The following is a 115,343-nucleotide window of genomic DNA, read 5'->3' as shown; positions in this document are numbered from 1 at the left end:
CGCAGTCGGTTCTTGAGTTGATCGACCGGATCCTGGACGTGACGGGCCCGGTAATACCAGCGTTCGATGGAAGACGCGCCGAACTGAACGTCGGCGCCGGTGATGGGGTGCCGCCAGACCTTGGCGGCCAGTGCCTGGAACGCTTGCTGCAATTCTCCTTTGGCAGGCGGCGAAGCCAGCAAAGGGCCAATGACCGAGAAGCGCAAGCGCGCCCATCGGTTGCGATGATCAATCGATAGTGACATGACTCTCCGTTGGGGGGATAACGGGAGCAGGCTACGGGCAGTGCGGGTGACCCGCCATCGACATGTTCTGCGGGAGATTCCCCTATCTGGCGCATCCCTCAGCCAGCGTGGTCAGGCCGGGCCCAGCAGCAGAAGCAACACCGCGGCCAGACGCTCGTCTTCGCTGTCGTGCTCGACCGATTGCAGCAGGCAGTCGGGATAGATGAACGGCTCGGGCGTTGGCGGGATGAGGCCACGCAGCCACCGACCGACGGGGGTCTTGGGGAAGGTCTCGGTCCACCACTGACGCCAGCGCTTGAGCGTGGCCCAACTGATCGCCGGCAGGCCGTCCAGGCAGGCGCCAGTGGCACGGCTCGATCGCAGTACCAGGACAATGGCCAGCCAGACACGCCGGCCGAGAAAGCGCACCGAATCGGGCGTCATGCGTTTGCGGCATCCGGCACAGCACAGGCTCAGGCGCGTATTGCAGTCCGGGTGTGCTGCCGGTGGGCATCCGCGCGGCTTACGCGGATAGTTGGCACTGTGCAGCACAGAGCCGCAATGGCAGCAGCCCCTGTCTCGCGCCACCTTCATCAAGTCTTCGTCGATCCGGCGCAACAGGGCAAAAAACGCTGGCGTTTGTAGCAAGGCATGGCACACTGCTGAGGTCTCCTTCATTGCTCGACACAATAAAGGCGACATCTTCCCTCAGGCGCGTGCATGCACGCTCCCTGAGGGAACCCCTCCAGCGTCCATCACCGTTCTTGCTCAAATCCCCACGCTTTCGGCATCACGAAAGCTGCTTATGCACACTCTGACGTCAAGTCTTCCACTTCAAAGTTCCACGTCGGCCAGTCTGGATTGGTGAAAGTGTCCGTCGCGCTCCAGCTTTGCCGGTCGATCGTACGCTGCTCGATTTCCACGTGCCGTCCAGACTTGATGTTGACGACGGACCCAGCGGCAAACGCCAGCGTCAAGTGGGCGTCTAGCGCCAGGAGTAACGGTTGCGGTTCGCGCGCCGCGTCAATGAGAAAGCGCTTGAGCGCGGGGTACAGGTTGCCGGTCCAATCTTGCTGGTCGCGAATGGCCCGATCGTTGAAATACGGTATCAAGTCCAGGACGGTGCTGCATCGTTCCTCTAGTCGGTCGAACGCGTGCTCGAACGACTTGACACCCACTAGTGTCCTTGGAGAGTTCCTTTTCGCAAACAGATTCTCGCGCTGGCAGGCGTCCCGAAAGGTGTCCCGCGTGAACTCGAGGCGACCCTGGGCGAGCCATTGGAAGACGATGTCGTCATACCGGAAGCTACTCTCGTTCAGCGGTATGCGAAGCAGTCCCCGGTTCTCGAAGTGCATGTCCAACAGTTCGCGGAGGTCATCCAGCGATGTGGAGTCGGTGTCGAGCGAAAGCGTGCGGGCCAGTAGACGCAATTCGGCATCGTCGATGCCCAGATGTTCCCGCCACAGTTTCCGGATCCGGCCTGTCGCCGACGCATCGGTCTTCGTGCCAAACAACTGCTCCAGGCGAATGGCTTTGTGACGCTGATGGATAAGGGGTCGGAGCGGGTCGGTCTGCGCGATCCGCCAGTTGGTTAGCAATTTGAATCGGACCCCGATCCCGTCTTTCGCGTGGGCGTGCTGAGCATTTCGGGCCCGCTGAAGAAAGGAAAAACGATTGGCGTTGATCCACTCGGGATCTATGAGGTCGCTATGTCCGAAGTCGCTTACCGAAACGTGCCACTTGCATTGCGTGTACTCCCGCAGGATTGGTTTTCCTTCTGGGTCATTTGGTGCACGGCTGGGGTCATATTCCACCCATACGTCGTCGAAGCCTTTGGGACCGGATTCGAAACCCACGCGAATGACGGGGCTGTTAGGGTCAAGCAGGCAAACGGCCTTGCGCCAGAAAATCCGGGCCTGGAAGTTGTCGCCGTCCCGACGCACAGGCGCTTTAGTTATCGGCAGTCGATAGCTGACGCGCGGCGGGACATGCATCCGCATCGATGCCGTAGCCCAGCAAATGCAGGGCCGCGGCATGGATCGACGCGTGTTCGTTCGATATAGCTCCCGCGAAGCTTCCATAATTGCGAACTTACGATAATTTCGATTATGGAAGGGCTTCCATAATCGAAAGGCATGGCTCTTCGCAGACACCGTGGCCGGCGCCAAGGCAAGCGCCATGATCTATAGCCTGATGCTGACGTGCCGGGCCTGTGACGTCGAGCCATATGCCTATCTGCTCCACGTGCTCACAGAGTTGCCACAGCGAACGCCAGACGCCGACATCAGCGACCTGTTGCCGTTCAGCTTCGCCCCGCCGAAAGCCGCCCCGCCGCATCCTGCCTGAATACGCTCGTCGCACTCAAGGTGTGCCGAAACTGGCGCTTACGATGGGCAAGCCCTTTCGATGCCGGGCGCCATAGTTGACCAACGTAGACGCGTTGCTCCGCAGGTACCCGCAGACCTTATCTAGATTCCACCACAGCGTACTGAATTCATACCCCGCTCTGGTCAGGAGCTGCGCGTCCAATGCCTTGATGCGCTCCAACGCTTTGCGGCCCTTGCCATGCCACGCGAGCCACTTGGCGTGCGTGATTTCGGTCTCTATCGACTCTCGTTCCAGTGAATCGATAACCTTACTGCCGAACACGGAACGCTGCGCCGCTTTGAACTGTAAGCGCTCAATTGACGACGTCTGGTATTGAAGGCTGAACGTTGGCAGGCTAGCGTCCGCAAAGACTTTGCGGACGCAAACATGATCCAAGACGAGATTGACCTATTTCCGCTGCAGGCGGTGCGAGTCCGCTCCAATGGGAAGCGCGACTACGAGCCAGCGGCCAAGCGGCGTCTGATTGAGTTCTGTCTTCAATCGGGAGCATCGGTCTCGGGCACGGCGCTCAAGGCCGGTATCAACGCTAACCAGTTGCGCAAATGGATTCGGGACTACCGAGATTCAGTGCAGGCGCGAGGTGCGTTGCCGGCATTCGTGCCGGTTGTCCAGGAGGTTCAGGATTCGCGGCCAATCGAGACACTTGCAAAGGTTGCGGTGCCGCGTCACGAAGCGGCATCAGCGACTGGCGATCCGCCACCGCGGCAAGCGCAACCGCTGGCGCTCTTGAGCGCAAAGCTGCCCAACGGTGTATCACTTGAGCTCGAATGCAGCGAGCGAGACGTTGGGCTCGTAAAGGCAATGATCGAAGCACTGAGTGGAGACCGTTGATGTTTCGGCTCGACGCTGAGCTGCGGGTGTATCTGCATCGCGACGCAGTGGACTTCCGTAAGAACATCAACGGCCTGGCACTGCTGGTCGAGCAGACGCTCGGGCTGGATCCGTTTGCATCGGCTGTATTTGTGTTCCGTAACCAGCGGGCCGATCGCATCAAGATTCTCGGGTGGGATCGCAACGGCTTCTGGCTATTGTTGAAGCGATTGGAGGCGGACCGGTTTGCCTGGCCACGCGAGGCGGCTGTGGCTACGCTGACGGTCGAACAGTTGCACTGGCTGCTCGAGGGAATCGACATCGAGGCGATGCGCCGGCACCCGCACCGAGAATACCATCGCGCTGCGTGAACGCTGTTTGGCGGCAGCGGTCTAACCCGCCATGCCATCCACGCCCGTCACCGTTACCGCCGCCGAGCTGCAACTGTTGCGAGACGCCGAGCGCGAGCTCAAGGCAATACTCGCGGAACGCGAGGCAATCAAGGGCGAACTGCGTGTGATGACGGTCCAGCGAGACCTGCTCTTGGAACAGCTCAAGGCGTTTCAGCGTAAGCTGTTCGCCGCAAAGAGCGAGGCGCGAGGCTCGGAGCAGAAGGACTTGTTCCTCAATGAGGCCGAGGCCTTGGCGACGGCGGCCGCGCAGCCGGCGCAGGAAGAAGAAGGTACGCCCGAGACCGAAGTGGCCGGACACAAACGCAAGAAGCGCGGCCGCAAGCCGCTCGACCCGGCGCTGCCCCGTGTCGAGGTTCGTCACGAACTACCCGAATCGGAACGCGTCTGCCCCCTCGATGGCCAGGCTCTGGTCGAGATTGGCGTCGAGGTCAGCGAACAGCTCGACATCGTGCCGCAGCAGGTCCGCGTGATCCAGCACCAGCGGGTCAAGTACGCCTGCCCATGCTGCGACGGCGGCATCAAGACGACGCCGGCACCGGCGCGCATTATTCCCAAGGGACTCCTTACCGAATCGGCGCTGGCCTGGTGCATCACCTCGAAGTATCAGGATGGCCTGCCGCTGTACCGCCAGGCAGCGCTGCTGCATCGCTTCGGCGGGGACCTCTCTCGCGGCACCCTGGCCGCAAGCATAGTGCGAGTAGGCCAGGCGGTGCAGCCAATCATCAACCTGCTGCGTGACCATCTGCTGGAAGCAGACGTCGTGTACGGTGACGAGACAACGGTACAGGTGCTCAAGGAGCCCGGCAGGCCTGCCCAGAGAAAGAGCTTCCTATGGGCGCAGATGAATGGCACAGGGCCGCCGGTACGGTTGTTTGCCTATAGCCCGACACGCGAGACAAAGCAGGCTACGGCTCTCTATGCCGGCATCAAGCCTGGGGCGGTGTTGATGACCGACGGCTATGCACCATACGACGACGTCGCAAACACCTATCAGTTGGTGCATCTCGGATGCTGGGCACACGCGCGCCGCTACCTGGTCGAGGCGGAGCAAGCCTTGCCCAAGGACAAACGCCCCGACCACCCGGTCACCGGATTCCTGCAGCGCATCGGCAAGCTGTTTGCCATCGAAAGCCACACGCTCAAGATGAAGCCGGAACAACGGCAGCAGGTTCGCGCCGAACAAAGCCAGCCGCTGCTGGCCGAGATCGAAACGATGCTGCTGCAACATCTGCATACCGTGCTGCCGCAAAGCCTGTTCGGCAAGGCGCTGCACTACCTGCATGGGCAGTGGCCAAAGCTCGTGCGCTACATCGAGAACGGAACCTGGCCGATCTCGAACAATCCCTGCGAGAACGCGATTAGGCCATTCGTGATCGGACGGAGAAACTTCCTCTTCTGCGACACCGTGGCCGGTGCCAACGCTAGCGCAAGTCTTTACTCGCTGGTGGAAACCTGCAAGGCCAACGACGTCGATCCGTATCAGTATCTCGTTGCCTTGTTCAAGGCGTTGCCACACGCACAGACCGCCGACGACTACGAGGCTCTGCTGCCCTGGAGGCTCAAGCCCTCAACCGTCTAGCGGATACCGCCGGCGGCCGCAAGGGGCGCCCTTAAAAGACCGCTTACTTTGAACTTCATAGCGATGTGGAACCAATCGAGAATCCTGCCGCGTGCGAGCTGACTGCCCCGGATGGTCTTCTCAAATTCACCGGCGTCGTCGCTGATCACGGTAACGCGCTCGTCGGTCGCCACACCGTTTCGAGTGAGAAATTGATCCAGCCGCGCTACTGCCGAGGTAACTTCCCGGTGCACATAGGCATAGAACTTTGGCGGCCTGTCGGTGAACGTCGCTCGTCCAGCGATGAGGTTGACATGTCGGCCAAGGCCCCTCACCGAGTCGCAATGCCGCAACCACGCCGAGTCAACGCTCACGGTCGCGACATGGCTGGATTCGCGAACCTGGACGCCTCCGTCGAAAGGGGGCAGCTTCGCAATATCACGCTCGATGTCAGCGTCGAGTTGCTTTCCGATAGCACGAATCCGATTTCGAGTGCCGCTGAACGAAATGCCCTTGTCCAGAGGCAGTATTTCCTTCAGCATCGCCGTGGCCTGCCGATATGGCAGATGGCTTGCCCACTTCGCCTGGAGGTATTCCAGCTCTGGCGTGGCGCGATTAGTCAGCGCTTTAGACAAGGGATGGATCACGGATCGTGGCGTCGGCACAGTCCGTTGGCAAGCACACGACCACAGCCTCGGACTGTTCACCATCACCTTGCCATACACCGTGCGCACCACCGTCGAGCGCTGGTCCTTGTGGCTCAAAGCCGCCCCGCAACTCCTGCAATGAGTCTGGCCCGAAAGCCATCCCGCGACTTGTTTCGAAACCAGCTCGGTCTGAACCTTGGCCAACAGCGAGCGGCCCTCCGCGAGGGTCAGGCCCAGATCCGCAAGACTACCGTCACGGCGCTCGATCACTGCCAAAACGCCCTCACCGGCATGGCCAATATCGCTGCCCTCGTCCGCCAACCTGGCTTCGATGATCAACCGCATGGCTTGCTCCCACCGTTGCGATACCGATCAGCCTAGTTCACATACAACCGGCGCGGTGCCTAAGCGGCACTTTCTTGGTGTCCTCCCCAACCTTTGCACGCTCTCCAACGGATAGCGAGAAGATGTTGTTCGAGCGTGAGAAACGCAAATACAATGCGATGCATAGGCCAGTCTGTTCTGGTTGTCGTGTGGCGCCTGGAAAACATCGCACGATATCAGAGCAGTACTGGCCTTCCTTATGTCCGTTGCGTCTCGCGCTGATTGCGGAGATGTTCAGAAAATCGCCCCAGCCGTTCGCGGGATAAACGGCCCTCCCCAAACCTCAGATTGCGCGGGACGTAACAACCCGCAGCCGCAGAAGCTCGATATTGGCGCGGCCATACATTTGGCGCTTGAGGAGCTTGAGCCTGTTGACATGACCCTCCGTCTGGCCATTGCTCCATTGCAGCCTGACACGCGCGGTGGAGCCTGCATGCCCCCATGCCCTTCATGTCGCCTGTTTGGAAGCACAATCCGTTTCTGCCGCGGGAAGAACACTCTCGGAGACGCTGCGCAGCTTGTGAAGCAAGGCAACAGAGTCGCGCTCAATTCGCTTACGCAAAACCAGCCGATCAGCCATGCGGGCCACCACACTGGAAAACCGATACTCCAGCGTCCGCACGAAGCGCGTGCCAGTGGCTGTGCCGATGCACTCATACGTGACGAACATCTCAAGACCCCGGTTGCCACGGGCCCGGGTTCGCCAGAGCCGATCCGGAAGACTTTCCACGACTTCCCACTGCAACTTGCCTGCACGGCCGCCGACGTACGCAAAGTGGCTCCCAACCGGCAGCGACCCTCCCTGCCCGGTGATCGCTACGTGGTAAGGATGCCACTCGTGCCAACGAAGCGGAGTACTCACGTAGGCCAGTACCTGGCTTGGCGTCCGGGCGATATCAATGGAATGCTGCATCTTGACGGTGGGGACCAGGCTCTCGCTTGCTTCTTCGGGCTCCCAATGAAGGGTTCCATAGATCCAGTCCCACAGTGGAAACACTACGGCGAAGTTCTTGGTCTGCATCAGGTCACGGCGGTGATGCAACTCATGCAACCGCCGCATGTGGCGAATCCACGGCAGGCGACAGATCGGATTCTGCGGCGGGAGGTGCTCGCAGGCATGAAAGATCTCGTAGCTGAGATAGCCGCCCAGTAGCGTGGCGGCAAACAGCGCAGCGACGTTCGCATTGACCAGGCCGATGATCGACCAAGCGAGCAGCGCGCCAATGCTGTAGACAACGATCAGCCATGCCGGGAACAGAATCACCCGCCAGTCCTTGGCGAACTCGTAGCGCATCTGGTCATCTGCGAAAAAACTATGATGGTCGCCCGTGTGGCGCTGGTAGAACGCCTTCGCGAATCGCTTCTTGTTGTGCCCGAGACCCTTATGGGTGCGGTACTCGCCACTGCTGTAGAAAATTAAGGTGGCCGGCACAGTTAGCCACTCCACCGCGCTGACGTGGTCCAACTTGTTCAGCAAGAAGAGGATCAAGGTCACGCCGAAAACAAGAACGAAGCCAGCATGCAGCCAGGGGTTGTAGTAAGGCGAAATGTTCGCCCGGTATTTCTTCCGGAAGGTTTGGGTATCAAAAGACATGATCGGCTCTCAAAGACTGTTGCGCTGTCGGGCTCGCGATACGTGGCCAGTTCCGCCAAGCCCCCGCGGACCTTTCTGACGTCTGGCGCCAGTAGGTCGCTTGGTGTTGTAGTCTATTGGTGCGATCATTTTCATTCCAATGGATATTGATGATGAGAATTATTGATGAATCAGAATTTGCAGCAGATTGATCTCAATCTCCTCTTCGTGTTCGACATGCTGATGCAGGAGCGCAACCTGTCACGCGCGGCCGAGCGACTGCACAAGAGCCAGCCGGCGGTGAGCAATGCGCTCAGTCGTCTGCGCGAGCAACTGGGGCAACCTCTTTTCCGCCGTACCGCTAAGGGACTCGAGCCCACTGCCGGGGCGATGACGCTGCACGTGCCGGTACGGCAAGCCCTGCGCTTGCTGCAGGCAGGGCTTGCCGTTCAAGAGAGTTTTCAGCCGGACACGGAGCGAACCTTCCGACTGTCGATGAATGACTATGGGCAGCTACGGCTGTTACCGAGCCTGATGACCCGGCTGATGGCGCTGGCGCCGCAGGTGAAGCTGCAGGTACTGTCGGACGAAGGTGCCCTGATCCCGCAGCGACTGGCCAGCGGAGATCTGGACTTGGCGATTGATTACCTGTACTTCGACGACGCCGATTTGCTCTACCAACCGATTCACGAAGAGCGCCTCGCAGTTATCGGCCGACCGGGCCACCCTGCATTCAGGGAAGGCCTCGACAAGACGGCGTATCTGGCCGCACAGCACGTCTCGCTCTTGCCGCGAGCCGGCCGCGGCAGTCCGCTCGAGATCGTCCTGGGCTCGGCCAAAGTGCAGCGCCATGTGCAGTTGCAAGTTCCGCACTACCTGACCATTCCAGCCATCGTCGCCAGCACCGATTTGCTGGGTACCGTGCCCTGGCACTTGGCCAGGCATTTCGTGCACAACTATGGCTTGCAGCTCGCGGAGCTTCCTTTCGAAACGCCTGCGGTGCAGGTCAGCTTGATATGGCACCGTCAACAACAACACATGTCTGGTCTGCAATGGCTGAAGGAGCAAATTGCGCAAGTTGCACAGACCGAATCGAGCTGATGTGGCGGGCCTCATTGGGCTGCCTGCGCGATGGATCTTTGAATCCATAGTGGCGCTGCCTGCGCTGTGTCGGGAAATCGGGCGGCGCGTTCGAGCCCTGCAGCCGCACCAATAAAATCAAGGGTTTACAGGGGTTTTCCTGTAAACCCTTGTGCATTTTGCGGTCTATGTAACCGCCATGTAACCCGATTGGATCGCCGCGATCCATCTGGAACCATGTCCTGCCTGCGCCTACAGTTGCTTCGTGCCCCATTTGCTCGTGTGGCACATAGGTCTCGCGCGATAAAATCCTACCCACTGCATCAAAGGGGACCGGGGTCGTGTCACAAGCAACAACGCCACAAGAATGCGTCGCTGCCGCAAGGCAGCTTTATGCCGTTTTGAAAGGGCATCTCGATCGTCCAACTTGCACCAGCAGGATGTGCGGAATTCCCTCGTGAGGCGATGGGCCTCGATGGAAGACCGTTCAACGTCATCGACCGTCAGACCAAGGCTCGCGAAATCATGCGGCTATGGGAAGCCTTGGGACGATCAGGACAGTAATGCATGATGGCAAGGTGTTGCACTTTTGATTTGAGGCCGCCATTTATTGTCGAGGTGGCGCAGTACTTTCGCGAATTACTAGGTCAGGCTCGAACTCGGTCTGGATGTTTTTGGCTCCTCCTTCGATCTGCTCAATCAAGTTGCGCGAAGTAAGCTCGCCAATCAGAACGGGATTCGAGTGCACTGTCGTTAGCGCGGGTGTTACCAGTTCCGCCATCTGCCAGTCGCCGAAGCCTGTGACAGAGATGTCGCTCGGAACCGAAAGTCCCAATGTGCGGCACTCCGCGATCGCCGCCACAGCAATGAAGTCATTGATGCATATCAGGGCGGTCGGCTGTTCCCGATGCAACAGCAAGTCCTTGCGCTGCAGGCAGACGCGCACCGCTTGTCGCACAGCAGATGCATCGTAAGGGGTCGGAAAAATGCGGTTATCGGGTAAGGAAATGTCGTTCTCGCTGAGGACGTCTCGGATCCCCAGAAGCCGTTGAGACGATAGAAACTGAGTTTCGAGAGGACCTGGGAGCACTGCAAACTGCCGGTGTCCTTGTTTGACTAAGTAGGTGGTTAGCCTGCGCATAGCCAAGCGGTTGTCATACCCCACCGTCGGATGCATCCCTTCGCGGTCCACGGCCCACATTAGTACATACGGGATAGCGTGCTTGTGTATCAGCGAGAAGACTTCGGGATGATGTTGTGAACCGATTATTGCGATCCCGTCCACTCTACGCTCCAATAGGGCGCGGGCGCAGCGCAATTCGGTCTCACTGTCGTCCCGATGGCAAGTCAACAGAACGGTATATCCAAGCCGGTCGAGCTGGGCCTCCAAGGTATCTACTGCTTTGGCGTAAAGTTCATTCATCAGTGTCGGCGCAATTATGCCCACCGATCGCGTGCGCCCCTGACGTAGTTCGCGAGCCGCCGAGAAGGGAACGTAGTTGAGGCTTGCAATAGCGTTCTGCACTCGCTCCAGCGTGTCAGGTCGCAGCCTATCCGGCGATGTCAGTGCACGGGAGACTGTTGCCGAGGAAACGCCGGCGAGGAGGGCGACTTGCTTGACATTCACCATATCGGGTCAGATGTTATCTTCAGCCGGAATGACGGCCGTCTGCCATCCATTGTAACGATTGGTAGTCGAAAGCAGTTTGAGCTTGCCCCCGCAAAACGAATCCCTTGCTGAGGTTAAACTGAAGCAAGGAGAGATGTGATGACAAGCAAGACAAAGCGGGCGCAGTACACGCTGGAATTCAAGCTGGAAGCGGTACGGCTGGTGAAGAGCGGGCAGAGCATGGCAGTGGTTAGCGCGACCCTGGGCATCAGAGCGCAGACGCTGCATAACTGGGTCAAGGCGGAGCGGGAAGGCAAGCTGACTGGTGCGGGTATGAAGCCGGTCAGCCCGGAGCAGATGGAGCTGGCCCGGCTTCGGGCGGAGGTGGCGCGCTTGAAGATGGAGCGCGATATTTTAAAAAAAGCCGCAGCATACTTTGCGAAGGAGTCGGTGTGAGGTATGCGTTCATCGAGCGAAACCGACGTTACTGGCCGGTCTCGGTCCTGTGTGAGCTGTTAGGGGTCAGCCCCAGCGGCTATCACCAGCGCAAGCAACGCACAGTAAGCACCGACAGGCCAGATAGAGGCCGACTCAGTGACGATGCCTTGTTGGCCCACATCAAGGCGATTCACGCCGGGGTCAAGGGGGAGTACGGCTGGCCGCGCATGTGGAAGGAACTGCTGGCGCGTGGGGTGCGGGTGGGCAAGGAGCGTGTTCGCAAGCTGATGGCGCTGCACGGCATCCGTGCCCGCCACAAGCGCAAGTACATCGCGACAACCAACTCGAACCACGATTTGCCGGTGGCCCCCAATCTGCTGCAACGCGACTTTAGCCCAGCAGCACCCAATCAAGTCTGGACGAGCGACATAACCTATGTGGCGACCGCCGAAGGCTGGCTCTACCTGGTGGTCATCATCGACCTGTTCAGCCGGCAGGTGGTTGGCTGGTCGATGCAACCACACATGAAGGCCGAATTGGTCACGGACGCGCTGCGCATGGCCTGGTTCCGGCGCCGCCCGGAAGCCGGTGTGATTGTGCACACCGACCGGGGAAGCCAGTATTGCAGCCATCTGTTTCAAGACGCCCTGAAGGCGTATGGCATGCGCTCGTCAATGAGCCGCAGGGGCGATTGCTGGGACAACGCGCCGACTGAGAGTCTGTGGGGGTCGTTGAAGGTCGCTCGCCTGCACGGTCGCCAGTTCGCTACCCGCCGCGCCGCAATGGACGAGGTAATTGACTGGCTTGGCTTTTATAATGCCAGCCGACTCCACTCGACGCTGGGCTACGTCAGCCCCATGACGTTCGAGAAAAACTGGTCCGCAGCTCAGCAACACCGGGCTGCCTAATTCCCTCGGTTATGGGATTCGTGGAACAGGGGCAAGGTCAGTTCCCGTCGTTGGAGGGTTCCCGAAGACGGATCGACATCCCTGGTGAGGCTAGTCGAGCCGGACCTTTGCTGAATCTGCCACTCGCTTCCACTTCGAAACTTCGGCGCGAAGCAACGCATTGAACGCCTCAGGCGTGCCGCCTGCGATCTGCGCTCCTTGAGCCATCAGCTTGTCGCGGACCTCCGGATCCTGAAGGGCTTTGTTGAACTCGCTGTTCATCTTAGCAATGATGGCCTGTGATGTCCCGCTCGGGACCATGAACCCGCCCCAGGAAACGGCTTCGTATCCGCTTATCCCGAGCGCTTCATCTACCGTGGGCACATCGGGCAGTGACGGTAATCGAGTCTTGCTCGTGACCGCGAGCGCCCTGAGCTTTCCACTCTTGACTTGCGGCATTCCCGCGAGCGAGGTGGGAAGGGCAACATTGATCTGCTGACCGAGCACGTCTGTGAGCGAAGGCGCGTCTCCCTTATAGGGAACGTGGTTCATCTTGACGCCAGCCATGGTACTAAGGAGTTCCCCGGCCAGATGGCTGCCCGAACCATTGCCGGCGCATCCAAAGGTGATCTGCCCTGGCCTAGCCTTTGCCATCGAGACTAGTTGGCGCAGGTCCTTTATTGGCGAATTTGCTGCTGTGACGATAATGAGCGGCACCGTTGTCACTAAGGAATTGCTGATCAATGAGGTTTGCGCTTGATGTTGCACAAGCCAAGGACTTCAGCTTTCGCAATCCGGGAGAGATGGGCCGATTCAAGCCGTCTTTCTCGCGTTTCGCACCTTTCCTGGTCGCGCTTTTGCGCGCTCAGGACGGATTGCTCCCCTCTAAGGACAACAACAGCCTCCTGGCGAACACCAGATTCGCCAAACCAAACAGGCTGAACAACTGCGCCGTGTTCTTGAACAGGCCCTTGTAGCGAACCTTGCGATGACCAAACAGATTCTTGATAACGTGGAACGGATGCTCAACCCGCGACCGAATCTGTGCCTTGACCCGCTCGACGGCGATCAGCAAGTCCTTGACGGCTCCGTCACACATCGCCTTGATCTTGCCGCGCTTGACGGCCACCTGCCACTTCACGGTCTTGCCTTGCATCTCCTCGCGCTTGTCCACGCCCGTGTAGCCCGCGTCGCCAAACGCATGCTCCTCGTGGCCATGCAGCAAGGCATGGGCCTGCGACACGTCCGACTCTTGGCCGCTGTGCCCACCACGCTATGCACCAGCCCAGAGGCCGCATCCACGCCGACGTCGGGTAGCAGCGGCGCATTTCTGCGCCACTGCCCCCTAAGGTAGGGTCGAGAACTGGCGCGCGCACCTTCAGGTGCCGGTGGTGATTCCACCGCTTTCGCGATGGCCCGCAATCCGGCGACCATAGTCACGTTTCCAACTCCCGCCACGTCAAACGCAGCATGCGGTTTTCCCGCACTACGCTTTCCTGTTTGCTTCATGTCAAGGTATATGGGACCTATCATGCCGGGGCCGCTTTCGTCGATGGTCGACGACGAACCCGATAGCCGTTGAACAGCTTCAGTTCGTCATAGAGCCACCGCCTACTCCACGTCTTCCAGCCGAAGCCCCGACGATTCCGGGAGCGCTCCAGATGGCGCCTGACCTTCTTTTCCACCCAGTCCTGGATGAAGCTGAAGCACTCACTGGAGTGTCCGACCGCGAAGTAGTTCACCCAGCCACGTAGCACCGGATTTATCAGTTGCACCACCCGATCCACCGGCTGCGACTGGTATCGCCTGAACACCTCCTTGAGTTTGCGCAGCAACGCCGTGCGTTTCTTCAACTTGGGCGTATAGTGCGCTCGCCACACCTGTCTCTTTATGCTGCGCAATCGACGGAAGTCGAATCCCAGAAAGCCAAAGCTCTCACCGCAGTCCAAATCCACCGTGCGACTCTTCTCTTCATTGACCTCGACCTGCAACTTGGCAAACTCTTCCCGAAGCCGTCGGCTTTCGCGTCAGTTCATGCTCGACGAGCAGGCGGCGAAACTTCAGCAGCGTGGTCGCGTCTGGCACCGCCTCGACTGCCAGGTCGATCCCGGCAAACGCCCGCATCGCCATGCTGTCGTACAGCGCGTCTTGCAGTGCCTCGTCCGACAGCCCGTACCACTGCTGGAGGAAGTAAATGCGCAGCATCCGCTCAAGGCCGATCGGCGGCCGGCCACGTTTGCCCTTGGGGTAGTACGGCTCGACCGCCGCAATCAGGCGCGCCCACGGCACCACGCTCTCCATCTCCGACAGGAAGCGCTGGCGGCGCGTCACACGCTTCTTGCCGTGACTTTCCGCTTCCGCAAAACTGATCTGTCGCTTCATCACAGGACCTGAATCATGGACACGCTCATGACAACGCGCTCACCCAATGCCTCGATGACTCGCGCACTGATTTAATCAGATGGTATGGACGCCTCCCCCCGGCAACGGGGCGCCGCTTACCTGCAAGAGTAACTGTAAGGGTCCTCGCTGCCATGGCATCCCTATGCCAAAGTGGAGGTGTCGATTGCAAACGACCCTGATCGGGACGATCCAAAATGAAGCTTACCGTCATCGGCATGGATATTGCCAAGCATGTCTTCCAACTTCATGCGGTGAATGCCAACACCGGTGAAATCGAGCGCATCAAGTTGAAGCGGAGCCAGGTCACCGACTTCCTTGCTCAGCGGGAGCGTTCACTCATTGCCATCGAAGCTTGCGGCAGCGCCCACCGTTGGGCACGAGAACTGCAGAAGCTCGGCCACGAAGTGAAGCTCATCTCTGTGCGATCGGTTCGTCCCTTTGTGTTGCGTAATAAAACCGACGCTGCCGATGCCAGAGCTATCTGGACAGCAGTCCAGCAGCCCGAGGCGCGGTTTGTTGCGATCAAGAGCGAGCAGCAACAGACCATTCTGGCGCTGCACCGCATCCGGGCTCAACTGATGAAGTTCCGGATCATGCAGACGAACGCATTGCGCGGCTTACTCTATGAGTTTGGTGAAGTCCTTCCGGAAGGATCTCGGGAATTTGCCGAAAAAATTTCTGGTGCGCTTGCCAAGATCGCGAATCGCTTGCCAGCCATACTGATCGACAGCCTACGAGAGCAATGGGCACGCGTGCAGGCAACCGACAAGGAAATCGCTGTGCTGGAACGTCGGCTCAAGGTTGCGCTTTGCGACAATCAGGAATGCCAGAAGATCGCTGAAATTCCTGGCGTGGGGCTGCTAACCGCCACGGCTGCGGTGGCTGCGATCGGCGATGCCAAAACGTTTCGCTCCGGGCGTGAGTTCGCTGCCTGGTTAGGCTTGGTACCGAAACAAACGGGCACCGGTGGTCACGTGCGCCAGCTTGGCATTAGCAAGCGAGGTGACACCTACCTGCGCACCCTACTCATACACGGCGCCAGATCGGTGATCATCAAAGGCGCATGAACCGCCTGGCTCGACGGATTGCTTCAGCGACGTCCTTTCAATGTAGTGGTGGCTGCCGTAGCCAACAAACTCGCCCGGACCATCTGGGCGGTGCTAGCAAGGGATACGAGATACACGGCACCCGCCATGGCTGCATAGCCAGGTGCGTGGCCCGCCTGAACTGACTTCTTCTCAAGGAGCGCAAGCATTGATCGCATGATGGCTAACAGGTTGGACCGGGGCGAGGAAAACCCGATAGGGAATGTGAGCAGCAACGCTCGATGATCAGATGAGGACCTCGCCAGCGAATTCCATATGGGCCAGCAGGCTGAGCGGCCTGCACAAAAGGGCCGGACATAGGCGTGCTGCCTTCACCTGTCGACCACCATGTCAATCGGCTTGCAATCCGGGAGGCGTCCACATAAGGCGATTCCCTAGTGACGGATCGCGCCGCAGCAACTATGACAGTTGTGCATCGCCAGAACACCGGGTTGTCGCGCCATCATCAGTACGAGCACGCTGACAACCAAGGTGGCCGCATTGATCTGGAGTATCGGATGCGGGCTCAAAGTACTGGCTACTGAGCGGCCCCAGATCTCAATGCCTTTACGTTGACCGCCAGCCAAAGCGGCAGTGTCGCAGACACCACGCATCAGAACAGCTTCGAAGATTGATCCTGCCCGGCAACTTTCATGTCGCAGAATCGTCTGCGTAGCTAGGTACGCCTCCGCTACTCCCAAATTAGGGCGTCATCTCCTGGATGCAGCTTGATGCGGGTTTCAACGTGCCTTCCTTCGGCGCGAGTATGCCTGCGGACGGTCCATTCTCGATCGTCTGTTGCGAAGATATTGGCGCCAACATGGGCGTTGCCGTACGGGGCGTTAGTATGCGCAAGTGATCTGCTAATGCGATTTCCAGCGTCCCATTGCCAGTTGCAGCTAGTAGAACGACCACGCCTGGGTTACGGTGAAATGGGAAGCGCTGATCATCCAAGAAATCAGAATCGTGCGTCAGTATGATGCGTCGCGTTTCACAAGCCGTCGCGAAACTGGCCTCGTCGGCGTGTCCAATGAGCGCCATGCTAGGGTAAGCCGCCTACTTTTCCGATGAGAGTAAGGCGTCCGGGCCAGCCCTTGCGCCCGCAGCGCTCGTGCCGCCGTGATGCCGTGATGCCGTGATGCCGGCGGCGGGTGCCCCGACGACTACGATGTGCTCACGGGAAATCATCAGAGATCCTCGTGAACCTCGATTGCAAGCGCCGGACAGATCCCAGCGGCCAAGCGGGCAGATTCGTGTTGATCAGTCGACGGTTCCGCACCCGGGGCGATGAGCGAACTCCCTACGCTGGCCCCATCCCAACAAGCCTTGAGACCATCGCTGCGGCATTCTGAAGTGTTGGAATGATTTCATTCTCGATCCTTTCGGGTGTCGCCTCGGCTGGCGATGTGGAAATCCCGATAGCCAGCTGGCGGTTGCCAACCCGAGCAAGCGGGACTGCAACTGAGATCTGATTGCTCTCTGGATACTCGACCATCGCCCATTCACCGACCCCGAGGGTCAACGCCTGTGTGAGCGCGCTACTTGGAGGCAGGATGCTTCCAACCCGGAGATTCATCACCACGAGGCGACGGCGTTCCGCGAGTGCCATCGCCCTTCCAATAATGATCACCCCGTCGGGGTTCGCTTCACCCAGGTTGGATGTTCCTGCGTACGTGTCAGCCAGTTGCTGGAGCATCTGCTGAACCGAGTCTGTCACTCCCAAACTTTCCAAAGCAGCAAAGCCGATTTCGAAGACTCGGGTAGTCAAGCGCCATTGGTTGCCCTCGCGCGCGACATATCCCTCCTCCTCCAAAGTCAATAGAAAGCGCAGAACGGTCGGGTGCGGCAGGTCTACGGCACGCGACAACTCCGCCAACGTAGGTCGCCCGTTCTCTCGGAAAGCGCGCAGCACCGCTAGACAGCGTTGGATCGATCTATTATTCTTCATTCGTACACCCTGTGTACCGCTAGTTCACCTAGTGAACATCATAAACCAGGTGCCCTTGAGATGCAACCTGCTTCTTGAGGTCAGGAGACAACGAATGAAACGATGGATATTGGGCTTTAGCGCCGCTGTGGTGGGGTGCTGGGCAGCGACCGGTCAATCTGTTGCGAACGCCAGCGAGTCCTGGCCGAGTCGCCCGATCAAGTGGGTCGTGCCGTATCCGCCGGGCGGCACCACTGACATGCTGGCACGTATCGTCGGTGCCAAGCTCTCTGAACGACTCGGGCAGCCCGTGGTGATCGAGAACAAGCCAGGCGCTGGGGGCGATGTTGGCACGGCCTATGTTGCGAAACAGCCCGCTGATGGATACACCATCGTTATGGGCAATATTGGTCCTATTGCCATCAACCCCACGCTTACTCCCGACGCTCGCTTTTCTCCCACGCGAGATCTCGCGCCGGTGACGCTCCTGGCGGAGGTTCCCAACCTGCTGGTGGTCAACCCGCAACTGCCGGTCAAATCGGTGAAGGAACTCGTTCAGTACGCGAAGCAACAGCCCAATCCCTTGTCGTACGCAACGCCTGGCAACGGAACATCTTTGCACTTGGCGGGTGAACTGTTCGCTTCGACAGCGGGCCTGCGCATGGTTCATGTGCCATACCGCGGTAGCGGCCCCGGCCTGAACGACACGATGGCAGGCCATGTACCGATCATGTTTGACAACATGCCTTCGGCATTGAATCTCGTAAAAGGCGGAAAGGTTCGCGCACTCGCCATCACGAGTGCTGTCCGTTCCCCGTTGCTGCCGGACGTCCCAACGATGACTGAAGCTGGTCTGAGCAACTATCAGATCACTGGTTGGTTCGGCGTCTTGGTACCTGCCGCAACGCCGAAGCCGATCGTCACCCGTTTGGATGCCGAAATTCAAGCTGTACTCAAGATGCCTGACGTCCGCAGCAAGATTGGCGACATCGGCGGAATCATCTCTGGCGCAGGACGAGATGAGTTCGGCCGATTCATCCAGCAGGAGTCGGCGAAATGGCAAAAGCTCATTCGTACCGCGCACATCACCGTGCAGTAGGTCAGTTACTTTAAGGAAGAAGCAATGTTGAACTCGGTTGACAGAATCCTCGTTGCGGTGCGCGACCTCGATCAAGCAGAGCAGAACTACAGGGAAGTACTTGGGGCGCAGTATCTTGATGAGCTTGCAAGCGACCATCTGAATGCCCGTGGCCGTAGCCTGGTAATCGGCGAAAGCACGGTCGAACTTTGGACCCCGCGGGGAGCAGGGGTCGTAAGTGATCATCTTGATAGCTTCGGGGAAGGCCTCTTCTTTGGAGGGGTCTCGACAGCTAGCCTGGCTGAATGCCAGAGGTTCCTTGCCGAGCAAGGTATCCGATTTGCTGAAGCCGACGGCCGTCTCTATTTGAACGCGGGCGGCCTCTATGGCATGCCACTCGTTGTCAGCGAAGCGGCAGCGCGGGTTCGAGCGAATGGTCCTGTGTCGTTTCTGTACGAGCTCACCATGGTTCTCAGCACCGACTGGCGAGAAGTCGCGGATTGCTACGCGCGAAAACTGGGCCTGCAGCGCGACAAGGCAGTAGACATCACGTTCGCGCGATTTGGCTATGAAGGCACGCTGCTGATGTTCGCGCCGGATCGTCTCGATCGCATCGAATTGGCTGAAGCGCATGATCCCGCCTTTGCCATGGGCAGGTTTTCGGGCAAGCGAGGTGACGCACTTTACATGTGCTACATCGAAACGCATGATTTGGCGGACGTAATCAGGCGACTCGAATCGCGCAACGCAAAGTGGACCCGAAGGACCGACACGGGCAAGCCCGAGCAGGACGGCCTCTGGATCCATCCGAGCGCGCTGAATGGCGTCCTACTTGGTGTATCCCGAACCTCGTTGGCGTGGGGATGGTCCGGTAGCCCCGAGAAAGTCGAAGAGATTTCAGAGGTGCAGTCGTGATGCCGGAGATCTTCGATCAGCAATACATCGGGGGATCGTGGCGCCGTGCTTCTGGCACACAGCTCATCGACGTAGAGGACCCGAATACTGGCCTGGTATCGGCCCAAATTCTTCCAGGTACCGAGGAGGACGTCGGTCTCGCCTTGGGTGCCGCGCAGAACGCATTGGCCAGCTGGTCCGCAACATCCGTGTCGGACAAATGCGCAATTCTTAATCGCCTAAAAGACCAACTCACAAATCGGCAGGAGTCGTTGGCCGATGCTATCGCGGCTGAGGTTGGCACGCCCTTGAAGATCTCACGCATCGTTCAAGTCGACTCGCCCATTCGGAACATTGGGAACTTCGTAAAGCTGGCGGAAGGATTTCCATGGCAATCGCGAACGGGCCCATCTGTCATCGTCCGGGAGCCATTCGGCGTCGTGGCATGTATCACGCCATGGAATTTCCCGCTTCATCAGATCATTCTGAAGGTGGTGCCCGCGCTTCTGGCCGGGAACACAGTCGTGCTCAAACCAAGTGAATTGACGCCCCGAACAACGCGCCTTATCTGCGATGCCATCAATGACGCAGGCTTTCCTTCGGGCGTGGTGAACGTTGTGAACGGCTTGGGTGCGGTAGTGGGCGCAGCGTTGGCGCGAGCTGACGGCGTGGACATGGTTAGCTTCACAGGATCCACGGAAGCGGGTCGTGCAGTGTCTTGCTTGGCCGCGTCGACCATTAAGAAGGTGACGCTGGAATTGGGCGGCAAGTCGCCTTCCTTGGTATTGCCGGGTGCGGACCTGACTGTGGCCGTCAAGGGAACGCTCGCTTCCTGCTTCCTCAACAACGGTCAGACTTGCAGCGCGCTGACCAGGTTGATTGTTCACTCGCGTGATGTGTCGGCCGTCGAAGCCCTGGTGAAGCAAGAACTCGCCAAGTTCTCTGTCGGATCCAGCCTCGTCGAAGGCCATCGGATCGGCCCGCTCATTTCTGGCAAGCAGCGTGACCGCGTGCAGGAACTAGCGGAAAAAGGGGTAGCGGAGGGCGCCACGCTCATCGCGTCAGGCCAGGATGTTCCGCCTGCAGGATTCTTCGTCAGCCCGAAGGTGTTTCTCACAGATCAACATAACTATCTGGCCAAGGAAGAGGTGTTTGGCCCCGTGCTCTGCGTGATTCCCTACGACGAAATCGACGACGGCATCCGCATCGCCAACGCAACGGTGTATGGCCTGGCGGCGGCCGTTTGGGGCGATCCTGACCTCGCACTCGACGCCGCTAAGAAGATTCGTGCAGGACAGGTCGATATTAACGGCGCCCGATTCAACCCCGTAGCGCCCTTCGGCGGCTTCAAACAAAGCGGTGTTGGCCGGGAGGCGGGTCACGTCGGTTTGGATGAGTTCCTCGAGTACAAATCTATCCAAATGAACGAGGGATGACGGGATGTCTCTTATGCAGAAACAAGCTCTAGGGAACATTCGCGTATTGGATATGACGCGAGTGCTCGCAGGGCCATGGTGTACCCAGATGCTGGGCGACATGGGAGCCGATGTCATCAAGATTGAGCACCCATCGCGAGGGGATGATACGCGGCAGTGGGGGCCGCCGTATGCGATGACGAGTGAAGCGGAAGTGCTTGAGGATTCCACCTACTTCGCTTCCGCAAATCGGAACAAACGATCGGTTGGCGTGGACATCGCCAACCCAGACGGTGCGGATCTGATCCGTAAGCTCGTTCTTGAGTGCGACATCTTTGTAGAGAACTTTAAGGTTGGTGATCTGGCTCGTCGAGGGCTTGACTACGACAGTCTGAAAAAGATCAATCCGCGCCTGATCTATTGCTCTATCACCGGGTACGGCCAATCCGGGCCGTACGCTGACCGCCCCGGCTACGACTTCGTTTTCCAGGGGGAAAGCGGGCTGATGAGCATAACGGGCGAGCGTGATGACGAGCCTGGTGGTGGGCCACAGAAGGTCGGGATCGCCATTGCTGATCTGACGACGGGACTGTATGCGACGGTCGCGATCCTCGCCGCGTTGAACCACAGGAATGTCACGGGAGAAGGTCAGCACATCGATTTGGCACTGCTCGATTGTCTGGTTGGCTTGTCGTCGAATCAGGGATTGTCGTGCCTGATCAATGGCGCCGAACCGCACCGGTGGGGGAACGCGCATCCGTCTCTCGTACCGTATCAAGTCTTTGATACGGCAGACGGTAAGGTGGTAGTTGCTGTGGGGAACGATTCCCAGTGGCAACGCTTTTGCCAAGCGATCGACGCCAAAGAACTGGCCCGGGATTCGACGTTCTATTCCGCATCCGGACGCATTCGGAATCGAGAGGCGCTAATTGCGCAGGTGTCGTCGGTTCTTGCGGCGCGCCAAACCGAGCATTGGCTTGCCGCGTTCTCCGCAGCGGATATCCCGCACGGTCGTATCAATACCTACAAGGAAGCCTTTGCTCACCCACAGGTCATCCACCGTCAGATGGCGATCGACGTGCCGGTTGACAAAGGTATCGGCTCGGTACGGGGCATCGCCAATCCCATCAAATTCAGTAAAACGCCGGTGCACTACGTTCGGGCGCCCGCGAAACTCGGTCAGCACACAGAAGACGTGCTTTCCGACTTGCTAGAACTTTCCGCGGACCACATCGCCGGTCTCGAAGAACGTGGGGTGATTAGTTGCCAAACGTCAAAAAAGACACTTCAGGAGCAATCATGAGCATCCAAGCTAATAATGTCGGAAACGTCCTGGAGATTTGCATTGCGCGTCCAGAAAAGCGCAATGCGATCAGCGCCGCGATGTACCAGGAACTGACCCGTCTTCTGGATGAGGCCAACGCGGACAAGGAATGTGCCGCAGTCATCGTGCATGGTGCGGGCGGACACTTCACTGTCGGTGCCGATATCAATGATTTCCAGACCCGGCGGGGTAATGAAGATTCCCCTGCTGTCACGCTTCTCCGGAAGATGGCCGCGATCGATGTGCCGCTAATCGCAGCAGTCGAGGGACTGGCGATTGGAATCGGCGCCACGATGCTGCAACACGTCGATTTTGCCTACGCATCCCAAGATGCGCGCTTCCGCATGCCGTTCGTATCGCTGGGTCTGTGCCCCGAGGGCGCATCCAGCTACCTGCTCGAATCGCTGGTAGGTGTCCGGAAGGCACGTGAGTGGTTGATGCTTGGAAAGTTCTTTGATGCAGAAGAAGCTTTCGATGCCGGGCTTCTGACGTCGCTGACGCAGGACGGGGAAGCCCTTGCACGGGCGCGCGAAACGGCTGCCGAACTGGCAAAGCTTCCCAAGGCTTCGGTACGCGCGACAAAGCGGATGTTGAACCACGAGAATCGTGCCGCTGTGGGTTCTGCGCTCGACCTGGAAGTGAAGATGTTCGCCGAACTCTTGAATACCGAAGCCACTCAGGAAATCTTCAAATCCTTCCTGAACAAGAAGCGTTAAGAACGCCATGGCCGAGTTGATAAAAATCGAATCAGAAAATTTCGTCCGGGTCATTACGATGAATCGGCCGGATAAGAGAAACGCGCTGAACTCGGAAATGTGCGACGCGTTGCACGACGCGTGGCAAGACTTCGCGGGCTCAGAGGATCGCGTTGCCCTGCTACGTGCAGAGGGGTCGGTGTTTACGGCAGGCCTCGACACGAACGATCCACCGGATTCCTTTTGGCATGCCATTCCCAATGTCGCATTTGACATTGGAAAGCCGGTTATTGCAGCGGTTAATGGCCCCGTGATAGCGGCGGGCGTATCGATGCTTGCATTCTGCGATCTTTGTGTAGCGACTTCGGCAACGACCTTCGTTTATCCCGAAGGTCGCCTAGGCATGGCAGCCGGCTTGATTAGCTCGCTGGTCGGTCGGATTCCCCACAAGATCGCGATGGAGCTCATGTTGACCGGGCGCCCGGTATCCGCCCAACGGGCCTATGAAGTCGGATTCGTAAACGAACTCTGTGAACCAGGAAGCGAAACAGAGGCAGCTCTAGTGACAGCGCGTCAGATTGCGAGCGCAGCGCCGCTGGTACTGCGTTTCCTCAAACAGGCGGCGAGACACTCGATTCCGGTAGGACTGGTTGAGGCAGGCTATAGCGCCCAGTACCAAGCTCAGATGCTGGCCAGGAGTGAAGACGCCCGGGAAGGGGCGTTGGCGGCCAAGGAGCGTCGCGCTCCCGTTTTCGTGGGCCGCTAGGACTAACTAACACAGTAGGGGACTGAGAAATGGATCTGAATTTCACAGAAGAAGAGCAGGAATTTAGAAAAGAGGTACATGCGTGGATCGACGCCCATTTGCCGAAGGAGATCTCGCACAAGGTGCACAACGGACTGCAGCTATCCCGCACCGATATGCAGCGTTGGCACCAAATTCTGGGGAAAAAGGGTTGGCTGACGTATAAGTGGCCAGTCGAGTTCGGCGGCACGGGCTGGACACCAGTGCAGCGGCACATATTCGAGGAAGAGTGCGCGTTGGCAGGAGCACCGCGACTCGTGCCCTATGGGCCTGTCATGGTGGCACCAGTCATCATGGCATTTGGTAACGCTGAGCAACAGGCGCGCTTCTTGCCCGGCATTGTGACGGGCGATGTTTGGTGGAGCCAGGGTTACAGCGAGCCGGGATCGGGTTCCGACCTGGCTTCGCTCAAGACACGAGCGGAGCGAAAGGGAGACAAGTACATAGTCAATGGTCAAAAGATCTGGACCACGTTGGCTCAGTACGGGGAGTGGATTTTCTGTCTCGTCCGGACCAATACAGAAGGGAAGCCGCAGGCAGGGATCAGTTTCCTGCTCATTGACATGCGTTCGCCTGGCGTCACGGTTCGGCCCATTAAGCTGCTGGACGGCGAGTGCGAGGTCAATGAGGTCTGGTTCGACAATGTTGAGGTCCCCGTTGAGAACCTGATTGGCGAAGAAAATAAGGGCTGGACCTATGCCAAACACCTTCTCAGTCACGAACGCTCGAACATTGCAGAAGTCGGGCGTGCCAAGCGTGAGCTCCGACGCCTGAAGCGAATCGCGGCTGCAGAAGGCATGATGGACGACCCTCGTTTCAAAGACGAGGTTTCGAAGCTCGAGGTAGATATTATCGCGCTCGAAATGCTGGTTCTTCGCGTTATCTCGGCAGAAAAATCCGGGAAGAATCCATTGGATATCGCAGGCCTACTGAAAATCCGAGGCAGTGAGATTCAACAGCGCTACAGTGAATTGATGATGCTGGCTGCAGGTCCCTATAGCCTCCCATTTATTCAAGACGCTATGTTGACGGAGTGGGATGGCGAGTTCCCAGGTGGAGAGCGACGGAACGCTCCGCTTGCCGCGACATATTTTAATCTGCGGAAAACCACTATCTACGGTGGCTCCAATGAAGTGCAGCGTAACATTGTTTCGCAAGTGGTCCTCGGATAAAGGAGTAGAGCATGGATTTCGAATTCACTGACGACCAGGACCAACTGCGAGATGCAGTAAGAAAGTGGGTAAAGCGTAGCTATACGTTTGAGCACCGTCGCAGTTCCGAGAGCAGCGGCGGATTTTCCCCGGACGCGTATTCGGAGCTTGCGGAGCTTGGGCTGACTGGACTTTACGTCCCAGAAGAGTATGGCGGCGTCGGTATGGGGCCGGTCGACGTTATGGTGGTTATGGAGGAACTGGGGCGGGGCATCGTACTCGAACCGCTGGCGCAAGTTCTACTTGCGGGTGCAGTGCTGTCGAACTACGCCGAAGCAAGCGTACGTGCGGCGTGGCTGCCTACGATCGCTTCTGGAGAAAGTCTGGTCGTACTGGCCCAGCAGGAGCGCGCGAATCGTTATCGCATCGATACGTGCGAGACGCGAGCAGTCGAGACGGCGGAAGGTTGGGAGCTTACTGGGAGTAAGAGCCTCGTGCCGGTTGGCGATCATGCTGCTGCGTACATTGTACCCGCCATGATTGCTGACACTCTCGGAGCGTTCCTTGTGGAGCGCTCCGCCCCAGGTGTATTGGTACACCCTTATCAAACTGTCGACGGCTCGCGCGCCGCGGAGCTGACGTTGTCGAAGGCGCCGGGCACGCTAGTCACCCGCGAAGGCCAGGATTGCCTGTCGTATGCCGTGGATCTTGGCATTGCAATGACGTGTGCAGAGGCCGTGGGCGTGATGGACGTAACCCTGGAGGCTCTGGTGGATTACATGAAGACGCGCAAGCAGTTCGGCGTCGCTATCGCGAGCTTCCAAGCGTTGCGTCACCGCGTCGCAGATATGAAGATGAGTCTAGAGCTCGCGAGGTCTATGAGCTACTACGCCTCGCTCAACGTCAACGCGCCGGCGAACCAGAGACGTCGCGCCATGGCACAAGCGAAATATCAGTTGGGCGGGTCGATGCGATTCGTCGGCCAGCAGGCCGTGCAATTGCACGGTGGGATTGGAATGACGGATGAGTATATCGTCAGCCACTATTTTAGACGCCTTACCCAAATGGAATCGGTGTTCGGAGATACGCTGCATCATCTGGCGCAGATGTCGGACTCCATGCATCCCGAGCTTGACAAGGCTGCCTAAGGCGCCGCGAAGAGTAAGTGCTCGATGAATTGCGATGGCGGGTGACCCTCATCGTTTCCGGCAGCGCGGTGGTACATCCTCGCGCTGCTCATAGTATCGGACCGGGATAGTAGCGTAATTGATGCAGACGCAACTTCAGTCACGAAGCCAAGTCGGGATCCATGATATTTTTCTTCCAATTCCAATGAAAGTGACTTCGTTGAGTGGCGAGCAGATAATCAGCCGACAAGGCTATTCACGCGTAATTAAAGAGGGGAAGTTCGTGAAGCTCCCCGCTTTTTCTCCTGCGAGTCTGTTCTTGGGCGGCTCTATTTTTAAGAGCTCGCATTGCAGCTTCGATCTGGATGTAACTAGTTATTCTGTGGTGCGTGATCAACCAATGCACGATCTGTGGGATTCCAGGCCGCTTTGGGAGGCAATTTCATTGTCGGTGTTTATGAATCCAAAGGAAGCTTGGAATATTGCAGATATAGCGGATAGTTTGCAGACAACATCCTCGAGAGTCAGGCGGACCCTCTTCAGCCAGGGCAATTGCTTCACGGAAATATGTAACACGCAGCGGCTTATGCGTTCGCTGTTCGAATTGGCAGGACTGGAAAGATCTATACCGGATATTTCGAACAGAATTGGGTGGAGCCAATCCTATGACTTTGAGTCATCTTTCTATAATAGATTTAAAGTTTCGGCAGATGTTATTTGCGGAATGAAATTTTATGCCCGCTAGGCGATCTATTTAGAGGAGCTCTACTGAACGTTTGCCAGCCATCAACCGCTTCGAAAGAGATGGGCGGCCGTTGGGCAGGCCGCCCTCTTTTGCGATGGAAGTACCATCCGCCCCAGCCTCGCGCGCGCAGGCTGCTCGTGCCGCCGTGATGCCGGCGGCCGTTGCCCCGATGACTACGATTTGCTTAGGGGAATCATCAGAGAGCCTCGTGAATCTCGATTGCCAACGCCGGACAGATCCCAGCAGCCAAGCGTGCAGATTTTGTATTGATCGGCCGACGGATCGGCATTCAAAAGAATGACGATTCCGTCATCCTTTTGGTCGAACAGATCCGGCGCATTGACGACGCATTGGCCGGAACCGCAGCATTTTTCGGGATAGATTGTGATTTTCATCGTGATTCGCCGTAGTGGATTTACCAGCTAACGGGCAGTGCCCTAACACCATACATGAGCGAATCGCTCTTGAACGCGAGGCTCTCGATGGGCACGGCCAGCCGAAGATTCGGCAGGCGCTTCAGTAGGGCGGTGAACATGATCTGCATTTCGACTCTGGCGAGAACTTGTCCCATGCACTGATGCGGGCCGTATCCGAATGCGATCTGTGTCCGGGCATCACGGCGGAGGTCAAAGACGTGGGGATCTTTGAACTGCTCCTGGTCGCGATTTGCGGAAATACTAAGCACGACAACGGGATCACCGGCTCGGATCAATTGCCCATTCACGACAACGTCCTCCAGTGCGACACGTCGCGTCCCGGACTGTATGACATCCAGGAAGCGTAGCATCTCCTCCACCGCGTTTGGAACGAGGCTTGGATTCTGGCGAAGCTCTTCCCAGATGTCCGGCCTCTGAAGTAGGAAGAGCACCCCCATCGACGTCGTATTTGCCGTCGTCTCGTGCCCGGCAATCAGCAGAAGCCTTCCAAGCGAGACCACGTCTGTTTCAGTGATATCGCCCTTCCGTACATGATTAACGATAAGGCGACTGAGGATGTCCTCCCCGGGGCTTTCGGATCTCTTCGCCACCAGTTCACGCAGGTATTCGCACAACGCTTGATTCGCGGCGCTAGCCTCTTCCCTCGTCGCGGTGCTCGACGTCATGATCATCGCCTGTTCTTGGAAGAAGTCGTGATCGTCGTATGGAACACCAAGCAACTCTGAGATAGCCAATGCTGGTGTCGCCAATGTAAAGGCGCTAACCAGGTCAGAAGGCTGCGGCCCCATCGCAAAATCTTCCAAGAGCTTGTCCACGATGGCCTGAAGTCGCGGCCGCAGATTCTCGATCTTTCGGATCGTGAATTCGCTGGTCAGCATCCGCCGTTGCTCTGAATGCTTGGGTTCATCCATGGTAATGAAGGTCCGGTTACTACTCCGAACAACCTTTACTGCGGCGCTGGAAGAGGGAAATCCCGGATGTGAGACGTCGGAGCTAAAGCGAGAGTCCGACAAGACAGCGCGAACATCGTCATAACGCGTGACAAGCCAAGCGATCTTTCCGTCCCAAAGCTTACCTCGTGCCAATTCGCCCTTCTGTTGCATCTGGAAGAACACCGGCGGCGGCGCCAAGGGATCTACGCGCTTAGGGGGGAAATCTGGGATTCCGCCGCTGTCGCCCTCAGCGTGAAAAGGACACGCTGATTTCGGCTCGTTCGCAGCCGCATCAAAAGGACAGCGCCCTTCTACCGCGGAAGATGGGTTGGAGGAAGGGGTGGGAGCAGGCGACTCCGTCATGGAAATATCTCCGAGGGCGATTGGTGGCTAATGTTAGGTAGCCTACCTATGTGGCGCAAAGGGGGGTTTACCCTCAACAACAGAATCGAAGGTCGACCCGTAGACATCAGAAGAAAGCGGAGAACCCATATGTGGCGATATGCCCGCCGACGTTGGAGTGCTTGCCCGCCCGCAACACCATCGCCATGGCATTCCAGCGCGCCATGGCGGCCAGTCGGCGCTCGATCGAGGTGTCGCCTGGGTACGGCTGCTCGCCCGATTCGGCAATCGTATTGACGTAGGGCGTCGTGATTGCGCCATGGAAATCCCCGTGTCGGGCCGCGTCCGATTCATGCAGGCGGCCGATCAGGTAGTGGGCGCGTTCGCGGCCTTCCACTTCGGTCACGGCGGCCAGGGCCTCAATCCATTCCTGGGTTTCCTGCGGGTCCACATCCAGCGGCAATACGTGTAGCGGCAACACCGGGGCATTCATCTCTGTCTCCATGGGATTGACGGGGCTTCGGTTCGCATCAGGCCCGGTCGGATAGGCGTGGCCATTGCGCTTCAAATGAATTGCAGTTGCAATCGTCTGGGCATTGTGAGCGCTCTGCGGCATAATTGCAACTGCAACTATTGGAGATACCATGTCGACTGAGAAGCCGGATTTGTGGTTTTCGTTTGTACGGTCGCACCGGGCCTTGATACGTGAGGTGGATCGGCGTCTTGCCGAGGCTGGACTGCCTGTCTACGCGTGGTACGACGTGCTGTGGGGGATTGAAAGCGGGCCGGAGGAAAGCCGCCGGATGCATGAGCTGGCCGATGTGCTTGCCATCGAGCGGTACAACCTGACTCGCCTGATTGACCGGCTGGAGCGTGAAGAGCTGGTGACCCGTATCCGGTCAGAGGAAGACGGCCGCGCCGCGTTCGTGTCCGTCACACGGCAAGGTAAGGCCTTGCGCAAGAAGATGTGGGGCATCTACGAGGCGGCGGTCAAAGAACTGTTTCTGGCCGAGTTCCGGCCGGAAGACATCGGGCGATTTTCTCGTGCGCTGGATGCGGCGGCAGCCAAAGCGGGGTGGCCGAAATAGGTTCGAACTCCCTTTTCGTGCGGTGACGCTTCTGGCTCGCGCCGGAGGGGACGAATGTGTCCGCTTTTTGGGACACGTTCGACTTAGTTGGCAACGGCGGTACCCTGACGCCTCAATCAAAGGTCAGTGGCATGACCGGCGCTTACCGGCCCACCCTAAGCGGACATCAGGATGGAGCAGAGACTGATATCCATTAGGCGCCCCGCATGACTGAAGAATTCCCTCAGAACGTTGTCTGCAACGCTTCATTTAATAGCTGGACAACGTATGCTTCGACCGCTTTGTGCCCGGTGAGGGCCTAGCTAGAGCGACGGCTGAGTTCCGTCCGTAGCGACAAAACGTAGTTTGGCTCACCAACTATTGGGGCGGCGCCGTACTTTCGCGAACTACAAGGTCAGGCTCGAACTCGGTCTGAATGCGTTTGGACCCGCCTTCAATCTGATCAACCAGGTTACGAGAAGTAAGTTCGCCAATCAGAACGGGATTCGAGTGTACGGTCGTGAGTGCGGGCGTCATCAGTTCCGCCATCTGCCAGTCGCCGAAGCCTGTAACTGAGATGTCGCTCGGAACCGATAGTCCCAATGTGCGGCACTCCGCGATCGCTGCCACAGCAACGAAGTCATTGATGCATATCAGGGCAGTCGGCTGTTCCTGATGCGGCAGCGAGTCATTACGCTCGAGACAGGTCCGAACCGCTTGCCGGACGGCAGATGCTTCGTACGGTGTCGGGAGAATGCGGTCGTCGGGTATCGAAATGCCGTTCTCACTGAGGACGTCTTGGATGCCCAGAAGTCGTTGAGAGGAGAGAAATTGAGTCTCTAGTGGCCCTGGGAGGACGGCAAACTTTCGATGTCCCTGTTTGACCAAATAGCTCGTCAACCTGCGCATCGCCAAGCGATTGTCATATCCCACCGTGGGATGCATACCCTCACGATCGACGGCCCACATTAGGACATACGGAATGGCATGCTTGTGGATTAGCGAGAAGACGTCAGGGTGATGCTGTGACCCGATAATGGCGATTCCGTCGACTCTGCGCTCCAAAAGCGCGCGCGCGCAGCGTAGTTCTGTCTCACTGTCGTCCCGGTGGCACGTCAATAAAACGGTGTATCCGAGCCGATCGAGCTGCGCCTCTAAGGTATCGACCGCTTTCGCGTAAAGCTCGTTCATCAGTGTCGGCGCAATGATGCCGACCGATCGCGTGCGCCCTTGACGCAGGTCCCGAGCCGAGGAAGACGGGACGTAGTTGAGGCTTGCGATGGCGTTCTGCACGCGCTCCAGCGTGTCAGGTCGCAGCCGATCCGGCGATGTCAGTGCACGGGAGACTGTTGCCGAGGAAACGCCGGCGAGGAGGGCGACTTGCTTGACATTCACCATATCGGATCAGCGGTTATCTTCAGCCTGGGATATCGGCCGACTGCCGTCATTGTAACGACCTTGGTAGTCCACAGGCAGTTTCCGTCGTCGGGGGGTATCCCGACGACGGACCGGCATTCCCGGTGAGGGCTAGTCGAGCCGGACCTTTGCTGAATCAGCCACGCGCTTCCATTTCGTAACTTCGGTGCGCAGAAACGCATCGAATGCTTCCGGGGTGCCGCCTGCGATCTGCGCGCCTTGAGCCATCAGCTTGTCGCGGACCTCCGGATCCTGAAGGGCTTTGTTGAACTGGCTGTTCATCTTAGCAACGATGGCTGGTGAGGTCCCGGTCGGCACCATAAATCCACCCCAAGAAACGGCTTCGTATCCGCTTATCCCGAGCGCTTCATCTACCGTCGGCACATCGGGCAGTGCCGGCAATCGAGTCTTGCTCGTGACCGCAAGAGCCCTGAGTTTTCCACTCTTGACATGTGGCATTCCAGCAAGCGCGGTGGGAAGGGCAACATTGATCTGCTGACCGAGCACGTCTGTGAGCGAAGGCGCGTCTCCCTTATAGGGAACGTGGTTCATCTTGACGCCAGCCATGGTACTAAGGAGTTCCCCGGCCAGATGGCTGCCCGAACCGTTGCCTGCAGATCCAAAGGTAATCTGTCCTGGCTTGGCCTTTGCTAATGAGACCAGTTGGCGCAGGTCCTTCACCGGCGAATTTGCTGCCGTGACGATAATGAGCGGCACCTTTGTCACCAAGACAACTGGCGTAAAGTCTTTCAGCGTGTCATAAGGAAGTCTCCCGTATACGGCCGGGTTGATGGCATTCGGCCCAAGGTTGGCCATCAGCACGGTGTAGCCGTCAGGCTGCGCCTTCGCAACGGCTTCATTAGCGATGATGCCGTTTGCGCCAGGCCGGTTCTCCACAACAACAGACTCTCCCCATGCCTGGCTAAGCTTAGCGCTTAGGAGCCTGGCGGTCACGTCTGAGGCGCCGCCAGGGGGATATGGAAGAACGACCCGAATCGGCTGGACCGGCCATTCCTTAGCGTGGGCGGCGGCCAGACCGATGGTCAGTGTCACTCCGCAAACGGCTAATGCCCCCGCAATTCGTAGCAATCGATGCATGTCTGTCTCCTTTGAACGTGATCTTTATGGTGATCACTGTGGTCGGGCGGATTACACGTCAGATCGTCCCATCGCGGCGCATTGCCTCAATTTGCTCCACAGACTTCCCGAGCTCATTTTTCAGGATGGTTTCAGTGTGTTCGCCCAGCGCTGGGGGCGCGCGAAGGTAGTCGATACTGCTGCGAGAGAACTTGATAGGGTTCGCAACCTGGGGCGCGCTTGCACCGCTGCTGTGGGGCAAAGAGAAAACCATTTCACGCGCCCGGATATGGGGATCCTCCAGTGCTTCTGGAATGCTCTGGATCGGGCCACAAGGTACGCCGACCGATTCCAGCAGTTTGAGCCACGTGTCTCTCTCTTCTTCTTCAAAGCGAGCCGAGAGCACCTCCACAAGACTTTCACGGTTCTTTAGACGATCCGCATTGCGTCGATAGCGGTCATCATCCGGAAGATTGATTAAACCCAGCGCTTCGCACATGGCTCGGAACTGCCGGTCATTACCGACTGCTACGATCAGAGAGCCATCGCTTGCAGGGAATGACTGATAAGGTGCGAGATTGGGGTGCGCGTTGCCCCAACGACGCGGGTGGCTCCCGCCCACCAAATAGTTCGAGGCCTGGTTTGCCAGCCACGCCACCTGCGTATCCAGCAGGCTCATATCGATGTACTGCCCGCGGCCACTGCCGACTCGCTCAAATAGCGCGCTGACAATTGCAACGCTTGCATACATGCCAGTCATCAAGTCCGATATGGGCACCCCGCATTTTTGCGGGCCGCCACCGGGGACGCCGTCGCGCTCGCCTGTGATGCTCATCAGCCCGCCCATGGCTTGCACCACGAAATCGTATCCAGCCCGCTTGCGGTATGGGCCCGTCTGCCCGAAGCCGGTGATGGAGCAGTAGACGAGCCGAGGATTGATCTCACTCAGGGTCTTGAAGTCCAACCCGTAACGTTGCATATCGCCGAACTTGTAGTTCTCAACGAAGACGTCGCAATCTTTGACTAGCTCGTGCAGCAAATCCTGACCGACCTTGCTGCTGACATCCAGAGTGATCGAACGCTTCCCGCGATTGGCGCAAAGGAAGTACGCCGACTCTTCCGTCGTCGTGCCATCCTCACGAGTAAGGAACGGCGGGCCCCAAGCTCGCGTGTCATCGCCGGTGCCGGGACGCTCAACCTTCATCACGTCAGCGCCCAGGTCGGACAATAGTTGCGTGCTCCAGGGTCCAGCAAGGATCCGGCTCAAGTCTAGGACCTTGATACCTGCAAGGGGGCCTGCCATATCTCCTACTCCTCTTTTTTGAGTTTCTAACTAATTAGCTCGGGTCGAACAGCACGCCAGGGTTCAAGACCTGGTGCGGATCAAAGGCCTGCTTGGCGGCCTTTAGCGCGGTGCAGAACAGCTCCGGCCGTTCCTTGTCGTACCAAGGGCGATGGTCCCGACCAAGCGCATGGTGGTGGGTCACCGTACCGCCTGCGTCCACCATGGCTTGCTCTCCAATGCGTTTGATCGCTTGGAACTGCTCGGGCAATCGAGCCTTATCGCCATAGGCAAACCACGTGAAATATGGCGCAGGGCCATCAGGGTAGAGGTGGGTAAAGCGGCAAGTCACCGAACCCGGGCGGCCGGTAACTTCGCGAATGGCCCGATGCGTTTCTGCCTTGACGTGCGCGTGAAGAGCGGCGAACTTGTCCCACGTGCACGCGGTTTCCATGGTCTCGCGCATGACGCCGCGAGCAATGGCGTACTCGCGCAGGTATGGGCCGCGCAGGAACTTGTTTCGCCAGCTCGATGTCGCAGCGTCCGCACCACCTTGGTTTCCGCTGACCGGATCATCGTCCCATTCGCCGCCGCACTCCGCGCAAATTTCCAGTGCTCGCTTCAGGCGTGCCTCGACCGGGTGGTCGGCGGACTCGAATCCCAGCACGAGAATGTCATAGCTGCCGTCGCTCGAACCCGTGTACAAGGCTTCTTCGCGTTCCACAAGGCGGGCATTGGCAGGGTTCAGTCCAGATTGAGACAGTACCCGTGTGGCCTCGACAGCGCGCGCATAGTCACGGAAACGTACGGTCACCTGCTTGCGGAAGACCGGCCGGCGGTGAAGCTTGACCCACGCCTCGGTAATGATGCCCAGTGCGCCTTCGGAGCCGAGGAAAAGTCGATCCGGATTGGGTCCCGAACCCGATACCGGGAAACGTCGGGATTCAATGGCACCCTGGGGCGTTACCACTCGCATGCTCTCGACGTGGTCGTCGATCTGAGTGAACGCGGTCGCAAAGTGGCCTGCTGCTCGCGTTGCGATCCAACCCCCCAGTGACGAGAACTCCCACGCTTGCAGGAAGAATCGCATGGTCAGGCCGGTGGGCTTGAGCTGTCGTTCCAGCTCCGGGCCAAGGACGCCCGCTTGAATGCGCGCGGCCTGCGATGTTTGGTCTACCTCCAGCACTTTGTTGAAGTGCTTCATGTCGATGGACACCACGCCACGGTAACGATCGTGCTCGGGCGGATTCACGCCGGCCACGACGCTGGTGCCGCCGCCGTACGGAACTGCAGCAACGTTCTGGCGCCCGCACCAGTCGAACAGGTCCACGATGTCCTGCTCAGTGCGCGGGTAGGCGATGACGTCCGGCGGGTTGGAAAATTCCCGGCGCATTGCGCGCGCAACATCCATGGTGCCCGCGCCGTAGGTGTGATACAGGCGGTCGTAATGATCGCTTGTGCAGATTTCGCGAAGCGACGCGGGCAGCTGTACGCGAGGTTTGCGCAGCGAAATTTCTTCGGGCGTCGGAAAAGGTGTCGCTTCGAAGTGCTCGACACCCAGCAAGCGTGTCCACGCTGCCTCGAACTCCCGGATTTCGTCCGGCGTGACGGTGTCACCCTCATAGCCCCACCCGTAAAACTTACGACGACGTTCCTGCATTGTTGCCTCCTGTGTGATGTGGTAATCGATTACATACGTTACGGTAACCTGCATCAGAGACTGTAAATAACCAATGCCAGTACGGTGATGAGGCGAAAACAGCACTGCGTGCAATCGATTACATAAGTTTAGATTGGTGCGGCATAATGTCAAGCAGTTAACGCAGTCGCGGCCATGGGTTGGAGCAGGAGTCGACGAAGAGATCGGATCGCTAAGAGACCTTCCCGCGGCGAGGTCACTGTGGGTTGGAGAGCGACTTACTTGGTGGTCTTCCCTTGCAGGGCGTCACGTACGTCCTTGCCTGAGGACCCAGTGAGTCGATCCTGAGCAAGCAATCTGGGGGCGCTTGCTCGTTGCAGCGTTGGCATGGTGCTCGAGCGACAGAGCAGCAAGAAGTGTGGCCGCTCCCTAGGCCTCAAGCGATGACATGCGGCATATCCGCCCTGGGTAGCCCACCAAACGGAGAGAAGATATGGCCCTGCAACACATCCCGCCCATTCAATGTCTTGTCACCTTCGAGACGGTTGCAAGGCTTCGGAGCGCCACACGTGCCGCCGACGAGTTGTGTGTAACAACCAGCGCCGTGAGTCATCGAATCCGCCAGCTTGAATCTCACCTCGGTGTTGAACTCTTCGGGCGGAGTGACTTCACGCTTTCTGCACATGGTGCAGCGTACCTGGCGAATGTCCGAAGCGGCCTCGCTGCGCTACAGCAGATGCCGGTCAAAAATGGAAAAGCCTCTTCCACGCGACTGCGGGTCGCGGTGACCCCAACTTTCTCCAGGCAGTTCCTGATGCCCAAACTGGAACTGTTCCGCAACAAGTATCCGGACATCGACCTTATCTTGCAGGTCTCCATCCCATTCCTGGACGTCACAGCCGAGCCATCCGATTTGGAAATCCGGTACGGCGCCGGCGGATATGCGGACGTCGATCATCGCGTCGTTCTCTCGGAGGAGGTGGCGCCGGCTTGCAGCCCTACCTATCTCAACGAGTTCGGCCCCTTCGAAGGCTTCGAAATGGCGGGTGAAATCGACCAGGCGCGTCTGATACGTAGCCCGCTTGAGCCTTGGACGACATGGTTCTCCTCATGTGGATTGACGAGAACGGAGCCGCATGTGGGCGCTCAATTCAACGATCTAGGGCTTCTCTATGACGCAGCCGCGTGCGGGTTCGGCGTGGCACTAGTGAGGACCCGTATGGCGCAGTCATGGCTAGAGGGGGGGGCGACTCATCCGCATATCGGATCGATCCGTGCCTTCACCGATGGCGCACTACTTATGCTGGGAACCTGGGGCCCTGGAGAGATGGGAGTGCGCCGCCTTTATGGAGTGGCTCACCGACTCGCTAAGTTGAGCGGCCCAAACACGGCAATCAAGTTTTCTGCAACTCAACCGCAAATAACTCTCAACCTGCTATATCGCGTGATTGTCTACAGTCAAGTCATGGCGTCTCGTCGACGCCTTTGACAGAAGTGTATTAGAACCTCCCCACACAATGCATCGCATTCATCGCTCAACGTTTGAGCCTCAGCGCCCGGAAGCAACGCTCCGCCTTGGAGCTGCAGCATCCGTCCAGGCTGATTGCGCGGTTCGCCGGCTCGCTACGGTCGCGCCGTCGCTCCGCACTGATTATCCAATAGACCGGCACAGCACGACGCAGCTTCATCGCACCAGGAGGGCAAAGTCATGAATGCGACGCGTGACGGCTGGTTGGCACATCCTACTGACGCTGAGCGGAGGGAAGCCCGGCGTGCGGAAGTGGTTTCCGCGCTAGAAGGCGTGCTGCCTAGGGACCTTATCCTGTCGCAGCGCGAGGACACCCAGCCATTTGAATGCGATGGCCTTACGGCCTATCGGGCGCAGCCGCTCGTCGTGGTGCTTCCCGAAACAGAAGAGCAGGTTGTTGCCATTCTGCGAACGTGCAAGACGCTCGGTGCGCCCGTCGTGGCTCGGGGCGCAGGCACGGGATTGTCAGGCGGTGCGCTCCCACATGAGATGGGCGTGCTCCTTTCGCTCGCTCGTTTTAACCGGATCGTCAGGGTAGATCCTGTGAGTTGTACCGCAGTGGTCCAATGCGGTGTACGCAACGCCGCAATCAGTGAGGCAGCCGCTACGTATGGGCTGTACTACGCCCCCGATCCGTCCAGCCAGATTGCCTGCACGATCGGTGGAAACGTGGCCGAGAATTCCGGAGGCGTCCATTGCCTCAAGTACGGACTCACGTTGCAGAACGTAATGAAAGTACGGGGATACACCATTCAGGGCGAGGCGATAGAGTTTGGATCGGAAGCCCTTGATGTCCCTGGGCTCGATTTGCTCGGCGTCGTTGTAGGCAGTGAAGGGATGCTCGCAGTGACATTGGAAGTCACCGTCAAGTTAATTCCTAAGCCAGAACTTGCGCGATGCATCGTTGCAAGCTTCGACACCGTCGAAGCCGCTGGTGACGCCGTAGCCAACGTCATCGCGGCCGGCATCATCCCAGCCGGCCTGGAACTGATGGACAAGCCGATGACCGCCGCCGTAGAGGACTTCGTGCATGCTGGCTATGACCTGGACGCGGCCGCAATCCTATTGTGCGAGAGTGATGGGACGGCGTTGGAGGTCGAGGACGAGATTGTGAAGATGAATGCCGTCCTCACCGCCAGCGGGGCCACTCGTCTTGAAGCAAGTCAGGACGAGGCGCAGCGTCTTCGTTTCTGGAGCGGGCGAAAGAATGCATTTCCCGCGACGGGGCGCATGAGCCCGGATTACCTGTGCATGGATTCCACGATTCCTCGCAAGAGTCTCGCTGCGATCCTTCGAGCAATCAGCGAGATGGAGGTGCGCTATGGGCTTCGCTGCGTGAACGTGTTCCACGCCGGCGACGGGAATCTACATCCGCTGATCCTTTTCGACGCCAACAATCCCGAAGAACTGCACCAGGCGGAGCAATTCGGCGCAGAGATTCTGGAAACAAGCGTCACGCTTGGCGGGACGGTGACCGGAGAGCACGGTGTGGGCGTGGAGAAGCTGAACTCAATGTGCGTTCAGTTCTCAGGCGCAGAGCGAGAACAAATGTTTGCGCTGAAACGTGCATTCGATCCGCAATCGCTCTTGAATCCTGGGAAGGTAATTCCGACGCTGCATCGATGTGCCGAATATGGTCGCATGACTGTTCGGCGTGGGATGCTGCCGCATCCAGAAATCCCGAGGTTCTAGAATGACGACGATCCCCACGGAAGTGTCTCATCTGATTGAGACAGTCCTGCATGCAAGAAAAACGAAGACCTCTCTCAACATCGTTGGCGGCGGTACGAAATGCTTCTACGGTGAAGAGCCGTCGGGTGAACCGTGTGATGTCCGGCGCCTCAGCGGAATTTGCAGCTATGAACCGTCTGAGCTGGTTGTCACCGCTCGTGCAGGCACACCGCTAGAAGAACTTGAGGCCGTGCTGGCCGAGCACAATCAGTACCTTGCCTTTGAGCCGCCACGCTTTGCTAAAGGAAGTACTGTCGGAGGAGCGGTCGCGGCAGGTCTGAGCGGGCCAGCACGCGTCGGGGTAGGGTCCATTCGGGACTTCGTTCTCGGCGCGACCATGATTAACGGCAAAGGCGAGCTTCTGACATTCGGCGGGCAAGTGATGAAGAACGTTGCCGGTTATGACGTTTCGCGTCTCCTGGCGGGCTCAATGGGAATACTCGGTGTTATCTGTGAGGTCTCGCTGAAGGTTCTGCCCATTCATTCATCGAGGATCACCCTGTTCATTGAACGCGACGAAGCAGGGGCGTTGTCTCTCTTAAACGGGCTGACTCGGCAAGCATTGCCAGTCAATGCGAGTGCCTGGCACGACGGAAAGCTGTTCCTCCGACTGAGTGGTGCAGCCTCTGCTGTCACGGAAGCCAGAAAGCGTTTGGGCGGGACTGAGCTGGAACCAGACGAAGCGTTGTCCTGGTGGGATGCCGTCCGCGACCACCGCCACGACTTCTTTTCACAGAGCGACGCGCCTCTCTGGCGTGTTTCCGTTCCGGCAGTCTCCCAACCCTTCTTGGCCGCGAATCAGCTTATTGAATGGGGTGGTGCATTGAGATGGCTATACACCGACGATCCCATCGAGGACGTTCGGGAAATGGCGTCATCGCTTGGTGGTCACGCCACGCTGTTCAGGGATCCGCATCATAGGAGCGGCGTGTTCACGCCACCGAGCGATGCGCTCTTCGAGATTCATCGCAATCTCAAGCAAGCGTTTGATCCCGATGGCATCTTCAATGTTGGTCGACTCTACCCCGGCCTGTAAGGGGCTCCATATGCAGACAAAACTAAGTCATGAGTTTGCCAACACTCCAGAAGGGGCGGAGGCCGAAGAGATTCTGCGCAAGTGCGTGCATTGCGGCTTTTGTACGGCAACGTGTCCGACTTACCTGCTTCTGGGCGATGAACGTAACGGACCCCGGGGACGCATCTACTTGATGAAGCAGTTGCTTGAGGGGGAAGAGGTCACAGCAAGCACCCAACAGAATCTAGACCGCTGCTTGACGTGCCGGAACTGTGAAAGCACCTGTCCCAGCGGTGTCGAGTACGGCAAGCTAGTTCACATTGGGCGGAAGCTAGTCGATGAGCGAATTCCTCGTCCGCCAAAAGACCGCGCGGTGCGTTGGCTGCTGCGTGAGGGGCTAACTTCGCCATTGTTCTTGCCGGCCATGAAGATTGGCCGAATGGTTCGGCCGCTACTTCCTTCCAAGCTCGCCAACAAGCTTACGCCGAGCAGACCTGCGGGTCAGCGCCCAACGCGCCGCCACGCCAGGAAAGTGCTCATGCTCGAAGGTTGTGTGCAGCCGGCGATGATGCCGAACATCAATTCTGCGACCGCGCGGGTACTCGATGCAGCCGACTTTCAGGTTGTAAGTGTTCCTCGAGCCGGTTGCTGTGGCGCGATCCGGCTGCACACCGGAGATCACAAGGGCGGCCTCGATGATATGCGCAGAAACATCGACGCCTGGTGGCCGGCGATTTCCAGCGGTGAAGTCGAGGCAATTGTCATGAACGCGTCCGGCTGCGGCGCGACCGTGAAGGACTACGCCGACTTGCTAAAGCATGACGCGGAGTACGCCGAGAAGGCAGCTCGGGTTAGCGAGTTGACCCGCGACCTGAGCGAATTGCTTCCTGAACTTCTGCCAAGACTGCGCGGCAAAGTCAAAGCGTGCGACAAGCCGGCCTTGGCGTTCCATCCGCCGTGCACGCTGCAACACGGCCAGAAGCTGCGGGGAGTGGTGGAGGAGCATCTGGGACAGTTGGGCTTTTCCGTTCATCGTGCCAGCGTGGAGAGTCACCTTTGTTGCGGCTCAGCCGGCACCTACTCCGTTCTGCAGCCCGAAATTTCACTCCAGCTCAGAGACCGCAAGATCGAGCATCTGAGCGAGAAGCAACCTGACTGCATCGTGTCCGCGAACATCGGTTGCATCCAGCATTTGCAAAGTGGAACGCCCACGCCAGTAAAGCACTGGATCGAGGTACTGGATGATGCAATCGAGCCGGCAGTCCAACCAGAGGAACAAGTATTTATCTAGCGGCAGGGCAAGAAACGGCGTCGAAGTCGGCACGGGCTGCGAGAGCGGCCCATGCAGTAGTGTTTCGCCTCCTGCAAGTAACGCGGTCGGCGAAAAGTTAGTCACATCAAGATAAGAGGAGCATTTTGTGGCGATCTATCGAATTGGAGAGAAAGAACCGACAATTCATCCGAGCTCGTATGTATCCGAGCATGCGGTAATCATCGGCGACGTGGAAATCGCCGAAGACGTGTCCATCTGGCCCGGCGCTGTGATCCGCGGCGACAATGAAAAGATCACGATTAGGCGAGGCGTGAACGTCCAGGAGGGGGCTGTGTTGCACACCGATCCTGGCTTTCCCGTCGAGGTAGGCGAGATGGTCTCCATTGGACACCAGGCGATGCTTCACGGTTGCAAGGTCGGAGCACGTAGTCTGGTCGGCATTCAGGCTGTGATCCTGAATGGATCCGAACTCGGACAACAATGCCTCGTGGGGGCCGGATCCTTGATCGGCGAGCGCAAGAACTTCCCGGCAGGAGGCTTGGTCATGGGCACACCTGCAAAGCAGGTACGTGAACTAACGGAGGAAGTCAAAGCTGCGATCGAGAAGAACGCTGACGACTACATTAACAAGGCGAAGACGTACAAGAAGGACCTGGTCAAGCTGAGTTAGCAAGCTCCGCGCGTCGGCGGATCAAGCGTCGACGCCTTGAGACGAGAGCGCCAGCCAGCGCCTCGTCTCGTCATCCCTCTCCATCAAGATTGGTGCTCCGGCCATCGCGAACGAACGCGACAAGGCCCGGCCTTGAGTTGCTACCCGGCCACAGGCACAGAACCCCTTCACGCGCCGCCGCTGTCTGCGTGGTCGCTACCCTCACCAGTCGGACCATATCGACTCGGTGCCTCCAGGTACTTCGCGCGATCATTCTTCACTGAATCGTTATATCATCTGCTCAGTGATTGCCCCCTTTTTGTAGACATGACAGAACCTACGGTTGAAATGCTTGCGGACGAACTTAGACCCCGCTTGATGCGGATCGTTGTAGCGCTGCGGCGGGAAATGAGAGCGGCGCACGTGCCCCCCGCGCAGAGCGCTGTTCTTAGTGCATTGCTCGTAAGAGGGCCGATGCGAGTTAGCGATCTGGCCAGGAATGAAGGCGTCAGATTGCCTACGATGACGCAGATTGTCGGGCGGATGGTCGACGCCGAGTTAATCGCGCGCTCCGCACCCGTCGGCTCGTACAACAACATGATTCAGATTACTGATGAAGGCCGGGCTGTGGCCGGCAAATTGGCCGCACAGCGGACGGCGGCACTGGGCAAGCGCATGGAGGGATTGACGCCCGAGGAGTTGCAGACGGTGATCGCGATGTTCCCCATCATCGATAAGATGTTCAAAAGAGAACCGTGGCTGGACCACGAGTAATACCAACGAAATCTTCCTGGAAGACGACACGATTCGAGAAGGCTTATCGCTAGCCGGCCGCGCTTGCGCTGCAACTGCGGAGCCATGCAGGGAGTTGTCAGAGTCGCCGAGAGCAACCGCATCGCCCAATATGGGGCGCACTGCCGCGACCTATACGCTAATAAAAAAGGCGCCTAACACTCACTTAGGCGCCAAAACCTGACTGGGAACGTAGCTTCGGGGGAAAGGGCGACGTATCGCCCTTTGCGGCCCCCGATCTACACTTGAGTTACAAATTTCGTGACGAGATAGCCGTCGAACGTCTCGGTCCCACCCTCACTCCCGATACCGCTATCTTTAATGCCTCCAAACGGTGTTTCGGCGAGAGCGCTTCCAAAGTGGTTGATGTTGACCATGCCGGCCTCAAGGCGGGTAGAGACAGCATGCGCTGTCTTCGCTGACTCGGTAAACACGTAAGACGACAGGCCGTAAGTCAGTTTGTTCGCCCGTGCCAGCACCTCATCCAGATCGTCGAACGTTACAACCGGGGCGACAGGGCCGAATGGCTCGCAAGTCATGAGCATGGAGTCGTCTGAAATGTCTATAACGACGCTGGGCGCGAAGAAATGTCCTGTGTCGCTGCACCTGGTCCCTCCCACGACAACCTTTCCGCCGCGCGCTTTGGAGTCGGCAATCAACCCTTCCATTGCAGCAACACGGCGTTGGTTTGCGAGCGGTCCCATCTGTGTCGAGCTGTCTATACCGTTGCCGACCCGCACTGCGCCAATGACGTCCGTAAAACGCCTGAGGAACCTATCGTAAGCCCCGCGCTGGACGAAGAAGCGGGAGGGCGAGACGCATACCTGACCAGCGTTTCGCAGCTTGTAGTTTGCAAGCATCTCGGCGGCGGTATCGACATCCGCATCGTCGAAGACGATTGCAGGGGAGTGACCACCAAGCTCCATAGTGATTCGCTTCATATGGGATCCTGCTAGAGCTGCTAGTTGTTTGCCAACAGCAGTGGACCCCGTAAAGGAGATCTTCTGGACCAGCGGAGATGCAATGAGGTGTGCTGACACCTCCGCCGGGACGCCAAATACAATGTTTAAGCAACCAGGAGGAAGGCCCGCATCATGGAACAGTTGAGCGATCGCCAGCACGGCACTCGGTGTCTCTTCTGGTCCCTTCAGAATGATCGTACAGCCTGCGCCAAGCGCGGCAGAGATTTTCCGGATCGCCTGATTGAAGGGAAAATTCCAAGGGGTGAAGGCTGCGCAGACTCCGACCGGCTGACGTAGCACGAGCTGGCGGACGTTAGGGTTGCGGCTGGGGATCACGCGGCCGTAGATCCGCCGAGCCTCTTCTGCATGCCAGTCCGCATGCTCTGCACAAACCGTTACTTCGCCCACGGCTTCGTGCAGAGGCTTCCCCTGGTCAATGGTCATGTTGCGGCCGATTTCCGGCGCCCTTTGACGGGCGAGCTCCGCAACTTTACGCAAGATTGCACTGCGTTCCAAAGGCGATGAGTCGCGCCACGTCAGGAAAGCTCGATGAGCCGCCTCGACGGCGGTGTCGAGGTCCTCGCGGGTGGCGAGCGGCAGTCGCCCAACGACCTCCTCCGTCGCAGGATTGACTACGTCCTGGTGTCGCCGGCCTTCAATGCCGAGAAATTCGCCATTGATGTAAAGGGATAATTCTGGATACACAGCGTGTACTCCAATGACTAAGAGGTTAGCTACGAAATTCTGTGCTTGTGACGGAGGTCGATCTATTCGAGCTTAAAATCACCGACCTTAATTACTGCATCAATGCTCTTCTTGCGCTGCTTAAGGTAGCCCTCGAAATCCTCCGGGGACTGCGTAATGACTTCCATTCCAGTGCCTTGCATCCGCGTGCGAAGCTCGCCGTTCTTCAAAATCGTAGCGACATCGCTCTGCATTTTTTTGATTGCGTTCTGGGGCATCTTGGCAGGCGCATACAGGGCGATGGTTCCCGTAAGCTGGACGTCAATCCCCGCTTCCTTGAATGTAGGGACGTTTGGCAGCATAGGCGAGCGTTCTGGCGTCGACACGGCAAAGGCCTTCACTTTTCCAGCCTTAACGAGTTGCGCGATCGGTGCCATATCGATCATGAGCATATCGATCTCGCCTGAAACGATAGCGGGGACACTTTGCCCAGCACTCTTGTAGCCGACTGGGGTCATCTTTACCCCGGTCTTTTGCGCGAACTCCTCCATACCGACACGCATGCCCAAGTTGGCCCATCCGTACGTGAACTTCCCGTTGGCCGCACGAGCTGCCTTAATGAGGTCAGCGAGGTTGTTGTATGGCGCGGAAGCCGGGGTCACCACAACGAGTGGGGTTGCGGCTAGCCCGCTCACAAGGGTGAGTTCCTTGGTGGGATCGACAGCAACAGTGGGGCGCAAGTTTGCGTCGATGATCAACGTGGACGGGGGCATGACCAGAAGGATCGAACCGTCCGGTTCAGCTCGCGCGACAGCCTTGCTGGCGATCGCCCCGTTTGCGCCTGGCCGATTTTCGACGATTACGGGCCGATTCCAGATTTTTGCCAGCTCTTCGCCAACTGCGCGTGCAACTACGTCGGTGCCACCGCCCGGTCCGTAGCCAACAAAGAGCCGGACCGGCAACGGGCCAGATTGCTGGGCGTACAGGATGGAGGGCAGGGCCAGGGAGCAGAGTAGGACTGCTCTGCGGATAGCCGAAGCGGGTTTTGTCATGTTGTCTCCTCTTTTATTATGAAATACAGCCTTAACCTGCTACCGCAGCTGGAGCGTGGCTCTTCGTCCACTCCTCCTTCAACAGCTTGATGTGCTCACGCGCTTTTCTACTGGCGTTCCAACTAAGAACGCCCATCAAAACGTCTCCCTGGTAGTAGCGAAAGATGCAGGAGTCGTCTTTCAGTTGATCCCCTTCGACAACTTCAACGGTGTATTGAGGGCCGATGCGTCCGTAGCTGTGGATTTGGACCTGGTACTGATCCGACCAGAAGAACGGCAGCGGAGCGTATTCAACGCGAGAGCCGAGCATGTTCTTTGCCGCGGCCATCGCCTGTTCGCTTGCATTCGTCCGGTGTTCAATACGCATGTGCTCGCCGTAGCCTTTGTGAAACCACTCTGCAGCATCGCCGGCGGCATATACGTTCGGGGCTGCTTCACAGTATTCATTGCAGACTACGCCGCTGCGGATGTTTAATCCGCTGCACCACTGCACGCTGGGAACTGCGCCGATAGCCACAACAATTACGTCGCAAGCAATCACAACCCCAGTGTCCAAGCGGACTTCGGTAATGGTGCGGTCACGCCATTTCACCTCCCTGAGTTCGCAGTCGTTGTGGAAAACCACGCCGTTGGCTTCATGGAGTTTTTCGATCCGCTTCCCAACGATATCCCCGACTCGCGCCCCGAGAGGAACTTTCGACTTGTCGATGACGGTCACCTCACAGCCGCTGGTCTTTGCAATCGCCGCTAACTCTGTGCCGATGAAGCCCGCGCCGACTACTAGTACCCGCTTTCCGGCAGTCAGATGTTCCCGAATCGCCAGCGCGTCGTTTAAGTTGCGCAGGCTGTAGCAGTTCGCCGCCTGGCTGAGGTTGGGAATCACTCGAGCGTCCGCGCCCGTGGCGATCAGCAAGCGATCATATTGAAGTGTGGAGCCGTTGCTGAGTTGCAGTGAACTGGCGTCCGTATCGAGGCCGGTGGCCGATGTCCCGTCCAGGTAGTGCAGGTTCAGCGCCTTCATGCCGTCTTCGGACACAAGGTTGAGCGCCTCTACCGGACATTCTCCTGCCATCAGCCGCTTTGAAAGAGGAGGGCGGTCATAGGGCATGCCGCCTTCCTTTCCAATCAGCGTGAGCCGCCCTCCCCAGCCCTGTGCGCGCAGCGCTCGTGCTGCCGTGATGCCGGCGGCCGAGGCGCCGACAACGACGATGTGCTCGGGGGAGTTCATCACTGATCCTCGTGAATCTCGATGGCGAGCGCTGGGCAGATGCCAGCCGCCAGGCGTGCTGATTCGAATTGGTCAGCCGACGGCTCTGCGTTCAAGAGAATGACGATGCCATTGTCCTTTTGGTCGAACAGATCCGGCGCGTTGACGACACATTGACCAGAACCGCAGCACTTTTCGGGGTAGATTGTGATTTTCATGATGCTTCTCATTTAAGTCGGGATTACCAGCGAACAGGGAGTTCCTTGACGCCATACATGAGTGAATCGCCCTTGAACTCAAGGCTTTCCACGGGAACAGCAAGCTCGAGGTTCGGAAACCGCTCCAGCAAGGCGGTGAACATGATCTGCATTTCGAGCCGTGCGAGGGGTTGACCGATGCACTGATGCGGGCCGTATCCGAACGAGACCTGCGTCCTTGAATCTCGGCGAAGGTCGAACACATTCGGATCTTCAAATTTCGAGCTGTCGCGATTGGCCGAGACACTCAGCACTACAACGGGGTCGCCCGCCTGGATCATTTGTCCGTTCACGACAATGTCCTCGGTCGCGACACGACGCTTTCCTGAATGTGTGACATCCAGATAGCGCAGAATTTCTTCCACCGCATTTGGAACGAGGCTTGTGTCTTGTCGAAGCTCATTCCAGATATCCGGTCGTTGCAGGAGGAAAAGCACTCCCATTGCGGTCGTATTCGCCGTGGTCTCGTGGCCGGCAATCAGCAAGAGCCTTGCAAGGGAAACAACGTCCGTTTCGGTGATATCGCCCTTTCGTACGTGATTGACGATGAGGCGGCTGAGGATATCTTCCCCGGGGTTCTCCGATCTCTTCGCCACCAGGCCCTTCAGGTACACCTCGCACAACTCATGATTTGCGGCGATGGCCTCCTCAAGCGTCGCACTACTCGACGTCAGGACCATCGCCAGTTCCTGAAAGAAGTCATGGTCTTCGTACGGAACGCCAAGCAACTCTGAGATCGCCAATGCCGGCGTAGCCAACGTAAAGGCGCTAACCAGGTCGGAGGGTTGAGGCTTTGTTGCGAAGTCGTCCAGCAGCTTGTCTACGATCGCCTGAATCCGCGGGCGAAGGGCCTCGATTTTGCGGATCGAGAATTCACCTGTCAGCATGCGCCGATGCTCTGCATGCTTGGGTGCATCCATGGTGATGAAGGTCCGGTTACTACCCCGAGCAACTTTCATTGCAGCACTGACAGTGGGATAGCCGGGATTCGTAATGTCAGAACTAAAGCGAGGGTCAGACAGGACCGAGCGGACGTCGTCATAGCGCGTAATCAGCCAGGCGATCTTTCCGTCCCAGAGCCTAGCTTGCCCCAAGCCGCTTCCTTGCTGCATCTGGAAGTACACCGGCGGCGGCGACAAAGGATCGACCCGTTCGGGCGGAAAGTCGGGGATGCCGCTGTCCCCGCCAGCGTGCATCGGACACGTGGACTGCGCAGGTGAGGCCGCGTGAAACGGGCAGCCAGTCGACTGCGTGGGGGTTTGGGGGGCGGTCATGAATATGTCTCCGATGGGAAATTGTGAGTACATATTAGGTAGCCTACCTACTATATGCAAAAGGGGTTTACCCTAATCGGTGCAGAGGATTGACCTCGCGTCACAAATCTCGATCGGGACCAGGGGTGGGAGAGGAGGGCGTGGCTAGACTGGGGGAGCCCAGTTGGCCTGAAGGCGGGCGACCGCCGATTTCAGTGGTCAAGATATGCCGCCGGTGACCCACTGGGTATGCGCGAGGACTGTTTGCCTTCTGGTTGTTATAGCTCGTCCCAGGGTAGATATGCGGTCCGGCCGGGCTGGCTGACGACAGAGGTCGGTACCGAGTGAGGCGCGGCCGGAGGCCCGCTTGGGACCTGCTGGAGGCCACCTTTGACGCCGGGACCTTCCGTAAGGTCGGGATCGCAGGGCTTCGGTTCTTACCTATGCATAGGCGTGAAAAAACACCCGCATGGACGTGGGGTTAGAAGTGCGCGATCGCCACCACTCGCTGACCAAGGGGGCAGCCTCACGACGCGTTGTTAAAGAGGCGCGGGGGGACAGTGAAGCCGGTGCAAGAAGGCAAGCGAGAAAGCCGAAGCGACCTCGCTTTGGCAGCCTACAAATCAAATAAATAGGCTCCAGCTCTCCCCTAACTCGGCACTGAGGTACTCGAACATCGACATGAATCGAAAGCGCTCCCATTGATTGAACGCCTCGCGTACCGCTGCCATCAGTGACATAGCTACCTCCGGGGTGATCGACTTTAGTTAGGGGGGGCCACCGCAAGAAAAAAGCAGGTCTTTCAACACTCGTTCGCATCGGCGCATAGCCCATTCCACGATGCAATCGATTACATAGAGCGTAGGTCGCCACGATGGTCTGTCAAGATAAAGCGTAAAAGTGTCATTTGCGGCTCAAAATCAGCCACCTGACTTCGTTGATGGGAGGGTAAACGCCTATTTGATTGTAATAGGTAGGCTACCTAATATTTACCACAAATAAGAGTAAGCGCGCTTCGGTTTTTCAAACATTGCTTATAGAAGGGGAGACAAAATCAATGCAACATCATCCCCGAAGAGGTTCGACCCCCACCCCCCCAGCGGGTCCGGGATGTTCTCAAGCCGATCTCCGGTGCCGCCGTGGGAAACATGCTGGAGTGGTTTGACTACTCGTTGTATGGCTATCTTTCCGCCACCCTGGCGAAGGTGTTCTTCCCAAGCAGCGACCCGATCGTTAGCCTGATAGCGGCTTTCGCGGCATTCTCCGTCGCATTCGTTACCCGACCACTCGGCGCTCTGTTTTTTGGATCGCTGGGAGACCGGCTTGGACGGCGCGATACGCTCGCGATTGTCGTTGGTTTGATCAGCGTTTCGACGGGGTTGGTCGGTGTCCTACCGGGATACGAGGCGATTGGCATCGCCGCTCCTTTGCTGCTGGTAGCCCTACGCATGATTCAGGGATTTTCCGCGGGAGGCGAAGCAGGTGGAGCACTCGCATTCCTTGCCGAGTACGCCCCGACACGCCGGCGTGGCGTTGTGATCGGGTTCTTCGGTATGTCGGCTGGAATTGGTGCGTTGAGCGGATCCGGTCTTGTTCTGGCGATCACCAGCATTTTTGGTCAGACGGCAGTTGAGGCATGGGCCTGGCGATTGCCCTTCCTGATCGCTGGTCCGATTGGGTTGGGTGCGTTCTGGCTGCGGCTGCGCATCGAGGAAACACCGGCATTCCGGTTGCACTTGGAACGCGAGGGCGCGGCACAAGCACCATTGCGCGAAGCCCTTCGTGACGACTGGCGAAGCATTGTCAAATGTCTTGGCGTAGCGATCTCACACGGCATCCCTTACTACTTGATCCTGGCGTATCTCCCGTCTTATCTCGTGTCAACTGGACGGTTGAGTAGCGGGCAAGCTCTAGCGGCGTCCGGCCTGGCCTTTCTGGGTTCAGTGATTGTGATCCCATTCGCTGCAGCGCTATCCGACCGCGTGGGTCGACGACCCGTCGCCTTTACGGCGGCATTGGCATACCTCGTCGTTGCGCTTCCTTTGTTCCGGATCGTCGTGGGCTCGACACCAGAGGTGGTAATTGCCACGATGGCTAGCGTCGGGGTATTGATGGGGATGTATGGCAGCGCGCCGTTCTGCATGATGACGGAGTTGTTTCCGACACGCACACGCTACAGCGCCATGTCGGTAGGCTACAACGTGGCCATGGTGCTATTTGGCGGCACCGCTCCTTTAATCAGCGCTTCTCTGACGAAGCTGACCGGAAACCCTTCATCACCCGCCTATTTCATGATGGGGGGCGCAGTGTTGTCTATTTTTGCCATCTTGGCGTCTCCTGAAACGTCACGAGTACCGATTGATGAGCTCGGACAGTCGGACGAGCACATTCGCCGCGTGCGCATGGCGCTCAAGGCATCGGCTCGCGTTGAGTGATCTCCTGATTATGAAAACCGCTACATACGACTACATTGTTATCGGCGCCGGCTCGGCAGGGTGTGTTCTCGCTTCTCGGCTGAGTGAAGATCCCAGCGTCAAGGTACTGCTGATAGAGGCGGGCGCTCCCGCGTCATCCATCTTTGTTCAGATGCCGGCAGGGATCCGGGTTCTCTATAAGAGCCAAAAATTCAACTGGCGCTATTGGACGGAGCCCCAGACACAACTGGACAATCGGAATATTTATATACCCCGGGGCAAGGTGGTGGGCGGTTCATCCTCGATCAATTCCATGATTGCTATCCGGGGGAACCGATCCGATTACGACAACTGGGCATCTCAGGGCCTGTCGGGCTGGGACTATGAATCCCTTCGTCCGTACTTTCGAAAGATTGAGGATGCATCACTGGTAACGAAGGCGAGGAATGACGATCGCGGGTACGCGGGTCCGATTCGCCTGTCATACGGCACGCAGCAAAACGCCATATCGACTGCGTTCATAGAGAGCGCAGTATCGGCCGGTATGCCGGAGAACAACGGATTCAATGGGGCGTCGCAGGTAGGCGCAGGATTCTACGAGCTTACGATTGCCGAGGGAAAGCGATCCGGTGCTTATCGTTACCTGGATCGAGCAGGTAACCGATCCAATCTGACATTGATGGCGAACTGTAAAGTCCGCAGGATTCTCCTTGCCGGAAAGCGAGCGCAAGGCGTAGTGATTGAGGATGGATGGGAGGAGGTGGAGCTTCGCGCGGACCGCGAAGTGATTCTGACAGCAGGGGCCATTGCCTCACCGCAACTCCTGATGCTTTCGGGGATCGGACCGGCCAAACATCTGCAGTCGATTGGTATCGCTCCCGTGGTCGATCTGCAAGGCGTCGGTGAGAACCTTCAGGACCATCTTGATTGCGCGATTCGCTTAGAAGCGTCGCAGCCCAATACGCTCACGCCCTATATCGGCCTGGTAAGAGGCGGAATGGCAGGAGCTCGCTATCTTCTTTCAGGAGGCGGGCCGGCTTCCTCTCAAGGCGTTGAGGCAGGAGCATTTTACAACTCCGACAGAAATCCGGATCTGCCTGAGTGGCAGGCCCATCTGATCATTGCGCTGCGCAATCCACCGCCTAACGAAAAAGTTCCCCACGGATTTGCAGTCCGCGTATGCCAGCTGCGTCCAAAAAGTAGAGGCGTGCTGCGACTGCGTTCTTCAGATCCGTCCGATTCTCCCCGAATCGACCCTCGCTTCCTCTCAGACGAGTCTGACCTGGAGAGTTTGGTGCGCGGCGTGGAACGCACGTGCGAGATTGTCGACCAGCCGGCGCTCCGGAAGTACATCAAACGAAGGCTCGACATCGATGCTTTCTCCACCGGTGCAGCCCGTAAGGCATGGATACGCTCGCATGCGGAAACCATCTATCACCCGGTTGGCACGTGTCGCATGGGAGTCGACGACAACGCTGTTGTTGACGAGGAGTTGAAAGTGCGCGGGGTTGAGAACTTGAGAGTAATTGATGGATCTGTGATGCCAACGATCATCAGTGGGAACACGAACCTTCCCATTATGGCCATGGCAGAGAAGGCCGCAGACTTGATACGAAATTCACGCACATCCGCTCGTTGAAGTTTTCGGAGAACTCTGTTCACTGGCGTTTCGAGCTTGCTCCGTCGCCTTCTTCCCGGTTGTCCCCTTACACGGGGACGAAAGGTTGCAGCATAGATTTCCCAGCATCGAATGGGAACGTCTACGGGCTTGCGTCGTTTGATGGAAGCGTTGGGCCACACCCTTTCTCTCAAGCGCCGAAACCGCCGGAATGCCAAAGCGCGGGTTCCAGCAAAGAGGACCACGTGAACAAGGGACTCGCCAGTCAACACATACCCATCACGGGCGCGTCACAGGGCATCGGCCGCTGGACATTCCCTGTACTTCAATAACCTTAAGGAGATAAGAATGGTCAAGTTCACCTATCTGGTACTCACGAACGCGGTTCCGGGGCGTGAAGAAGAGTTCAATCGCTGGTATACCGAGCAGCACCTTCCAGACGTGTTGCGCGTACCGGGCGTGGTGAGCGCACAGCGCTTCAGTCGCACGGAGCAGCAGCGAAAAGCGGGGCCTCATCCGTGGCAGTACCTGGCACTCTATAACTGCGAGGCCGCTGACCCGCAGGTCGTCACAGATGGGATCCAGGCTCGCGTCAACACAGCGGAGATGCAAATGAGTGACACGGTGGGCGATGTCAAATATGGTTGCTATTTCGAGCCAATCACCGAGGTGATTCGCAGTAAGTAGACGGCATGGAAGTACCTGCTTTCCCGTCGTCTCAAAGATGAGTCGGGTAGAAGCTCAACAGCTTCTCCGCCACGTGAGGCGACGGGCCAGGGCGGGTCGCTTACTCCGCCGTAGCGGCGATGGAAGGCCATGCAACCCGGTGCGAGAGCTTGGGACTTGGGCCGAGGAGGCCAGCCTAAAACCTTCAGCGCTGCAATCACATGGGCGACTGCGCTGTTGCCCGTAGCGGATCACGCATCCATTTCGCGGCGCCAGGCTTGCGGGCTCTGCGATGTCCATCTCCGGAATGCGCGAGTAAATGCACTGTGCTCCGAGTACCCAAGTATCCAGGCCACCTCAGCGAGCGAAAGCCGTGGATCTTTTAGGTAATTCTCTGCAATCCGGCGTCTCGTGTCGTCACGTAGCTCGCGAAATTTCAGACCCAGTTTGTCGAGTCGCCGCTGCAACGTGCGGGGGGTCATGTGCATGGAGGAAGCCACTGTTTCAAGGCTCACTTCGCCTTGACGCGCGAGCCCGGCTACCGCTTGCCTGATGGCATGTTCCATGTCATCCATCTTCGGCATGGCACCCAGCAGAGCCTGTACCTGAAGCTCCATGATTCGCAGTAGCGCTTCATCAGGTTGACGCAGAGGCGCCTGCAAAAGGTCGACGGGGAAGCGCAGACTCGTCTCCGGTTGGTCGAACTTCACCGGGCAGCCGAAGTATGCAAGATAAGGGGTGGTGTCTTGAGGTGTTGCGTTAACAAAGCACACCTCCTCCAGCCTCACATCACCATCTGTCATGGCTCGCGTGAAACGGGTCATCGCAGCCAAGGCCGTTTCGTCAACGAGCGGCCCCGTTGGTTCCGTCGAACGGGGCCACGTCATCACGACGGACTTACCTTCGGTTCTTAGCTCCGCCGGCGTTACGTTTGCAACCACACGGTCGTACTGTTGCCAGCGTTGCAAGACAGCCCCGACGTCAGGGCAAGCCCCAAGTGCGTATCCAAGCACGCCGAGATGCGCAGGCGCAATGCGCTGGCCAACGTGCAATCCGAGGAGCGGATCATTGCAAACCTCGGCGGCACGCTCAAGCAAACGCCGCCAGTGATCGAGCGCGTAGAGTCGCACTTCCTGGCAATTAGGGCTGGATTCCCCCAGCACATGCACGGCATCCAGCCCTTGGTCCTGCAAGTAGTCGAAAAGCAGGTTCACGTAGGTGCTGGCGTAGTAAGCGGTGGGCGCGGACATGGGATGACAATGAACAATGTCGCGAAGTGTCAAGAAAGTGTCGAGGACTGTCAATGCGGAGGGTCACCAGTTTGATCAAACTGTCGGCAAGCCAAGCGAACAGGAGTCTAAATTGCCGTCCGATATGATGAACTGGCTGCATTCCATATTTGGGAAGTCCGTGGATTGGAAGCAGGCGTTCATGCTCAGCATGGTTCCTCTCTTCATCATTGCATTCAGTCTCGAGACCCTGATCAATCGAAGGCGTAGAGCCGAATCGACACTGAACTGGAAAGAGGTGTGGGCGAACATCGCATTGGGCACCACTTACCAGATCATGGAGCCCCTGGGAGTGGCTCTTGTGACAGGATCCATCTATGCGTGGGTATATTCAAAACGTTTGTTTGATATCCCGGTGGACGGTTGGACCATTCTCCCAATCATTCTGTCGGTCGAGTTCTGCTACTACTGGTTTCATCGCGCCAGCCATCGAATCCGCTGGTTTTGGGCGGCGCACGTCGTTCATCATACCGGCGAGAACATGAACTTCACTACGGCGGCACGACAATCGATGCTCAATGTGGTCGCTGGGAGTTTCATCTTTTTCCTTCCTCCCGTGCTCCTCGGTGTGCCGCCGGCCGCAGTCGCACTCATCCTGGCCGTGAATCTGTCCTATCAGTATTTCATTCATACCGAACTGATCCGCCGCCTTCCTGGCTGGATTGAGTACATCTTCAATACACCGTCCCATCACCGTGCCCATCATGGCCGAAACGACCAATATATCGACAAGAACTACGGTGGCATGTTGATCATTTTCGATCGCATGTTTGGCACTTTCGAAGAAGAACGGGAGACGGTGCAATACGGCATCACCCAACAGATTAAGTCCTACAATATCCTGGTGCTGAATCTCCACGAGTTTGTCGACATGTGGCGTGACGTGATGTCACCGGGGCCCGTGTGGCAGCGACTGCAACACCTGTGGCGGCCGCCGGAATGGGTGCGCCGTGGTCATGAACCCATCCACACATGGACGGTGGACAGGAACGAGCCGACCGGCAGTGAGTCGACACCCACTCCGTCAACGTCCGCTACCTGAGAGCCAACTCATGCATCGCCTCTCTCAAATATACCTGGCCGTTTCGGCACTGGCTTTCCTGCTAATTGGCTTGCATACGTTTCACGACCCCGCTACGGCAATGGCGGGCCTCGATATGCAACCCCATTCGGTGAATGCCTTCAATGAGATCCGTGCCAACTACGGTGGCATGCATCTCGGTATCAGTCTGTTGCTGGCCCTGGGTCTACTCTCGAAGGCGTGGCGAAAGCCCTCGATGTGGATCAACGTCGTGTTCACCAGCGGCCTGGTGCTCGGGCGGCTGGTCAGCATTTCCGCTGACGGGTGGCCAAATGATCTCGTTCGAATGTTGCTTGGAATCGAAGCAGCAGCGGCATTCACCGGCCTAGCGCTGTTGTGCTTCCTCAACAAACATGATGCGCGCTCTTCCATGAGATGAGCGCTCACTTTGAGCGCCCGCGACGCGTGGACATGAGGTCATCGTTCACCCAGTCCTATCAAGTTAAACTCGCACCGATCAACCTCCACCTGTCCTGATACCGGTCTTGCGGACAACGCGCGAGATATCCGCGTTGACGGGCTTCACCGCTTTCTAAGCATCCTTTCATCGCGACGGGTCCGACGCAGCGAAGAGAACGCTAGCTCTCCCGAGAGCAGTCAAGGTGTTGGGGCCTGGCCCCAGTAGAGACTACGGAGGTTGCGTCCAGGACCGTAGTGTTCGGTCTCTTCTGGGGTCTTTCGATGCCGTGTCTGCAATTGCCACCCTCTGCGAAGTGCTTATTAGCAGGCGCAGATCTTTGCCGGCATCCGGCCGCCATTGTGAGAGTATAATTTCACGATAGTGAAACAACACAGAAAACCGCTCTCCACGCTGGTGTTCCTTTTGCAAGAACGACCTCCATGCCACGACCACTACCTGATCCGAAGCCACCGTCGCGTGCGACGATTCGCACCATTCACCAACTGGGCGACCGCATTCGAGCAACGCGGGCAGGGAAAAGGATGCCCATTGACCAGGCGGCAAGACATTGCGGGGTCTCGGTCGGCATGCTGTCCAAGCTCGAGAACGGCAAGGGCGTCAATCTCGAGCACGCCCTGCGTGCGTTGGACGGACTGGGTTTGGCGATGCTGGTCGTTCCCAGGGCGCATGCGCCTTGGCTTGAACAGGCAGCGGCCCATACGGCCAAGATCGGCGAGGACGCGGCCAGGCGACAGCACGCCTGGCTGGAAGAGTAGTAGAGGCCTGCGATCAGGCTGGGCATCAATCTCTGATGCGATCCCAGATCGGTGCGGAAATGCACTTCGCTTGGTGTGCTGACGCGCCTTATGCTTTCCTGATCCATCCGATGCGGTGCCGCTCCTGCGTGGCCTCGTGCCGCGCATCCTCTTCGCTGTGCAGATAGCCGCTCGTCGTCGACAGCGAGCTGTGCCCAAAGTTGTCGCGCACATAACGCAGGTCGACCTGCTGGTCGGTCATATGCGAGCCGGCGGTGTGGCGCAGCCAGTGGGCCGAGGCGCTGGCCAGCACCGCGGCCTGCGCCCCCCCACTCGGGCCCGCGCGCCCGCAGGCGCTCCGCGGCCATGCCAAACACCTCTTTCAGGATCAGGTGCAGCGCGCCGCGTGACAGGGGTTTCTCGCCACCCTCTCTGCCAATCACCGGCAGCACCAGTGGCCGCGTCTCCCCGAACTGCGGGGTAGGCGGCAGGTCGTGGGCGCGACGGTAGCGCGCGAGTTCGGCAATCAGTTCGTCGGTCGCCGGCACCAGCCGGGTCTTGTTGCCTTTGCCGGTCACCTCGAGCCACCAGCGCTCGATGCCCTGGCCATCGCGCCGGCAGAAGAACGCGCCCATGGGGGTCGCCGTCAGCTCGGAGGCGCGCAGGCCGCCCAGATAGAGCACGGTCAGCACCCACCGGCAGCGCGCGGCGTGCCGGCGTTCCCGCGCGGTCTCGGTCGGCATGGCCGCGACGGTGTCTTTGACCGTTTCCCACAGGTCGTGGCTCAGATAGCGGGTGATGCGCGCTCGGGTGGGGGCGCGCCGGCGGCGGGCGAGGGCAAGCGGGTTGCCGGCCAGGTAGCCCGCCTCGGTCAGCCAGGCGAACAGCGCGTTCAGGATCACCATCGCGTGGCGCACGCTGGACGGCGACAGCGGCCCGGCAAACGGGCGCCAGTCGGGGTGGCCGCGTGCAAGCTTCTTGCTGCCGGCCAGCACCCAGCGCGCGGCGGGTTGCGGATCGGCGAGGAAGCGCTCGTAGGCGAGCAGGTCTTCGTGCGTCAGCGAGGACAAGGGCTTGCCCACCTGGAGCACGGTCCACAGGATCAGCCGCTCCACCTCGCGGCGATAAGTGGTGAGCGTCGCGGTGCTGTCGGCATAGCGCGCGAGCCAGGCGGTGACGGCGGCCAGGTCGTCGGCCGCGGCGATCCGCGTGGCGCTGGCGGGCGCGCGGTTGCTGCCGGCCGCGCCGGACAGCGCCGGGGTCAGGCGCAGGCGCTCCAGCGGGGTGGGAAGCGGGGCGGCCAGGCCATCCAAAGGTTTAATCGGGAGCAGTTCCATGGTGTATCGGCCTAAGCGTCGGTTTGCACAAATTTGTTCCCGCTGGTCGCACGCCAGCAAGCCGATTGCAGGGCGATGGTAACAATATTGCGTCGAGAAACGCTGCAAGAAATTGTTCCCCCAGCCGACACTTGAAGCAATTTTGTACCTTCCCCCAACGCATCGGTCCGTCGTCAGCCTTCACCCCGCCGACGGCGCGGGGCGATCCGATGGGCGGGATTCAGCTGCGCAAAGCGATGACGTTCGCCGTCAGGCGTGCCACGCAAGCTAGCCGAGTCACGCCGCGCCTGCCGCCGGTGCGTGCGCTCCAGCGCGCCAGCCAGGCGTGCCCATGGGGGTCGGGAACAAAATTCTGCAAAAAGAGGGCACAAATTTATGCATACCGACAGGGGCAGCGTGGGGAGGCGATTCGAGCCAATATTATAGACATAAGCGTACTTATGTCTAAACTTTTACACGAATCTTGTTATCCACTACGTATTACGTAGTAATATTTAACTCTGAATGTCCAAAAAGGTGCTCGACCATGACGCCAGACGCTGTAGATCCCCTTCGCCTCGAAGCCGAGGTCGAGCAGTTGCGGCACCTTCACGCCGACACGCGCACGCTCTACCGCGAGGTGTGCGGGCTGCTGTTCTTTCGCTACGGCATCACGCCCACCACCAACAAGCTCTATCAACTGGTGCGCAAGGGCAGCATGGGCACGCCGGCCCAGGCGCTGCAGCAGTTCTGGCAAGACCTGCGCGCCCGTTCGCGGGTCACGATTGACCATCCCGATCTCCCCGACAGCCTGAAGCAGGTGGCTGCCGACGCCGTCCAGACCATCTGGCGCGCCGCCGGCGAAGCCGTCTTGGCCGAACTCGCCGCGACGCGCCAAGACATAGAGGCGCAGGAGCAAGTCGTCGCGGCCGAGCGGGATGCCGCGCAGATGGCTTTCGCCGACGCTCAAGCCGCGCTCACCGCGCTCGAGCGCGAGCGCGAGGCGTTGCGGGCTGAATGCCGCCAGTTGCAGGAGCAGGTGGCGCAGGCGCGCGGCGCCGAAGCAGCCGCATCGACGCACCGGGAGGCCTTGCAGAGCGAACTGCTGGCGGCGCGCGAGCAGGCGGGCGCCGCGCGCAGTGATTTCCTGGCGGAGCTGGAGCGCATGCGCGAGCAACTCGAAGCGATGGAGGCGCGCGGGGACGCTGCCGTGCGGCGTGCCCAACTGGAATTGGACCAGGAACGCACGGCGCGGCGCCAGAGTGACCGGGGACTCGATGCGGCGCGGGTGGAGGTGGATCGCTTGCGCGACATGCAGCGGCAGGAAGCGGTGGCCGCGGCCGAAGCGCTGGGTAGTTGGCAAGCCCAGGCGCAGGCGGCGCAGGTACGTTGCGCGGCGCTGCAGGACGCGCAGGAGAGCGGACAGCAACAACTGGGTGCCGCCCAGGAGGCCTTGGCAGAAATGACCCGGCGGGCCGAGCGTGCCGAGACTGAACGGGACCTGTCGCGCGAGTTGCTGGGCAATTGGCGCGACGGCGCCAAGGTGCGATCCGGGGCACGGCGCAAGGCCGCCGCCTAACCGCTTCGAGCCACCGCCCATGCACGCGCCCCATGAGATTGCCCGCGCCGACGCCATTCGCTGGGTGCGTATCAAGATGGCGCAATCGGGCCTGACACTGGCCGATTTATTGGCGGCCGGCTGTTTCGCGCCCACAGCGGCACGGCCACGCTACCGCAAAATGCCGAGGGGCAAACCTGGGATGGGCGAGGGGAGCGTCCCGACTGGTTTCAGCGGGCCATCAACGCCGGACAGCAGCCGGAATTCTTTCAGATCGACTGAGGAATCTGCGCCAAACGCCCCTGGCTCAATGACGCGGGGCGCGCTTGCGCGGGGGCGTCACGTCTGGCACGCGAAACAGTTCCGCGACCGGGACTTCCAGGGCGAGCGCCAGCCGTTCAATGACGTCGATCGACAAATTGCGGGCCGCCCTTTCGACGTGTGCCAGAAACGAACGGTCCATGTCCGCTTGCCAGGCCAGATCTTCCTGCGTCCATGCATAGGCCGCGCGCAGTCGCCGAATATTCAGGGCGAGCAATTCACGAGCGGAGGGCTGATGGACACGGGACATGCGTCCATATTGCGGACCGTTCCCTTATCTGTCAGTGGTCGTTGAGTCACAATATTTTCCTGCTATATAAGCTCGCCGTTTCCATGAAAGACAAGGCTTTCCGAACATATTCTTGCGTCAAGGTCTTCTCATTCTGTAGTCGTTGAGACACAATGCCGCCTTTGCAGCGGCCCTTAACCAAGGGCTTCGCGCGGCGTCACACTGCTGCGCACACCGATCGCCGCCCCGCGCGCATAGCACCGAGAGGGCCTGCCGCCGAACGGCGGATCTGGGGCGGCAGGCACGAGCGGCTACGCATTGCCCTGCGTCAGCGCAACGACACGATGCACGATGATTTTGTTTCTGGACTACGACGGTGTTCTGCACCCCGATGCGGCCTATCTGGTCAATGGCCGGCCTCAATTGCGTGCGGCAGGCTCGCTGTTCATGTGGGCGCCGATTCTCGTGGAAGCTCTCGCCCCCTATCCCCAGGTCCAGATTGTTCTCTCCACGTCGTGGGTGCGCGTGCTCAAGAGCTTCAGCCGAACCCAAGCCTATCTGCCCGCTGCGTTGCAGGCGCGCGTGATCGGCGCTACTTGGCATTCGGCCATGGCGCGACACCATGAGGGTGCGCACCGCATCGACGCGAGCTGGTTCAGCGAACTCACGCGGTATGCCCAGATCGCGCGATACGTTGCGCGATCTGGGCTGCGGGCCGAACATTGGCTGGCCATCGACGACGACAGCGAGGGCTGGCCCGTCGCGCTGCGCGACCACTTGGTCGAGACGGATGGGGCGCTGGGGCTTGCGAGCGCGTCGACACGGTGCGACCTGACCCAGCGACTGCAGGGGATGGCCGCAAGCACGCTCAGCGGGAAGTGAACACCATGCTACGCGTGACCGTGGAACTCATTCCAGACGGACAGGAAGACTGCCGCCGAACACTTGGGCAGCTTGAGATCGAGAACATCGCGGGCGATTCGCTGGTGACCGGTGCCTACCGAATCGTCATGGACGAGTTCGATGCGCGGGGCCCGGGGCCGCGCACAACGTTCCGGACCATCGCATCGCTAGACAATGTGGAACGGGACCTCGTTCGCCCAATGCAATTGGTCGGCATGGCGCTTAGCGTCGTGGCACCGGTTAAGCGCACGATGCATCGTTCGGAGGACGTGCCGCAGGGCACCGTGCTATCGCGCGAGTCGATCTAAGACGGTTTCGAGTTGCTGGGAGGGGTACCATGGCTGAAAAATTTGTATTCCGAGACCTGGCGTTTCGCGCGGGTGCACACCTATGGTCCAACCCCAAACTGCGCGGCACCCCGGCGGAAATCCCTATCATCCTCGCGCGTCCGACCCTGTTTGATGTGGTCCAACTCGCCCAACGCTACCCGCTGGAAACGTTGTACCGGGCGAATCGCCGGCTCCGGGCGACCCGGGAGATTTCCGAGCGCCAGTTTCTTCGCACGCAGGAGATTCTGCGCAACATCCAACGCGCAAAGAATGATGGTGCGCTCAGTTGCGAAGATTGCGTGACGGCGGTGACCGTAGGTTACGAAGATCCTCCGAGGGAGGAACGAACGTCGACACCAGCGCAACGACACTGCGCATTGGCGAATTGGTTGCCGGGCGGACTGCAAACCATCAAATCTGAACCCGAAGAATACATCCGCCTTGACGACGTGCCGTCGGAGTTCACGGTGCCTCTCCGTCGATGGCTACGGTGGCAACTCGATTGCGCGCCGGGCCAGTCGTCGGGGTGGCTGATCGATACGCCTGACGGCCAGGGTCTCTCACACGGCGGATGGTGCGCTTTCCTGTCCTGGCTAACCGACGCCTTGCTTTGTCGATTAGATCAAATCGAAGTTGGTATGTGACGAGCATCGCTCCGCCGCCGCTTCGACAACTTTCATGTAGCCGTCCGATGCAAAACTCTCTCGTTGTTCTTTCCCTTCCGGGCGCGTGGGTCTCCCGTGCCGAATTTCTATCCGCGCTAAGTTCTCAAGCGCCAAAGTATCGTCTTGTTGACGGCATGCTCACGGATTTGCACACGGGGGAGAGCGTCCTCATCGAGTTTCGGAAAGGACGTCGTAGGAATACCGTGCTGGATTTTTGGTGTTTTGGTCTGCACTGGCACGACACCAGCGAGATGCGTGCAGTGAGGCAGCACGCGTCGTGCGTCATTATCAAGGGCGCGGGGGGCAGTTTGCATCGGATGATGCATCTGATGGCTGCGGCAAGCGCTGTGGTTCAAGCTGGGGCGCTGGGTGTGCTCGTCGAGCACGTCGGCATTGCCCATACGCCGCAAAAATGGCTGGACTTCGCGAGCGAGGGCGTCGATGGGATTCTTCGGGCGTTTGTCGTGACGGTCGATGGGGCCGGCAGCGGTGCCTATAGTTGCGGTATGCATAATTTTGGGATGAAGGAAGTCAGTGCCCCGGCCGAAATCCCAAACTGTGCGAATGTTGTCGGAATCATTACCCGGCATTTGTTGGTGAAGGGCGCGAGCATTGCCCGCGGACAAACTATCGCCATCGGCGGGAAGGCAGACCGGTATCAATTTTGGGATGTGCGATCTGCGGTGGCTCCCGATGGGGCCGTATTCGACCACCAAATTGGCACGTGGAAGCTGCTGCGTGCCGAGGCCATCCATTAGAGTTCGAGGCAGCGCTGTGGACTGACGAGAACGGCCGTAGGAGGCGCCCTTCACCGACGTCAAATGCCGCCGTCCCGTACGACACTCTTGGTCGCTCATCATTCATGCGCCGAGAGTCCAGTTCGTGACTGAAAGGCGGTGCAACTCCCAACAGTCCCGGAAATCGATGTGTTTTACCGCTTTGTAAGCAGGACGGAAAATCAGCGTTCATGAACACTGGGCCGGGCAGTTAAGCGCTTAGCGGTCTCCTCCCCGAAGTCATTGTCGGGTGCTGATTCCGGGAGCCCGGCGAACGAAATCGTGGTTCGCAATTTGATCAAACATGAATTTGGCCAAGTCTTCACGGGCGACCGTCAGCGAATGCTTGGCGTGACCATACAAGCCGACGTTGAGTTGCTCCGCGGCGTGGCGATTCTTCAATACAGCCGCTCGAACCATTGTCCAATCAAGCGACGAGATACGGATCGCTCTTGCAAGTCCGATCATATCTTCGTAAGCACTTGGCATCGCGAACTTGATGATTGCGGCAGGCAGCCAGATCTTGAGGTCGAAATCATCGCCAGGATCAGCGGCTGTCCCGGTCGAGACCGCGATGAACCGCTTCACCTGCTCGCGTTCCATCGCTGAGATGATTGCCCGGGTCGCCGTAGTGATTGGCATACCTTTCGGGTGTGGCTGCCTGGCAGGGCCCAGCGCCGAAAGCACCGCATCTGATCCACGGATTGCGTCTCGCAACAAGTCAATATCGGTAAACTCGCCTCGGACAATCTGCACATTGGCGTTCTCAAACTTACTGCTGGAACGTGCAAAGACGGTGAGTTCGAAGCCGCGCTGCAGGCCCTCGTTTACAAGGGATGGCCCGGTTTTCCCGGTCGCTCCGAAAAGGGTAACTTTCATCTCTCTCTCAATTGCCGCTTCACAGCCTCAGGTGCTAGTGGCCCGATCAAATTTGATAGCATTGCATACGTGTTCGAACCACGGACAGTTGCTCCGAGCTATCGAGCGCTGTCGATGATCGAGCCGCCGTCGGGGGTAAGGCTGTATCCGGTCAAAAACTGGGCATCCTTACTCGCCAAGAACAGGACGACAGGCGCAATATCGTCTTCCGGCGAACCATAGCGGCCGAGCGGGTTGGTCGGCGGAGGGACGTTGGTTTCCGGACCCCATGTCTCGGCCACCGGCAGTACATTATTCACCGTGATCTTGTCGGGGCCCCACTCACGGGCAGCGGTGCGGGTGAGAGCGCGCACTGCCTCTTTGGCCATGTTGTACGGACCATATCCCACCAAGCCCAGGACACCAGCCATTGAGCCGAAGTTGATGACACGTCCTTCACCGCTCGCCTTGAGGTAGGGGTACGCCGCCTGCATCGTCCGCAGATACGCAATCGGTCCCATCTCGAAATTGCGCTGCAACTGTTCCGTCGACAGATCGGTAATGGAAGAGAACGGCGCGGATGAGTCGAAGGCATTGTTGACGAGGATGTCGATCCCGCCATAGGTAGCGACGACTTTATCCACCGCTGCCTTAATCTCGCCGGCATTGGCGATGTCGCAAAGCGCGCCGATTGCCGTTCCGCCATCAGCGCGAATGTCGGCAACGACCGCATCCACATTGGCCAGGGTGCGCGAAAGAACGGCCACTTTGGCGCCTTCTGCGGCAAACAGTTTTGCGGTGGCGCGGCCGATGCCGCGGCCGGCACCAGTGATGATCGCGACTTTTCCGTTGAGTCGAGCCATGGTTGATCTCCGTTAGTTGAGGGATGTTTGGCGCTCCGCAAATGGAGCGTAGGGGGACGGGGTCTCGCGAGCGATGTTCTGTGTTGCGAACGACGAAACGAGCAGCACAACGCCGACTACCGCAGGCAGCGCACCTCTCAGTTCACGGACGCCAAGGTGAGCCAAACCAGACAGCAGCAGGTGATAAAACATGCCGGCGTAGGCCAGGTCGCTTAGCGGCGCGCTGACGCGCGCCAAAATGGCGGCCACGCCCAGGAGCTTTACCGCAGTGAGAAACGGTACGAGATAGCCGGGATAGCCAAGGTCTGTAAGTGCCTGGACAATCCAAGCCCGTTTGGCTAAATACATCGTCGCGGAAGCGAGATAGAGCAAGGAGAGCAGCGCCGTGCTGATCCAGTACACGTAACTTTGAGTCATGAGGTTTCCTAAAGCTGGGGGATTGCATCGACACGCAACAGAATGTCGTCTAAGCTAAAAGTCAGCAAGTAGGATGAAAAACTGGTGGTTAGTATGGAAAAGAAGACTAATGGCGGCGATGAGATCAACATGCACGAGGAAATGCGCCGGGCATTTGCGCTACTGTCGGGAAAGTGGAAGCTGGAAATCATGTGGCTGCTCAACCAGCGGATCTATCGCTTTGGGGAACTGCGCAAGGCCATACCGGGGATCACTCAGCACATGTTGACGGCACAGCTTCGTGAATTGGAGGCGGATGGCCTAATATCGCGCACGGTGTTTGCTGAGGTGCCGCCGCGCGTCGAGTACGAGATCACGGCAAAGGCGCGCGGCTTGGGGGCCACGATGGAGGCGCTGACAGCGTGGTGGAATGAGTATGGGAGAAGTGTGCCGGCGAAGCCGACGTCGCGCGGGCGCAGGGCAAAGGGGAGTTAGCGCATCCGGCATGAGACTGCGTTTGCCCCGGCACCGGTTCGCATCACGCTCGCCAAGCGCAGGGGTGAGCATCGTCAACCCGCTAGTGAGGGAGAGTCTTAACGTGCCAGGAATTACACAAACTCCCGTCAACGGCGACCTGGAGTTCTCGTGCTTCGCATTGCGCGCCCCCATACGCCGGCACAACATGCAGTCAGAGGGCTATACCGCTGCTTGCCGTTGACCATCCCCAGCGACGAGCGGCTCAGAGCCGCAGCGGGCTCAATGAAAGCCGTAATCGATCAGTTGCCTGCCCGCGACGAAGCGCCCATCGTTGGAGGGTGCGCCGAGAACCACAGCGAAAACACGTCGCATCGCTTTGCCCTTGGCCACCGAGCGCTTTGCCGTGACCGCCAGGCAATAGCCTGCCTTGGCAGTATGGCCCGTCTTCAGGCCATCGATAGTTGGATCGTCCAGCAGCCGATTCTTGTTGTGTCTGGTGAAGCTGCCATAGCTGAAATCCCGCTGAGCGGAGAAGGCCAGGTAGACCGGAAAATCCTCCGTCAAGCGCACCGACAGGTGGGCAATGTCTCGGGCAGTCGAGTAGTGGTTTGGCGTGGTAATGCCGGAAGGGGTGGCGAAGTGACTGGCACTCAGCCCTAGACGATTGGCGTAATCGTTCATTTTCCCTAGAAATGCGTCCTCCGACCCGGCGACCGTACGGGCCAGGACCATTGCCGCATCGTTTGCTGAGACAACAATGAGACCCGTCAGTAGGTCCTGAATGCTGATGATCTGGCCGGCCTGGAGGCGCATGGTTGCCTCGTCGCCGCCCACATGAGCAAGGTCGCTGGCCTCCACACGCACCAACTGTTCCCACTTGATCGTGCTCGCCTTCAGGGCGTCAAGCACGACGTAGGCTGTCATCATTTTAGTTAGCGACGCGGGCTGTAGACGCTCGTCAGCATTCTTCTCGAGCATGACGCGATGCGAGCCGCTGTCGAGCAAAATGTAAGAGCGTGCTGCAATCTGTGGAGCCTGCGCGGCCGTTGCGGGGAGGGGGAGGGCGCCGAAAGCAAATGCCGAGGCGGCAAGAAAACGAGTGAAGCGCAAAAAAGGCATCAATGAACTGTCGTGCGTGGGCCGAGGCGTGAGGCCGCCTCGAGGAGAGCATTGTGTAGGTGACTACGCCTGGGCGGAGGACGCTAGCTGGACGCACCGTTTTGCAAGGACATCAGTTGGGTCCACTAGTGCGACGCTCGCGCTTCCGACCGGGAAGCTGTCGGTCTGCGAGAAAACGAGCGGGAGTTCGGTGCAGCCGAGGATCTGGACTTGCGCACCCTTATTTTGGAGGTGCTCGATGGCTGCCCGAAGCGACGCTGCACAGTGCCCCTGCGTGTAGCCAGCCTTCACGCCTGTCGGGCCATAGATTGCCTCCATCACCATCGCCTGGAAGTCGGGCGGCGGTGTGATCAGTTCTAGCTGCCCTGCGGCAGCATCGTGATATACCCGACTCTCCACCGTGCCCGACGTCGCAAGAAGTCCAACTTTCGTTCCCTTTCCATACTTGCCGACGATGTGTCCGATGGTTTCCGTCAGCATGTTGACGATCGGAATCGAGAGATGCGGCTGAATCCGCTCAACATACGCATGGGCGGTATTGCAGGGGATCGCAATGGCGTTTGCCCCCTCAGATTCCAGACGTTTGCAGGTTGCGTAGAGTGCAACTGTCGGGTCCGCTTCGTGGCGCAGCAGATTTGCCGTGCGATCCGGGATTTGCGGATTCTGCTCCACGACCATCTTAATGTGATCCTGGTCCTTGGACGCAACGGTGTTGCTCACGATCTTTCCCATAAAGTCCACCGTTGCAGCCGGGCCCACGCCGCCGACGATGCCGAGCTTGAACGCCGGATTGAATTGTCCGTCCGCCAGCGACGTCGCATAGTCAGCGTAGATCTGGTTCACGTCGACAATGGGGATACCACGACGTTGCAGGGCGGTGGCGACCAGTGACAGTTCGGTCATGCCTGGGACAATCAAGGAGGCCCCGGCGTCAAGCAACTCCAAGCACGATTGATGGACGTGCTCCAAGGAGAGCCCCTCGGTATTGCCGGCTTTGATGCCGTCGGCGCCGTACACCGCCTCCATCAGCACGGCCTGTGTCGTGGTGGTCGGATAGACTATCTCATAGCGTTGTCTGAAGTGTGTATCGAACAATGCGGCAACGCGAACGTAGTCTGATGCCAGGACACCAATACGCCCACCCTCCGGCAATGCGTCGCGCAACGCCTGGCCCAGTGCATCCATCATGTTGACAATGCGAATGGACAACTCCGACTGGAGTTCATCACGGAAGGTGTGAGATGCGAAACAGGGCATAAGCACCGCATCAACCTTCCTGCTCTCGAATGACTGGCAGGTCTTGAACACGTAGAGCTTACGGCTCGTCATGTTTGCGTCGCGGGTGAGCGGCTCCGCGACATCTCGAAAGGGATGCTGCTCGAACAGGAAGTGATATCGGCCCTGGTCGGCCATGACTGCACGGCTTTTCACAAGCTTGAGGAAAAGATCAGCCCCGGCAAGCGTCCCGAGGCCGCCGATCATTCCAAAGGTAAGGTCTTGCATTGCGTCTAGGTGATCCGGTTTCGAGGCTGATTTCGTGCAGAGAGATTCAAGCTTAGTTCATGGATGCGTGGCGGCTGACCTGTGCGGCGATCGCCCCTGCCGGCGCGACATCTGCGTCATCACCGACCGTTCCAGGTGACGTCTCGTTCTCAAGTTTTGCCACGACAGCGGTGGCGACACTGTTGCCAACGACGTTGGTCGCGGTCCGACCCATGTCGAAGAACTGGTCGATGCCAATGATGAGCAGGAGGCCAGCCTCCGGCAGATGAAACATGGGCAGCGTGGCAGCGACCACCACCAGCGATGCCCGTGCAACGCCAGCCATGCCCTTGCTCGTGACCATGAGCACCAGGAGGATGGTCAGTTGCTGGGTCAAGGACAGTTCGATGTTGTACGCCTGGGCAATGAACATGACGGCGAAAGCCTGGTACATCATCGACCCATCGAGGTTGAACGAGTATCCCAGCGGCAGGACGAAGCTCGACACGCGCTTGGAGACGCCAAAGCGTTCCAGGGCCGTGATGGTCTTCGGGTAGGCCGATTCGCTGCTGGCGGTCGAGAATGCGAGCAGAATGGGTTCACGAATCAGCTTCCCGAGTTGCCAGGTCCTACGGCCGAGGAACAGGAAACCCACACCGAACAGCATCGCCCAGAGGATCGCGAGCCCGAGGTAGAACTCGCCGATCAGCTTGCCGTAGCTGGCCAGAACACCGACGCCTTCCACCGTGATGGAAGCCGCCATCGCGGCGAAGACGCCGACCGGCGCGAAGCGCATCACATAGTCCGTAATGCGAAACATGACCTTCGTCAGTTCTTCAATTGCGTTGACGAGGGTGGAATTGCCGCTGCCCTTTACAAACGCCAACGCCGCGCCGAAGAAGAGTGAGAACACGAGAATCTGCAGAATCTCGTTGTTGGCCATGGCTTCGAAGATACTCTTCGGGAACACATGTGTGATAAAGCCCTTCAGGCTGAAGTCTCCAACCCTGAGGTTGGTCGCTGCCGCGCTGGCTTCGGGGATGGTGAGATTCAAATGGGCACCTGGCTGGAACAGGTTGACCAGCAGTATGCCAAGCGCGAGGGAGATCGCCGAGGCGGAAACGAACCAGACCATGGCCTTCAGGCCAATTCGGCCGACGGCGCCACCGTCAGCCATGCTGGCCAGCCCACCAACCAAGGTGGCGAACACCAGGGGGGCAATGATCATCTTGATCATGCGCAGGAAAATGTCGGTCACGATGCCGAAATAGCCGGCGATTTCCTTTGCGGCCTGGGCATCCTTGGCCAGGCTGTGGCACAGCCAGCCAACGGCTATGCCGGCCACCATTGCAACCACGATATGTGTGGTCAGTCGCTTCGTGTTCATTGTGTCCTCCACCTACAGATGGTCTGACCGGGAACTCGTCGATCCCCGGTGCTTATTTATTGAATGCGATCGGCGCGCGGGGCGACGTCAAGACTTCCGGCCGGAGAATCTCGTTCAGTGCTTCCTGCGACAGCAGGCCTCGCTCCAACACGATGTCGGCAACCTTGCGGCCCGTTTCTAGCGCCTCTCGTGCGACCTCGGTCGAATTTGCGTAACCGATGTAGGGGTTCAGCGCGGTCACAAGCACGATGGATCTGTCCAGCATCTCTCGCATATGGTCACGGTTCGCCGTAATGCCGCGTACGCACTTTTCCTCGAGCGTAGCGCAAGCCTGCGTCAAATGGCTGATACTGCGGAACAGCGAATAGGCAATGACCGGCTCAAAGGCGTTGAGCTGCAGTTGCCCGGCTTCAGCGGCCATCGTGATGGTCATATCATTGCCGATAACTTCAAAGGCCACCTGATTCACAACTTCCGGAATCACGGGATTTACCTTGCCAGGCATGATGCTGGAACCTGCCTGCACCGGCGGCAAGTTAATCTCGCCCAGCCCAGAGCGTGGACCACTCGAGAGAAGGCGCAGGTCGTTGCAAACTTTGGAGAGCTTGACGGCTATCCGCTTGAGCACCCCCGAGAGCTGAACGAATGCTCCGCAGTCTTGTGTCGCCTCAATGAGGTAGGGCGCGGTATGCAGCGGGAGTCCGCTTACGGTGCACAGGTGCTTGCGCACGAGCACTGCGTAGTCCGGATGGGCGTTGATGCCGGTGCCGATCGCTGTCGCGCCGAGATTCATTTCGCTGATGAGTGGCAGTGCTTCGCCCAATCGCTGGCGGTCTTCATTCAGCATGACGGCGTACGTACCAAACTCCTGTCCCAGCGTCATGGGCACGGCGTCTTGGAGTTGCGTGCGACCCACCTTCAGCATGTCGCGGAACTCTGCGGACTTGCGTTCGAAGGACGACTCAAGCAGCGCCATCTGGTCCAGCAATCGCAGCACGCTCCGACAGGTGGCAATCTTAAGCGCGGTTGGGTACACGTCGTTGGTCGATTGACTCATGTTGACGTGTTCATTCGGATGCAGCGCGTCGTATTCACCGCGCTGGCGTCCGAGAATTTCCAGCGCCTTGTTGCACACGACCTCATTGGCATTCATGTTGTGGTCGACGTGCCCGCGCCGCCCTGAATCAGATCGACGGCAAACTGGTCGGCGTGCTGGCCCGCGCGAATGGCCTTGCAGGCCTCGACAATGGCGTTGGCGCGCTGCTCATCAAGCAGTTCCAACTCGCGGTTTGCAAGCGCCGCGGCCTCCTTGATATCGACCAGGGCCACAATCAGCTCTGGGTACTTCGAGATTGGGTCGCCAGTGATCGGGAAGTTCTCCAGTGCCCTCAGCGTATGAATGCCGTAGTACGCGTCTGCCGGCACCTCGCGGTAGCCAAGCAAGTCATGCTCGCGCCGCGTTCCCTTGAAATCTTGTTGAATAGCCATCGCATTCCTCATCAGTGCGCCTTGTTTGCCAACCGGATTCTAGGAGCGCAATGGAATCCACTTTATGAGGATGTAAATTGAAACTATTCCATACCAGAATAGTTTTGCTTGGAGCGCCACATAGCGCACTTTATGCTGTACTTTGATGATCAGGATTCGCTTATTTCTTGCGTTTTCGGTCCATACATGGGGTTTACGTGGGCGTTCGGCTGCCCACTTGGGTACGTGTGACCCTCAGCGGCAAAGAGGTGCCAAATGCAACTGAAGTGGATCGAAGATCTTTTGGCGATCGAACAGACGCACAGCTTCTCCCGGGCCTCAGAGCTCCGATTTGTTACGCAATCAGCACTTTCTCGACGCGTAAAGTCGCTGGAAGATTGGGTTGGCGTCGAATTGGTAGACCGAGGCACCTACCCGGTCGAATTGACGCCTGCTGGCCGCAGGTTCTGCGAGCAAAGCAAAGAATCCGTCGGTGCCATTACGGAACTGCGTTCGGAACTGCGCCAGGAGGCAAAGATGCCAGGCCGTTCCATCCAGATCGCCGCCGGCCATACGCTCTCGTTGACGTTCTTGCCAAGGTGGTTGAAGCAGTTCCACCAACAAACCGGTGATTTCAATGCGCGAGTCGTCGCAGCGAACGTTCACGATGCCGTCGTCGCATTGGCTGAAGGCAGTTGCGACTTGATGATCGGCTATCACCATCCACTCGTGCCGATCCTGCTCGACCGCGACAAGTTCGCCGGCATCACGTTAGGCCATGAGGATTTCATCCCTGTATCTGCGCCAGACGACCGCGGCAAACCGATCTTTTCGCTGCCGGGCACGACCGACGCTCCGCTCCCGTACCTCGCGTACACGGCCACGACATTCATGGGACGCGTTGTCGATATGATCTTGAACAGCGCCGACGCACCGTACCATCTGCGTAGCTGCTACGAGGCGGACATGGCGATGTTGCTGATGAAGATGGTGGTCGAGCGATACGGCGTTGCGTGGTTACCGGTAAGCGCGGTTGCGGAGGAGATCGCAGCGGGACGCCTCGTCCAGGCGGGCCACGACACCTGGACTGCTCAATTGGAAATCAGGTGCTACCGGGCGATTGCCAACGCCAACCCTACGCTGCAAGACCTGTGGCAGTCATTGGACAATACTTCATCGTGTGAACACGTCGAAGATGATGCTCCAGTCTGAACAAGCGGCGAAGGGAAGGGGAGTCGCTGGGACCTGTTGGCAGAATGCGGGGAAGCAATGACCGCGGAATGGTTGCAAGGGTCATCCGTCGACACAGAACTAGAAAGGCCTACAGAATGCGCGCGTTCGAGATCGAGATCTCAAAGCCAACGAATGCTGACAGCTTCGAAAACATGTGCACGGATGTCTACGGTGTCGTGTTCGACGATCCGACTCCAAAGAGGAACGGCAGATCAGGGCAGAAGCAGGGCGGTGTAGACATTTTCGTTACATCAAGAGCCGGTCGAATTGGCATCCAGTGCAAGCGGTATGTCGATGGCGGGGTGACCACCAAGACAATTGATGATGAGGTTGCCGCGGCCGACGCGGCGGGTTGGAAGATTGTCCGTCTCATAATTGCCACGACAGCTGCAAGCGACACGGCGCTCGTCAAGCACGCACAGGAAGTCAGCGACCTTCGGCAGGCCAATGGCCAATTCTTGGTCGAAGTGGAATCGTGGACCGAGATATGCAACCACATCCAACGATACGACGCATTGCATCCGAAATACTCCCCAAACAGCGCGGGCGGTGCCATTGCGGTGCTACGTGAGCAGGGAGAAAGGACTGGGGCGCAGATCGCTGCCATGCCTGCGACGATGGAAGCAACATTCAAGGCGGCACTATTGCAGATGTTGCCTACAGGTCGGACAGATTCACCGAATGGGCTTGTGACGAGGCAGCTTGACAAGGTGAACGACCTGCTGCGCGGCCTGAAATTTCAGGCTGCGCAGGAGTTGCTTGCCACTCTCGAAACCGAGATCGCGAGCTTCGACAGACATCAGAAGGCGCGCTGGACTCTTCAGAATGGCATTGCACACTGGCAACAGAATCGTGAGGAGGTCGCTGCTGAGTGGTTTCTACGTGCCTATGACCTGTTTTGGGATGACGAGCGCATCGCCGCTAACAAAATCCGAGCGCATATCATCCAGGGAGACCTCAAGCTTGCCAACGCTGAAGGGGCACGCCTGCTAGGCCTATTCCCGCTTTCGCTCCATGTTTGGCTAGCGGCTACCAATGCTCGAATCTGCGAGAACGAGGACTTGACGGAAGCCGAATTGCCGGCGCGCTTCAGAGAAGAAGCAGATGCGCTGCAAATGATGGCCTACGCCTTTTATCGGCAACAGAGCGACTTGGCGGTAACCTACGCACGGCGAGCTTTACGCGCAAAGGATGCAGGCCTTTTCACCCGCAAAGGGGCCGCAGGCATCATCGTTAGCGTCGCAGGAAAGGACGGGATTTCCGCGGACTTCGACGCCTACGCCGAAGATTTGCGTGAGGGTCTCGATGAGGTAATCGCCGCGTTCGAGCCTGCGGCAACAGAACTATGGCGGATCGAAAATAGCCAGCACAGGGCCGAAGCTGCCTCGCACGTGGCGCTTGCCCACATGCTAACCGGCAAGCCTGGCGTGGCGCTCGCCATATGCGAGCGAATCGAAACGGAAATTCCTGAGTATGCCGATAACGTGGCCGCCCTACACATCGGATCCTTGCTCTTCCTCCGCCGGCACGAGGATCTTGTTAAATTTTCCATAGCCCACCTCAATGCGCTGGACGAAGACGGATTGCTCCTTGCGGCCGAAACGGCCGCAAACCGAGGCGAGTCCGAGGCATTTGCTCGCATCACTCACGCATTGCGCGAGCATGCGCCGGACGAGAAACCGGTTGTCAAGCTGCTTGAAATGGTGTGCGCGTGCAACTCCGGCCAATCCGAAAAGGTGGTCAAGGAAGTCAGTGAGACGCCCGCTGATGGCCTTGATCTGATTACACTCAGCGCCTTTGCGGGGCTGATGCTCAATGCCGGCCGTGACAGCGAAGCGCTCCGGTTTGTCGAGGTCATAAAGAAGTGAGTCTCCACCCATTCGAGTTCGCGCGAGCGTCTGATCGTCGCGGATATTTTGATTCGCGCCGATCAGTTCTCCGACGCCGTCGGCCTCTTGGAGTCGGTGGACCCCAGCGGCCGCAGCCTACCAATTCAGACGCGACGACTGCGTGCCCTATTGTTTGGTGGGTACCGGCGAAAGTCAAAAGACCTCCTGGAAAAAGTGCCACCCGAATGGCTTTCAGATGACGCCTTCCGCCGCCTAGCGATGGGCGTCGCACAAGAAGCCAATGACTGGAGCCAGCTCGAACTGCTTGCGAGACTGCATCGCGAGGCCCATCCAGAGCGGGCGGAAGCATGGGTCTTTTGGTACCAAGTTGTTCTTCATACCAGACCACCCGCACAAATCCGAAACGCCTTCAGCGAGGCGCCCGAGCGTCTTACGGGGACCCTGAAGCAGATCGCGCACTTGGCGGCGGCAGAGTTGCAGTATGGCAAGCCAGAGGTCGGGTACGCGCGGCTTTATCGCATGTTCCGCTCGAACATGGACGACGTCAGTGCCGCCTCCTCCTATCTAATGGGAGTTTTGATCGGTCACCGAGCCAGACACGGTAGAACACACTTTCCGGAGGTGAGGCCTGGCTCCATGGTGACGCTTGAGGGCGCGGACAGGAGCATCGTAAAAATCGTGATCGATCCTGCAGGCATGACGGATCTGCCGAAATCTGCGAGATTCCTTGCTGCGGACAGCCCGCTGGCGAAAACGATGCTAGGACTGGCATGCGGCGACACCGTTGACATCGAGGGAACGTTCGATGTTCGCAATTTCACGATTCGTGAGATCAGTGATGCTCATCAAGGACTGGGCGAGTACGCGCACGAACTCTTGTCGAAATCGCTAGAACCCGCGCCTGGTCTGCAGCTCTTCAGCCTGACCGAGAAAGAGGATGGGAACCTGGATGTCTCGCCCATCCATGACCGACTCAAGGCGCAAACGCAACGTAGCAAATCGGTAATGGAGCAATACGCCGAGAGCAAGCTTCCGCTTGGCTTGTGTGCGCAAATGCTCGGCGCCGACGGCATGCAAATGGTCTTCAGTTGGGACCAGCGCAACCCTCCGCTCGCAAGTGGTGTCACCACAGCGCCAGAGCTTGAGGCCGCAAGTGCATTGTTGCTCGACCAATCGTTCCCCGTTGTGATGGACGCGCTCACGCTGGCTGAACTTGTCCGCTTTGGACAGGGTGATCTTCTCTCAGTGTTGCCACGGGTGTATGTTTGCCGGGGGACCTACGATCGATTCAAACAAGCGGAAGTCGAGGCGTTGGATTCTCGCGCAGAGGGACATGCGGCCGATATAGATGGGCAGTTCGCATTCTTGCCTATCACGGAAGAGGCTCGCAAGTGGAAGGCAAGCCAATATACCGAAGCATTGAGGCTAATGGACGAACACTGCGAAGTTTGCCCGGTGTATGGGCCGGAGCAAATGCCTCACGAACTCATCCTTCTAAAGGATCTTCTCGATACAGATACCTATGACGCGCTCGCGTTGTGCCTCGAAAAGGGGGCAGCCTTGTTCTCGGTGGATGAACGCCTTAGGAACTGGGTCTATGGAGTGTTTGGTATCAAGGGTGTGTTCCCCTATCTCGTGGCGATGAAGGGCTTGCAGGACGGCAAGATCTCACGTGGTGATCACGCAGAGTTCGCCCTCAACTCGGCGCTGCACAATCGCACCGTTTTCGCCCTTCATGCAGATGACGTCTTTTGGGGACTCCAGCAGCCGCAGATGGCGGCGCGGACGCTTGAATTTGTTGCCACCCACCTCGCAACCGCGCTCAATCGCCGGTACGCGATCGGCCTAGCGCGCGACCTGATTCAAGGAATGCCAAACGTGTCCATGCAGTACGGCGCAGTTGTAGAGTTCGTGAAATTTATCGCCAATGGCTTGTTTCGCAGAAAGGATAACGTCACAGGAATGCGCGAGGGCTTTGCCCGATGGTTGCGGCAAGTAGCGGACATGTTGTTTGCTTATACCTCGCCGTATCCCGCTACACGAGAGATTCCCAGGGAAGACAAGGCTGAATTTCTCAACGTGCTGGAGCATGGCTTAGAAACGGGAATTGCATTGGCCGGGGAGGGCGGCGCGATAGAGCCGCCCGCGATCGGAGCGCTCTATTGCAGAACCGGCTTCGTCGTTCATCAGCCAAATGCGAAAGCGCTCACAAACGTCACGGTGTCACCGGCAACGGCAAGCTAATAGGACGGCGACGGGTCAACGCGTAGGGCAGGGCAGGCCAGCTTTCGTCGCATCACCTATACGTTGCGCATGAATGACGCACGTGCATTTGGCAATCCGCTGATATCGTGGCAGCAATGCGTGGCTAGTAGTCAATCATAAGCGTTCTGCTCGCGTCCACCGACGCTTTGCCGTGACCGCCAGGCAATTGGCTGCCTTGGCAGTGCGGCCCATCTTCAGGCTATCGGCGGCAGTTGGAATCTGCCCCCGTCTGCGAGATAGATGAAGCCCTGCTTCGCGATGGCATAATGGAAGCAGGCCTAGCCTACGAGGCCACCCCAATGTCTCATTGGTGGCCGCCAAAAGCCCGCGCAAGCGGGCTTTTGTTCGTCTCTATGGCTCAGAATTGCGCTGAAGGCGAACCTGAGCACTCGAGCGTGGCGCGATGTGTGAACGAGAAATAGCAGTTAGAGGATTTTCAGATTCAGCGCTAGTTGGCGGCGGCACAACACTCCACAGGCTCGTATAGCCGGTAACCCAGCCAGTGACAACGATGCCGAGACTATTCGCGTATCCATATGCCGAATGGTGGTGCCCTGGGCGGGTGCAGCGGTGCCGATATGCCGTAAGCTAAGCACTCATCCTTGGGATTGCGTAGACATTTTGCCGAGAATCTACGTTCATTCGACGATACGTGACCCTCAACCAATGGGGAGTTGCCTTCCTAAAACGGGCAGCTTCATCCGGATTTTTGTGTTCGATCCTGTCGGCAACGAGGTTCACGGCGTTTTTTACTATTCCATAGATTGAGTCCCGGCCTAAAGGAACAGCTTGCTCGTCTCCGTGGAGCCGGGATACCAAGGGCGTTGCTGACGGAGGAGGAGGAATGTGGATACCACGTGCCGCCAAGTATCTGTAAATGGCATACTTGGCCGAAGGATTCAGGACAATCTTCCTTGCCTGCTGCCCGCTCGCGTTCCTTAAAGAAAGCGACCACGTTTCATCTCCGGAGCTTGGTGACTTGTAGCAAAACAAATCGGACAGGCGGATACAGGCCAACTCCTCCCCGCGGATGCCAGTGTTTCCCATGAACCGAATTACGAAGAGCATCCGCTCGGCCTCGTCATGCGCTGGATGTCCGACTGGAAACTTCTCGCACTCTAACTCGAGCTCTCGGAGTAATCGAACAAACGACAAAAGGGGCAGGGATCTCGAGGGCTTTGTGGATCCCATGGCACTTTTCTTCCGACGGATTCGTCGCTCGCGGAAGAGGTTATATTGGATGTGCCGGAAATCGACCAGAAACGAAAATAAACTTTCCAAGACGCGAAATGCGAATGAGCAGCTCGCGTCCGACAAAGCTCCCTCGAACGGCCGCCAATCTCCGGCAGTACGACGCCGATTGCGCATTCCGCACCAGGAGTCTGGAGGATCCCGGAGAAATGCATCATAGAAGTCTAGGTCTGACGGGGTGATTTCGGCCAACAGCTTTCGATCGATGAAGAGCGCCCAGCAGTAAAACCTATGGACTTCCTTCTCATAGGCACGCTCCGTAGCATGGGTAGCAAATCCAGACAGCCACTGCAGTACAGTCCCCAGCTCCTGATACGCGCCATCATGTAAAGCGCGATCGACGGGATCGCAAGGATGCCCTGGTTGGCATAGAGTTCGGAGATCCCTCAGGGAAGAAGGAAACGGTGAGATGCTTAGCCCATCTTCTTGAGCGGCCATGTAAACTCCTGCGGCACGTATGCGTTGGACATCATCGCACGGGTCGAAGGCATTCGGCCGATAACAAAACTGTGGGCAGTAAGGGATGCAAATGAAAAAGTATGTTTGTTTTGGCGCGTATGAGCCGAAGAGCATTCGGACACGTATTTACGTCGCGATCAAACATAGTTTTGCGTCTTTCGACTAGTGCGGGAAAACCAGAGTCGGCCGTCGTTATCCATCTTTCATTTAACATAAGATAGATTGTTCCTCTGACATCTGTCTGCCGCCAACCCCATCCCAGCCGCTTAACGCAGCCCCCGAAAACATTCAATACGGCACCCCGATCCGCGGCGACGCTGGCGCCTTATGCTGCATGGGCCATTCATCGCAGCAAAGGAAACGTATGTCGACACGTCTGTTGTTCATCGGCGCCCTGATCTGGCTGGTGTCGTTGCCAGTCCTGGCGCAGGCACCGCGCTACGCAGCCAGTGTGCCGCCCGATATCGTGACGCCGTCCCGCGTGGACACGCGGATCGGGCCGCTGGAGTTCTTCGATGGCCTGCCCAACGACGCCACGGTACAGAAGGTCTACGACCAGCTTGATTTCTCGCGCGGCATCCAGGCGTTCCTGTCCGGCATCCCGGCCGCGTCGCTGCAGGCCATGTGCACCGGGCTGCGCGAGGCCGGCGTCACGCCGAACCAGGCCATCGGCATTACCGAGAACCTGATGGACGCCCGGTCGCTGTTCCTGACGCCCAACGCCACCACGGTCTACAACTTCTTCTGCATCGATCTCAAGGACGGCCCGGTGGTGGTGGAAATCCCGCCCAACGCACTGGGGCCGGTGGACGATGCCTATTTCCGCTTCGTGACCGACGTCGGGCTGACCGGCCCGGACCAGGGCAAAGGCGGCAAGTACCTGTTCGTGCCGCCCGACTACAAGGGCCCGCTGCCGGACAGCGGCTACTTCATCACCAGATCGTCCACCTATATCAACTGGATCCTGTGCCGCGTGTTTGTCGAGCACGACGACGTGGCCGCGGCCGTGAAGCTGGTCAAGGACCGCGCCCGCGTCTATCCGCTGGCGGCCGCCGCCAAGCCGCCGCCGACGAAGTTCGTGAACCTGTCGGGCAAGAAATTCAACACGATCCATGCCAACGATTTCCGTTTCTTCGAGGAAATCGACGCGGTCATCCAGCACGAGCCAGCCGACGCATTCGATCCGGAGATCGTCGGCCTGTTTGCCTCGATCGGCATCAAGAAAGGCCAGCCGTTCCGGCCCGATGCCCGCATGAAGGCGCTGCTGGTGGATGCCGTGGCGGTGGGCAATGCGTCGGCGCGGGCCATCCTGTTCGCGTCGCGCGACCCGCGGCTCAAGTTCTTCCCGGACCGCCAATGGGGCAACGGCTTCATCGGCAACAGCTACCAGTTCCTGGATCACGGCGAGCGAATGCTCGACGCCCGCACGCTGTTCCACTACGCCGCCACCGGCATCACGCCGGCCATGGCGGCGGCCAAGCCCGGTACTGGCTCAGCCTACGCGTTCGCCGTGCGCGACGCGCGCGGGACCTACCTGGACGGCGGCAAGACCTACCGGATCACCCTGCCCGGCCCCGTGCCGGCCCGGCAGTTCTGGTCGTTCACGGTCTACGACGCACAGACCCGCTCGATGCTCGAAACCGACCAGAAGGCGGCCGGCATCGACAGCCACAGCAAGGGCCTGAAGGCCGGCCCCGATGGCTCTTATACGATCTGGTTCGGCCCGAAGGCGCCGCCGGGCCAGGCGTCGAACTGGGTGCAGACGCGGCCGGGCAAGAGCTGGCAAGTGATCCTGCGGCTGTACGGGCCGCTGGAGCCGTGGTTCGACAAGACGTGGAAACCGGGCGACCTGGAGCCCGTGGAATAGACGCAAGCCGGCCGCGCCATTGGCCCTTGGTCCCATGGCGCGGCCTGTCGCGGGCAACGGCCCGCGCTACATCACACGATGGGCAAACCGCCCTCGCCTCGCGTCCGCCATGAGCCGCGCGAAGTCGTCGACGCGCATGTGCACCAGCGCGTCGCGGTCACCCGATTCGAAATAGACGTCGTCGTGGGCCAGCAGGCTTTCGTCGATCCACGTTTGCGTGCCATAGGCCATGCCGACCGGCGGCAGCGCGCGCGGATCGCAGTCGCGGAACACCTCGCGCACCCCTTCCGCGTGGGCCCGGCCCAGTTCGCGGCCGGTCTGCCTGCGCAGCTCGGCCAGTTTCAGGTGGTGGCTGGCGGGGATGACGGCGGTCAGGTAGCCGCGTTCGTCCTCGAACAAGACAGTGCGCGCCAGGCGGTCCTGGGGCACGGCTGGCGCCGTGGACGGGCCCGCTTCGCGGATGTCGCCGGGGCGCCTGACCGTGTCGAAATGGCTTTCGTTGCGGCTCAGGCATCTGGCGAGCCTGACTGACATGGTCATGATCGCACCCTCCGCGCGCGTGGCGCTGTCGTTCTGAGTACCGCAACTATAGGTCATGCACCGGGGGGATCAGGTCGGGCTAACCCGAATCGCGATGCCTTTCGCGTCATAGCGTTGCCCTATCGCGGCGATTGCAAAGCTCTCATGTTTTTGCCATGGGCTCTCGCCTATATTTCTCGTGCGACAGGACCTGACCAACGCAGGGCCGCGTGGAAGTGTTGACGCGAGAAAGACTAGAACTACCGATGGTTCCCCCAAAGGAGAGAGCATGTCTAACGAAAAGTGTCCCTTCAACCATGCCGCGGGCGGCGGCACCACCAATGCGGACTGGTGGCCGAAGCAGCTCAGGCTGGACTTGCTCAGCCAGCACTCGGACAAATCCAATCCGCTGGAGAAGGGTTTCAACTACGCCGAGGCCTTCAAGAGCCTCGACTTCGCCGCGCTGAAGAAGGACCTGGCCGACGTAATGACCGACTCGCAGGACTGGTGGCCGGCCGACTTTGGCCACTATGGCCCGCTGTTCATCCGGATGGCCTGGCACAGCGCCGGCACCTACCGCATCGGCGACGGCCGTGGGGGTGGCGGCCGCGGCCAGCAGCGCTTTGCACCGCTCAACAGCTGGCCGGACAACGTCAGCCTGGACAAGGCGCGCCGGCTGCTCTGGCCGGTCAAGCAGAAGTACGGCCAGAAGATTTCCTGGGCCGACCTGATGATCCTGGCCGGCAACGTGGCGCTGGAAACGATGGGCTTCAAGACCTTTGGCTACGGTGGCGGGCGCGAGGACACCTGGGAACCGGATCAGGACGTCTACTGGGGCAACGAGAAGACCTGGCTGGGCGGCGACGTGCGCTACGGCAAGGGCGCGGCGGGCAATGACGACGACGGCGGCGTGCTGGTCGCCGATGCCGAGAAGCACGGCGAGGAAGTGAGCCGCACCGATCCCGGCCGCAACCTGGAGAACCCGCTCGGCGCCGTCCAGATGGGCCTGATCTACGTCAATCCGGAAGGCCCGGACGGCAACCCAGACCCGCTCGCGGCGGCCTATGACATCCGCGATACGTTCGGCCGCATGGCGATGGACGACGAGGAAACCGTGGCGCTGATCGCCGGCGGCCACACCTTCGGCAAGACCCATGGCGCCGCGGCGGCCAGCAATGTCGGCCCCGAGCCCGAGGCGGCAGACCTGGAACTGCAGGGCTTTGGCTGGCGCAACCAGTTCGGCACCGGCAAGGGCCCGGACACCATCACCAGCGGCCTGGAAGTGACGTGGAGCAACACGCCCACGCAGTGGGGCCAGGGCTTCTGGGAAAACCTGTTCAATTTCGAGTACGAGCTGACCAAGAGCCCGGCCGGCGCCAACCAGTGGGTGGCCAAGGACGCGCCCGAGACGGTGCCGCACGCATACGACCCGTCGAAGAAGCTCAAGCCGACCATGCTGACCACGGACCTGTCGCTGCGCTTCGACCCGATCTACGAGAAGATCTCGCGCCGCTTCAAGGACGACCCGCAGGCGTTTGCCGATGCCTTCGCCCGCGCGTGGTTCAAGCTGACCCATCGCGACATGGGGCCCATCGAGCGCTACCTGGGCCCGGAAGTCCCGCAGGAGGAACTGCTCTGGCAGGACCCGATCCCGAAGGTGGACCACCCGCTGGTCGACGACAACGACATTGCCGCGCTCAAGCAGAAAGTGCTGGCTTCGGGGCTGTCGATCGGGGAACTGGTCAAGACCGCCTGGGCGGCCGCGTCGACGTTCCGCGGCTCGGACAAGCGCGGCGGCGCCAACGGCGGCCGGATCCGGCTGGCCCCGCAGAAGGACTGGGCCGTCAACGAGCCGGACAAGCTGGCCAAGGTGCTGGAAACGCTGGCGGGCATCCAGAAAGACTTCAACGGGTCACAATCGGGCGGCAAGCAGGTCTCGATGGCGGACCTGATCGTGCTGGCGGGCGGCGCGGCCATCGAGAAGGCGGCCGAGAAGGCGGGCAAGACGCTGAAGGTACCTTTCTCGCCGGGCCGCATGGATGCGTCGCAGGAGAAGACCGACGTGAAGTCGATGGGCGCGATGGAGCCCACCGCCGACGCGTTCCGCAACTACATCAACCCGCGCGTGCGCGTGCCGGCCGAGCACATGATGATCGACCGCGCCCAGTTGCTGACGCTGACCGCGCCCGAGATGACGGTGCTGATCGGCGGGCTGCGGGTGCTCAACGTCCATCACGGCAAGGATGCGCACGGCGTGCTGACGGACCGGCCCGAGACGCTGACCAACGACTTCTTCCGCAACCTGCTCGACATGTCGCTGGAATGGACGCCGCTGTCGCGCGACGTGTTCGAAGGCGCCGACCGCAAGACCGGCGCGGTCAAGTGGACGGGCTCGCGCGTGGATCTGGTCTTCGGCTCGCACGCGCAACTGCGCGCGCTGTCGGAGGTCTATGCCAGCGACGACGGCGCCGACAAGTTCTATACGGACTTCGTCGCCGCCTGGTCCAAGGTGATGGACCTGGACCGCTTCGACCTGCGCAAGTGACGTAGCCGGACGCGTCTTGTGCCCCAGGGGCGCCGCAGCGGTACGCGGCGCCCTTTGCCCTTCCCTGCCCCGTTGCCTACCATGACAGGACCTCAGTCCGCGGGCCCTGCCATGCCGCAAGCCACCGTTTCACACACGCCGACCGTGCCCTATCTGCCGATGCAGGTAATCCTGCGCAACGGGCAGGTGATCGTCGTGCGCCAGATCCGCGAGGACGACAAGGCCGGCGTGCTCGAAGCCTTCCACGCGCTGTCCGAGGATTCGCGCTACACGCGCTTCATGGCCGCGATCAAGGACCTGCCGGACGCCCTGCTGGACGACGTGGTTCACCCGGAGCCGGGCCGCGAATGCACGCTGGCCGCCGTGGACGGCACGGACGGCGTGGGGGCCCATCTGGTTGGCGGCGCTCGCTACGTGGCGCTGCCGGGCCGCGACGCCTGCGAGTTTGCCGTTACCGTGCTCGACGGCTGGCAAGGCACCGGGCTGGGCCGGGTGCTGCTGCAAACGCTGATCGAATTCGCGCGCGCCGCCGGGTTCGGCACCATCGAAGGCTACGTGCTGGCATCGAACACCGGCATGCGGCGGCTGGCGCATCGGCTGGGCTTTGCCGATACGCCCTGCCCGGACGACCCGTCGCAGCGCGTCGTCCACCTGTCGCTCTGACGGCCCAAGCCATCAGCCAGCGCCGGCCAGCACGGCCTTCTGCCCGGCCAGCCGCGCGCCCATCGCCTCGCCCAGCGCCTGCAGGCCCGACAGCGGGCGCACCATCACCTCGAATTCCTCGATCCGGCCGGCATCGTCGAAGCGCAGCATGTCGATACCCTTTAGCGCCTTGCCGCTGACCGTGGCGCTGAATTCCAGCACCACGCTGCGGCCGTCGGTGGACGCAAACGCGCGGTGGTACGTGAAATCCTGGAACACGGTATTGACGGTCTTCAGCACCAGCTTGATGGCGGCCCGCCCCGGATACGGGCTGTGCGCCACCGGCGAGCGGAAGACGATCTGGTCCGACAGCAGCGGGTCCAGTTCCTCCATCGCGTTGCGGGCCAGCAGGCCGTGCCACGCGGCCAGGGTCTGCTGCGCGGCGGGAATCAGGCCGTGAACTTCCATGCGGGTCTCCTCGGTGTGTTGTTATGCAACCAGTTGCATAACAACATCGTAGCGGGGAGATCGCCAAAACGCCAGCGGCCCAATAATGAAACGACCATGCACTGGCTGCATTCGGTCGATTAAGTTGCGGTCAAAATGCTAGAAATACAAAATCAGACAAACGCCTACATCGACTGCGTGTGCCTCACTCTAAGCTTCATCGCAGGACCTGACCCGTCCTGTTTAACCTCCCCCTGCAAACCCGCCTGATCCCCTCAGGCGGGTCTTTTTTTGGGCGGACGGTTTTCAGCGGATGGCCGGGGCGCCGGCGCGGTCGAGCACCTGGAGGATGGCGTAGGCCGCCGTCACCCGCGCCGGGATCGGCACGTTGCGGTTGGCCAGCAGCACCACGCCGATGCGGCGGCCGGGCACGTAGGCCACGTAGGTGCCGAAGCCATTGGTCGACCCGGTCTTGTTGAGCAGGACGTCGGCCGCCGCCGGCTCGGGCGGGTCGATGCGCTGCACGGGCTGCGCGTCGCGCACCATCCGGGCGTCGTTGCCAGCCAGCAGGTCGTCCAGCGTCACCGGCCAGCCATAGCGCTCCCAGCCCAGCCCCTGCGTCATCGGCCCCACGCGGAAATAGCCCGCGTGCGTGGTCGCCAGCGCCTGCCGCACGGCTGGGTCCGCCACCGACTGGCTGTCGATGTTCAGTTCGACAAAGCGGATCATGTCCGCCGCCGTGGTCCGGATGCCATACGCCTGCCCGTCGAACACGCCCGGCGACGCCCGCACCGGCTTGTCGCCCTTGTAGCCCCAGGCGTAGTCGCCCATGCGGGCGCGCGGCACGTCGATCCAGGTATGCGACAGCCCCAGCTTCGGCAGCAACTGCCCGGCCATGGCGTCTCCGAACGGCATGCCCAGCGCCTGCGCGGCGGCATGGCCGAACAGGCCGATGCTCACGTTCGAATAGCGCCGCCGGGTGCCGGGCGCGAAGTCCGGCTGCCACTGCCGCAGCCAGTCCACCATCTGCGGCAGCGTGTTGATGGCATCGGGCACCTGCAGCGGCAGGCCGCCGGCCGAATAGGTGCCAAGTTCCAGCAGGCTGATGCCATCGAAGGCGCTGCCGGCCAGCGCGGGCATGTGCCGACTGGCCTTGTCGGCCAGCGACAGCACGCCGCGCGCCTGCGCATAGGCGCCCAGCGTGGCCGTGAACGTCTTGCTGACCGATCCGATCTCGAACAGCGTGGCGTCGGTGACCGGCCGGGTGCCCTGGCGCGATGCCAGGCCGTAGTTGAACACCCGATGCTGGCCGCCCTGCGTGACGGCCACGGCCATGCCCGGCACGTCGTACTTGGCCATGACCGGCCGGACGGCGGCGTCGACCGCCGCACGGATGACATCGGCCCCGGCATCGGCGCCCCGGGCCGGCCCACCGGCGGCGGTAGCGGCAAAGGTGGCCAGTGTGGCCAGGGTTGTCACGGCAAGGCGGAGCGGGATTCGGAGGGCGGCGGCGCGGCGCATGGCGGTGTCGGGCGGGGGCGAAGGAGCGCATTGTATCCGCCGGCGTGCGGCATACAATGGCAGCCTCGCCCTCCCGATAGGTCCCCATGCCATGCAGTCCGCTGCCTCGCTGAACCTGCTCGAAATCGTGGGCCTGCTGACCGGCGGGCTGGCCCTCTTCCTCTACGGCCTGGAATGCATGACGGGCGGGCTCAAGGCGATTGCCGGCGCGCGGCTGCAATCGCTGCTCGGCACGCTCACGGCCAGCCGCCTGCGCGGCGTGCTGGCGGGCGCGGGCATCACCGCGCTGCTCAATTCCTCCACGATCACCACGGTGCTGCTGGTCGGCTTTGTATCGGCCGGCCTGATGACGCTGGGCCAGTCGATCCCGGTGATCATGGGCGCCAACATCGGCTCCACGCTGACCGCGCAAATCATCGCGTTCAATATCTCGGCGGTCACGCCGTTCCTGCTGGGCTTCGGGTTCCTGCTGCACGCCTTTGCCCGGCAGGAACTGCTGCGCCAGCTGGGCGGCGTGCTGCTGGGCCTGGGCCTGCTGTTCCTCGGCATCGAGTTCATGGGCGATGCCACGCGGCCGCTGCGCAACTACGAGCCGTTCATCGCGGCGATGCAGGACATGCGCAACCCGGCGCTGGGCATCCTGATTGGCGCGCTGTTCACGGCCATCGTGCAGAGTTCGGCCGCCACGCTGGCCATCGTGATCGCGCTGGGCAGCCAGGGGCTGATCCCGCTGGAATCCGGTATCGCGCTGATCCTGGGCGCCAACGTCGGCACCTGCGGCACGGCGTTGCTGGCCGCCATCGGCAAGAACGCGGAAGCCACCCAGGTCGGCGTCGTCCATCTGCTCTTCAACGTGCTGGGCGTGCTGTTCTTCGCCTTCCTGATCCCGCAGTTTGCGGACCTCGTGCGGCTGGTGTCTCCGTCGGCGCCGGAACTGACGGGCGCCGCGCGGCTGGCGGCCGAGACGCCGCGCCAGGCCGCCAACGCCCATACCATCTTCAGCGTGTTCAGCACGACGGTGCTGATCTGGTTCACCGGGCCCATCGGCCGGCTGGCCGAGCGCATCGCGCCGTCCACGCGCACGACCGCGCAGGACCCGGCCGTGCCCCGCTACCTCGACGACACGCTGCTGGACATGCCGGCGCTGGGCATCGCCCGCGTGCAGCTCGAACTGGCCAGCCTGGGCCGGCAGGTACACGGGCTGGTGCGCCGCAGCGCCGAGATCGCCGTGGATGGCACGGCGCAGGACATCGTGGCGATGGCCGGCCAGGACCAGGCCGCCGAAGCGCTGAGCACCGCGGTCATCGGCTATATCGGCCGGCTGTCGGAAGGCAACGGCAGCGAGGACGAGAGCCGCCAACTGGTGGACCTGGCGCGCATCGCGGCCACGCTCGATGCCACGCGCGAGGTGGCCACCACGAGCATGCTGGCGCTGAGCCAGCGGCGCCTGTCGCACAGCGCCGATGCCGGCCGCTGGCGCAACGCCGACGCCATGGCCTTTGCCGCTTCCGTGCTGGACCAGCTTGCGCAGGCCGTGGACACCGTCGCGCATCCGTCCGCCGACACCGTGCAGCGCATCGTCGCCGCCAAGCCGGCGCTGGAAGCCATGGCGATGGCGGCGCGCCAGGGCATCATGGCCGAGCTGCAGCTAAGCAGCCACGACGATGTGGCCAATTTCCGGCTGGCCAACGACATGATCGAGCACCTGAACGAGATCGCGCGGCTGTCGCGCGCCATCGCCAAGGCCACCGCGCAGTTGCGCGACGTGCGGCTCGACGATGTCCAGCCCGGCGTGCCCGTCCAGGCATCCGCCCAGCAGGCAACCTGAACCCGGCAGCTTGCGCTACGCCTCGGTCTGCTGGCAGAAGCAGAGCCGGTTGCCGAATGGGTCCTTGACCTGCAACTGCCGCCCCCAGCCGGCATCCTCCACGCCGGGCTTGGCGTAGCGATACGCGCGCGCGGTCAGTTCGGCGTGCAGCGCGTCCACGTCGTCGATCGGGATGAAGATCGCCGAACCGGGCGTGGCGTCGCCATGGTGCTCGCTCAGATGCAGCACCAGCCCCGAACGCGAGACCTGCGCGTAGAGCGGAAAGTTGTCGCCGAACCGGTGCTCCCAGTCGAGCTTGAAGCCCAGAAAGTCCAGGTAGAACTCCCTTGCCTTGTCCTCCGAGAAGATGCGGAGGATCGGAATGGCTTGCGACATCTGCATGGCAATTCGCCTATGGAAAGGCGCCCGAAGCTGGAATCTGGCGATTTTGCCACGGCGGCATGGCGCCCACGTGCACTGTCATCCACTTTGGCTAGGATTTGTCTCCACGCCGGCTTTTACTTCGTTTTATGGATTCCCTATAATTATTGGAAATTCATAATTCCACCTAAACCCGATGAGCTACGTCTACAAGCGCCCCGAGCTGGCCAGCCAGATGGCGCGCCAGTTGCTCTACCCCAGCGTGCTGGACGAGGGCCTGCGGTCCGGGCTGTTCCTTTCCGGCCTGCGCCGGATCGGCAAGACCACGTTCCTGCTGAACGACCTGATCCCGGCGCTGGAAGACCTGGGCGCCATCGTGATCTATGTCGACCTGTGGAGCGACACCCAGCGCAGCCCCGCCACGCTGATCCGCGACGCGGTGCGCAAGAAGCTCGAAGCCCTGGAGTCGCCGCCGGCGGCGGCCCGGCGCAAGCTCAAGCGGGTGGCCGGCATCGACGTGGGCGCCTTCAGCTTCAAGTTCGGCTTCAAGCTGGAAAACCTGGGCGAGCCCGGCGGCGCCACGCTGGCGCAGGCGCTGTCCGAAGTGGTGGACCAGGGCCGCGCCGACGTCGTGCTGATCGTCGACGAAGTCCAGCACGCGATTACGTCCGAGGAAGGCAACCAGATGCTGCTGGCGCTGAAGGCGGCGCGCGACGCGATCAATCCCCGGCCGGACACCCCAGGGCACTTCCTGTTCGTCGGCACCGGGTCCCACCGCGCGCTGGTCGGCGAACTGACGGCCCGGCGCAACCAGGCGTTCACGGGCGCCACGTCGGTGGCCTACCCGGTGCTGGACAAGGATTACGTGGCCTACCTGCTGGAACGGCTGGCCGCCGAGGGCTTTACGTCCCTGCCCTCGCTCGACGTGGCCATCCAGGCGTTCCACACGCTCGGCAACCGGCCCGAGGAGATGATCAAGGCGCTGCGCCAGCTGCATTTCCACCTGCCCGACGGCAGCAATCCCGACGAGCACCTGCCGGTCATCGCCAACACGCTGCGCTCGGCCGCCGCCGATATCGAACTGATGAAGCTGGAACAGTTGGGCGGCCTGGCAACGGCTATCTTCGACCGCATCGCCACGGCCAAGGGCGACGCCCGGGGCCTGTTCTCGGCCGACGCGGCCGCCGCCTACTCCCAGGCCATCGGGCGCGAGGTCAAGGTCGAAGAGGCCCAGCCCGTGGTCAACGAACTGATGGCCACCAACCTCATCATGCGCAAGGGCCACGGCCTGTACGGCATCACCGACCCATTCGTGCAGGAGATGTGGCGCGAACGGAAATCGCTGGAAGGCAAGCTCTGATCGCGCCTCCCGCCTTGGCGCCCCCCTTCGATTTAAGCGTTTACCCCTAGTTTTCATATAACCAGAAAAGCGTAAGGTGCTGGCCTATGCAGACCCGGCCCATCACCCTGACCGAGCGCGTCATCCAGCAGCTGCGTGGCGAGATTGCCGACGGCACGTTTCCCGTCGGCGCCCGGCTGCCTACCGGCAAGCAGCTTGCCGAGCGTTACGGCGTCAGCGCGGCCGTGATCCGCGAGGTGACCGAGCATCTGCGGTCGCAGGGCATGATCGAGAGCCGGCAGGGGCTGGGCAGTGCCGTCCGCTCGCGCGTCAGCGACAGCGGGTTCCGGCTGGCCGGCCATGCCGATGCAACGGACCTGGCGGCCATCTTCGAGTTGCGGATCGATCTGGAGAGCGCGGCGGCAGCCATGGCGGCCCGCCACCGGACCGACGCCGACCTCCAGCGCATGGGCGCCCTGCTCGATGCCATTGCCGCGCGGCTGGACGATGCCGAGCTTGGCGTGGAGCCCGACATCCAGTTCCATATCGCCATCGCCACGGCGACCCACAATCCCTATTACCAGCAGTTGCTGCAGTACATGAACCTGCAGCTCCACCAGGCCGTGCGGACCGCCCGCGTCAATTCCAGCCGCCAGCCGGGGCTGCCGGGCCGGGTCCACGGCGAACACGTGGCGATCTTCGACGCCATCCGCGCCCGCGACGCCGATCTGGCCCGCCAGCGCGCCACCGAACACCTGCGCAACGCGGCCGGCCGCCTGGGCCTGCCGCTGCGCCAGTCCTGAATCCCCGTCTCCCTACCGTTTCAGAGGCAATACGATGTCCATCACGCCCTTCGCCCAGCGCCTGACCGAGGCCCTCGGTCCCGAAATCGTCGCCACCGCCGCTGACGCCGTGGCGCCCTGGCTGTCCGACTGGCGCGGTCTCTACAAGGGCCAGGCGCAGGCCGTGGTGCGCCCGCGCAGTACCGAACAGGTGGCCCAGGCGCTGGCGCTGTGCCAGCAGGCCGGCGTCCCGGTGGTGCCGCGTGGCGGCAATACCGGCCTGTGCGGCGGGGCCGCGCCCGACGCCAGCCAGGCCAACGTCGTGATCAGCCTGGACCGCATGGACAAGATTCGCTCGATTGACACGATTGCCAACACGATGGTGGCCGAAGCCGGCTGCATCTTGGGCAACCTGCGCCGCGCCGCCGAGGAAAACGACCGGCTGTTCCCGCTGTCGCTGGCGGCCGAGGATTCGTGCCAGATCGGCGGCAATCTGGCGACCAACGCCGGCGGCGTCAACGTCGTGCGCTACGGCATGACGCGCGAACTGGTGCTGGGCGTGGAAGCGGTGCTGCCGAACGGCGAGATCTTTCACGGGCTGCGCACGCTGCGCAAGGACAACACCGGCTACGACCTCAAGCAACTGCTGATCGGATCGGAAGGCACGCTGGGCATCATCACGGCCGCCGCGCTGCGCCTGTCGCCGCGCGCCGATTCCCGCGCCGTGGTGCTGGCCGCCGTGGAGTCGTCGCGGCAGGCGCTGGAACTCTATTCGCTGCTGTTCGCGCGCTGCGGGGCGCGGCTGCAGGCCTACGAGTTCTTCACCGGTGCCTGCCTGGACCTCGTGCTGACCCATGCCGAAAACGTCCAGGCGCCGTTTGCCGAGCGCTATCCGGCCTATGTGCTGCTGGAAATCGCCGATACGGCGTCGGAAGACGTGCTCAACGCGCTGCTGGAATCGGTGATCGGCGAGGCGCTGGACCAGGGGCTGTGCCTGGACGCGGCGGTGTCGGCGTCGCTGGCCCAGTTGCAGGGCCTGTGGCGGCTGCGCGAGGAGATTTCCGAGGCCCAGCGCGCCGACGGCCTGCACCTGAAGCACGACGTATCGCTGCCGATCGAGCGGATTCCCGACTTCATGGCGTCGATGGAGGCCCGGCTGCAGGCCCGGCACCCCGGCATCCGCCCGTTCATCTTCGGCCATTTCGGCGACGGCAACCTGCACTACAACCTGTCGCGCCCGCTGGGAGCCGACCCCAAATGGGCGCTCGGCGAAGGCAAGCCGGTCAGCGACGAGGTGATGGACGAAGTGGCGCGCTACGACGGCAGCATCAGCGCCGAGCACGGCATCGGCCAGCTCAAGCGCGACGCCTTCCTGGCGCTCAAGGACCCGCTCGAACTGCGGCTGATGCGCGCCATCAAGCAGGTGTTCGACCCGAGCGGCATCATGAATCCCGGCAAGCTCCTCTAGCCCCGCCTGAGCGCCGCGGCCAGTCGCTATACTGGGAGCCTTTTCGTGCATACCGCCACCGAACGGTTCCCAAATTGGCCGATCAAGACCTGAGCAAGCTGAAAATCGACCGCAGCGCCATGGCGCCCGCGCCCCGCCGGCGCCGCCGCTGGGTGCGCTACGCGGTCATCGCGGTCATCCTGCTGGCGGCCATCGGCATCGGCGCCCGGCTGGCCGGCCCGCAGCCGGTGGAAACCACCACCGTTTCCGCGGCCTATCCGTCCCAGAACTACACGCTGCTGAACGCCACCGGCTACGTGGTGCCGCAGCGCAAGGCGGCCGTGGCATCGAAGGCGCAGGGCCGGCTGGAATGGCTGGGCGTGCTGGAAGGCTCGCGCGTCAAGAAGGACGAAATCATCGCCCGCGTGGAAAGCCGTGACGTGGAGGCATCGGCCGCCCAGGCGCGCGCCCAGGTGCAGGTGGCCGAGGCCAACCTGCAGCTGCAGCAGGCTGAACTGCGCGATGCCGAGGTCAACCTGAAGCGGTCGGAGATGCTGCTGGAGCCCAAGGCCATCTCCCGGCAGCAGTACGACGCCGACCTGGCCCGCTTCAACAAGGCGCGGGCGTCGATCAACAACTCGCAGGCGTCGATCACGTCGGCCAAGGCCAACGCCCGGGCGGCCGAGGTCTCGGTCGAGCAGACCGTGATCCGCGCCCCGTTCGACGGCGTGGTGTTGATCAAGCACGCCAACGTCGGCGACAACATCACGCCGTTCTCCGCCGCCGCCGACACCAAGGGCGCCATCGTGACGATTGCCGACATGGACACGCTGGAGGTGGAGGCCGACGTCGCCGAGTCCAACATCGCAAAGATCACCGTCGAGCAGCCCTGCGAGATCCTGCTGGACGCGCTGCCGAACCTGCGCATGGCCGGGCGCGTGTCGCGCATCGTGCCAACCGTGGACCGCTCCAAGGCCACTGTGCTGGTCAAGGTGCGTTTTGTCGACCGCGACGCGCGCGTGCTGCCCGACATGAGCGCCAAGATCGCGTTCCTGTCCAAGCCCGTGCCGCCCGAGGACAACAAGCCGCTGACCGCCGTGCAGCCGTCGGCCGTGGTCGAGCGCGACGGCAAGCCGGTGGTGTTCGTGGTGGCCGACGGCAAGGCCCGCCAGGTGCCGGTCACGCGCGGCGCCAAGGTCGGCGAACTGGTGGCCGTGCAGGGCGTCAAGCCCGGCGACACCGTGGTGCTGGCCCCCGGCGACAAGCTGGCCGACGGCGCCCGCGTCACCGTCGCCAAGAAGTAGGCCATGGCCGAAGCCCACGCCGCCGGAGCGGCCCCTACCCCGCTCGTCTCGATCCGCCACCTGGCCAAGTCTTACCAGCGCGGCGCGCAGACCGTGCCGGTGCTGTCCGATATCTCGCTCGACATCGCCGCCGGCGACTTCATCGCGCTGATGGGCCCATCGGGCTCCGGCAAGAGCACGCTGCTGAACCTGATTGCCGGCATCGACCGCCCCGACAGCGGCGAGCTGCTGGTGGACGGGGTGGATATCTCGACCCTGCCCGAGTCGTCACTGGCCGACTGGCGTGCGGCCCACGTCGGTTTCATCTTCCAGTTCTACAACCTGATGCCGGTGCTGACGGCCTACGAGAACGTGGAACTGCCGCTGATGCTCACGCGCCTGACCCGCGCCGAGCGCCGCGAGCGTGTGGAAATGGTGCTTGGCATGGTCGGCCTGGCCGACCGGATGGACCACTATCCCACCGAGCTGTCCGGCGGCCAGCAGCAGCGCGTGGCCATTGCCCGCGCGCTGATCACCGACCCCACGCTGATCGTGGCCGACGAGCCCACCGGCGACCTGGACCGCACGTCGGCCACCGAAATCCTGGCGATGCTGCAGCGGCTCAACGCCGACGTCGGCAAGACCATCATCATGGTTACGCACGACGCCCACGCGGCCGAGGCCGCCAAGTCGCTGGTCCACCTTGAGAAAGGTGAACTGATCCAGACCGAGCCGCGCCGCTGACGTCCCCGCCATGTACCTGCCCAAGCTGATCGCCCGCAACGCCATGCGCCACAAGCTGCGCACGGCGCTGACCGTGCTGGGCCTGGTGATTGCCGTGCTGGCCTACGGGCTGCTGCAGACCGTGGTCGATGCCTGGTACGCCGGCGCCTCGGCGGCGTCGAACGCGCGGCTGGTGACCCGCAACGCGATCTCGCTGACCTTTGCGCTGCCGCTGAACTACGAGTACCGGATCAAGGGCGTCGACGGCGTCACCCAGGTGGCCCGCTCCAACTGGTTCGGCGGCGTCTACCGCGACCCGAAGAACTTCTTCGCCCAGTTCGCCGTGTCCGACAACTATCTCGACCTGTACCCGGAATTCATCGTCCCGCCCGAGCAGCGCGCCGACTACCAGCGCGACCGCCGCGGCGCGCTGGTGGGCCGCCAGCTGGCTGACCAGTACGGCTTCAAGGTGGGCGACGTCATCCCGATCAAGGGGACGATCTACGCCGGCACGTGGGACTTCGTGGTGCGCGGCATCATGGAAGGCCGCGACGAGAGCACCATCACGCGCCAGATGGTGTTCCACTGGGACTACCTGAACGAGACCGTCCGCAAGAAGAACCCCCGCCAGGCCGACCAGGTGGGCGTGTTCGTGCTGGGCGTGGACAACCCGGACAACGCCGCCGCCATCTCGCGCGCCGTGGACAACGTCTTCAAGAACTCGCTGGCCGAGACGCTGACCGAGACCGAGCAGGCGTTCCAGCTTGGCTTCGTGGCGATGTCGAACCAGATCATCGCGGCGATCCGCGTGGTGTCGTACGTGGTGATCGTCATCGTGATGGCCGTGATGGCCAACGCCATGGCGATGAGCGCCCGCGAGCGGATCACCGAGTACGCCACGCTCAAGGCGCTGGGCTTCGGCCCCGGCTTCCTGTCGTTGCTGGTGTTTGGCGAATCGATGATCATCAGCGCGTTTGGCGGTGCGCTGGGCATGCTGCTGACACCCCCGGCGGCGCGCTTCTTCAAGCAGGCCGTGGGCGGCGTGTTCCCGGTCTTCACGGTCTCGCACGAGACCATGGCAATGCAGGCCGGCTGCGCGCTTGTGGTGGGCGTGGCCGCCGCCATCGTGCCGGCCGTGCAGGCGGCGCGCGTGCGCATCGTCGAGGGCCTGCGGGCCATCGGCTGACGGAACGCCATGGTCATTCCGCTCCACTACATCGCCCGCAACGTCTGGGCCCGGCGCCTGACCACGGCGCTGACGGCCGGCGGGCTGGCGCTGGTCGTGTTCGTCTTTGCGACGATGCTGATGCTCGACGCGGGCCTCAAGCAGACGCTGGTGACCACCGGCGAACGCGACAACGTCGTGGTCATCCGCAAGGGCGCCGAGACCGAGATCCAGAGCGCCATCTCGCGCGACCAGGCGGCCGCGCTGGAGATGTACCCGTCGATCGCGCTGACGCCCGAAGGCCGCCCGATGGCCTCGCGCGAGGCCGTGGTGCTGATATCGCTGACCAAGACCGGCCAGGCCACGCCGTCGAACGTGGTGATCCGCGGCGTGTCGCCGCTGGGCGTGCCGCTGCGCCCGCAGGTGCGGCTGACCGAGGGCCGCGTGTTCAAGCCCGGCTCGGCCGAGATCATCGTCGGCAGCAGCATCGCCAAGGGCTACGGCAACGTGCGCATCGGCGACCGCCTGCGCTTTGCCCAGCGCGACTGGACCGTGGTCGGCCATTTCGACGCGGGCGGCAGCGGTTTCGACTCCGAGATCTGGGGCGACGTGGACCAGTTGATGCAGTCGTTCCGCCGCACCGGCTATTCGTCGATGGTGCTGCGGCTGGCCAACACCGACGCCTTCGACCGCTTCCGCGCCGACATCGACGTCGACCCCCGGCTGGCCAACGAAGCCAAGCGCGAGCAGCAGTTCTACAGCGACCAGTCCCGGGCGCTGTCGGCGTTCATCAACATCCTGGGCCTGACGCTGACGACGATCTTCTCGGTGGCCGCCATGATCGGCGCGATGATCACCATGTACGCGTCCGTGGCCAACCGCGTGGGCGAGATCGGCACGCTGCGCGCGCTGGGCTTCCAGCGCGCCAACGTGCTGATGGCCTTCCTGATCGAGGCGGTGCTGCTGGGGCTGGTAGGCGGCATCGCCGGCTTGCTCTGCGCGTCGCTGATGCAGTTCGCGTCGTTCTCCACCACCAATTTCCAGACCTTCGCCGACCTGTCGTTCCGCTTCGTGCTGACGCCGGCCATCATCATCAAGACCCTGCTGTTCTCGATGGCCATGGGCCTGATCGGCGGCTTCCTGCCCGCGCTGCGGGCGTCGCGGCTGAATATCGTGGATGCGCTGCGGGCGCGGTGAGGGGTGGCGTTATATTTGCCCCGCGTTGTCGGCCCCGGTTCCGATGGTTTTCTCCCCTCTCCCACAACGTGGGAGAGGGGCCGGGGAGAGGGCATTGAGGCTCTGCTTGCCGACAGGTCGCAATTTGAACGGCCGGCCCTCTCCCCAACCCCTCTCCCGCACGCGGGAGAGGGGAGCTAAAAATCCCCGACAAAGCCCCTACCCCATCACCTCCTCGCACACCTCCAGCCACGCGCGGGCGGCGTGCGACAGGTAGCGGCCGGGTGGCCAGATGTGGGCCAGTACCCAGTCCATCGTCGGCTCGGCCAGGCGGGCCACGGCGAGCTTGTCGCGCGCTTCCAGCCGTGACAGCAGCGGCTCGGGCAGGAACGTGGTGCCCAGTCCGGCGGCGGCCATCGATGCCAGGAAGTCCCAGTGCCCGCTCTGCGCCACCACGCGCGGCTCGATGCGGGCGTCCCGGAATGCCTGCCGCAGCTTGCGCGTCAGCGAGAACTCGTCGGTCAGCAGCACCAGCGGCTCATCGCGCAACGCCTCCAGCGTGACCGTGCGCCCGCTGGCCCATGCGGCACGATGCGGGCCGACTGCCCAGATCGGATACTTGGCGAACTGGCGCGTCTCCAGCGCCAGCCCGCTGTCGCCGGGCAGCACCGTGGCGCCCACTTCCAACTCGCCGTTCGCCACGTGCTGCTCCACCACCTGCCCGCCATGCTCCGACAGCGTCAGCTGGATGTTCGGATAGCGCTTGCGGAACGCGCTGACCGCCGGCGAGAAGAACAGGTTGACCATCGGCGGAATCCCCACGGTCAACTGGCCGCGCCCGAGCGACGACAAATCCTGCACCTCCAGCGTCAGCCGGTGGACCACGCCGAGCGCCTCCTGCCCCCGGTCGTACACGACCCGGCCCACATCGGTCAGCCGCACCGACTTGCCTTCGCGGATCAGCAGTGGCTGGCCCACCTCGTCCTCCAGCTGCTTGACCATCTTGCTGATGGTCGACTGGGTGACATAGAGCGACGCCGCCGCCTGGGTAAAGCTCTTCAGGCGCGCGGTCTCGACGAAGTAGCGCAGCGCGCGGATGTCGATGGGCATGGTTTTTCCATGAATATTCCGACTGAGACGCGGCATTTTAAATCATGATCGGAATCGACGGCAGGCGACTACACTGCTCGTCCAACGCCCCAACCCGCCGGTCCCGCCGGCGCCCAAGAACATGGCTAGCTGGCCGCATGCCCGACAGTGGCTGTTCTCGCTGAAGGCTTTTGCCGCCGCGATGCTGGCGCTCTATATCGCCCTCTGGTTTGGCCTGCCGCGTCCGTACTGGGCGATGGCGACGGTCTACTTCGTGTCGCACCCGCTCACGGGCGCCACGCGCTCCAAGGCCGCCTATCGCGTGGCCGGCACGGTGCTGGGCGCGGCGGCGGCCGTGGCCACGGTGCCGCAGCTTGTGAACATGCCCACCGTGCTGACCGGCGCCGTCGCGCTGTGGATTACGGCGCTGGTCTACCTGTCGCTGCTGCAGCGGTCGCCGCGCAGCTACGTGTTCCTGCTGGCCGCCTATACGCTGCCGATTGTCGCGCTGCCGGCCGTGATGCAGCCGGCCGACATCTTCGACATCGCCGTGGCCCGCATCGAGGAAATCGTGATCGGCATCGTCTGCGCCAGCCTGGTCGGCGCCATCGTGTTGCCGGCCAAGGTGGCCCCGGCGCTGCGCGAGCGGGCTGGCGTCTGGCTGGCCGATGCCGCCACGTGGGCCGCCGATATCGCCGCCGGCCATCCCCACGCGCTGGCCAGCCGCCACCGGCTGGCCGCCGACATGCTGGCGCTCGACCAGTTGATCGTCCACCTGTCGTTCGATACCGAAAGCCGCCACGCGGTGGCTCACGCGCGGGCGCTGCGTGCCAGCATGTCGCGGCTGATGCCGGTGCTGTCGGGCCTGGAAGTCGTGCGGCGCGCGCTGCGGTGTGACGCGCCGCCGCTGCCCCGTGCCGAACTCGAACGCGCGGCCCGGCATCTCGACGCCCGGCGCGACATGCTGATGCGCGCCTGCGCGGCGTGGCAGGACGGCATCGACAACGCCCGGCTGCCAGCGCCGGTCCCGGAACCGGAACCGGAACCGGACGACCCGGCCAGCGCGGGCCATGACCACATGATGCTCGCATTCGGCGCCGCCTCGGCCGGGCTGGCCGTGCTCTGCGCGGGTCTGCTCTGGATCTTCTCGGGCTGGGAAGACGGCGGCGGGCCGGTGGCGGTGGCCGCCATCGCTTGCTGCTTCTTCGCGACCATCGACGCGCCCCGGCCGGTCGCCCGATCGTTCGCGCGATGGTCGGCGGTCTGCCTGCTGATCTCGTCGGGCTACCTGTTTCTGGTGGTGCCGCACGCGCAGACCTTCGAGGCGCTGGCCGGCATGCTTGCCGTGCCCTACCTGGGCATCGGCGTGCTGATCACGCGGCCCGGCTTCCACCTGATGGCGATGCTGCTGTCGGTCAACACGGCGTCATTCGCCAACGTGCAGGCGGTCTACGACGCCAATTTCATCGGCCTGTTCAACACCAGCCTGGCCAACGCGGCGGCGATGCTGTTCGCGCCGGTCTGGGCGATGCTGGCGCGGCCATTCGGCGCCCACGTGGCCGCGCAGCGGCTGATCCGCGCAAGCTGGGACGACCTGGCGCGCGCCGCCACATGGCGCGCCGCCGACCGCCACGGCCACGTGGGCGCGCGGATGTTCGACCGGCTCGGCCAGTTGATGCCGCGCCTGGGCGCTAGCGGCGGCCGGCTGGCGTCGGACGGCTTTACCGAACTCCAGGTCGGCTACTGCGCGCTGACCCTGCAGCGCGCGCTGCCAGCGCTGCCGCCGCCCGTTCGCAAACCCGTCCGGCGCGTGCTGAGCGGGGTGGCGCGCCACTTCCGGGCCAGAAGCCAGGCCGGCCATGCCATAGCCCCGCCCGATGGGTGGCTCCCGTGGATCGGCGCGACGCTCGCCGGGCTTGACGACGTGCCCGACCGCGCGCTGGCCGATGAGCTTCAGAGCGCGCTGGTCGTGCTCGGGCTGACCCTTTCTCCCCATGAAAAAAACGAATGACGGGCGCCCCTGCCATGCCCGGCTGACCGCGTGGCCGGTCCCATTGCTTCGCGGTGAGACGAGACGTGCCGCATCCCTCGGGGTGTGGCTTTTTTGCCATCTGGCGCCCCAAAAACGTGCGGCAGACGCAACACCCGGCTCCCAAATCGCCGATCAAGTGTTGCAAACGCTCCATACAATACTGTTACAATCTGCAAGCTTTACTTACAAAAGCCCAGATTTAGCAGAAGCAGCAAAAGCTGCAGAACGACAAGAAAAAACGACTTTCGACGGGGTGGGGAATGAATCGTCTGGTTCCTTTGGCATTCGCGGCCATGGCCGCGCTGACCGGCTGCGCATCGCAGTCGGCTGCCGATCAGCTTGCGCCGCGCTCGCAGACCGTGCGCCTGTGCCAGGGCAATACCTGTGCCGAGCAGGACCGGCGCGTGGCGACGTTCCAGACAGCGCCCGTGGACGCCGAGGCCGAGCGCCGCATGCAGGCGCTGGCCGACGTGGCCGCGCGCAATCCCAATGCCGCCTATGACCTGGGCCTGCGCCTGCTGCGCGGTGACGGTGTGGAGCGCAACAGCTACCAGGCGCTGGAATGGCTGCGCAAGGCCGCCGACAACGGCCACGCCGAAGCCCAGCTGGCGCTGGGCCGCCTGTACCTGATGGGTTTCGAGGAAATGGGTCCGGACCCGGCCGAGGCCGAGGCGTGGCTGACCCGTGCCGCCGCCAAGGGCAGCAAGGAAGCGCGCGACCTGATTCCGCAGGCGCAGGCCGCCAAGCGCGACGAACAGGCCGCCTACCAGGTGCGCGACGCCTATCGCAAGCAATGGTTCGCCTGGTACACCACCTACCCGTACTACTGGGTATGGGGCCCGTCCGGCTGGTACCAGCGCTAGACCCGGCCCGTTGCCGGGCGGCTCATGGGCGGCTCCCGGCCGCTCGCTGGCTGCCCTGCCCGACCGATTCCCTTCCCTTCCCTTTCCGTCAACAGGACGCGACTTCATGCCCAAGATGACTGCTTTGAGCGTGGCTGTACTGGCCACGTCTTTCGTTCTGGCCGGCTGTGCCAACCCGGCCGGTGGCCACATCAGCACCGGCACGGCGCCCACCGCCGCCACCGGCGCGGCCGGCGGTGCCGCCAGCGTGAACGCCAACCCGGCGCTGGAGCGCTGCGACAAGCCGCTGGGCACGCTGGCCGTCGATGACGGCCGGGGCAAGGAGTGGTACGCCAGCTTTGGCGCCGCCACCAAGATCACGACGATCGAGCCGCTGATCCGCCTGGCCGTGCAGCAGTCCAACTGCTTCGTGATCACGTCGGTCGGCAACAACCGCACCGAGAGCAAGCTGTCGAACATCACCGACAAGCAGCGCAACTCGGGCGAATTCCGCGCCGGCTCGCGCCAGCAGAAGGGCCAGCGCGTGGCCGCCGACTACTACATGGAGCCGGCCATCATCATCGACAACGATTCCACGGGCCAGCTGGCCGCCGGCGTGGGCAGCCTGTTCGGCAGCGTCGGTGCGCTGGTGGGCGGTGCGATGCAGAGCAAGGCGTCGGTCGTGACGCTGACGATGTTCGACATCCGCTCGGGCGTGCAACTGTCGATCTCGGAAGGCAACGCCACGGCGACCAACTTCGGCGCCGCCGTGGGCGCGTTTGGCGGCGGTGCGGCGGGCGGCCTGGGCGGCTTCTCGCGGACCCCGGAAGGCAAGGCCACCGTGGCCGCGTTCATGGACGCCTACAACAACATGGTCGTCTCGCTGCGCAACTACAAGGCGCAGGAAGTCAAGGGCGGCCTGGGCCGCGGCGGCCAGCTCAAGGTCGGTTCCTGATGTCGTGATGGCCGTCGCGCCCGGCGACGGCCCCCGCCATCAGTTCGCGCTGACCTTCTGCACCGGCGGCGGCGACCACGTGTTCTGCAGGATTTCCGCCTTCGGCCAGTAGGCGCGGATGAACAGTTCGAAGTCGCCGGTCGGGGCGGGCAGCCAGTTGGCCACCTTGTCCGCGGCTGGCTTCTTGTTCTGGACGTAGAGCGTCAGCGAGCCGTCCGGGTTGTAGACGAGGTCCTTGTTCTTGGTGCCCAGCGAGAAGCGGTTGATCTCGTTGGGCGCGAAGAAGTGCGCGGCGTCGTAGAGCGTCAGCGACCAGAAGCCGTTCACGGGCGGCAGCCCGCCCTTCGGGAATGTGATCGTATAGGCATTGGCGCCGTTCAGCCGGCCTTTGGCGGCATCGAATTCCTGGCCGAAGTACGCCGATTCACGTCGCGGATTGACGAAGATATTGGCCTTGGCCGCCGCCGCGCGGCTGTAGTAGTCGGTGCCGAACTCCGCGCCATTCATCGGCGCCACCCAGCCATTGCCCACCGTCACCCCTGCGTTCGCGTAGCGGTGCATCTCCGGCATCATTTCCTTGTCGGCCTCGACGGCGGCCTGCGTCAGCGCGTCGGCAACGGCCGGGTCCTTGGCGGCCGCGTCCAGCAGCGACTGGAACCACGCGTACAACGCTTCCTCGCCGCGCTGGGGCGGCACTTCCTTCAGGATGATTGGCAGTTCCTTGAAGAACGCCTCGGGCTTGACCCACTGCGTCTCGCCGCCGCTGCCCTGCTTGCCGCCGGCCGGGTCGGACAGATTCGGCAGCTTGGTCCAGTCCTTGGTCTTTACCTTGCCGTCGTACTCGGACAACGGATACGCCACGATCTGGCTGACCAGCGGACGGATGGCGGCGCGGTCCTGCGCGGTGTCGTCCAGGAACGCGCGCGGGATGATGTAGGCGATATTGGTCGGCGACCGATACACGCCCCGGATGCCCTTCGGCACCTTGCCCTTCCAGTCCGGCCCCACCACCATATAGAAGCCCGGCTTGGTGCCGTACATCCGCCCCACGCCGCCCAGCGTGTCCGTGCGCTGGTCGCCTAGCTGGTAGACCCAGAACCGGTTGCCGAAGTCCGGCACCTGGAACACCGCCGGCTCCTTGGCCAGCGACAGGATGCCGAAGCCGTACGCCACGTCCTGGTTCGGCGTGGCCACCGCGCGTTCTTCCGGCTTGATGTAGTCGGTCAGCATGGTCAGCCGGTTCAGCGGCGCCACGGGCAGCACCCCGTCGCCCAGGCCGTTTTCCGGCACCTTGGAGAAGACCAGGTGCCGGTTGTGGATGTTCACCATCGGCCAGCCCCAGATATAGGCCACCTTGGCCACGTTCTTCACATAGCTGAGCGGCATGTTGGCCCCGGCCACCGGGCCCGGCGGCAGCTTGGCCTGCGGCGCGGACGCCGGCTGGCTGGCGGCCAGCGCGGGCGGCATGGCGGCCAGCGTGGTCAGGGTGGTCAGGGCGGCGGTGGCAATCAGCGTGCGGAACCAGGTCGGACGAAGGCGGGCCATGGCGGCATCTCCGGCAAGTCGAAAAGCCCTATGCTCGCGCGCCGGCGTGGCGCCGGATATTCAATCTTTTCGGTAGCCGATCTAAACCGATCTGACGAATGCGGCACAATCGGACCGATCCGAAGCTGCGCACCCTGGGGCCCGCCACGTGACCGCGCCGGGGCCTGGCCTGCTGCAGCGGTGCGGGAAAGGGCGTATTCTGGCGAACTTGTCATTCGGGCGTCGTAGGCGTAGTGTTGCGCATCGCCTGGCGCGCCCAAGTGCTTACGCCGCCCCTCCCTGCCCTGTTTTGACGGATGAACCCGAAATCCCCCAAATACCCGGATGAACCGCCCCTGCCGTCCACCTGGGATGCCCGCCTGGCCCGCCATCTGGTACGGCCGCTCAAGAATACCCGTGTCACCCCGAACCACCTGACCACGCTGCGCCTGCTGATTGGCGTGGCCGGCATCGCCTGCATTGCCCAGGGCGGCTACGCGTGGTCGAACTGGGGCGCGCTGCTGGTGGTGCTGTCCAACTTCGTCGACCATACCGACGGCGAATTGGCGCGGATCAGCGGCAAATCAAGCAAGATCGGCCACTTTTACGACCTGGCCAGCGACGCGCTGATCACCGTCCTGCTGTTCATCGGCTTTGGCATGGCCGTGGCCGCCACCGGCCCGGCGCCCGAGGCATTCGGCCCCGTGCTGCGCGGCACGATTGCCGGGCTGGCCGTGGCGCTGATCTTCTTCCTGCGCATGCGTATAGAATCGCGGGTTGGAAAAAGTGGCACGAAGCAGGCTTCGGCCGGCGGCTTCGAGACCGAGGACGTGCTGTACCTGCTGCCGCTGGTGACGCTGACGGACGGCATCGGCCCGTTCCTGACGGCGGCCTCCATCGGCGCCCCGCTGTTTGCCGTCCTGGTCATCATCGATTACTGGCGCGTCATGCGGCGCCCGCAGCCCGTCGCAACTACCCCTGATCACTGAGGCAGCCACATGCCAGAGCAAGTTACCGGCGACATCGCCATCGCGCCCGCCGCACCGCGCGACGCCGAGCCCGCCGCCACCCGTCCGGCCGCGCGGCGCCCGGACGCTGCCGTGGCCGGCGTGGTGGCGCGGCTCGATACCCCGGCGCTGCGCCAGGATTTCGAGCGCCAGGGCGCCTTCCTCTACCTGGACAGCTTCCTGGGCCCCGACGAGACCGCGCAACTGGTGGCGCTGGCCCGCGCGCTGCAGTCGGGCCTGAACCGCAACTACCTGCCCGGCCACAAGCAGGGCGGCAGCGTCAGCCGGCACACGATCGACGAGAAGGCGCCGTTCATCGCCGACCTGTACCGCTCGAAGTCGCTGATCGGCTGGCTGGAACAGGTGACCGGCGACAAGCTCCAGGTCTGCCCCGAGTCCGACCCCCACGCCTACGCGCTTTATTACTACACGCGGCCGGGCGACCATATCGGCTGGCACTACGACACGTCCTATTACGATGGCCGCCGCTACACGCTGCTGATCGGCGTGCTGGACGAATCGTCCTGCCGGCTGGACTACGAACTCCACACACGCAACCCAGACGTGCCCGACGAGCCGGGCTCGGTCCAGATCCCGCCGGGCGGCATCGTGCTGTTCGACGGCGACAAGCTGCGCCACCGCATCACGCCGGCCGGCCCCAACGAGATCCGCGTCTCGCTGACGTTCGAGTACGTCACCGATCCGGGCATGCGGCCGTGGCTGCGCCTGATCTCCAACATGAAGGACGCCGTGGCGTACTTCGGCTTCCGGCAGGTGTTCCGGCGCCTGCTGGGCAGGAAGTCAGCAGGCCCCGCGTGAATCGTGCAGCTTTCATCCTTCTGTCGGTAGGCGCGGCGCTGTTTGTCGGCCTGCTGGCGTGGCAGGGCTTTGGCGCGGTGACCACCACGCTGATGTCTGCCGGCTGGGGCCTGGCCGTGGTGGCCGCGTTCCACCTGCTGCCGCTGGCGCTGGACGCCGGGGCCATTGCCGTGCTGCTGGACCGCAAGACCCGCCACGGGTCGTTCTGCAGCGCGCTCAAGGCGCGCTGGACCGGCGAGGCCGTCAACAGCCTGCTGCCGGCCGGCCAGATCGGCGGCCCGGTGCTGATGGTGCGCTACCTGGCCCACCGGGGCGCGCGCATGCGTGACGCGGCGGCGGCCATCACGGTCAGCACCACCACCCAGGCGCTGTCCCAGATGCTGTTCGCGCTGCTCGGCATTGCCGTGTTCGGCGCCCACGACGACCTGTCCGAATACCGTACCCCCGTCATCGCCATCACCGCCGTCCTGGGCGCCTGCGTGCTGGGCTTCTGCGTGCTGCAGCGGCGCGGCATGTTCGGCCGCGTCATGCGTATTGGCCAGAAGCTGTTCGGCAAGCGCCAGGCCGATGCCGACGCCCCGGGCGCCAAACCGGGCCGCTGGGCCGGGCTGGCGCTGCGGGCCGATGCCGTCGACAGTGCGATTCGGGAACTCTACCGCGACCGCAAGAAGGTCGCGGCCAGCTTCGCCCTTAACCTGCTGGGCTGGATTGCCGGCACGGGCGAGGTCTGGCTGATCCTCCATTTCCTGGGGCATCCGGTGAACTGGCACGAGGCGCTGCTGCTGGAAAGCGTGGGCCAGGCCATCCGGGGCGCCGCGTTTGCGATTCCGGGCTCGCTCGGCGCGCAGGAAGGCGGCTACCTGCTGCTGGGCCCGCTGGTGGGCCTGCCGCCGGACGCCGCGCTGGCGCTGTCGCTGGCCAAGCGCGTGCGCGAGCTGGTGCTTGGCATCCCCGGACTGGTGTACCTGCATTTCAGCGAACGGAAGTTCCAGCGCCGTCGCGCCGCAACGGCCCTGTCGGCGGACAGGGGCTAGCGGCTCTTCCACAAATCACGAGAACAACCTGATGCGAGCAATCATTCTTGCCGCGGGCCTGGGCCTGCGACTCCAGCAACAGCCGGGCAAGCAGTTTCCCAAGTGCCTGTTGCGCTTTGACGGCCTGACGCTGCTGGAACGTCACCTGCGCCTGCTGGACGCCGCCGGCGTGACCGAGGTGGTGCTGGCGCTGGGCTTCGAGCCGGACCAGGTCAAGGAAGAACTGGCCCGCCTGGGCCGCGATCTGGAAATCGTCATCAACTCGCGCTACGACCTGGGCAGCGTGCTGACCGTGCACACCGTGGCCGACGCCATGACGCGCGGCGGCGACGTGCTGCTGATGGACGCCGACGTGCTCTACGACGACCGCATCATGACCAAGCTGGTGGCCGGCGAGACCGCCAACCGGCTGCTGATCGACCGCGACTTCGAGGCAGGCGACGAGCCCGTCAAGCTCTGCCTGCGCGACGGCGTGCCCGTGGAGCTGCGCAAGCAGCTCATGGCCGACCTGGAATACGACACCATCGGCGAATCGGTGGGCTTCTTCCGCTTCCGCGAAGACTGCGCCCGCCGCCTGGCCGCCATCGTCCAGGGCTACGTGGACTCGGGCCGCGCCAACATGCCGCACGAGGAAGCCGTCCGTGACCTGCTGCTGGAGCGCTCGCACGTGTTCGACACCGCCGACGTGACCGGCGCGCCCTGGATCGAAATCGATTTTCCCGGCGACGTGGCTCGCGCCGCCGAAGAAGTCCTGCCCCAACTTCTGCCTGTAGGAATCGCACAATGAACGCCATCGACCCGAACCTGCTCGGCTCCGCCACCTCCGCCCCGCTGTCGCGCGCCGCGCGCCTGCGCCGGATGCTGCTGTCCGACGAACTCGAATTCATCATGGAAGCCCACAACGGCCTGTCCGCGCGGATCGTGCGCGAGGCCGGCTTCAAGGGCATCTGGGCCTCGGGCCTGGCCATCTCGGCCCAGTTCGGCGTGCGCGACAACAACGAGGCAAGCTGGACCCAGGTGGTGGACAACCTTGAGTTCATGGCCGACGCCAGCGACCTGCCGATCCTGCTGGACGGCGACACCGGCTACGGCAACTTCAACAACGTGCGCCGCCTGGTGCGCAAGCTGGAGCAGCGCGGCATTGCCGGCGTCTGCATCGAAGACAAGATCTTCCCGAAGACCAACAGCTTCATCGGCGGCGAGCAGCAGCCGCTGGCCGACATCGACGAGTTCTGCGGCAAGATCAAGGCCGGCAAGGATTCGCAGGCCGACGACGATTTCTCGATCGTCGCCCGCGTGGAAGCCCTGATCGCCGGCTGGGGCATGGAAGAGGCGCTGCGCCGCGCCGAGGCGTACCACCAGGCTGGCGCCGACGCGATCCTGATCCACAGCAAGCTGTCGAAGGCCGACGAGATCGTCACGTTCGCGCGCGAATGGGGCAACCGCTGCCCGCTGGTGATCGTGCCGACCAAGTACTACAGCACGCCAACCGACGTGTTCCGCCGTGCCGGCATCAGCCTGATCATCTGGGCCAACCACCTGATCCGCGTGGCGGCGTCCGGCATGCAGGCCGTGGCGAAGGACATCTACGAGAACCAGACGCTGGTCAACGTGGAAGACCGCATCGCCACGGTCAACGAGATCTTCCGCCTGCAGGATGCCGACGAGTACTCGGCGGCCGAGAAGCTCTACCTGACCGGCGGCCAGGCGCCGGGGTCGGCCGTGGTGCTGGCCGCGGGCCGCGGCAAGGGCCTGGAGGCGCTGACCGAGGACAAGCCCAAGGTCATGCTGCCGGTGGCCGGCAAGCCGCTGCTGCGCTGGCTGGTGGACGGCTTCAAGAACCAGGGCATCAACGACATCACCGTGGTGGGCGGCTACAAGGCCGAGGCCATCGACGCGGCCGGCATCCACCTGGTGCGCAACGAGCGCCATGCCGAGACTGGCGAACTGGCGTCGCTGGCCGCCGCCGCCGACGCGCTGCAGCACGACACGGTCATCGCCTACGGCGACCTGCTGTTCCGCAGCTACATCCTGCGCGACCTGCTGGAAACCGACGCGCCGTTCAGCGTGGCGGTGGATTCGTCCGAGTCCACGCCGTCGAACCAGAGCGTGCGCGACTTTGCGTGGTGCTCGGCCGCCGACGACCGCGACCTGTTCGGCCAGAAGATCGTGCTCAAGAAGATTTCTGACGACGTGCCGGCAGGCGACGCGCCGCACGGCCGCTGGATCGGCCTGATGAACGTGCGCGGCGAAGGCCGGGCGCGCCTGCAGAAGCTGCTGGCCGAGCTGCGCGAGCGGCCGGACTTCGACAAGCTCGACATCCCCGACCTGCTCAACGCGCTGGTCGCCGCCGGCGAGCAGGTGGAGGTCAAGTACGTGCACGGCCACTGGCGCGGTGTGAATGACCTGGACGACTTCCGCCGGGCCGGCGACTTCGCGCACGGCCAGACGCCGTTCGCGGTGGGCGGCGGCGAGGCCGCGCAATGATCGAGGCGGTCCAGTTCGTGGAAGCCGCGCGCGAGCGCGGTTTCCAGTGGTACGCGGGCGTGCCCTGCTCGTACCTGACGCCGTTCATCAACTACGTGGTGCAGGACCCGTCGCTGCACTACGTGTCGGCCGCCAACGAGGGCGACGCCGTGGCGTTCATCGCCGGCGTGACGCAGGGCGCGCGCAACGGCGTGCGCGGCATCACGATGATGCAGAACTCGGGGCTCGGCAACGCCGTGAGCCCGCTGACGTCGCTGACCTACACGTTCCGGCTGCCGCAACTGCTGATCGTGACGTGGCGCGGCCAGCCCGGCGGCGCCGCCGACGAGCCCCAGCACGCGCTGATGGGGCCGGTCACGCCGCAGATGCTGGACACGATGCAGATCCCGTGGGAACTGTTTCCGACCGACGCCGAGGCCGTGGGCCCGGCGCTCGACCGGGCCATCGCCCACATGGACGCCACCGGCCGGCCGTACGCGCTGGTCATGCAGAAAGGCAGCGTGGCGCCCTACCCGCTGACGTCGCAGACGCCGCCGGTGGCCCGCCCGAAGGCGGTGCCGCGCGACGCCGGCACCGGCGCGGCGACGCTGCCGAGCCGCCAGCAGGCGCTGCAGCGGGTCATCGCCCATACGCCGATCGATTCGACCGTGGTGCTGGCGTCCACGGGCTTCTGCGGCCGCGAGCTGTACGCGCTGGATGACCGGCCGAACCAGCTCTACATGGTGGGTTCGATGGGCTGCCTGACGCCGTTCGCGCTTGGCCTGGCGCTGGCGCGGCCGGACCTGCGCGTGGTGGCCGTGGACGGCGACGGCGCGGCGCTGATGCGCATGGGCGTGTTCGCCACGCTGGGCGCCTACGGGCCGGCCAACCTGACGCACGTGCTGCTGGACAACAATGCGCACGATTCCACGGGCGGCCAGGCGACGGTGTCGCACAACGTGTCGTTCGCCGGCGTGGCGGCGGCCTGCGGCTATGCGTCGGCCGTCGAGGGCGACAGCCTTGACCTGCTGGACACGGTGCTGGCCCAGGCGGCCACGGCCACGTCGGGGCCCGCCTTCGTCTGCCTGCGCACGCGCCCCGGATCGCCGGACGACCTGCCCCGCCCGTCGGTGACGCCCGTGCAGGTCAAGACGCGCCTGGCGCGCCAGATCGGCGCCGACCAGGGCAACGCCAACCACGCCTGAATCACGCTTGAGACCAATCGCATGCTGCTTCTGAATCCCGGCCCGGTGACGCTGTCCGAGCGCGTCCGCCAGAGCCTGCTGCAAACCGACCTGTGCCACCGCGAAAGCGAGTTCTTCGACCTGCAGGACGAAGCGCGCGCGCGGCTGATCGACATCTACGGGCTGGACCCGGCCGTCTGGACGGCGGTGCTGATGACCGGCTCCGGCACGGCCGCGCTGGAAAGCATGATCGCCGGGCTGGTGCCGGCGCAGGGCAAGCTGCTGATCGTGCAGAACGGCGTCTATGGCGAGCGCATCGCCCAGATCGCCACGCAGTACCAGATTCCGCACACGGTGGTGAAGCACGAGTGGATGGAGGCGCCTGACCTGGCCCGCATCGACGCGGCGCTGGCGGCCGACCCGGCCATCACGCACCTGGCGGTGATCCACCACGAGACCACCACGGGCCGCCTGAACGACCTGCCCGCCATCGACCGGCTGTGCCAGGCGCGCGGCGTGCGGCTGCTGGCCGATACGGTGAGCAGCTTCGGCGCCGAGGCCATCGACTTCGACGGCCACATCGACGCGGTGGCCGCCACGGCCAACAAATGCCTGCACGGCGTGCCGGGCGCGGCGTTCGTCATCGTGCGCCGCGCGGCGCTGGCCAACGCGGTCAGCCGCACGTACTACCTGGATATCGCCCGCTACGCCCGTCAGCAGGACCAGCGCAACACGCCGTTCACGCCGTCGGTGCATGCGTTCTACGCGCTGGTGGAGGCGCTGCGCGAGCACCAGGACGAAGGCGGCTGGCAGGCGCGCCACCAGCGCTACGCCGCGCTGGCCGAGGAAGTCCGCACCGGCCTGGCCGCTCTGGGCATCGAGGCACTGTGGCCTGCCGCCCAGTCGTCAGTGGTGCTGCGCGCGTACAAGCTGCCCGCCGGCGTGACCTACGAACAACTGCACGACGGCCTGAAGGCGCGCGGCTTCGTCATCTACGCCGGCCAGGGCGGGCTGTCGTCGCAACTGTTCCGCATCTCGACAATGGGCGCACTGACCGCCGCCGACATGCACCGCCTGATCGCCGGATTCCGGGAACTGCTGCATCGGTGAGGGGTTGCTTGTTGGGGAGAGAAGGCCGCCGGCGAATGTCATGCCGCCGGTTTTCTCCCCTCTCCCACAGCGTGGGAGAGGGGCCGGGGGAGAGGGCATTGAGGCTCTGCTTGCCGACAGGCCGCAATTTGAACCGCCTGCCCTCACCCCAACCCCTCTCCCGCTCGCGGGAGAGGGGAGCAAAAAACGCCACCGGCGAATGTCATGCCACTGGTTTCTCCCCTCTCCCACAACGTGGGAGAGGGGCCGGGGGAGAGGGCATTGAGGTTCGGCTTGCCGACAGGCCGCAATTTGAACCGCCGGCCCTCTCCCCAACCCCCTCTCCCGCATGCGGGAGAGGGGAGCAAGACATCAGCTTCGGCTCGACCTCGATCGCTTGGTGGCACTGCAGCCTGATGCCAGCGATGGTTTTCTCCCCTCTCCCACAACGTGGGAGAGGGGCCGGGGGTGAGGGCGTTGAGGTTCTGCTTGCCGACAGGTCGCAATTTGAACCGCCTGCCCTCTCCCCCAACCCCTCTCCCGCTCGCGGGAGAGGGGGAGCAAGCTGTAGTGGTCCAATTTCCTCAGACAGGTCGATAGGTGGAAAATCACGATCGACGAGGAAAGGACGACATGACAAAGCAACGTCGCAAGTTCGACGCCAGCTTCAAGCTGGAGGTGGTCCGGATGATCCGGGACCAGGGGCTTTCGGTGGCCGAGGTCTGCCACACGATGGCCATTGGCGAGACGGCCGTGCGGCGCTGGCTGGCGCAGTACGACGCGGAACTGGCCGGCGGCAAGGGCATTGGCCGGCCGCTGACGCCCGAGCAGCAGCGCATCCGCCAGCTGGAGGAAGAGAACCGCCGCCTGAAGGAGGACAACCTGATCCTAAAAAAGGCATCGGCCTTCTTCGCCCGCGAGCTGAAGTGATCTATCACGCAGTCAGCGCGCTGGAGAAGGAGGCCGTGGCGGTCAGCCGTGCCTGTCGGGTACTGGGAGCGAGTCGCGCGGGTTACTACGCGCACCGGCGCGGCCGGCCGGTCAACGTGGAGCGCAACCGGCAGCAGATCCACGTACGGGCGGCATTCGAGGCGAGCGGGCGCACCTACGGCAGCCGGCGCGTAGCACGGGATCTGGGCAGACAAGGCGTGAAGATCGGGCGCTATCGGGCGCGCACGCTGATGCGCCAGGCCGATCTGCGTCCGGTCTGGAAGCGCAAGTTCGTGGCGACGACCAACAGCCGGCACGACCGGCCGGTGGCGCCGAACGTGCTGGGCCGGCAGTTCAGTCCGGTGCAGCCCAACCAGGCCTGGGCGGCGGATATTACCTACGTCCGCACGGCCGAGGGCTGGCTGTATGTGGCGGTGGTGCTGGACCTGTATTCGCGCAAGGTAGTGGGATGGGCCATGGCAGCGGCCATGCCTGCATCGCTGGTGGTCACGGCGTTGAGGATGGCGATCCAGCAGCGCAATCCGTCACCGGGCCTGATCGTGCATTCGGATCGGGGCAGCCAGTACGCGAGCGAGGAATACCGGGGCTTGCTGGGACGCCACGGCCTCATTTGCAGCATGAGCCGGCTGGGCGATTGTTGGGACAATGCGGTGGCCGAGCGCTTCTTCCTGAACCTGAAGATGGAGCGCATCTGGCAAAGGCGCTACGTCGACCGGGCTGAAGCCCGGCGCGACATTACGCAGTACATCGTCGGCTTCTATAACCCGGTGCGATTGCACTCGACACTGGGATATGAGTCGCCGCAGGAGTTTGAGGACAAGTTCAAACGCCAGACAACCTTAATACCTGTCTGAAAAAACTTGACCACTACAAACCAGCGCGGTATCGAGCTTGAATCTTGCGCCTGTTGTCTTCCGCTCGCGGGAAACGGAAGTCAAGATCAGCGTCCCGTCAAAGCTCCTCCTCCACCGGCAGTATCCTTAGCACGCCCTGCTTGAGCTTGTCCCAGGCGTTCATGTCGGGTTCGCGGTCGTAGGTGCGCAGCACCCCGCCTTCGCGTGTCACCCATTGCAGTGACTCGCCGTCGTCAGCCAGCACCACCTGGTAGGCCGCGTCGAGCAGCGCGTCGTCCACGCCCTGCCCCAGCATGTCGCACAGTTCGCGGCTGTCCACGACGATGCCCATCTCGGTGTTGAGCCGGGCGGAGCGCGGGTCCAGGTTAAGCGAGCCGATGAACAACTGGTGCCGGTCGACCATATAGGTCTTGGCGTGCAGGCTGGCGCGGCTGCTGCCGCCGGGGCCGTGGCGCTTTTTTTCCTTGGCCAGTTCCGCGTAGGCGGTTGGCTTCAGCTCATAGAGGATGACGCCCGCCTTGAGCAGCGCGCGGCGCTTGGGCGCGTAGCCGGCGTGGACCGCGGTGACGTCGGTGGCGCCGTAGGAATTGGTCAGAATCCGCACCTGCACGCCGCGCTGCTGCATGCCGATCAGCCACGTCATGGCCGACTTGGGCGGAACGAAGTACGGCGAAATCAGCGTCAGGTCGTGCTGGGCGCCCTCCAGGAACCTGACCAGCTGGGGAATCGCGTGGGTCGAGTCGTCCTCGGGCGGGTGCAGCACCTTGGCCGCGCGGTCGGCGATTACCGTGGCCTGGCCGCGGTATGCAGTCAGGCGGTTCTCGCGGATCAACTGGACGATGCCGGTTTCCAGCACCGACTTGCCGTAGGGCGTGGCGCGCATCGCCACGGCGTGCTCGTCCAGGTAGGTGCGCAGTTTCTGCTGCTGCGTGGCCGCCTCGGCGCCGGACAGCGGCGTGGCCAGGGCCGACAGCGGGTACACGGCCTCGCTGTTCCAGAAATCGTCGAACACGCCCGACACCTGCGGCACCACCGGCCCGCCCGCCAGCAGGTCCAGGTCGGTGAAATCGGTATCGGCCGCGCCGTAGTACTGGTCGCCGATATTGCGTCCGCCGACGATGGTGAGCTGGTTGTCGGCCGTCATCGACTTGTTGTGCATGCGCCGGTCGATGCGCCGGAAATCGGTCACGTACTCGAACAGCCGCAGCCCCCGGCTGGCAAACGGGTTGAACAGCCGCACCTCGACGTTTGGATGGGCGTCCACGGCCGACAGCGCCTTGTCCTGCCCGCCGGTGTGGATGTCGTCGAGCAGCACCCGCACGCGCACGCCCCGGTCTGCCGCGGCCATGATCTCGGCCAGCAGCGTGAGGCCCGTGTTGTCGGCGTCGAAGATGTAGTACTGGATGTCCAGGCTGCGCTGGGCCGTGCGCGCCAGCGCGATGCGCATGGCCAGCGCGTCGGTGCCGGCCAGCAGCGGGTAGAACACTGACTGGCCCGGATGCTCGGCCAGCGTCGGGGCCAGCCCGCGTGCCAGCACCGTGTCGCCGGTGTCCTGCAACGCCGTCTCCGGTGCCAGCGTGGGCCGCTGCGGCAGCCCCGTGCACGCGGCCATCAGCATCGCAAACAACATCGCCAGCGGCCGGCCTAGCCAGCCGGGCGCCGCCTGCGTGACATGCGTCATGCGCTCTCCCGTGATTGTTCCAGTGCCAACAACTGACTTGTACCAAAACCGCCATTGCCATGGTAGCGCCCGCTGCTATGCTTTCGATACTTGCATTTTGATAGCTATATAGCCCAACCGAATAAGCTTATGACCACCCTCTTCTATCCGCTCCAGATTGGCGACCTGCATCTGCCCAACCGTATCGTGATGGCGCCGCTGACGCGCCTGCGCGCCGCCGAGCCCGTGCACGTGCCCAACGCGCTGATGGCCGAGTATTACGCCCAGCGCGCCAGCGCCGGGCTGCTGATTTCCGAAGGGGTGCCGGTGTCGCCCGACGGCGTCGGCTACGAGAACGTGCCGGGTCTGTGGACCGCCGAACAGGTGGCCGGCTGGAAGGTCGTCACCGACGCCGTGCATCGCGCGGGCGGCCGGATCGTGGCCCAGTTGTGGCACGTGGGCCGCATTTCCGACCCGAGCCTGCTCGACGGCCGCACGCCGGTGGCGCCCAGCCCCATCGCGGCCGGCGGCAACGTCAGCCTGCTGCGCCCGCAGCGGCCGTTTGTGGTGCCGCGCGCGCTGACCGTGGAAGAAATCGCCCAGGTGGTGGCCGATTTCGGCCGGGCGGCGGCCAATGCCAAGGCGGCCGGCTTTGACGGCGTGACGATCCACGCGGCCAACGGCTACCTGCTCGACCAGTTCCTGCAGGACGGCAGCAACGTCCGCACCGACGCCTATGGCGGCTCGACCGAGAACCGCGCCCGGATTCTGCTGGAAGTGGCCGATGCGGTCACGGCCGTGTGGAGCCCGAACCGCGTGGGCGTGCATCTGGCGCCGCGCTCGCCGAGCCATTCGATGGCCGACAGCCAGCCGGCCGAGACCTTCGGCTACGTGGCCCGGGCGCTGGGCCAGCGCGGGCTGGGGTTCCTGTTCGTGCGGGAGACGCGGGGAGACGGCGCGCTGCTGCCGCAGCTCAAGCGCGCGTTTGGCGGGGCGATCATCGCCAACGACGGGTTCGACCAGGACGCCGCGCAGGCCGTGCTGGCCTCGGGCGATGCCGATGCGGTGGCCTTTGGCCGTGCCTACATCGCCAATCCTGACCTGGTGGAGCGGCTGCGCCAGGGCGCGGCGCTGAACGACGTCAATCCGGCCACGATGTACGGCGGCAGCGCCCAGGGCTACACCGACTACCCCACGCTGGCGCAGACGGCCGAAGCCTGACGCCCACGGCGGCGCGGGTGCCCTGGGGTGTCAGGGCTGCCCGGCCGCCACCGGCTGGATCGGGATCACGGTGCGGGCGCCCCGCTCGCGCAGCAGGTCGCGCAGGTCCTTGATGACCGGGAAGACCTCGTGGTTGCGGTCCTCGCCCTGGCTGTCGTGGGCGGCCTGCTCCATTTCCACGATCTCGCGGTCTTCCTTGAAGATCCGCTCGGTGAACCAGACCAGCAGCGGCCACGCCAGGTCCAGCGCGAACGGCACGCCGGGGCGGCGGATCGACAGCAGGCCAAACGTGCGGTTGGTGCGCTGCGCCGCGTCCAGCGGCACGTAGGTGATCCACAGGTCCATCACCAGCGTGCCCGACCCCGAGCGGATCTGCAGCGTCTGGTACGGGTAGCCCGTGCGCACGGTCATCACGTCCTTGTTGTTCTGGCCGCCGTCCTTGCCGAACACCAGCGCCTCGCCCACCGGCTGCTTGCCGCGCTCGCGCTCGAACACATAGTCGACCTCGACGAAATCCTCGCCGCGCCGCCGGCCCAGCGACCGCGCGCGCATCATCCCCATCTGCTTGCGATGCAGAAACTGATGGTTCATGTCCATCAGGTTCTCATGCATGAATGAATAGTGGCACTTGACCTCGCGGCCCAGGCGACGGGTCTTGTACTGCTTGTCCGCGACCGATGCGAACGCCGGCAGCGCCTGGGGATCGGCCAGCGCCGGGTTGCCGGGGAACACGAAGATCAGGCCGGCGCGTTCCTCGCACGGATAGGCGCGCACGCCGTTGGGCAGGCGTTCCTTGCCCAGGTACGGCACGTCGATGCAGCGGCCCGAGCAGTCGTACGTCCAGCCGTGGTAGCAGCAGCGGATCGACTCGCCGTCCACCACGCCCGCATGCAGCGGCACCTGGCGGTGCGCGCAGCGGTCTTCCAGCGCGAACACCTTGCCCGTGGCGGTGCGCACCAGCACGATCGGGTCGCCGGCAAACCGCACGCCCAGCGCGCGGCCGGCCTTCAGTTCGCGGGACCAGGCCAGCGGGTACCAGTGATCGGGATGGATGGGCACGCGGCGCAGGTCGCGCGGGGCCGGCGCGGCGGCGGCCGGGGGTGCGGAAATGGCGCCAGCCGGGGCGGCCTCGCCGGAGACGTCGATCGGATGGCGGTCAAGCGCGGACTCGGCATACATGCAGGGCGTCTCCTGGGGGCGCGGCTCCCGGCCGCTCGTCGCCGGACGGGCGAACCGCGGCTGCCGGGAAGTGAATCGTGGGAGTCTAACCCAACGGCCGCCGCCGGTCTGTCAGCTTTTATCCGACTGGCGGCCCGCGCCGCCAAGTTGTCGCCCGCCCCCCCCCCCCTGGCCGGACCGCCGATTCGCCACACATTTGTCATCCGCAGCGTTTGTACGACGCCAATCGGGTTATCCTTGCGGCAACTCACACAGAGACATGCCAGCACACCCGATCATGTCCCGCTCTGCCCGCTCTCCCATGCCGCAGCGCGGCATTGGCGACGATGCCGCCTCCTACCGCACGCTGGTCGAAACGATCAGCGACTACGCCATCTTCTCGCTCGACGCCACCGGCCACGTGGCAAGCTGGAACGCCGGTGCCGCCCGCATCAAGGGCTACCAGCGCGACGAGATCATCGGCCAGCATTTCTCGCGTTTCTATACCGACGAGGCCAACGCTCGCAACTGGCCGGCCGTGGAGCTCGAAGCCGCCGCGCGGCTGGGCCGCTTCGAGGACGAAGGCTGGCGCGTGCGCAAGGACGGCACCCAGTTCTGGGCCAACGTCATCATCACCGCGCTGCGCGACGAGCACGGCAACCTGATCGGCTTCGGCAAGGTCACGCGCGACATGACCGAGCGGCGCCGCGCGGCCGAGGCGCTGCGCCAGAGCGAGGAAACCCTGCGCCTGCTGGTGGACAGCGTCAAGGACTACGCCATCTTCATGCTCGACCCCGCCGGCCACATCATGAGCTGGAACTCGGGCGCGTCGTATATCAACGGCTACCGGCGCGACGAGATCGTCGGGCAGCATTTCTCGGTGTTCTACCCGCCCGACGACGTGGCCGCCGACAGGCCCGGGCGCGAGCTGGTCATCGCCCGCGAGCGGGGCCGCATCGAGGACGAAGGCTGGCGCGTGCGCAAGGACGGCTCGCTGTACTGGGCCAACGTGACGATCACGGCCGTCTATGACGAATCCCGGCAGCTCCGCGGCTACGCCAAGGTCACGCGCGACATGAGCGAACGCAAGCGGCTGGAGGAACTGGAACAATCGGAACGGCGCATGAACGAA

Annotated in this window: 97 protein-coding genes and 9 pseudogenes (2 of these 106 cut by a window edge); 63 read left to right on the top strand and 43 right to left on the bottom strand. The window is 61.7% G+C overall.

Annotated features, from left to right (window positions below):
- The 3 genes from EPAKOI_RS08010 to EPAKOI_RS08000 all read right to left on the bottom strand — a co-directional run.
- A protein-coding gene (locus EPAKOI_RS08010) for an IS481 family transposase (RefSeq protein ID WP_008651549.1) crosses the window boundary here: on the bottom strand, positions 1-245 show its start. It extends 1,195 nt beyond the left edge of the window; only the first 245 of its 1,440 coding nucleotides appear in the window; it begins with the start codon at positions 243-245; its stop codon lies beyond the left edge, outside the window.
- Positions 246-356: 111 nt separating this feature from the next.
- Entirely contained in the window at positions 357-902 is a 546-nt protein-coding gene (locus EPAKOI_RS08005) for a transposase (protein ID WP_124682078.1), read from the bottom strand.
- Between the two features lie 125 nt (positions 903-1,027).
- The gene (locus EPAKOI_RS08000; protein ID WP_423193499.1) at positions 1,028-1,579 is read right to left on the bottom strand and encodes an SAVED domain-containing protein; all 552 of its coding nucleotides are present in this window, start codon (positions 1,577-1,579) and stop codon (positions 1,028-1,030) included.
- A 772-nt stretch (positions 1,580-2,351) separates the two neighbouring features.
- Here EPAKOI_RS08000 and EPAKOI_RS07995 point away from each other — a divergent pair.
- From EPAKOI_RS07995 to tnpC, 4 genes and pseudogenes are all read left to right on the top strand, one after another.
- A pseudogene (locus EPAKOI_RS07995) lies at positions 2,352-2,570 on the top strand (transposase domain-containing protein); the annotation flags it as partial.
- Positions 2,571-2,978: 408 nt separating this feature from the next.
- Positions 2,979-3,443, top strand: a complete 465-nt coding sequence (gene tnpA / locus EPAKOI_RS07990; RefSeq protein WP_008652244.1) for an IS66-like element accessory protein TnpA — start codon at positions 2,979-2,981, stop codon at positions 3,441-3,443.
- The gene (gene tnpB, locus EPAKOI_RS07985; protein ID WP_008652247.1) at positions 3,443-3,793 is read left to right on the top strand and encodes an IS66 family insertion sequence element accessory protein TnpB; all 351 of its coding nucleotides are present in this window, start codon (positions 3,443-3,445) and stop codon (positions 3,791-3,793) included. Before tnpA ends, tnpB begins: the two co-directional genes overlap by 1 nt.
- A gap of 31 nt (positions 3,794-3,824) precedes the next feature.
- On the top strand, positions 3,825-5,414 hold the full coding sequence (gene tnpC, locus EPAKOI_RS07980; RefSeq protein WP_008652249.1) for an IS66 family transposase: 1,590 nt from the start codon (positions 3,825-3,827) through the stop codon (positions 5,412-5,414).
- On the opposite strand, the gene EPAKOI_RS07975 is transcribed toward tnpC, so the two are convergent.
- From EPAKOI_RS07975 to EPAKOI_RS07965, 3 genes and pseudogenes are all read right to left on the bottom strand, one after another.
- On the bottom strand, positions 5,411-6,385 hold the full coding sequence (locus EPAKOI_RS07975) for a hypothetical protein (protein ID WP_423193432.1): 975 nt from the start codon (positions 6,383-6,385) through the stop codon (positions 5,411-5,413). The two genes, tnpC and EPAKOI_RS07975, sit on opposite strands and share 4 nt — an antisense overlap.
- Positions 6,386-6,707: 322 nt before the next feature.
- Positions 6,708-6,830, bottom strand: a pseudogene (locus tag EPAKOI_RS07970) (hypothetical protein); the annotation flags it as partial.
- Positions 6,831-6,872: 42 nt separating this feature from the next.
- Positions 6,873-8,018 (bottom strand): sterol desaturase/SRPBCC family protein, encoded by a 1,146-nt coding sequence (locus EPAKOI_RS07965; RefSeq protein WP_043355372.1) that lies wholly within the window; start codon positions 8,016-8,018, stop codon positions 6,873-6,875.
- Between the two features lie 165 nt (positions 8,019-8,183).
- Between EPAKOI_RS07965 and EPAKOI_RS07960 the strand changes: the two genes are divergently transcribed.
- The gene (locus EPAKOI_RS07960; protein ID WP_043355370.1) at positions 8,184-9,098 is read left to right on the top strand and encodes a LysR family transcriptional regulator; all 915 of its coding nucleotides are present in this window, start codon (positions 8,184-8,186) and stop codon (positions 9,096-9,098) included.
- A 586-nt stretch (positions 9,099-9,684) separates the two neighbouring features.
- Here EPAKOI_RS07960 and EPAKOI_RS07955 read toward each other — a convergent pair.
- The gene (locus tag EPAKOI_RS07955) at positions 9,685-10,707 is read right to left on the bottom strand and encodes a LacI family DNA-binding transcriptional regulator (RefSeq protein WP_043355368.1); all 1,023 of its coding nucleotides are present in this window, start codon (positions 10,705-10,707) and stop codon (positions 9,685-9,687) included.
- Between the two features lie 138 nt (positions 10,708-10,845).
- Here EPAKOI_RS07955 and EPAKOI_RS07950 point away from each other — a divergent pair.
- Positions 10,846-12,032, top strand: a protein-coding gene (locus tag EPAKOI_RS07950) for an IS3-like element ISRme13 family transposase (protein ID WP_085960481.1) whose coding sequence is annotated in 2 segments (ribosomal slippage) — positions 10,846-11,101 and positions 11,101-12,032 — 1,188 coding nt in all. Because the reading frame shifts where the segments join, the coding sequence is not laid out codon by codon here.
- A 90-nt stretch (positions 12,033-12,122) separates the two neighbouring features.
- On the opposite strand, the gene EPAKOI_RS07945 is transcribed toward EPAKOI_RS07950, so the two are convergent.
- The 4 genes and pseudogenes from EPAKOI_RS07945 to EPAKOI_RS07930 form a co-directional block, all read right to left on the bottom strand.
- Positions 12,123-12,755 carry a tripartite tricarboxylate transporter substrate-binding protein gene (locus EPAKOI_RS07945; protein WP_253074069.1) on the bottom strand — a complete coding sequence of 211 codons (633 nt, stop codon included), beginning with the start codon at positions 12,753-12,755 and terminating at the stop codon, positions 12,123-12,125.
- A gap of 121 nt (positions 12,756-12,876) precedes the next feature.
- Positions 12,877-13,319 (bottom strand): annotated as a pseudogene (locus EPAKOI_RS07940) (transposase); the annotation flags it as partial.
- 221 nt (positions 13,320-13,540) lie between these two features.
- The gene (locus tag EPAKOI_RS07935) at positions 13,541-14,002 is read right to left on the bottom strand and encodes a group II intron maturase-specific domain-containing protein (RefSeq protein WP_224039293.1); all 462 of its coding nucleotides are present in this window, start codon (positions 14,000-14,002) and stop codon (positions 13,541-13,543) included.
- Positions 14,003-14,030: 28 nt separating this feature from the next.
- Positions 14,031-14,393 (bottom strand): annotated as a pseudogene (locus tag EPAKOI_RS07930) (transposase); the annotation flags it as partial.
- Between the two features lie 215 nt (positions 14,394-14,608).
- Here EPAKOI_RS07930 and EPAKOI_RS07925 point away from each other — a divergent pair.
- Positions 14,609-15,619: pseudogene (locus EPAKOI_RS07925) on the top strand (IS110 family transposase).
- Positions 15,620-16,201: 582 nt separating this feature from the next.
- Here EPAKOI_RS07925 and EPAKOI_RS07920 read toward each other — a convergent pair.
- Together EPAKOI_RS07920 and EPAKOI_RS07915 are read right to left on the bottom strand one after the other, a co-directional pair.
- Positions 16,202-16,540, bottom strand: coding sequence for a DUF5615 family PIN-like protein (locus tag EPAKOI_RS07920; RefSeq protein WP_377747427.1), 339 nt, complete (start codon positions 16,538-16,540; stop codon positions 16,202-16,204).
- A gap of 259 nt (positions 16,541-16,799) precedes the next feature.
- On the bottom strand, positions 16,800-17,447 hold the full coding sequence (locus EPAKOI_RS07915) for an IclR family transcriptional regulator (protein ID WP_043355366.1): 648 nt from the start codon (positions 17,445-17,447) through the stop codon (positions 16,800-16,802).
- A gap of 94 nt (positions 17,448-17,541) precedes the next feature.
- Between EPAKOI_RS07915 and EPAKOI_RS07910 the strand changes: the two genes are divergently transcribed.
- The 9 genes from EPAKOI_RS07910 (at position 17,542) to EPAKOI_RS07870 (ending at position 26,660) form a co-directional block, all read left to right on the top strand.
- Positions 17,542-18,525: a Bug family tripartite tricarboxylate transporter substrate binding protein gene (locus EPAKOI_RS07910; RefSeq protein ID WP_043355363.1), complete on the top strand. Its 984-nt coding sequence runs from the start codon at positions 17,542-17,544 to the stop codon at positions 18,523-18,525.
- A 24-nt stretch (positions 18,526-18,549) separates the two neighbouring features.
- Positions 18,550-19,419 carry a VOC family protein gene (locus EPAKOI_RS07905; protein ID WP_052495072.1) on the top strand — a complete coding sequence of 290 codons (870 nt, stop codon included), beginning with the start codon at positions 18,550-18,552 and terminating at the stop codon, positions 19,417-19,419.
- Positions 19,419-20,834: an aldehyde dehydrogenase family protein gene (locus EPAKOI_RS07900; protein ID WP_043355360.1), complete on the top strand. Its 1,416-nt coding sequence runs from the start codon at positions 19,419-19,421 to the stop codon at positions 20,832-20,834. The genes EPAKOI_RS07905 and EPAKOI_RS07900 overlap by 1 nt, the downstream gene beginning before the upstream one ends.
- A gap of 13 nt (positions 20,835-20,847) precedes the next feature.
- Positions 20,848-22,116 (top strand): CaiB/BaiF CoA transferase family protein, encoded by a 1,269-nt coding sequence (locus EPAKOI_RS07895; RefSeq protein WP_043358200.1) that lies wholly within the window; start codon positions 20,848-20,850, stop codon positions 22,114-22,116.
- Positions 22,113-22,853: an enoyl-CoA hydratase/isomerase family protein gene (locus EPAKOI_RS07890; RefSeq protein WP_043355358.1), complete on the top strand. Its 741-nt coding sequence runs from the start codon at positions 22,113-22,115 to the stop codon at positions 22,851-22,853. Before EPAKOI_RS07895 ends, EPAKOI_RS07890 begins: the two co-directional genes overlap by 4 nt.
- Positions 22,854-22,860: 7 nt before the next feature.
- Positions 22,861-23,598 carry an enoyl-CoA hydratase/isomerase family protein gene (locus EPAKOI_RS07885; RefSeq protein ID WP_043355356.1) on the top strand — a complete coding sequence of 246 codons (738 nt, stop codon included), beginning with the start codon at positions 22,861-22,863 and terminating at the stop codon, positions 23,596-23,598.
- 29 nt (positions 23,599-23,627) lie between these two features.
- Positions 23,628-24,809 (top strand): acyl-CoA dehydrogenase family protein, encoded by a 1,182-nt coding sequence (locus EPAKOI_RS07880; protein WP_043355354.1) that lies wholly within the window; start codon positions 23,628-23,630, stop codon positions 24,807-24,809.
- A gap of 11 nt (positions 24,810-24,820) precedes the next feature.
- Positions 24,821-25,936, top strand: a complete 1,116-nt coding sequence (locus tag EPAKOI_RS07875; protein ID WP_043355352.1) for an acyl-CoA dehydrogenase family protein — start codon at positions 24,821-24,823, stop codon at positions 25,934-25,936.
- Between the two features lie 121 nt (positions 25,937-26,057).
- Positions 26,058-26,660, top strand: coding sequence for a hypothetical protein (locus EPAKOI_RS07870; protein WP_143010733.1), 603 nt, complete (start codon positions 26,058-26,060; stop codon positions 26,658-26,660).
- A 173-nt stretch (positions 26,661-26,833) separates the two neighbouring features.
- Here the strand turns inward: EPAKOI_RS07870 and EPAKOI_RS07865 are convergent, their stop codons facing one another.
- The 3 genes and pseudogenes from EPAKOI_RS07865 to aceE all read right to left on the bottom strand — a co-directional run.
- Complete coding sequence (locus tag EPAKOI_RS07865; protein ID WP_196765233.1) at positions 26,834-27,055, bottom strand: ferredoxin; 222 nt, start codon at positions 27,053-27,055, stop codon at positions 26,834-26,836.
- A gap of 20 nt (positions 27,056-27,075) precedes the next feature.
- Positions 27,076-28,392 (bottom strand): cytochrome P450, encoded by a 1,317-nt coding sequence (locus EPAKOI_RS07860; protein WP_224039295.1) that lies wholly within the window; start codon positions 28,390-28,392, stop codon positions 27,076-27,078.
- A gap of 109 nt (positions 28,393-28,501) precedes the next feature.
- A pseudogene (aceE, locus tag EPAKOI_RS07855) lies at positions 28,502-28,864 on the bottom strand (pyruvate dehydrogenase (acetyl-transferring), homodimeric type); the annotation flags it as partial.
- Between the two features lie 151 nt (positions 28,865-29,015).
- On the opposite strand from aceE, the gene EPAKOI_RS07850 reads away from it, so the two are divergent.
- Positions 29,016-29,459 (top strand): MarR family winged helix-turn-helix transcriptional regulator, encoded by a 444-nt coding sequence (locus EPAKOI_RS07850; RefSeq protein ID WP_043355349.1) that lies wholly within the window; start codon positions 29,016-29,018, stop codon positions 29,457-29,459.
- Positions 29,460-29,816: 357 nt separating this feature from the next.
- Here EPAKOI_RS07850 and EPAKOI_RS07845 read toward each other — a convergent pair whose 3' ends face one another.
- The 4 genes from EPAKOI_RS07845 to EPAKOI_RS07830 all read right to left on the bottom strand — a co-directional run bounded on the left by EPAKOI_RS07845 (position 29,817) and on the right by EPAKOI_RS07830 (position 34,873).
- On the bottom strand, positions 29,817-30,836 hold the full coding sequence (locus tag EPAKOI_RS07845) for a LacI family DNA-binding transcriptional regulator (RefSeq protein WP_043355348.1): 1,020 nt from the start codon (positions 30,834-30,836) through the stop codon (positions 29,817-29,819).
- A gap of 129 nt (positions 30,837-30,965) precedes the next feature.
- On the bottom strand, positions 30,966-31,952 hold the full coding sequence (locus EPAKOI_RS07840; protein ID WP_043355346.1) for a Bug family tripartite tricarboxylate transporter substrate binding protein: 987 nt from the start codon (positions 31,950-31,952) through the stop codon (positions 30,966-30,968).
- Between the two features lie 58 nt (positions 31,953-32,010).
- Positions 32,011-33,234, bottom strand: a complete 1,224-nt coding sequence (locus EPAKOI_RS07835; RefSeq protein WP_043355344.1) for a CaiB/BaiF CoA transferase family protein — start codon at positions 33,232-33,234, stop codon at positions 32,011-32,013.
- Positions 33,235-33,268: 34 nt separating this feature from the next.
- Entirely contained in the window at positions 33,269-34,873 is a 1,605-nt protein-coding gene (locus EPAKOI_RS07830) for an FAD-binding oxidoreductase (RefSeq protein ID WP_043355342.1), read from the bottom strand.
- 472 nt (positions 34,874-35,345) lie between these two features.
- Here EPAKOI_RS07830 and EPAKOI_RS07825 point away from each other — a divergent pair.
- From EPAKOI_RS07825 to EPAKOI_RS07800, 6 genes and pseudogenes are all read left to right on the top strand, one after another.
- Positions 35,346-36,228, top strand: a pseudogene (locus EPAKOI_RS07825) (LysR substrate-binding domain-containing protein).
- A gap of 332 nt (positions 36,229-36,560) precedes the next feature.
- Positions 36,561-38,072: an FAD-linked oxidase C-terminal domain-containing protein gene (locus EPAKOI_RS07820; protein ID WP_043355338.1), complete on the top strand. Its 1,512-nt coding sequence runs from the start codon at positions 36,561-36,563 to the stop codon at positions 38,070-38,072.
- 1 nt (position 38,073) lies between these two features.
- Complete coding sequence (glcE, locus tag EPAKOI_RS07815) at positions 38,074-39,147, top strand: glycolate oxidase subunit GlcE (RefSeq protein WP_043355335.1); 1,074 nt, start codon at positions 38,074-38,076, stop codon at positions 39,145-39,147.
- A gap of 10 nt (positions 39,148-39,157) precedes the next feature.
- Positions 39,158-40,417 (top strand): glycolate oxidase subunit GlcF, encoded by a 1,260-nt coding sequence (gene glcF / locus EPAKOI_RS07810; protein ID WP_043358198.1) that lies wholly within the window; start codon positions 39,158-39,160, stop codon positions 40,415-40,417.
- A 127-nt stretch (positions 40,418-40,544) separates the two neighbouring features.
- Positions 40,545-41,069 carry a gamma carbonic anhydrase family protein gene (locus tag EPAKOI_RS07805; RefSeq protein WP_043355330.1) on the top strand — a complete coding sequence of 175 codons (525 nt, stop codon included), beginning with the start codon at positions 40,545-40,547 and terminating at the stop codon, positions 41,067-41,069.
- Between the two features lie 306 nt (positions 41,070-41,375).
- On the top strand, positions 41,376-41,822 hold the full coding sequence (locus EPAKOI_RS07800) for a MarR family winged helix-turn-helix transcriptional regulator (protein ID WP_081050314.1): 447 nt from the start codon (positions 41,376-41,378) through the stop codon (positions 41,820-41,822).
- Positions 41,823-42,079: 257 nt separating this feature from the next.
- On the opposite strand, the gene EPAKOI_RS07795 is transcribed toward EPAKOI_RS07800, so the two are convergent.
- The 5 genes from EPAKOI_RS07795 to EPAKOI_RS07775 form a co-directional block, all read right to left on the bottom strand.
- Positions 42,080-43,507 (bottom strand): NAD-dependent succinate-semialdehyde dehydrogenase, encoded by a 1,428-nt coding sequence (locus tag EPAKOI_RS07795; RefSeq protein WP_043355329.1) that lies wholly within the window; start codon positions 43,505-43,507, stop codon positions 42,080-42,082.
- Positions 43,508-43,569: 62 nt separating this feature from the next.
- Positions 43,570-44,538 (bottom strand): Bug family tripartite tricarboxylate transporter substrate binding protein, encoded by a 969-nt coding sequence (locus EPAKOI_RS07790; RefSeq protein WP_043355327.1) that lies wholly within the window; start codon positions 44,536-44,538, stop codon positions 43,570-43,572.
- A gap of 31 nt (positions 44,539-44,569) precedes the next feature.
- Entirely contained in the window at positions 44,570-45,766 is a 1,197-nt protein-coding gene (locus EPAKOI_RS07785; protein WP_052495069.1) for an NAD(P)/FAD-dependent oxidoreductase, read from the bottom strand.
- Positions 45,766-45,963: a ferredoxin gene (locus tag EPAKOI_RS07780; protein ID WP_043355325.1), complete on the bottom strand. Its 198-nt coding sequence runs from the start codon at positions 45,961-45,963 to the stop codon at positions 45,766-45,768. The genes EPAKOI_RS07785 and EPAKOI_RS07780 overlap by 1 nt, the downstream gene beginning before the upstream one ends.
- Positions 45,964-45,986: 23 nt before the next feature.
- Positions 45,987-47,276 (bottom strand): cytochrome P450, encoded by a 1,290-nt coding sequence (locus tag EPAKOI_RS07775; RefSeq protein ID WP_196765234.1) that lies wholly within the window; start codon positions 47,274-47,276, stop codon positions 45,987-45,989.
- 1,118 nt (positions 47,277-48,394) lie between these two features.
- Here EPAKOI_RS07775 and EPAKOI_RS07770 point away from each other — a divergent pair.
- The 3 genes from EPAKOI_RS07770 to EPAKOI_RS07760 all read left to right on the top strand — a co-directional run bounded on the left by EPAKOI_RS07770 (position 48,395) and on the right by EPAKOI_RS07760 (position 51,974).
- On the top strand, positions 48,395-49,690 hold the full coding sequence (locus EPAKOI_RS07770) for an MFS transporter (protein WP_174077253.1): 1,296 nt from the start codon (positions 48,395-48,397) through the stop codon (positions 49,688-49,690).
- On the top strand, positions 49,683-51,308 hold the full coding sequence (locus EPAKOI_RS07765) for a GMC family oxidoreductase (protein ID WP_196765235.1): 1,626 nt from the start codon (positions 49,683-49,685) through the stop codon (positions 51,306-51,308). Before EPAKOI_RS07770 ends, EPAKOI_RS07765 begins: the two co-directional genes overlap by 8 nt.
- A gap of 327 nt (positions 51,309-51,635) precedes the next feature.
- On the top strand, positions 51,636-51,974 hold the full coding sequence (locus tag EPAKOI_RS07760; protein ID WP_052495067.1) for a DUF4286 family protein: 339 nt from the start codon (positions 51,636-51,638) through the stop codon (positions 51,972-51,974).
- A 230-nt stretch (positions 51,975-52,204) separates the two neighbouring features.
- Here EPAKOI_RS07760 and EPAKOI_RS07755 read toward each other — a convergent pair whose 3' ends face one another.
- On the bottom strand, positions 52,205-53,203 hold the full coding sequence (locus EPAKOI_RS07755) for an AraC family transcriptional regulator (RefSeq protein ID WP_043355323.1): 999 nt from the start codon (positions 53,201-53,203) through the stop codon (positions 52,205-52,207).
- A gap of 16 nt (positions 53,204-53,219) precedes the next feature.
- On the opposite strand from EPAKOI_RS07755, the gene EPAKOI_RS07750 reads away from it, so the two are divergent.
- The 3 genes from EPAKOI_RS07750 (at position 53,220) to EPAKOI_RS07740 (ending at position 55,499) form a co-directional block, all read left to right on the top strand.
- Positions 53,220-54,284, top strand: a complete 1,065-nt coding sequence (locus tag EPAKOI_RS07750; protein WP_306418434.1) for a sterol desaturase family protein — start codon at positions 53,220-53,222, stop codon at positions 54,282-54,284.
- A 10-nt stretch (positions 54,285-54,294) separates the two neighbouring features.
- Entirely contained in the window at positions 54,295-54,702 is a 408-nt protein-coding gene (locus EPAKOI_RS07745; RefSeq protein ID WP_043355321.1) for a DUF4345 domain-containing protein, read from the top strand.
- Positions 54,703-55,163: 461 nt separating this feature from the next.
- A complete protein-coding gene (locus tag EPAKOI_RS07740; protein WP_043355318.1) occupies positions 55,164-55,499 on the top strand; it encodes a helix-turn-helix domain-containing protein in 336 nt (111 codons plus the stop codon).
- Positions 55,500-55,587: 88 nt separating this feature from the next.
- Here EPAKOI_RS07740 and EPAKOI_RS07735 read toward each other — a convergent pair.
- Positions 55,588-56,815: pseudogene (locus EPAKOI_RS07735) on the bottom strand (tyrosine-type recombinase/integrase).
- A gap of 526 nt (positions 56,816-57,341) precedes the next feature.
- On the opposite strand from EPAKOI_RS07735, the gene EPAKOI_RS07730 reads away from it, so the two are divergent.
- Positions 57,342-58,373 (top strand): DNA-binding protein, encoded by a 1,032-nt coding sequence (locus tag EPAKOI_RS07730; RefSeq protein ID WP_043358190.1) that lies wholly within the window; start codon positions 57,342-57,344, stop codon positions 58,371-58,373.
- 60 nt (positions 58,374-58,433) lie between these two features.
- The gene (locus EPAKOI_RS07725) at positions 58,434-58,634 is read left to right on the top strand and encodes an H-NS family nucleoid-associated regulatory protein (RefSeq protein ID WP_373424148.1); all 201 of its coding nucleotides are present in this window, start codon (positions 58,434-58,436) and stop codon (positions 58,632-58,634) included.
- 25 nt (positions 58,635-58,659) lie between these two features.
- Here the strand turns inward: EPAKOI_RS07725 and EPAKOI_RS07720 are convergent, their stop codons facing one another.
- Positions 58,660-58,923: a helix-turn-helix domain-containing protein gene (locus EPAKOI_RS07720; RefSeq protein ID WP_043355301.1), complete on the bottom strand. Its 264-nt coding sequence runs from the start codon at positions 58,921-58,923 to the stop codon at positions 58,660-58,662.
- A gap of 330 nt (positions 58,924-59,253) precedes the next feature.
- Between EPAKOI_RS07720 and EPAKOI_RS07715 the strand changes: the two genes are divergently transcribed.
- The 4 genes from EPAKOI_RS07715 to EPAKOI_RS07700 are packed head-to-tail and all read left to right on the top strand — an operon-like array spanning position 59,254 to position 61,557.
- A complete protein-coding gene (locus tag EPAKOI_RS07715) occupies positions 59,254-59,784 on the top strand; it encodes an HAD domain-containing protein (protein WP_043355300.1) in 531 nt (176 codons plus the stop codon).
- Positions 59,785-59,789: 5 nt separating this feature from the next.
- The gene (locus tag EPAKOI_RS07710; RefSeq protein ID WP_066735635.1) at positions 59,790-60,113 is read left to right on the top strand and encodes a hypothetical protein; all 324 of its coding nucleotides are present in this window, start codon (positions 59,790-59,792) and stop codon (positions 60,111-60,113) included.
- A gap of 29 nt (positions 60,114-60,142) precedes the next feature.
- Complete coding sequence (locus EPAKOI_RS07705; RefSeq protein WP_043355296.1) at positions 60,143-60,778, top strand: hypothetical protein; 636 nt, start codon at positions 60,143-60,145, stop codon at positions 60,776-60,778.
- Between the two features lie 47 nt (positions 60,779-60,825).
- Complete coding sequence (locus EPAKOI_RS07700) at positions 60,826-61,557, top strand: hypothetical protein (RefSeq protein WP_066735637.1); 732 nt, start codon at positions 60,826-60,828, stop codon at positions 61,555-61,557.
- A gap of 258 nt (positions 61,558-61,815) precedes the next feature.
- Here the strand turns inward: EPAKOI_RS07700 and EPAKOI_RS07695 are convergent, their stop codons facing one another.
- The 3 genes from EPAKOI_RS07695 to EPAKOI_RS07685 form a co-directional block, all read right to left on the bottom strand.
- A complete protein-coding gene (locus EPAKOI_RS07695) occupies positions 61,816-62,454 on the bottom strand; it encodes an NAD(P)-dependent oxidoreductase (protein WP_043355292.1) in 639 nt (212 codons plus the stop codon).
- A gap of 98 nt (positions 62,455-62,552) precedes the next feature.
- Positions 62,553-63,296, bottom strand: a complete 744-nt coding sequence (locus tag EPAKOI_RS07690; RefSeq protein WP_224039300.1) for an SDR family NAD(P)-dependent oxidoreductase — start codon at positions 63,294-63,296, stop codon at positions 62,553-62,555.
- A gap of 12 nt (positions 63,297-63,308) precedes the next feature.
- A complete protein-coding gene (locus EPAKOI_RS07685; RefSeq protein WP_423193431.1) occupies positions 63,309-63,713 on the bottom strand; it encodes a DoxX family protein in 405 nt (134 codons plus the stop codon).
- Between the two features lie 93 nt (positions 63,714-63,806).
- Between EPAKOI_RS07685 and EPAKOI_RS07680 the strand changes: the two genes are divergently transcribed.
- Positions 63,807-64,187 carry a winged helix-turn-helix transcriptional regulator gene (locus tag EPAKOI_RS07680; RefSeq protein ID WP_043355288.1) on the top strand — a complete coding sequence of 127 codons (381 nt, stop codon included), beginning with the start codon at positions 63,807-63,809 and terminating at the stop codon, positions 64,185-64,187.
- Positions 64,188-64,448: 261 nt separating this feature from the next.
- On the opposite strand, the gene EPAKOI_RS07675 is transcribed toward EPAKOI_RS07680, so the two are convergent.
- From EPAKOI_RS07675 to aspA, 4 genes and pseudogenes are all read right to left on the bottom strand, one after another.
- Entirely contained in the window at positions 64,449-65,288 is an 840-nt protein-coding gene (locus EPAKOI_RS07675) for a D-alanyl-D-alanine carboxypeptidase family protein (RefSeq protein WP_052495066.1), read from the bottom strand.
- Between the two features lie 63 nt (positions 65,289-65,351).
- A complete protein-coding gene (locus EPAKOI_RS07670; protein WP_224039301.1) occupies positions 65,352-66,791 on the bottom strand; it encodes an aspartate/glutamate racemase family protein in 1,440 nt (479 codons plus the stop codon).
- Between the two features lie 52 nt (positions 66,792-66,843).
- Positions 66,844-68,157: a dicarboxylate/amino acid:cation symporter gene (locus EPAKOI_RS07665; RefSeq protein WP_224039302.1), complete on the bottom strand. Its 1,314-nt coding sequence runs from the start codon at positions 68,155-68,157 to the stop codon at positions 66,844-66,846.
- Positions 68,158-68,209: 52 nt separating this feature from the next.
- A pseudogene (gene aspA / locus EPAKOI_RS07660) lies at positions 68,210-69,645 on the bottom strand (aspartate ammonia-lyase).
- A gap of 255 nt (positions 69,646-69,900) precedes the next feature.
- On the opposite strand from aspA, the gene EPAKOI_RS07655 reads away from it, so the two are divergent.
- From EPAKOI_RS07655 to EPAKOI_RS07640, 4 genes are all read left to right on the top strand, one after another.
- Positions 69,901-70,836, top strand: a complete 936-nt coding sequence (locus tag EPAKOI_RS07655) for a LysR substrate-binding domain-containing protein (RefSeq protein WP_052495059.1) — start codon at positions 69,901-69,903, stop codon at positions 70,834-70,836.
- A gap of 116 nt (positions 70,837-70,952) precedes the next feature.
- Positions 70,953-72,725, top strand: a complete 1,773-nt coding sequence (locus EPAKOI_RS07650) for a hypothetical protein (protein WP_423193430.1) — start codon at positions 70,953-70,955, stop codon at positions 72,723-72,725.
- A gap of 48 nt (positions 72,726-72,773) precedes the next feature.
- Positions 72,774-74,951 (top strand): PIN domain-containing protein, encoded by a 2,178-nt coding sequence (locus EPAKOI_RS07645; protein WP_423193429.1) that lies wholly within the window; start codon positions 72,774-72,776, stop codon positions 74,949-74,951.
- Between the two features lie 2,095 nt (positions 74,952-77,046).
- Positions 77,047-78,549 carry a DUF1254 domain-containing protein gene (locus EPAKOI_RS07640; RefSeq protein ID WP_423193428.1) on the top strand — a complete coding sequence of 501 codons (1,503 nt, stop codon included), beginning with the start codon at positions 77,047-77,049 and terminating at the stop codon, positions 78,547-78,549.
- Between the two features lie 66 nt (positions 78,550-78,615).
- Here EPAKOI_RS07640 and EPAKOI_RS07635 read toward each other — a convergent pair whose 3' ends face one another.
- On the bottom strand, positions 78,616-79,089 hold the full coding sequence (locus tag EPAKOI_RS07635) for an aminoacyl-tRNA deacylase (protein ID WP_423193427.1): 474 nt from the start codon (positions 79,087-79,089) through the stop codon (positions 78,616-78,618).
- Between the two features lie 268 nt (positions 79,090-79,357).
- On the opposite strand from EPAKOI_RS07635, the gene katG reads away from it, so the two are divergent.
- Together katG and EPAKOI_RS07625 are read left to right on the top strand one after the other, a co-directional pair.
- Entirely contained in the window at positions 79,358-81,613 is a 2,256-nt protein-coding gene (gene katG / locus EPAKOI_RS07630) for a catalase/peroxidase HPI (RefSeq protein ID WP_124684274.1), read from the top strand.
- 111 nt (positions 81,614-81,724) lie between these two features.
- Entirely contained in the window at positions 81,725-82,276 is a 552-nt protein-coding gene (locus tag EPAKOI_RS07625; protein WP_313836644.1) for a GNAT family N-acetyltransferase, read from the top strand.
- A 12-nt stretch (positions 82,277-82,288) separates the two neighbouring features.
- On the opposite strand, the gene EPAKOI_RS07620 is transcribed toward EPAKOI_RS07625, so the two are convergent.
- Positions 82,289-82,723, bottom strand: coding sequence for a nuclear transport factor 2 family protein (locus EPAKOI_RS07620; protein WP_313836642.1), 435 nt, complete (start codon positions 82,721-82,723; stop codon positions 82,289-82,291).
- 285 nt (positions 82,724-83,008) lie between these two features.
- Positions 83,009-84,223 carry a class C beta-lactamase gene (ampC, locus tag EPAKOI_RS07615; RefSeq protein WP_423193426.1) on the bottom strand — a complete coding sequence of 405 codons (1,215 nt, stop codon included), beginning with the start codon at positions 84,221-84,223 and terminating at the stop codon, positions 83,009-83,011.
- Positions 84,224-84,314: 91 nt separating this feature from the next.
- Between ampC and EPAKOI_RS07610 the strand changes: the two genes are divergently transcribed.
- Positions 84,315-86,051, top strand: coding sequence for a Na/Pi cotransporter family protein (locus tag EPAKOI_RS07610; protein WP_423193425.1), 1,737 nt, complete (start codon positions 84,315-84,317; stop codon positions 86,049-86,051).
- Positions 86,052-86,066: 15 nt separating this feature from the next.
- On the opposite strand, the gene EPAKOI_RS07605 is transcribed toward EPAKOI_RS07610, so the two are convergent.
- Positions 86,067-86,432 (bottom strand): glyoxalase superfamily protein, encoded by a 366-nt coding sequence (locus tag EPAKOI_RS07605; RefSeq protein WP_423193424.1) that lies wholly within the window; start codon positions 86,430-86,432, stop codon positions 86,067-86,069.
- 175 nt (positions 86,433-86,607) lie between these two features.
- On the opposite strand from EPAKOI_RS07605, the gene EPAKOI_RS07600 reads away from it, so the two are divergent.
- From EPAKOI_RS07600 to EPAKOI_RS07570, 7 genes are all read left to right on the top strand, one after another.
- Complete coding sequence (locus EPAKOI_RS07600; RefSeq protein ID WP_423193423.1) at positions 86,608-87,771, top strand: ATP-binding protein; 1,164 nt, start codon at positions 86,608-86,610, stop codon at positions 87,769-87,771.
- A gap of 86 nt (positions 87,772-87,857) precedes the next feature.
- Positions 87,858-88,553, top strand: a complete 696-nt coding sequence (locus EPAKOI_RS07595) for a FadR/GntR family transcriptional regulator (protein WP_423193422.1) — start codon at positions 87,858-87,860, stop codon at positions 88,551-88,553.
- Between the two features lie 34 nt (positions 88,554-88,587).
- Entirely contained in the window at positions 88,588-90,000 is a 1,413-nt protein-coding gene (locus EPAKOI_RS07590) for an FAD-binding oxidoreductase (RefSeq protein WP_423193421.1), read from the top strand.
- Positions 90,001-90,074: 74 nt separating this feature from the next.
- Positions 90,075-91,283, top strand: coding sequence for an efflux RND transporter periplasmic adaptor subunit (locus EPAKOI_RS07585; protein WP_124684283.1), 1,209 nt, complete (start codon positions 90,075-90,077; stop codon positions 91,281-91,283).
- Positions 91,284-91,286: 3 nt separating this feature from the next.
- Complete coding sequence (locus EPAKOI_RS07580) at positions 91,287-92,006, top strand: ABC transporter ATP-binding protein (protein ID WP_124684284.1); 720 nt, start codon at positions 91,287-91,289, stop codon at positions 92,004-92,006.
- A 10-nt stretch (positions 92,007-92,016) separates the two neighbouring features.
- A complete protein-coding gene (locus EPAKOI_RS07575) occupies positions 92,017-93,171 on the top strand; it encodes an ABC transporter permease (protein WP_124684285.1) in 1,155 nt (384 codons plus the stop codon).
- Between the two features lie 9 nt (positions 93,172-93,180).
- Entirely contained in the window at positions 93,181-94,347 is a 1,167-nt protein-coding gene (locus EPAKOI_RS07570; RefSeq protein ID WP_423193420.1) for an ABC transporter permease, read from the top strand.
- 198 nt (positions 94,348-94,545) lie between these two features.
- Here EPAKOI_RS07570 and EPAKOI_RS07565 read toward each other — a convergent pair whose 3' ends face one another.
- On the bottom strand, positions 94,546-95,436 hold the full coding sequence (locus tag EPAKOI_RS07565; RefSeq protein WP_423193419.1) for a LysR substrate-binding domain-containing protein: 891 nt from the start codon (positions 95,434-95,436) through the stop codon (positions 94,546-94,548).
- 121 nt (positions 95,437-95,557) lie between these two features.
- Between EPAKOI_RS07565 and EPAKOI_RS07560 the strand changes: the two genes are divergently transcribed.
- From EPAKOI_RS07560 to EPAKOI_RS07550, 3 genes are all read left to right on the top strand, one after another.
- Positions 95,558-97,426, top strand: a complete 1,869-nt coding sequence (locus EPAKOI_RS07560; RefSeq protein ID WP_423193418.1) for an FUSC family protein — start codon at positions 95,558-95,560, stop codon at positions 97,424-97,426.
- 281 nt (positions 97,427-97,707) lie between these two features.
- Positions 97,708-98,310 carry a tetratricopeptide repeat protein gene (locus tag EPAKOI_RS07555; RefSeq protein ID WP_423193417.1) on the top strand — a complete coding sequence of 201 codons (603 nt, stop codon included), beginning with the start codon at positions 97,708-97,710 and terminating at the stop codon, positions 98,308-98,310.
- 106 nt (positions 98,311-98,416) lie between these two features.
- On the top strand, positions 98,417-99,244 hold the full coding sequence (locus EPAKOI_RS07550; RefSeq protein WP_423193416.1) for a hypothetical protein: 828 nt from the start codon (positions 98,417-98,419) through the stop codon (positions 99,242-99,244).
- Between the two features lie 39 nt (positions 99,245-99,283).
- Here EPAKOI_RS07550 and EPAKOI_RS07545 read toward each other — a convergent pair whose 3' ends face one another.
- On the bottom strand, positions 99,284-100,789 hold the full coding sequence (locus EPAKOI_RS07545) for a DUF1254 domain-containing protein (RefSeq protein WP_124684291.1): 1,506 nt from the start codon (positions 100,787-100,789) through the stop codon (positions 99,284-99,286).
- Between the two features lie 296 nt (positions 100,790-101,085).
- Here EPAKOI_RS07545 and EPAKOI_RS07540 point away from each other — a divergent pair, with 296 nt between their 5' ends.
- The 8 genes from EPAKOI_RS07540 (at position 101,086) to EPAKOI_RS07505 (ending at position 110,172) form a co-directional block, all read left to right on the top strand.
- Positions 101,086-101,757: a CDP-alcohol phosphatidyltransferase family protein gene (locus EPAKOI_RS07540; RefSeq protein WP_124684292.1), complete on the top strand. Its 672-nt coding sequence runs from the start codon at positions 101,086-101,088 to the stop codon at positions 101,755-101,757.
- A 9-nt stretch (positions 101,758-101,766) separates the two neighbouring features.
- Complete coding sequence (locus EPAKOI_RS07535) at positions 101,767-102,594, top strand: HalD/BesD family halogenase (protein WP_423193415.1); 828 nt, start codon at positions 101,767-101,769, stop codon at positions 102,592-102,594.
- A complete protein-coding gene (locus EPAKOI_RS07530; RefSeq protein ID WP_124684294.1) occupies positions 102,591-103,628 on the top strand; it encodes a lysylphosphatidylglycerol synthase domain-containing protein in 1,038 nt (345 codons plus the stop codon). Before EPAKOI_RS07535 ends, EPAKOI_RS07530 begins: the two co-directional genes overlap by 4 nt.
- A 31-nt stretch (positions 103,629-103,659) precedes the next feature.
- Positions 103,660-104,415: an NTP transferase domain-containing protein gene (locus tag EPAKOI_RS07525; RefSeq protein ID WP_423193414.1), complete on the top strand. Its 756-nt coding sequence runs from the start codon at positions 103,660-103,662 to the stop codon at positions 104,413-104,415.
- Complete coding sequence (aepX, locus tag EPAKOI_RS07520; protein WP_423193413.1) at positions 104,412-106,115, top strand: phosphoenolpyruvate mutase; 1,704 nt, start codon at positions 104,412-104,414, stop codon at positions 106,113-106,115. Before EPAKOI_RS07525 ends, aepX begins: the two co-directional genes overlap by 4 nt.
- Entirely contained in the window at positions 106,112-107,299 is a 1,188-nt protein-coding gene (aepY, locus tag EPAKOI_RS07515) for a phosphonopyruvate decarboxylase (protein ID WP_423193412.1), read from the top strand. Before aepX ends, aepY begins: the two co-directional genes overlap by 4 nt.
- Positions 107,300-107,320: 21 nt before the next feature.
- Positions 107,321-108,388: a 2-aminoethylphosphonate aminotransferase gene (locus tag EPAKOI_RS07510; RefSeq protein ID WP_423193411.1), complete on the top strand. Its 1,068-nt coding sequence runs from the start codon at positions 107,321-107,323 to the stop codon at positions 108,386-108,388.
- A gap of 612 nt (positions 108,389-109,000) precedes the next feature.
- A protein-coding gene (locus EPAKOI_RS07505) for an IS3 family transposase (RefSeq protein WP_423192497.1) occupies positions 109,001-110,172 on the top strand; the annotation gives its coding sequence in 2 pieces (ribosomal slippage) (positions 109,001-109,268 and positions 109,268-110,172; 1,173 coding nt in all).
- Positions 110,173-110,269: 97 nt separating this feature from the next.
- On the opposite strand, the gene EPAKOI_RS07500 is transcribed toward EPAKOI_RS07505, so the two are convergent.
- Entirely contained in the window at positions 110,270-111,853 is a 1,584-nt protein-coding gene (locus EPAKOI_RS07500) for a phospholipase D family protein (protein ID WP_423193410.1), read from the bottom strand.
- A gap of 129 nt (positions 111,854-111,982) precedes the next feature.
- Between EPAKOI_RS07500 and EPAKOI_RS07495 the strand changes: the two genes are divergently transcribed.
- Positions 111,983-113,053: an alkene reductase gene (locus EPAKOI_RS07495; RefSeq protein ID WP_423193409.1), complete on the top strand. Its 1,071-nt coding sequence runs from the start codon at positions 111,983-111,985 to the stop codon at positions 113,051-113,053.
- Positions 113,054-113,083: 30 nt separating this feature from the next.
- On the opposite strand, the gene EPAKOI_RS07490 is transcribed toward EPAKOI_RS07495, so the two are convergent.
- A complete protein-coding gene (locus tag EPAKOI_RS07490) occupies positions 113,084-114,232 on the bottom strand; it encodes a Rieske 2Fe-2S domain-containing protein (protein ID WP_423193408.1) in 1,149 nt (382 codons plus the stop codon).
- A gap of 277 nt (positions 114,233-114,509) precedes the next feature.
- Here EPAKOI_RS07490 and EPAKOI_RS07485 point away from each other — a divergent pair, with 277 nt between their 5' ends.
- On the top strand, positions 114,510-115,343 hold the 5' end (the start) of the coding sequence (locus tag EPAKOI_RS07485) for a PAS domain S-box protein (protein WP_423193407.1). Its footprint extends 1,074 nt past the window's final position; only the first 834 of its 1,908 coding nucleotides appear in the window; it begins with the start codon at positions 114,510-114,512; its stop codon lies off the right edge, out of view.

The sequence above is a fragment of the Cupriavidus sp. H18C2 genome, assembly GCF_049393795.1.
Lineage (GTDB): Bacteria > Pseudomonadota > Gammaproteobacteria > Burkholderiales > Burkholderiaceae > Cupriavidus > Cupriavidus pauculus_C.
The sequence above is the reverse complement of the archived record's forward strand: the minus strand, read 5'-3'. Positions and strand labels throughout refer to the sequence as shown.

Coding starts and splice junctions, on each gene's coding strand:
- EPAKOI_RS08005 (WP_124682078.1), bottom strand. CDS start 902: ATGAAGGAGACCTCAGCAGTGTGCCATGCCTTGCTACAAACGCCAGCG.
- EPAKOI_RS08000 (WP_423193499.1), bottom strand. CDS start 1,579: ATGCACTTCGAGAACCGGGGACTGCTTCGCATACCGCTGAACGAGAGT.
- tnpA (WP_008652244.1), top strand. CDS start 2,979: ATGATCCAAGACGAGATTGACCTATTTCCGCTGCAGGCGGTGCGAGTC.
- tnpB (WP_008652247.1), top strand. CDS start 3,443: ATGTTTCGGCTCGACGCTGAGCTGCGGGTGTATCTGCATCGCGACGCA.
- tnpC (WP_008652249.1), top strand. CDS start 3,825: ATGCCATCCACGCCCGTCACCGTTACCGCCGCCGAGCTGCAACTGTTG.
- EPAKOI_RS07975 (WP_423193432.1), bottom strand. CDS start 6,385: ATGCGGTTGATCATCGAAGCCAGGTTGGCGGACGAGGGCAGCGATATT.
- EPAKOI_RS07965 (WP_043355372.1), bottom strand. CDS start 8,018: ATGTCTTTTGATACCCAAACCTTCCGGAAGAAATACCGGGCGAACATT.
- EPAKOI_RS07960 (WP_043355370.1), top strand. CDS start 8,184: ATGAATCAGAATTTGCAGCAGATTGATCTCAATCTCCTCTTCGTGTTC.
- EPAKOI_RS07955 (WP_043355368.1), bottom strand. CDS start 10,707: ATGGTGAATGTCAAGCAAGTCGCCCTCCTCGCCGGCGTTTCCTCGGCA.
- EPAKOI_RS07920 (WP_377747427.1), bottom strand. CDS start 16,540: ATGGCGCTCATTGGACACGCCGACGAGGCCAGTTTCGCGACGGCTTGT.
- EPAKOI_RS07915 (WP_043355366.1), bottom strand. CDS start 17,447: ATGAAGAATAATAGATCGATCCAACGCTGTCTAGCGGTGCTGCGCGCT.
- EPAKOI_RS07910 (WP_043355363.1), top strand. CDS start 17,542: ATGAAACGATGGATATTGGGCTTTAGCGCCGCTGTGGTGGGGTGCTGG.
- EPAKOI_RS07905 (WP_052495072.1), top strand. CDS start 18,550: ATGTTGAACTCGGTTGACAGAATCCTCGTTGCGGTGCGCGACCTCGAT.
- EPAKOI_RS07900 (WP_043355360.1), top strand. CDS start 19,419: ATGCCGGAGATCTTCGATCAGCAATACATCGGGGGATCGTGGCGCCGT.
- EPAKOI_RS07895 (WP_043358200.1), top strand. CDS start 20,848: ATGCAGAAACAAGCTCTAGGGAACATTCGCGTATTGGATATGACGCGA.
- EPAKOI_RS07890 (WP_043355358.1), top strand. CDS start 22,113: ATGAGCATCCAAGCTAATAATGTCGGAAACGTCCTGGAGATTTGCATT.
- EPAKOI_RS07885 (WP_043355356.1), top strand. CDS start 22,861: ATGGCCGAGTTGATAAAAATCGAATCAGAAAATTTCGTCCGGGTCATT.
- EPAKOI_RS07880 (WP_043355354.1), top strand. CDS start 23,628: ATGGATCTGAATTTCACAGAAGAAGAGCAGGAATTTAGAAAAGAGGTA.
- EPAKOI_RS07875 (WP_043355352.1), top strand. CDS start 24,821: ATGGATTTCGAATTCACTGACGACCAGGACCAACTGCGAGATGCAGTA.
- EPAKOI_RS07870 (WP_143010733.1), top strand. CDS start 26,058: ATGCAGACGCAACTTCAGTCACGAAGCCAAGTCGGGATCCATGATATT.
- EPAKOI_RS07865 (WP_196765233.1), bottom strand. CDS start 27,055: ATGAAAATCACAATCTATCCCGAAAAATGCTGCGGTTCCGGCCAATGC.
- EPAKOI_RS07860 (WP_224039295.1), bottom strand. CDS start 28,392: ATGACGGAGTCGCCTGCTCCCACCCCTTCCTCCAACCCATCTTCCGCG.
- EPAKOI_RS07850 (WP_043355349.1), top strand. CDS start 29,016: ATGTCGACTGAGAAGCCGGATTTGTGGTTTTCGTTTGTACGGTCGCAC.
- EPAKOI_RS07845 (WP_043355348.1), bottom strand. CDS start 30,836: ATGGTGAATGTCAAGCAAGTCGCCCTCCTCGCCGGCGTTTCCTCGGCA.
- EPAKOI_RS07840 (WP_043355346.1), bottom strand. CDS start 31,952: ATGCATCGATTGCTACGAATTGCGGGGGCATTAGCCGTTTGCGGAGTG.
- EPAKOI_RS07835 (WP_043355344.1), bottom strand. CDS start 33,234: ATGGCAGGCCCCCTTGCAGGTATCAAGGTCCTAGACTTGAGCCGGATC.
- EPAKOI_RS07830 (WP_043355342.1), bottom strand. CDS start 34,873: ATGCAGGAACGTCGTCGTAAGTTTTACGGGTGGGGCTATGAGGGTGAC.
- EPAKOI_RS07820 (WP_043355338.1), top strand. CDS start 36,561: ATGAATGCGACGCGTGACGGCTGGTTGGCACATCCTACTGACGCTGAG.
- glcE (WP_043355335.1), top strand. CDS start 38,074: ATGACGACGATCCCCACGGAAGTGTCTCATCTGATTGAGACAGTCCTG.
- glcF (WP_043358198.1), top strand. CDS start 39,158: ATGCAGACAAAACTAAGTCATGAGTTTGCCAACACTCCAGAAGGGGCG.
- EPAKOI_RS07800 (WP_081050314.1), top strand. CDS start 41,376: ATGACAGAACCTACGGTTGAAATGCTTGCGGACGAACTTAGACCCCGC.
- EPAKOI_RS07790 (WP_043355327.1), bottom strand. CDS start 44,538: ATGACAAAACCCGCTTCGGCTATCCGCAGAGCAGTCCTACTCTGCTCC.
- EPAKOI_RS07785 (WP_052495069.1), bottom strand. CDS start 45,766: ATGAACTCCCCCGAGCACATCGTCGTTGTCGGCGCCTCGGCCGCCGGC.
- EPAKOI_RS07780 (WP_043355325.1), bottom strand. CDS start 45,963: ATGAAAATCACAATCTACCCCGAAAAGTGCTGCGGTTCTGGTCAATGT.
- EPAKOI_RS07775 (WP_196765234.1), bottom strand. CDS start 47,276: ATGACCGCCCCCCAAACCCCCACGCAGTCGACTGGCTGCCCGTTTCAC.
- EPAKOI_RS07760 (WP_052495067.1), top strand. CDS start 51,636: ATGGTCAAGTTCACCTATCTGGTACTCACGAACGCGGTTCCGGGGCGT.
- EPAKOI_RS07755 (WP_043355323.1), bottom strand. CDS start 53,203: ATGTCCGCGCCCACCGCTTACTACGCCAGCACCTACGTGAACCTGCTT.
- EPAKOI_RS07750 (WP_306418434.1), top strand. CDS start 53,220: ATGTCGCGAAGTGTCAAGAAAGTGTCGAGGACTGTCAATGCGGAGGGT.
- EPAKOI_RS07745 (WP_043355321.1), top strand. CDS start 54,295: ATGCATCGCCTCTCTCAAATATACCTGGCCGTTTCGGCACTGGCTTTC.
- EPAKOI_RS07740 (WP_043355318.1), top strand. CDS start 55,164: ATGCCACGACCACTACCTGATCCGAAGCCACCGTCGCGTGCGACGATT.
- EPAKOI_RS07730 (WP_043358190.1), top strand. CDS start 57,342: ATGACGCCAGACGCTGTAGATCCCCTTCGCCTCGAAGCCGAGGTCGAG.
- EPAKOI_RS07720 (WP_043355301.1), bottom strand. CDS start 58,923: ATGTCCCGTGTCCATCAGCCCTCCGCTCGTGAATTGCTCGCCCTGAAT.
- EPAKOI_RS07715 (WP_043355300.1), top strand. CDS start 59,254: ATGATTTTGTTTCTGGACTACGACGGTGTTCTGCACCCCGATGCGGCC.
- EPAKOI_RS07710 (WP_066735635.1), top strand. CDS start 59,790: ATGCTACGCGTGACCGTGGAACTCATTCCAGACGGACAGGAAGACTGC.
- EPAKOI_RS07705 (WP_043355296.1), top strand. CDS start 60,143: ATGGCTGAAAAATTTGTATTCCGAGACCTGGCGTTTCGCGCGGGTGCA.
- EPAKOI_RS07700 (WP_066735637.1), top strand. CDS start 60,826: ATGCAAAACTCTCTCGTTGTTCTTTCCCTTCCGGGCGCGTGGGTCTCC.
- EPAKOI_RS07695 (WP_043355292.1), bottom strand. CDS start 62,454: ATGAAAGTTACCCTTTTCGGAGCGACCGGGAAAACCGGGCCATCCCTT.
- EPAKOI_RS07690 (WP_224039300.1), bottom strand. CDS start 63,296: ATGGCTCGACTCAACGGAAAAGTCGCGATCATCACTGGTGCCGGCCGC.
- EPAKOI_RS07685 (WP_423193431.1), bottom strand. CDS start 63,713: ATGACTCAAAGTTACGTGTACTGGATCAGCACGGCGCTGCTCTCCTTG.
- EPAKOI_RS07680 (WP_043355288.1), top strand. CDS start 63,807: ATGGAAAAGAAGACTAATGGCGGCGATGAGATCAACATGCACGAGGAA.
- EPAKOI_RS07675 (WP_052495066.1), bottom strand. CDS start 65,288: ATGCCTTTTTTGCGCTTCACTCGTTTTCTTGCCGCCTCGGCATTTGCT.
- EPAKOI_RS07670 (WP_224039301.1), bottom strand. CDS start 66,791: ATGCAAGACCTTACCTTTGGAATGATCGGCGGCCTCGGGACGCTTGCC.
- EPAKOI_RS07665 (WP_224039302.1), bottom strand. CDS start 68,157: ATGAACACGAAGCGACTGACCACACATATCGTGGTTGCAATGGTGGCC.
- EPAKOI_RS07655 (WP_052495059.1), top strand. CDS start 69,901: ATGCAACTGAAGTGGATCGAAGATCTTTTGGCGATCGAACAGACGCAC.
- EPAKOI_RS07650 (WP_423193430.1), top strand. CDS start 70,953: ATGCGCGCGTTCGAGATCGAGATCTCAAAGCCAACGAATGCTGACAGC.
- EPAKOI_RS07640 (WP_423193428.1), top strand. CDS start 77,047: ATGTCGACACGTCTGTTGTTCATCGGCGCCCTGATCTGGCTGGTGTCG.
- EPAKOI_RS07635 (WP_423193427.1), bottom strand. CDS start 79,089: ATGACCATGTCAGTCAGGCTCGCCAGATGCCTGAGCCGCAACGAAAGC.
- katG (WP_124684274.1), top strand. CDS start 79,358: ATGTCTAACGAAAAGTGTCCCTTCAACCATGCCGCGGGCGGCGGCACC.
- EPAKOI_RS07625 (WP_313836644.1), top strand. CDS start 81,725: ATGCCGCAAGCCACCGTTTCACACACGCCGACCGTGCCCTATCTGCCG.
- EPAKOI_RS07620 (WP_313836642.1), bottom strand. CDS start 82,723: ATGGAAGTTCACGGCCTGATTCCCGCCGCGCAGCAGACCCTGGCCGCG.
- ampC (WP_423193426.1), bottom strand. CDS start 84,223: ATGCGCCGCGCCGCCGCCCTCCGAATCCCGCTCCGCCTTGCCGTGACA.
- EPAKOI_RS07610 (WP_423193425.1), top strand. CDS start 84,315: ATGCAGTCCGCTGCCTCGCTGAACCTGCTCGAAATCGTGGGCCTGCTG.
- EPAKOI_RS07605 (WP_423193424.1), bottom strand. CDS start 86,432: ATGCAGATGTCGCAAGCCATTCCGATCCTCCGCATCTTCTCGGAGGAC.
- EPAKOI_RS07600 (WP_423193423.1), top strand. CDS start 86,608: ATGAGCTACGTCTACAAGCGCCCCGAGCTGGCCAGCCAGATGGCGCGC.
- EPAKOI_RS07595 (WP_423193422.1), top strand. CDS start 87,858: ATGCAGACCCGGCCCATCACCCTGACCGAGCGCGTCATCCAGCAGCTG.
- EPAKOI_RS07590 (WP_423193421.1), top strand. CDS start 88,588: ATGTCCATCACGCCCTTCGCCCAGCGCCTGACCGAGGCCCTCGGTCCC.
- EPAKOI_RS07580 (WP_124684284.1), top strand. CDS start 91,287: ATGGCCGAAGCCCACGCCGCCGGAGCGGCCCCTACCCCGCTCGTCTCG.
- EPAKOI_RS07575 (WP_124684285.1), top strand. CDS start 92,017: ATGTACCTGCCCAAGCTGATCGCCCGCAACGCCATGCGCCACAAGCTG.
- EPAKOI_RS07570 (WP_423193420.1), top strand. CDS start 93,181: ATGGTCATTCCGCTCCACTACATCGCCCGCAACGTCTGGGCCCGGCGC.
- EPAKOI_RS07565 (WP_423193419.1), bottom strand. CDS start 95,436: ATGCCCATCGACATCCGCGCGCTGCGCTACTTCGTCGAGACCGCGCGC.
- EPAKOI_RS07560 (WP_423193418.1), top strand. CDS start 95,558: ATGGCTAGCTGGCCGCATGCCCGACAGTGGCTGTTCTCGCTGAAGGCT.
- EPAKOI_RS07555 (WP_423193417.1), top strand. CDS start 97,708: ATGAATCGTCTGGTTCCTTTGGCATTCGCGGCCATGGCCGCGCTGACC.
- EPAKOI_RS07550 (WP_423193416.1), top strand. CDS start 98,417: ATGCCCAAGATGACTGCTTTGAGCGTGGCTGTACTGGCCACGTCTTTC.
- EPAKOI_RS07545 (WP_124684291.1), bottom strand. CDS start 100,789: ATGGCCCGCCTTCGTCCGACCTGGTTCCGCACGCTGATTGCCACCGCC.
- EPAKOI_RS07540 (WP_124684292.1), top strand. CDS start 101,086: ATGAACCCGAAATCCCCCAAATACCCGGATGAACCGCCCCTGCCGTCC.
- EPAKOI_RS07535 (WP_423193415.1), top strand. CDS start 101,767: ATGCCAGAGCAAGTTACCGGCGACATCGCCATCGCGCCCGCCGCACCG.
- EPAKOI_RS07525 (WP_423193414.1), top strand. CDS start 103,660: ATGCGAGCAATCATTCTTGCCGCGGGCCTGGGCCTGCGACTCCAGCAA.
- aepX (WP_423193413.1), top strand. CDS start 104,412: ATGAACGCCATCGACCCGAACCTGCTCGGCTCCGCCACCTCCGCCCCG.
- aepY (WP_423193412.1), top strand. CDS start 106,112: ATGATCGAGGCGGTCCAGTTCGTGGAAGCCGCGCGCGAGCGCGGTTTC.
- EPAKOI_RS07510 (WP_423193411.1), top strand. CDS start 107,321: ATGCTGCTTCTGAATCCCGGCCCGGTGACGCTGTCCGAGCGCGTCCGC.
- EPAKOI_RS07500 (WP_423193410.1), bottom strand. CDS start 111,853: ATGACGCATGTCACGCAGGCGGCGCCCGGCTGGCTAGGCCGGCCGCTG.
- EPAKOI_RS07495 (WP_423193409.1), top strand. CDS start 111,983: ATGACCACCCTCTTCTATCCGCTCCAGATTGGCGACCTGCATCTGCCC.
- EPAKOI_RS07490 (WP_423193408.1), bottom strand. CDS start 114,232: ATGTATGCCGAGTCCGCGCTTGACCGCCATCCGATCGACGTCTCCGGC.